Annotated in this window: 75 protein-coding genes (2 of these 75 cut by a window edge); 46 read left to right on the top strand and 29 right to left on the bottom strand. The window is 48.3% G+C overall.

Annotation, left to right across the window (positions count from 1 at the left end; all coding sequences use genetic code 11):
- The 5 genes from ONT19_RS11080 to ONT19_RS11060 form a co-directional block, all read right to left on the bottom strand.
- Positions 1–805, bottom strand: the 5' portion of a protein-coding gene (locus tag ONT19_RS11080) for a FecR family protein (protein ID WP_264951972.1). The gene continues 206 nt to the left of window position 1, outside the view; only the first 805 of its 1011 coding nucleotides appear in the window; its start codon is at positions 803–805; the stop codon falls past the left edge of the window.
- Positions 806–846: 41 nt separating this feature from the next.
- Positions 847–1374: an RNA polymerase sigma-70 factor gene (locus ONT19_RS11075; RefSeq protein ID WP_259337642.1), complete on the bottom strand. Its 528-nt coding sequence runs from the start codon at positions 1372–1374 to the stop codon at positions 847–849.
- A 142-nt stretch (positions 1375–1516) separates the two neighbouring features.
- Positions 1517–1990 (bottom strand): RNase H family protein, encoded by a 474-nt coding sequence (locus tag ONT19_RS11070; protein ID WP_117691849.1) that lies wholly within the window; start codon positions 1988–1990, stop codon positions 1517–1519.
- 153 nt (positions 1991–2143) lie between these two features.
- On the bottom strand, positions 2144–3964 hold the full coding sequence (argS, locus tag ONT19_RS11065; protein WP_117727336.1) for an arginine--tRNA ligase: 1821 nt from the start codon (positions 3962–3964) through the stop codon (positions 2144–2146).
- A gap of 323 nt (positions 3965–4287) precedes the next feature.
- The gene (locus ONT19_RS11060) at positions 4288–4479 is read right to left on the bottom strand and encodes a hypothetical protein (protein ID WP_118065154.1); all 192 of its coding nucleotides are present in this window, start codon (positions 4477–4479) and stop codon (positions 4288–4290) included.
- Positions 4480–4608: 129 nt separating this feature from the next.
- On the opposite strand from ONT19_RS11060, the gene ONT19_RS11055 reads away from it, so the two are divergent.
- The 3 genes from ONT19_RS11055 (at position 4609) to ONT19_RS11045 (ending at position 10314) form a co-directional block, all read left to right on the top strand.
- Positions 4609–4809, top strand: coding sequence for a hypothetical protein (locus tag ONT19_RS11055; protein WP_264951971.1), 201 nt, complete (start codon positions 4609–4611; stop codon positions 4807–4809).
- 155 nt (positions 4810–4964) lie between these two features.
- Positions 4965–8234: a glycoside hydrolase family 2 TIM barrel-domain containing protein gene (locus ONT19_RS11050; protein WP_264951970.1), complete on the top strand. Its 3270-nt coding sequence runs from the start codon at positions 4965–4967 to the stop codon at positions 8232–8234.
- 139 nt (positions 8235–8373) lie between these two features.
- A complete protein-coding gene (locus ONT19_RS11045) occupies positions 8374–10314 on the top strand; it encodes an alpha-L-arabinofuranosidase C-terminal domain-containing protein (RefSeq protein ID WP_264951969.1) in 1941 nt (646 codons plus the stop codon).
- Positions 10315–10533: 219 nt separating this feature from the next.
- Here the strand turns inward: ONT19_RS11045 and ONT19_RS11040 are convergent, their stop codons facing one another.
- Positions 10534–11907: an ATP-binding protein gene (locus ONT19_RS11040; protein WP_264951968.1), complete on the bottom strand. Its 1374-nt coding sequence runs from the start codon at positions 11905–11907 to the stop codon at positions 10534–10536.
- A gap of 268 nt (positions 11908–12175) precedes the next feature.
- Between ONT19_RS11040 and ONT19_RS11035 the strand changes: the two genes are divergently transcribed.
- The 11 genes from ONT19_RS11035 (at position 12176) to ONT19_RS10985 (ending at position 26388) form a co-directional block, all read left to right on the top strand.
- Positions 12176–14365, top strand: a complete 2190-nt coding sequence (locus ONT19_RS11035) for a glutamine synthetase III family protein (protein ID WP_264951967.1) — start codon at positions 12176–12178, stop codon at positions 14363–14365.
- A 325-nt stretch (positions 14366–14690) separates the two neighbouring features.
- Positions 14691–15152 carry a 50S ribosomal protein L13 gene (rplM, locus tag ONT19_RS11030; RefSeq protein ID WP_006848007.1) on the top strand — a complete coding sequence of 154 codons (462 nt, stop codon included), beginning with the start codon at positions 14691–14693 and terminating at the stop codon, positions 15150–15152.
- 10 nt (positions 15153–15162) lie between these two features.
- Positions 15163–15549 carry a 30S ribosomal protein S9 gene (gene rpsI, locus ONT19_RS11025; RefSeq protein WP_006848006.1) on the top strand — a complete coding sequence of 129 codons (387 nt, stop codon included), beginning with the start codon at positions 15163–15165 and terminating at the stop codon, positions 15547–15549.
- Positions 15550–15707: 158 nt separating this feature from the next.
- Positions 15708–16478 carry a 30S ribosomal protein S2 gene (gene rpsB, locus ONT19_RS11020; protein WP_022120437.1) on the top strand — a complete coding sequence of 257 codons (771 nt, stop codon included), beginning with the start codon at positions 15708–15710 and terminating at the stop codon, positions 16476–16478.
- Between the two features lie 108 nt (positions 16479–16586).
- Entirely contained in the window at positions 16587–17582 is a 996-nt protein-coding gene (gene tsf, locus ONT19_RS11015; RefSeq protein WP_264951966.1) for a translation elongation factor Ts, read from the top strand.
- A 121-nt stretch (positions 17583–17703) separates the two neighbouring features.
- On the top strand, positions 17704–18321 hold the full coding sequence (locus ONT19_RS11010; protein ID WP_022120436.1) for a fumarylacetoacetate hydrolase family protein: 618 nt from the start codon (positions 17704–17706) through the stop codon (positions 18319–18321).
- A gap of 25 nt (positions 18322–18346) precedes the next feature.
- Entirely contained in the window at positions 18347–21985 is a 3639-nt protein-coding gene (gene porU / locus ONT19_RS11005) for a type IX secretion system sortase PorU (RefSeq protein WP_264951965.1), read from the top strand.
- Positions 21986–22005: 20 nt separating this feature from the next.
- A complete protein-coding gene (gene porV / locus ONT19_RS11000) occupies positions 22006–23184 on the top strand; it encodes a type IX secretion system outer membrane channel protein PorV (protein ID WP_264953058.1) in 1179 nt (392 codons plus the stop codon).
- Between the two features lie 136 nt (positions 23185–23320).
- Positions 23321–23800, top strand: a complete 480-nt coding sequence (ispF, locus tag ONT19_RS10995) for a 2-C-methyl-D-erythritol 2,4-cyclodiphosphate synthase (protein ID WP_006848000.1) — start codon at positions 23321–23323, stop codon at positions 23798–23800.
- A 546-nt stretch (positions 23801–24346) separates the two neighbouring features.
- Positions 24347–25615: a glycosyltransferase family 4 protein gene (locus tag ONT19_RS10990; protein ID WP_006847998.1), complete on the top strand. Its 1269-nt coding sequence runs from the start codon at positions 24347–24349 to the stop codon at positions 25613–25615.
- Positions 25612–26388 (top strand): glycosyltransferase family 2 protein, encoded by a 777-nt coding sequence (locus ONT19_RS10985; protein ID WP_264951964.1) that lies wholly within the window; start codon positions 25612–25614, stop codon positions 26386–26388. Before ONT19_RS10990 ends, ONT19_RS10985 begins: the two co-directional genes overlap by 4 nt.
- Before the next feature lie 258 nt (positions 26389–26646).
- Here ONT19_RS10985 and ONT19_RS10980 read toward each other — a convergent pair whose 3' ends face one another.
- The 3 genes from ONT19_RS10980 to ONT19_RS10970 all read right to left on the bottom strand — a co-directional run bounded on the left by ONT19_RS10980 (position 26647) and on the right by ONT19_RS10970 (position 30963).
- Positions 26647–28977 (bottom strand): ATP-binding protein, encoded by a 2331-nt coding sequence (locus ONT19_RS10980; RefSeq protein WP_264951963.1) that lies wholly within the window; start codon positions 28975–28977, stop codon positions 26647–26649.
- Positions 28978–29139: 162 nt separating this feature from the next.
- Positions 29140–29349 carry a hypothetical protein gene (locus tag ONT19_RS10975; RefSeq protein ID WP_264951962.1) on the bottom strand — a complete coding sequence of 70 codons (210 nt, stop codon included), beginning with the start codon at positions 29347–29349 and terminating at the stop codon, positions 29140–29142.
- Positions 29350–29592: 243 nt separating this feature from the next.
- Positions 29593–30963, bottom strand: a complete 1371-nt coding sequence (locus tag ONT19_RS10970) for a sigma-54-dependent transcriptional regulator (RefSeq protein WP_264951961.1) — start codon at positions 30961–30963, stop codon at positions 29593–29595.
- A gap of 236 nt (positions 30964–31199) precedes the next feature.
- Between ONT19_RS10970 and ONT19_RS10965 the strand changes: the two genes are divergently transcribed.
- The 3 genes from ONT19_RS10965 to ONT19_RS10955 are packed head-to-tail and all read left to right on the top strand — an operon-like array spanning position 31200 to position 33569.
- Positions 31200–31748: a serine O-acetyltransferase gene (locus ONT19_RS10965; protein ID WP_264951960.1), complete on the top strand. Its 549-nt coding sequence runs from the start codon at positions 31200–31202 to the stop codon at positions 31746–31748.
- A gap of 20 nt (positions 31749–31768) precedes the next feature.
- On the top strand, positions 31769–32485 hold the full coding sequence (locus ONT19_RS10960; RefSeq protein WP_118080252.1) for an IspD/TarI family cytidylyltransferase: 717 nt from the start codon (positions 31769–31771) through the stop codon (positions 32483–32485).
- Positions 32486–32492: 7 nt separating this feature from the next.
- Positions 32493–33569, top strand: a complete 1077-nt coding sequence (locus ONT19_RS10955) for an NAD-dependent epimerase/dehydratase family protein (RefSeq protein WP_153087440.1) — start codon at positions 32493–32495, stop codon at positions 33567–33569.
- On the opposite strand, the gene ONT19_RS10950 is transcribed toward ONT19_RS10955, so the two are convergent.
- Positions 33566–34435, bottom strand: a complete 870-nt coding sequence (locus ONT19_RS10950) for a LicD family protein (protein ID WP_118192090.1) — start codon at positions 34433–34435, stop codon at positions 33566–33568. The genes ONT19_RS10955 and ONT19_RS10950 overlap by 4 nt on opposite strands.
- A gap of 122 nt (positions 34436–34557) precedes the next feature.
- On the opposite strand from ONT19_RS10950, the gene ONT19_RS10945 reads away from it, so the two are divergent.
- Complete coding sequence (locus ONT19_RS10945) at positions 34558–35994, top strand: lipopolysaccharide biosynthesis protein (RefSeq protein WP_144154922.1); 1437 nt, start codon at positions 34558–34560, stop codon at positions 35992–35994.
- On the opposite strand, the gene ONT19_RS10940 is transcribed toward ONT19_RS10945, so the two are convergent.
- Together ONT19_RS10940 and ONT19_RS10935 are read right to left on the bottom strand one after the other, a co-directional pair.
- Positions 35930–36904 (bottom strand): glycosyltransferase family 2 protein, encoded by a 975-nt coding sequence (locus ONT19_RS10940; RefSeq protein ID WP_264951959.1) that lies wholly within the window; start codon positions 36902–36904, stop codon positions 35930–35932. The two genes, ONT19_RS10945 and ONT19_RS10940, sit on opposite strands and share 65 nt — an antisense overlap.
- Positions 36905–36952: 48 nt before the next feature.
- The gene (locus tag ONT19_RS10935) at positions 36953–38290 is read right to left on the bottom strand and encodes a DUF6080 domain-containing protein (RefSeq protein WP_264951958.1); all 1338 of its coding nucleotides are present in this window, start codon (positions 38288–38290) and stop codon (positions 36953–36955) included.
- Between the two features lie 230 nt (positions 38291–38520).
- Between ONT19_RS10935 and ONT19_RS10930 the strand changes: the two genes are divergently transcribed.
- On the top strand, positions 38521–39390 hold the full coding sequence (locus ONT19_RS10930; RefSeq protein WP_264951957.1) for a beta-1,6-N-acetylglucosaminyltransferase: 870 nt from the start codon (positions 38521–38523) through the stop codon (positions 39388–39390).
- Positions 39391–39393: 3 nt separating this feature from the next.
- On the opposite strand, the gene ONT19_RS10925 is transcribed toward ONT19_RS10930, so the two are convergent.
- From ONT19_RS10925 to ONT19_RS10915, 3 genes are all read right to left on the bottom strand, one after another.
- Positions 39394–40833, bottom strand: coding sequence for a DUF6080 domain-containing protein (locus ONT19_RS10925; RefSeq protein WP_264951956.1), 1440 nt, complete (start codon positions 40831–40833; stop codon positions 39394–39396).
- Positions 40834–40864: 31 nt separating this feature from the next.
- The gene (locus tag ONT19_RS10920) at positions 40865–41302 is read right to left on the bottom strand and encodes a GtrA family protein (RefSeq protein WP_153080216.1); all 438 of its coding nucleotides are present in this window, start codon (positions 41300–41302) and stop codon (positions 40865–40867) included.
- 67 nt (positions 41303–41369) lie between these two features.
- Positions 41370–42350 carry an acyltransferase family protein gene (locus ONT19_RS10915; RefSeq protein WP_264951955.1) on the bottom strand — a complete coding sequence of 327 codons (981 nt, stop codon included), beginning with the start codon at positions 42348–42350 and terminating at the stop codon, positions 41370–41372.
- Between the two features lie 362 nt (positions 42351–42712).
- Here ONT19_RS10915 and ONT19_RS10910 point away from each other — a divergent pair, with 362 nt between their 5' ends.
- Positions 42713–44134: an ATP-binding protein gene (locus ONT19_RS10910; RefSeq protein WP_264951954.1), complete on the top strand. Its 1422-nt coding sequence runs from the start codon at positions 42713–42715 to the stop codon at positions 44132–44134.
- A gap of 894 nt (positions 44135–45028) precedes the next feature.
- Here ONT19_RS10910 and ONT19_RS10905 read toward each other — a convergent pair.
- The 8 genes from ONT19_RS10905 to ONT19_RS10870 form a co-directional block, all read right to left on the bottom strand.
- Positions 45029–45673 (bottom strand): haloacid dehalogenase-like hydrolase, encoded by a 645-nt coding sequence (locus tag ONT19_RS10905; RefSeq protein ID WP_264951953.1) that lies wholly within the window; start codon positions 45671–45673, stop codon positions 45029–45031.
- Between the two features lie 4 nt (positions 45674–45677).
- Positions 45678–46583 carry a decaprenyl-phosphate phosphoribosyltransferase gene (locus ONT19_RS10900; protein ID WP_264951952.1) on the bottom strand — a complete coding sequence of 302 codons (906 nt, stop codon included), beginning with the start codon at positions 46581–46583 and terminating at the stop codon, positions 45678–45680.
- Positions 46584–46618: 35 nt separating this feature from the next.
- Complete coding sequence (locus ONT19_RS10895) at positions 46619–47629, bottom strand: acyltransferase family protein (RefSeq protein ID WP_264951951.1); 1011 nt, start codon at positions 47627–47629, stop codon at positions 46619–46621.
- 86 nt (positions 47630–47715) lie between these two features.
- Positions 47716–48861 (bottom strand): acyltransferase family protein, encoded by a 1146-nt coding sequence (locus tag ONT19_RS10890; RefSeq protein WP_264951950.1) that lies wholly within the window; start codon positions 48859–48861, stop codon positions 47716–47718.
- Positions 48862–48863: 2 nt separating this feature from the next.
- Complete coding sequence (locus tag ONT19_RS10885; protein ID WP_153080211.1) at positions 48864–50771, bottom strand: phosphoethanolamine transferase; 1908 nt, start codon at positions 50769–50771, stop codon at positions 48864–48866.
- 55 nt (positions 50772–50826) lie between these two features.
- Positions 50827–51399: a nicotinate (nicotinamide) nucleotide adenylyltransferase gene (nadD, locus tag ONT19_RS10880; protein WP_264951949.1), complete on the bottom strand. Its 573-nt coding sequence runs from the start codon at positions 51397–51399 to the stop codon at positions 50827–50829.
- A 3-nt stretch (positions 51400–51402) separates the two neighbouring features.
- Entirely contained in the window at positions 51403–51978 is a 576-nt protein-coding gene (gene gmk, locus ONT19_RS10875) for a guanylate kinase (RefSeq protein ID WP_264951948.1), read from the bottom strand.
- Between the two features lie 151 nt (positions 51979–52129).
- Positions 52130–53008 carry a YicC/YloC family endoribonuclease gene (locus ONT19_RS10870; RefSeq protein WP_022120347.1) on the bottom strand — a complete coding sequence of 293 codons (879 nt, stop codon included), beginning with the start codon at positions 53006–53008 and terminating at the stop codon, positions 52130–52132.
- 91 nt (positions 53009–53099) lie between these two features.
- Between ONT19_RS10870 and tsaB the strand changes: the two genes are divergently transcribed.
- The 6 genes from tsaB (at position 53100) to rseP (ending at position 58964) form a co-directional block, all read left to right on the top strand.
- A complete protein-coding gene (gene tsaB / locus ONT19_RS10865; RefSeq protein WP_040553267.1) occupies positions 53100–53792 on the top strand; it encodes a tRNA (adenosine(37)-N6)-threonylcarbamoyltransferase complex dimerization subunit type 1 TsaB in 693 nt (230 codons plus the stop codon).
- A 28-nt stretch (positions 53793–53820) separates the two neighbouring features.
- Positions 53821–54420: a DUF4290 domain-containing protein gene (locus ONT19_RS10860; protein WP_006847970.1), complete on the top strand. Its 600-nt coding sequence runs from the start codon at positions 53821–53823 to the stop codon at positions 54418–54420.
- Positions 54421–54450: 30 nt separating this feature from the next.
- A complete protein-coding gene (gene murA, locus ONT19_RS10855) occupies positions 54451–55761 on the top strand; it encodes a UDP-N-acetylglucosamine 1-carboxyvinyltransferase (RefSeq protein WP_022121310.1) in 1311 nt (436 codons plus the stop codon).
- Between the two features lie 24 nt (positions 55762–55785).
- Positions 55786–56307, top strand: a complete 522-nt coding sequence (gene rimM, locus ONT19_RS10850) for a ribosome maturation factor RimM (RefSeq protein ID WP_117728768.1) — start codon at positions 55786–55788, stop codon at positions 56305–56307.
- Between the two features lie 11 nt (positions 56308–56318).
- A complete protein-coding gene (locus ONT19_RS10845; protein WP_006847967.1) occupies positions 56319–57479 on the top strand; it encodes a 1-deoxy-D-xylulose-5-phosphate reductoisomerase in 1161 nt (386 codons plus the stop codon).
- Positions 57480–57581: 102 nt separating this feature from the next.
- Positions 57582–58964, top strand: coding sequence for an RIP metalloprotease RseP (gene rseP / locus ONT19_RS10840; RefSeq protein ID WP_117691900.1), 1383 nt, complete (start codon positions 57582–57584; stop codon positions 58962–58964).
- 86 nt (positions 58965–59050) lie between these two features.
- Here the strand turns inward: rseP and ONT19_RS10835 are convergent, their stop codons facing one another.
- The 3 genes from ONT19_RS10835 to recG form a co-directional block, all read right to left on the bottom strand.
- Positions 59051–60001, bottom strand: a complete 951-nt coding sequence (locus ONT19_RS10835; protein ID WP_264951947.1) for a M23 family metallopeptidase — start codon at positions 59999–60001, stop codon at positions 59051–59053.
- Between the two features lie 235 nt (positions 60002–60236).
- Positions 60237–60557, bottom strand: coding sequence for a hypothetical protein (locus ONT19_RS10830; RefSeq protein WP_264951946.1), 321 nt, complete (start codon positions 60555–60557; stop codon positions 60237–60239).
- Between the two features lie 124 nt (positions 60558–60681).
- Positions 60682–62778 (bottom strand): ATP-dependent DNA helicase RecG, encoded by a 2097-nt coding sequence (gene recG, locus ONT19_RS10825; RefSeq protein WP_264951945.1) that lies wholly within the window; start codon positions 62776–62778, stop codon positions 60682–60684.
- A gap of 1052 nt (positions 62779–63830) precedes the next feature.
- Between recG and ONT19_RS10820 the strand changes: the two genes are divergently transcribed.
- From ONT19_RS10820 to ONT19_RS10775, 10 genes are all read left to right on the top strand, one after another.
- Positions 63831–67235, top strand: a complete 3405-nt coding sequence (locus tag ONT19_RS10820) for an MGH1-like glycoside hydrolase domain-containing protein (protein WP_264953057.1) — start codon at positions 63831–63833, stop codon at positions 67233–67235.
- Positions 67236–67253: 18 nt separating this feature from the next.
- Entirely contained in the window at positions 67254–69767 is a 2514-nt protein-coding gene (locus ONT19_RS10815; RefSeq protein ID WP_264951944.1) for a family 78 glycoside hydrolase catalytic domain, read from the top strand.
- On the top strand, positions 69700–71034 hold the full coding sequence (locus ONT19_RS10810) for an alpha/beta hydrolase family protein (protein ID WP_367399991.1): 1335 nt from the start codon (positions 69700–69702) through the stop codon (positions 71032–71034). Before ONT19_RS10815 ends, ONT19_RS10810 begins: the two co-directional genes overlap by 68 nt.
- Positions 71035–71168: 134 nt before the next feature.
- The gene (locus ONT19_RS10805; protein WP_264951942.1) at positions 71169–73649 is read left to right on the top strand and encodes a glycosyl hydrolase family 95 catalytic domain-containing protein; all 2481 of its coding nucleotides are present in this window, start codon (positions 71169–71171) and stop codon (positions 73647–73649) included.
- Between the two features lie 43 nt (positions 73650–73692).
- A complete protein-coding gene (locus tag ONT19_RS10800) occupies positions 73693–75165 on the top strand; it encodes a glycoside hydrolase family 140 protein (protein WP_118154174.1) in 1473 nt (490 codons plus the stop codon).
- A gap of 39 nt (positions 75166–75204) precedes the next feature.
- Entirely contained in the window at positions 75205–79191 is a 3987-nt protein-coding gene (locus ONT19_RS10795) for a family 78 glycoside hydrolase catalytic domain (protein WP_437183492.1), read from the top strand.
- A gap of 159 nt (positions 79192–79350) precedes the next feature.
- Positions 79351–82038, top strand: coding sequence for an alpha-d-galacturonidase (locus ONT19_RS10790; RefSeq protein WP_264953054.1), 2688 nt, complete (start codon positions 79351–79353; stop codon positions 82036–82038).
- Between the two features lie 507 nt (positions 82039–82545).
- The gene (locus tag ONT19_RS10785) at positions 82546–85566 is read left to right on the top strand and encodes a SusC/RagA family TonB-linked outer membrane protein (RefSeq protein ID WP_334649318.1); all 3021 of its coding nucleotides are present in this window, start codon (positions 82546–82548) and stop codon (positions 85564–85566) included.
- Between the two features lie 13 nt (positions 85567–85579).
- Positions 85580–87385: a RagB/SusD family nutrient uptake outer membrane protein gene (locus tag ONT19_RS10780; protein WP_218433113.1), complete on the top strand. Its 1806-nt coding sequence runs from the start codon at positions 85580–85582 to the stop codon at positions 87383–87385.
- Between the two features lie 185 nt (positions 87386–87570).
- The gene (locus ONT19_RS10775) at positions 87571–91560 is read left to right on the top strand and encodes a malectin domain-containing carbohydrate-binding protein (protein ID WP_264951941.1); all 3990 of its coding nucleotides are present in this window, start codon (positions 87571–87573) and stop codon (positions 91558–91560) included.
- 287 nt (positions 91561–91847) lie between these two features.
- Here the strand turns inward: ONT19_RS10775 and tnpC are convergent, their stop codons facing one another.
- The 3 genes from tnpC to ONT19_RS10760 all read right to left on the bottom strand — a co-directional run bounded on the left by tnpC (position 91848) and on the right by ONT19_RS10760 (position 94283).
- Entirely contained in the window at positions 91848–93437 is a 1590-nt protein-coding gene (tnpC, locus tag ONT19_RS10770) for an IS66 family transposase (RefSeq protein WP_264964884.1), read from the bottom strand.
- A gap of 100 nt (positions 93438–93537) precedes the next feature.
- Positions 93538–93885: an IS66 family insertion sequence element accessory protein TnpB gene (gene tnpB, locus ONT19_RS10765; RefSeq protein ID WP_117588063.1), complete on the bottom strand. Its 348-nt coding sequence runs from the start codon at positions 93883–93885 to the stop codon at positions 93538–93540.
- Entirely contained in the window at positions 93873–94283 is a 411-nt protein-coding gene (locus tag ONT19_RS10760; RefSeq protein WP_144021577.1) for a hypothetical protein, read from the bottom strand. Before ONT19_RS10760 ends, tnpB begins: the two co-directional genes overlap by 13 nt.
- 225 nt (positions 94284–94508) lie before the next feature.
- Here ONT19_RS10760 and ONT19_RS10755 point away from each other — a divergent pair, with 225 nt between their 5' ends.
- The 10 genes from ONT19_RS10755 to ONT19_RS10710 all read left to right on the top strand — a co-directional run.
- Positions 94509–97784 (top strand): glycoside hydrolase family 2 TIM barrel-domain containing protein, encoded by a 3276-nt coding sequence (locus ONT19_RS10755; protein WP_437183512.1) that lies wholly within the window; start codon positions 94509–94511, stop codon positions 97782–97784.
- Between the two features lie 245 nt (positions 97785–98029).
- Positions 98030–99145, top strand: coding sequence for an AAA family ATPase (locus ONT19_RS10750; protein ID WP_264951939.1), 1116 nt, complete (start codon positions 98030–98032; stop codon positions 99143–99145).
- Positions 99146–99294: 149 nt separating this feature from the next.
- Positions 99295–102138, top strand: a complete 2844-nt coding sequence (locus tag ONT19_RS10745; RefSeq protein WP_264951938.1) for a glycoside hydrolase family 2 protein — start codon at positions 99295–99297, stop codon at positions 102136–102138.
- Positions 102139–102182: 44 nt separating this feature from the next.
- Positions 102183–105413 (top strand): glycosyl hydrolase, encoded by a 3231-nt coding sequence (locus ONT19_RS10740; protein ID WP_264951937.1) that lies wholly within the window; start codon positions 102183–102185, stop codon positions 105411–105413.
- A gap of 79 nt (positions 105414–105492) precedes the next feature.
- On the top strand, positions 105493–106920 hold the full coding sequence (locus tag ONT19_RS10735) for a sialate O-acetylesterase (protein ID WP_117691918.1): 1428 nt from the start codon (positions 105493–105495) through the stop codon (positions 106918–106920).
- 31 nt (positions 106921–106951) lie between these two features.
- Complete coding sequence (locus tag ONT19_RS10730) at positions 106952–109528, top strand: glycoside hydrolase family 2 protein (protein ID WP_418859426.1); 2577 nt, start codon at positions 106952–106954, stop codon at positions 109526–109528.
- A 173-nt stretch (positions 109529–109701) separates the two neighbouring features.
- Complete coding sequence (locus ONT19_RS10725; protein ID WP_264951936.1) at positions 109702–112566, top strand: AraC family transcriptional regulator; 2865 nt, start codon at positions 109702–109704, stop codon at positions 112564–112566.
- 115 nt (positions 112567–112681) lie between these two features.
- Positions 112682–113575, top strand: a complete 894-nt coding sequence (locus ONT19_RS10720; protein WP_264951935.1) for a sugar phosphate isomerase/epimerase family protein — start codon at positions 112682–112684, stop codon at positions 113573–113575.
- A gap of 106 nt (positions 113576–113681) precedes the next feature.
- Positions 113682–115196 carry a DUF4992 family lipoprotein gene (locus ONT19_RS10715; protein WP_264951934.1) on the top strand — a complete coding sequence of 505 codons (1515 nt, stop codon included), beginning with the start codon at positions 113682–113684 and terminating at the stop codon, positions 115194–115196.
- A 26-nt stretch (positions 115197–115222) separates the two neighbouring features.
- Positions 115223–115343, top strand: the 5' end (the start) of a protein-coding gene (locus ONT19_RS10710) for a SusC/RagA family TonB-linked outer membrane protein (RefSeq protein WP_264951933.1). It continues 3191 nt past the right edge of the window; only the first 121 of its 3312 coding nucleotides appear in the window; the start codon lies at positions 115223–115225; its stop codon lies off the right edge, out of view.

The raw sequence follows: 115343 nt of genomic DNA, 5'->3' as shown, positions 1-115343 counted from the left end.
TCAGGTCAATCTCCTTGTTGCGCCAGCTTGTACCATCTTCTTCGGCCGAAACTTTGCGGAGGTTTACTGCCTTGGTCTTTACATTATATACTAACTGGTCGTTAGGCTTCATGCTGTAAACCTTGTCTTCCTGACCTATGATGCGGAGTTCTATCTTGCCGGTTTTGAGTGTGGCAGATACTTCATCTGTATTTGAATAAGATGAAACCGTAAAAGAGGTGCCCAAGTCGGTAATCTCGAAATGAGGAGTGCTGACGTGGAACGGCTGGGCATCATCATGCCTGATGTCAAAGAATGCCTCTCCCGACAGGAAAACCTTGCGTTCTTCTGCTCCCTTGAAAGAGGAAGGATAGAGGAGTACGGAACTCTGGCTGAGTCTTACTTTCGTTCCGTCTGCCAAGGCGATGACTTTGCTCTCTTCGTTGATGGTATGTTCCTGGAGCATGGTTACCAGTTTTATATCCTTGAGTTGGTTGTTCATCTGGACGTAGAGCTTGCCGAATACAATCAGTATCAGCAGCGGTACGAAGACGGCAGCCAGTTTGGCAAAGTTGAAGATTCGAAGCGATTTTTTCTTTTCTATTTCTCTTGTTTCTTCTGTTTCGAAGAGGCGGTTGTATGCAGCAGAAATTTCTTCTTCTTCCATATAGGCTGAATCAGCCTTGTCCCATAATTCTCTAAATGCTTCGTTCGCCTCTTTATCGTCTTGTGTATTGGAAATCCTATCTAATACCCTTTCTTTTATTTCATCCGGCACATTGTGCCCGCTATAATAATCTATGATATCCCTTATCTTTGTTGCCATAATAAAAACTTCATTTATTTTTAAGACATGTTTCAATGGTGTTACACCCAATGCCAAGGTAACAAAATCATCAAATATAAGGCTTTTTTAATTTCTTTAAGAGCTAGGTTAAGATGATTTTCTACCGTTTTCTTCTGAATACCCAGGCGCTGGGCTATCTCTTCGTTCTTGAGATGCTGTTCGCGGCTCATGCGATAAATCATCTGGCGTTGTTGCGGCATGCTTTCTACCACCATGTCGATGAGCAGCTGGGTATCCTTTGCCACCACATCGTCATGTGGCGAAGATTCGTTGGCGTATCTGTCTGGCAGACTGTCAATATCTATTGGGATGATGTGCTTGGAGGAAATATAGTTGATGACAGTATATTTTGCCAAAATAAAGAGGTAGGAATCGAAGTCCTGGATATCGGCAAACTTCTCGCGTTTGTTCCATACCTTTAAGAAGATGAGCTGGCTGACGTCATCAGCATCATCTTCGTTTTTCAAGAGCATGGCCACAAAACGGTGTACCTTAGGATAGAACCTGCGGAACATCGTTTCGTATGCTTTCTTGTCTCCTTTCGACATTAATAATATTGTTTCTTTTTCTATTTCCATTCTTGCGATTATGTATGTTTAATACGATAATAGCTGCAAAATTAAACAAAATATCTGAAATTGCAAGCTTTTGCGGGCATTATTTCGGGAAAGGCACATAAAAATGTCCTTTTTATCCCTTTCTTCCGAAATCGGCTGGAATCTCGCCCCATTTCTTCGTCTCCCATTTTATAATAGGTATGTTGATGGGGTGGGTGCGGAGCCAGTTTTCGGCTCGGGCGATGACCTGGTAGAGCTGTTCGGTCTGGGGAGTGCGCTCCAGTTTGGTCTTGCATTGTTTCTTGCTTACCCAGAGCTGGGCATTCACGCTGTCGCTATAAATTACCTTGTCGGTAATGCCCTTCTGCTGCATCAGGGCGAGGGCGTGGACGATGGCGAGAAACTCGCCGATGTTGTTGGTGCCGTGGATAGGACCATAATGGAAAACCTGGGCACCGGTCTGAAGGTCGATGCATTGGTATTCCATCGGACCGGGATTGCCGGAACAGGCGGCATCCACAGCCCAGGCGTTGGCTCTTACCTCGTTGGGCAGAGGCAAAACTGTATCGTTTCTCCATGAAGGAGGATTTACGGGCATTTTATTCATCTTTATTCTTTTTGGGGTTGGAAAACAAAAAGGATTGGCTAAAACTGAAATGAGCATGTGCCTTGGAGTCGAGCTCCAGGGCCATGCTCATTATGTCAAATAGTCAATATTTTTTTATTTTTAAATTGTAGGTTATTATATCTTATGTATATATTACATTCTTTCTGGAACCTCGATGCCGAGCAGAGACATACCGTTCTTCAGGATCTTAGCCACGTTGGCTGCAAGAACCAGACGGGTAATCTTCTCAGCCTCGCTCTCAGCATTCAGGATGCTGTAGTCGTGATAGAACTGGTTGAACTCCTTGGTCAACTCATAGCAGTAGTTAGCGATACCGCCAGGGTTGTAGTTGTTGCCGGCATCGGCTACGGCTGCTGCGAAGTCGTTCATCTTCTGGATGAGGTCGATCTCCTTCTCGTTGATAGGAGCATCTGCACCCAACTCTGCAGGAATCTCGATGCCCTCAGCTGCTGCCTTGCGCATGATGCTGCGGATACGAGCGTAGGTATACTGGATGAAAGGACCTGTATTACCGTTGAAGTCGATACTCTCTTCTGGGTTGAAGAGCATGTTCTTGCGGGCATCTACCTTGAGGATGAAGTACTTCAACGCTCCGAGACCCACGATGCGTGAAATCTCCTGGCGCTCTTCCTCGCTCATGTCCTTGAACTTGCCAAGCTCATCGCTTGTCTGGCGAGCATCCTTAATCATCTCTGCCATCAGGTCATCAGCATCTACTACGGTTCCCTCGCGGCTCTTCATCTTACCGTTAGGCAACTCTACCATTCCGTAAGAGAAGTGAACCAAGTCCTTACCCCACTTGAAACCGAGACGGTCGAGCAGGATAGAGAGCACCTGGAAGTGGTAGTTCTGCTCGTTACCTACTACGTAGATCATCTTGTCGATAGGGAAGTCCTTGAAACGGAGGTCGGCAGTACCGATGTCCTGAGTCATATAAACAGAGGTGCCGTCTGAACGGAGCAGGAGTTTCTGGTCGAGGCCCTCGTTGGTGAGATCAGCCCAGACAGAGTTATCATCCTTGCGGAAGAAGAGACCCTTCTCCAATCCTTCCTCTACCTTCTTCTTACCTTCGAGGTAAGTATTTGACTCATAATATATCTTGTCGAAACTTACACCCATCATCTTGTAAGTCTCATCGAAGCCAGCGTAAACCCAGCTGTTCATCTTCTGCCAGAGTGCACGAACTTCAGGGTCGTTGTTCTCCCACTTTACGAGCATCTCGTGAGCCTCCTTGATCAGCGGAGCCTCTACTTTAGCTTTCTCTGTGGCAGCTTCTTCGTCCATGCCCTCCTTCATATACTGAGCCTTGAGCTCTGCGATTTCCTCACGATAGTGCTTGTCGAAGGCTACATAGTAGTCGCCGATGAGGTGGTCGCCCTTCTTGCCGGAAGTTTCAGGAGTTTCGCCATTGCCCCACTTGAGCCAGGCGAGCATAGACTTACAGATGTGGATACCACGGTCGTTCACGATGTTTGTCTTGATTACCTTGTTGCCGTTAGCCTCCATAATCTGGGCCAATGACCAGCCGAGGAGGTTGTTGCGAACGTGACCGAGGTGGAGAGGCTTGTTGGTGTTAGGAGAAGAGTACTCAATCATGACGAGCGGGCTGTTCTCAGTAACTGGCTTCTCACCAAACTTAGGGTCAGCGTTGATGGTATTCAAGAGTCCTACCCAAGCGGCAGGAGCGATAGAAAGGTTGAGGAAACCCTTAACCACGTTGAAGTCTGCGATAACGTTAGCGCAGTTTTTCTTCAGGTATTCGCCGATTTCCTGTGCTGTATCCTCAGGCTTTTTCTTCGACATTTTGAGGAATGGGAATACGACGAGGGTAAGGTTACCTTCGAAATTACTCTTGGTCTTCTGCAGGGCTACCATCTTCTCAGGTACGTCCTGACCATAAAGCTCCTTCACCGCAGCGATGACCGAGCTGATGATTTCGTTTTCTATCTTCATTATTTAATATATCTTTTTTACCGGTAAAATTATCTTTTTAAACTGATTGAAGAGGGATTTGCAAGTTCCCTTTCCGTTTATGCGGCTGCAAATTTACAAATAATAATTGAATTGTGAAAGAAAAATTGCACATTCTTTTGTTTTTTGTCGCATTCTTTAGTTTTTTATTGCTTTTGCAACAGAAATGAAGTATTGCGGGGCTGTTGAAGACTGTCTTTAAAGGAAAGAACAGAAAGTATAAATGGGAATAGGAGCAAAGACCCCGCAAAAAGGGTCTTTGCTCCTATTCTTATCTGTTGGTAGCTGAATATAACTTCCGTGATTTATCCCTCAAGGATAATTGATGCCACGTCTTCGGGCGAATTCCATAGGAGTCCGTCTTGCAACTCGTCGTCGGTAAATCCGTTGAGTGCTTCCTGTGCTTCCCTTGGAGTAATGGCTGGAGTGCCGTCCTCGTTCTTAGTATCGAGCAAAGCCTGCAAGATGGCTGCTCTGTATTCTTCGATTGTCATCATAATTTTTATGTCGTTTCGTTGTTTATTTTATGATGGCAAAGGTAATGCATTTTTTTTGAAACACCAAACTTTTTTGTCATTTTCTTTTAGCGGATATTGAAAAAGTTTTATATTTCTATATGATATTCTATGATGGTATGGCTACCTTTAAAGGTGGAAACTGCAGCACAAAAGAAGATGTTTCATGGTGCTGACTATGTGTTCATGGCAGACATGTGGAACCCAAAGCACTTGAGTGACAGCAGACACTTGTGGGTACCTATTTCTTGGGAAAATGGTGCTCCGGTGTTGAAAAAACAAAAAAAAAACGGTCGTTCTGCTTGTTTCTAACTTAATTTTCATATATTTGCAGTTGCTTAGCTGAGGCTACCGGCAACATGGAGGCATATAAGATGCTCCAAGATATGCCTATATATAATAAGGTATAGAATAGCCTATATATAATAAGGTGTAATTTCAATCTAATGTATAAATAACTAACAAACATGAAACAGAGACTGTTCGTAACATTGAGTTTGGCAGGATTAGCAATGTCAACCTTTGGTGCAACCAAACCGAAGGCAGCCATTAAGTCGTTGAATAAGACGACCATCCAACAGCCAACTTACACAGAATGGCACGACCTTCAGGTGAATGCCATCAATCGTTTTCCGTTGCACACCAATTTCTTCACCTATCCGGCAGATGACTGGGTTTCTGAGAAAGACGGTAAGATCGTGAGCAAGGATATCCTGCACATGAACAAGACGGAGAGCAAGTATTTCCTTTCGCTCGACGGAACCTGGAAGTTCAACTGGGTGGCTAATGCCGACCAGCGTCCTACCGACTTCTACAAGGAAAATCTTGATGATTTCAAATGGAAGACCATGAATGTTCCAGGCAACTGGGAGATGAACGGATTCGGCGATCCGGAGTATGTAAATAATGGTTTTGCATGGCGTGAACATTTCAATGAGCAGCCACCAGCAGTTCCTACCAAGGATAACCATGTAGGTTCTTACCGTCGCATCATCGACATCCCAGCCAACTGGGATGGCAAGCAGGTTGTAGCTCATTTCGGTAGCGTTACTTCTAACATCTATCTCTATGTAAACGGCAAGTTTGTCGGTTATGCAGAGGATAGCAAGGTAGCTGCCGAGTTTGACATCACTCCTTATCTGAAGAAGGGCAAGAATCTGATTGCCTTCCAGACCTTCCGCTGGTGCGATGGTTCCTGGGATGAGGATCAGGACTTCTGGCGCTTGAGCGGTGTGGCTCGTGAGAGCTATCTCTTTGCCCGCGATGCCCAGTTGCATTTGGAGGATATCCGTGTTACTCCTGACCTTGTAAACAACTACAAGGATGGTGTGCTCAATATCTCTGCCAAGGTAAAGGGAACAGGCAAGCTGAACTTCATCCTCTTCGACAAAGAGGGCAAGCAGGTGGCTACAGCTACAGGATTGGCAAAGAATGGAACAGCCAACATTACGATGAACGTAGAGAATCCACACAAGTGGAATGCAGAGACACCTTATTTATATACCCTTCAGGTTTCCCTCTCAAGTGCGCTGAAGAATGGCAACATGAAATCAGCAAGCATGACTCCTGTCAAGGTAGGTTTCCGCAAGGTGGAAATCAAGAACAAGCAGTTCCTTGTCAACGGTCAGCCTGTGCTCATCAAGGGTGCCAACCGTCATGAGATTGACCCTGATGGAGGTTATGTATTGAGCATGGAACGCATGATTCAGGATATTAAGATTATGAAGCGCCTGAATATCAACGCTGTCCGTACCTGCCACTATCCTGATGATCCACGCTGGTACGAGCTCTGCGATGAGTATGGTATCTATGTGGTAGCTGAGGCTAACCAGGAGAGCCACGGTTTCCAGTATGGCGATGATGCAGCTGCCAAGAAGCCGATGTTTGCCAAGCAGATTCTGGAGCGCAACCAGCACAATGTTTCCATGTACTTCAATCATCCTAGTGTCGTAACCTGGAGTATGGGTAATGAGACTGTGATGGGCGATAACTTCCTGCAGGCTTACAAGTGGATCAAGAGCCAGGACCAGAGCCGTCCGGTTCAGTATGAGCAGGCTCGCAGAGGCGAGGGTACCGATATCTTCTGCCCTATGTACTATCCTGTAAGTGCTTGTGAAAAGTATGCTAAGGATCCTAACAGTCCGATGCCACTCATCCAGTGTGAGTACAACCATACCATGGGTAATTCAGGCGGTAACCTGAAGGAATACTGGGATCTGGTACGCAAGTATCCTATCTTCCAGGGTGGTTTCGACTGGGATTTCGTTGACCAGGGCTTGCACCGCAAGGTATTGAAGCCGATGACCATCAAGAATTCTGAGAAGATGAGCAATGAAGAACTCCGCAAGATAGAATATTGCTACGGTGGCGATTATAACAGTTACGACCCTAGCGACAACAACTTCAACTGCAATGGTATCATCGGCCCTGACCGTCAGCTCAATCCTCATGCCTACGAGGTAGCCTACCAGTATCAGAACATCTGGGCTAAGATGGTGAATGCAGAGAAGGGCGAAGTAAGTGTATACAATGAGAACTTCTTCCGCAATTTGAGCAACTATGCCTTGGCTTGGAGCCTCATTGAGGATGGCGTGGAGACTCAGAACGGTACCATCGCTGATATCGAAGTGGCTGCCCAGCAGACCAAGAACTTCACCATCCCTTACGACCTTTCTAAGGTAAAGGGCAAGGAGGTGTTCCTCAACATCGATTTCCGTCTGAAGAAGGCTGAACCTCTGATGGAGGCTGGTCAGATTGTGGCTTATGCCCAGCTGGCAGTGAAAGAGAAGAAGTGCTGCGGTCATTGTGCAGAAAACATGGCTAAGGCTCAGGACGGCAAGAAGGTGAAGGCTAAGCTCATCGACAAGAAGGGCGAGCAGGAGATCACCGTTACTACTCCTGATCTGACCGTGAAGGTGAACCGTACCACCGGTCTCATCTCTGAATATACCTATCGTGGCAAGTCGCTCCTCGGCGAGGGCGGTACCCTGAAGCCCAACTTCTGGCGTGCTCCTACCGATAATGATTTCGGTGCAGGCCTGCAGAAGAAGTTCCAGGTTTGGAAGAACCCTGTCATGAACCTGAAGGGTGTAGCTGTTGAAAAGGATAAGAAGGCAAACACCATCAGCATCTGTGCAACCTATGAGATGCCAGAGGTGAAGGGTGAACTGGAAATCGATTATCTCATCATGCCTAACACCGGTGCGATGAAGGTAAGCCAGGAGTTTGATGCTTCTGATGATGCCAAGGTCAGCGATCTGTTCCGTTTCGGTATGCTGATGCAGTTGCCATACGATATGGACAAGAGCCAGTATTACGGTCGTGGTCCTATCGAGAACTATTCTGACCGTGAGGACTGCATGCGCCTCGGAATCTACAGCGATGATGCCGACAACCAGTACTTCCCATACATCCGTCCACAGGAGAGTGGTACCAAGGGCGATATGCGCTGGTGGAACCAGACCGATGCTTCCGGCTTCGGATTCAAGGTGAAGAGCTGCAAGCCATTCTATGCTTCCGCCATCCACTTCGATACAGAAGAACTGGATGATGGTGATGACAAGGATCAGCGCCACAGTTTCAACCTGAAGAAGTCAAAATTCACCAATCTCTTCCTCGATGCAGAGCATTCTGGTGTGGCTGGTGAGAACTCTTGGGGTGCATGGCCTTTGGAGAAATATCGCCTCCATTATGGCGATAAGAACTTCACTTTCGTGCTCATTCCATTAGATAAATAGTAGAAAAGCAGGGATTTATACGAAAATCCAATATATTTAAACAGAAAATCCACCTTATTCGGGGTGGATTTTTTTATCTTTGCACCACCTATCACGGAAAAGTGTAGGTACAGCCTAAAAAATAAAAATAACGAACAATATGAGAAAAGCAAAAATTTTCGCAGCAGCATTGCTGGCGATGTCTTCACTCGGAGCTTTCGCACAGCATCAGTTTACTGTTCAGGCTAACAAGCCTGGAGCAGAAATCCAGCCTACCATGTATGGTATCTTCTTCGAGGATATCAACTTCGGTGCCGATGGTGGTCTTTATGCAGAGATGGTAGAGAACCGTTCCTTCGAATTTCCACAGCGCCTGATGGGATGGAATACATTCGGAAATGTAACCCTCAGCGACGTAAAACCTGCCTTCGACCGCAACCCTCATTATGTAACACTTGAGAGCGCAGGTGCACGTGAGAAGCAGACTGGTCTTGAGAACCGTGGCTTCTTCGGCATGGGCTTGAAGAAGGATATGAAGTACGATTTCACCGTATATGGCCGTCTTCATCTCATCGATGGCAAGCAGGGCAAGATTCGCGTAGAACTCGTCAATTCAAAGAATGATGTCATTGCCAAGCAGGTCATCAACATCACCAATAATAAATGGCAGAAGCTTACTGCTACCCTTACTTCTCCTCAGACCGATGCCAAGGGTTTGATGCGTGTTTATCTGGAGAAGGGTTCTGAGAGCGTAGATCTCGACCATATCTCTCTCTTCCCTGAGGACAACTGGAATGGTCTCCGTGCCGACCTCGTACAGGATTTGGCTGACTTGAAGCCAGGCATCTTCCGTTTCCCTGGCGGATGTATCGTAGAGGGAACCGACCTCGATACCCGTTATGAGTGGAAGAACTCTGTGGGCGCTCCTGAGAACCGTCCTCTGAACGAGAACCGCTGGAGAGATACCTTCCCACATCGCCTTTTCCCTAACTACTATCAGTCATTGGGCTTGGGCTTCTATGAGTATTTCCTCCTTTCAGAGAAGATTGGTGCTGAGCCATTGCCTATTCTCTCTGTAGGTCTGGCTTGCCAGTATCAGAACGATGATAAGGATCCTAATGCACATGTAGCAGTCAAGGATCTTCAGAGCTATATCGACGATGCACTCAACCTCATCGAGTTTGCCAATGGTCCTGTCACCTCTAAGTGGGGTAAGCTCCGTGCCGATATGGGTCATCCAGCACCATTCAATCTGAAGCAGATTGGTATCGGTAACGAGCAGTGGGGTCCTATGTATCCTGAGCGTCTGCAGAAGTTCATGGAGCAGATTCATGCCAAGTATCCAAAGATCAAGATCTGCGGTTCATCTGGTCCATCTGCTGATGGAAAGGATTTCGACTACGGTTGGAAGCAGATGCGTAAGTTGGGCGTAGACATGGTGGATGAGCACTACTACAAGAGTCCGGAATGGTTCCGCAGCAATGCCAGCCGTTACGACAAGTACGACCGCAAGGGTCCTAAGGTCTTTGCCGGCGAGTATGCTGCTCATGCCGAGAATGATCCAAACTCTTGGGAGGCAGCCCTTTCTGAGGCAGCTTTCATGACCGGTTTGGAGCGTAATGCTGATGTGGTTTATCAGGCTACCTATGCACCTCTCTTCGCTCATGTAGAGGGATGGCAGTGGCGTCCGGACCTCATCTGGTTCGATAACCTCAGCTCTGTCCGTTCTGCCAACTACTATGTTCAGCAGCTCTACGGCGAGAACAAGGGTACCAATGTGTTGAAACTTACCGAGAACGGCAAGGCTGTAGCAGGTGAGAATGGTCTCTATGCCACCGCTTGTTTCGACAAGGCTACCAAGAGCTACATCGTAAAGATTGCCAACACCTCTAACGAGGCAAAGGAAATCAACGTCACCTTTAATGGTATCAAGAAGTTGAACTCAGGTAAGGTAACTGTTCTCCATGCCGACGATATTCAGGCAGAAAACAAGATAGACAATAAAAATGTGGTTGTTCCTGTAGTATCAGATGCACAGGTTCAGGGCAATGTATTGAACGTGAAGATGAAGCCAAACAGCTTTGTTGTATACCGTTTCTAATTGCCGACCTCCAATCTTCAATAAATCATTAAGGTACAAATAGATAAGTGGATGATGTGAATCCCTTGCGACTCTAGTGGTTGCAAGGGATTTTTTCTCTTCTAATGCCCTTGAAATTACATGGCGACGCAGGAGTTTCTGTGTCAGGACGTAGGAAAAATTACGTCGCCATGTAGGAAAAAGGCACTTTTATTCCTAATCCTGCTTGTTAGCAGACTATTAACGGCTTCTCAATAGGGATAATGCATAGAGAGGCAGTATGGTGACATGCCTTATGGCATTATCGTCCTGCTTGTCAATGTAATCAAATGATCCAAAATTCTCTAAGGAACAACGGAATGCTTCGGTGAGCTTTTTCTCTCTCATGAATAGCCAGAGACTCTTCATGCCGCCCTGAGTGCCCGATTTGATTTCGATAGGGGTAATCTTCATGTTGTGGATTTCCAGATAGTCTATCTCGGCAACACTCTTCCCCTTCTGCTCCCAATAAAACATCTTCTGGCGCTGGATGCATGGTTTGTAACGCATCATCTCGAGTCCGGCAACCATTTCTGTTACGCCTCCCTTATTGACAAGTTCCTGAGGAGTGCCGGCTAAAATAAGTTCTATGAGCTGCTGAGACAGGTCGCCTTCCAGTTGAAGCACGGCTAACAGTAATCCTGGGTCCAGAAAGAGGACCTTCATGCTTTTCTCGTCAGCTTCCGCATCCAGCGGAATACCATTGCCCGAGGTAGCGACCACAGGAGTAACGATTCCTGCAAGTGTCAACAGGCGGAGGGCTTCTCTGATTTGTGAACTCTGATAATCTGCTGATATTTGCTTGTATGTCAACTTCTCTCCTGCCTGATGACAGATGCCACGCATCGTTGTGCGCAGTAAATCTGGGTTGACTCTCTTTTTATACTTGCTGAAATCATCTTCGTATGTCAGAATGATGTCTTCCTGGATGTTTCTGCATCGGTTGAAATCGTGTGTCTTGGTCCATGCCAGAACAGATTCCGGCATGCCTCCAACAAGCAGGTAGGTGCGGAAGTATTCCACGAGTTTATCATGGAAGGCTTGATCTAAAGACTGGTTTCCGTATGCTTCATTACGGAGAAGAATGAGTCCTTCTTCGTGATTGGCATACAGGAATTCATCGAAAGTCATCGGATACATGAAGAGCGAGTGAATCCTTCCTACTCCAAAAGTAGGGAGTTCCTGAAGCGTAAATTCCAGAAGTGATCCTGCGGCTATGACATGCAGTTCAGGATAATCTTCCTTGAAGAAGCGTAGTGCCATGATGGCTTCAGGGCATTCCTGGATTTCGTCGAGAAAGAGGAGCGTCTTACCTGCTTCTATAGGGACATTGATATAGCTACTGATTTTTTTAGCAATCAATCGTACGTCAATATCCCCCTGAAAGAAGGTTTTGATTGCCTTGTTACGTTCGAAGTTTACCTCGGCGAGATACTCGAATTGCTTTCCCAAGTTTTTAACTGCTGATGACTTCCCAACCTGTCGGGCACCACGAAGCAGCAAGGGTTTCCGCATGGAATCTTCCTTCCAGGCGAAGAGTTCTGAGTCTATGTTTCTATGTATATATTCTGCCATAATCGTAACTGTTTGAATAACAGGTGCAAATATAGCGAAAATACTCAAATCCGAGAAATAAATCGCGTTAAAATACTCAAATCCGAGAAATAATCGGCGATAAAATACTCAAATCCGAGAAATAATATGCGTGAATTGTCTTATCTTTTGCAGGCTAAGAATAAGAAAAGTTTGAATTTTGCATAAAAAATACGCTCAAACGCTAGCAATTTGCTCATTTTTTCGTAACTTTGCACCCGCAAACTTATAATTAATAATAAAAGAAAGAATGGCTAATTTGAGATTTGAGGTTGTAGCCGAGGCCTTTAAGAAAAGACCTGTAGAGGTAGAGGCTCCCAAGGTGCGCCCTTCGGAGTACTTCGCCAAGTATGTATTCAACCGCCAGAAGATGTACAAGTATCTGCCATCTGATGTGTATGAGAAACTCATCGATGTGATAGACAACGGTACTCGTCTGGACCGTTCCATCGCTGATGCCGTGGCTGCCGGCATGAAGCTCTGGGCTGAGGAAAACGGGGTAACACATTATACTCACTGGTTCCAGCCATTGACAGAAGGTACTGCCGAGAAGCATGATGCCTTCGTGGAGCATGACGGAAAGGGTGGTATGATTGAGGAATTCTCTGGCAAATTGCTTGTCCAGCAGGAACCTGATGCCAGCTCATTCCCTAACGGCGGTATCCGCAACACCTTCGAGGCTCGTGGCTATTCTGCATGGGATCCAACATCGCCTGTGTTCATCATCGACGATACCCTCTGTATCCCTACCATCTTTATATCTTATACCGGAGAGGCTTTGGACTACAAGGCTCCATTGCTCCGCTCGCTCCATACTCTGAGTGAGGCGGCTACCGAGGTGTGCCACTATTTTTACCCTCAGGTGAAGAAGGTGCAGACCAATCTCGGATGGGAGCAGGAGTACTTCCTGGTAGATGAGAGTCTCTATTCGGCTCGCCCTGACCTGATGCTTACAGGCCGTACCCTGATGGGACACGACTCTGCGAAGAACCAGCAGATGGACGACCACTATTTCGGAACAATCCCTGAGCGTGTGCAGGCTTTCATGAAGGATCTGGAAATCCAGGCACTTGAACTCGGCATCCCTTGCAAGACCCGTCATAACGAGGTGGCACCAAACCAGTTTGAGCTGGCGCCTATCTATGAGGAGTGCAATCTTGCCGTAGACCATAATATGCTCCTGATGAGTCTGATGAAGCGTGTGGCTCATAAGCACAGTTTCCGTGTACTCCTTCACGAGAAGCCATTCGCAGGCGTCAACGGTTCGGGCAAGCACAACAACTGGAGTCTCTGCACCGATACTGGCGTACTGCTCCATGCTGCAGGCAAGACACCAGAGGATAACCTTCGCTTCGTAGTCTTCATCGTAGAGACCCTGATGGGCGTTTACAAGCACAATGGACTGCTGAAGGCATCTATCATGAGTGCTACCAATGCCCATCGTCTGGGAGCCAACGAGGCACCACCAGCCATCATCTCTTCATTCCTCGGAAAGCAGCTCACCGATCTGCTCGACCATATCGAAAAGGCAGACAAGGAAGAACTCTTCGCCCTGGCTGGCAAGAAAGGTATGGAGCTGGATATCCCTGAGATTCCGGAGCTGATGATCGATAACACCGACCGCAACCGTACCTCTCCATTCGCCTTCACCGGAAACCGTTTCGAGTTCCGTGCCGTAGGTTCAGAGGCCAACTGTGCGTCATCCCTCATCGTACTGAATGCTGCCGTAGCTGAGGCTCTCGAAAATTTCAAGGCTCGTGTAGATGCCTTGATAGCAAAGGGCGAGGACCAGACATCGGCTATTATAGATATTGTACGCGAGGATATCAAAACCTGCAAGCCTATCCGCTTCGACGGCAACGGCTATTCAGATGAGTGGAAGGAAGAGGCTCAGAAGCGAGGCTTGGACTGCGAGGCATCCTGCCCGGTAGTCTTCGACCGTTATCTGGACAAGGAAAGCATCGAGATGTTTGCCAAGACCAACGTGATGAGCGAGAGCGAGTTGAAGGCGCGCAACGAGGTGAAGTGGGAGACCTATACCAAGAAGATTCAGATTGAGGCTCGTGTGATGGGCGACCTGACCATGAACCACATCATCCCAGTGGCAACCCACTATCAGAGCCGTCTGGCAAAGAATGTAGAGGGCATGATTCACATCTTCGGTGGCGAGGAAGGCAAGAAGCTGACTGCCCGCAACGTGAAGATTATCCGTGAGATAGCCGAGCGCACCGAGGCAATAGAGCGTGGTGTAGAGGCATTGGTAGATGCCCGCAAGGTAGCCAACAAGATAGAGAGTGAGCGCGAGAAGGCAGTAGCATATCACGACACGGTAGCTCCAAAGATGGAGGAAATCCGTTATCAGATAGACAAGCTCGAGCTTCTCGTAGCCGATGAACTTTGGACATTGCCAAAGTATCGTGAGCTGCTGTTCATCAGATAATATTTCCTGGATAAGGAATTGATATAATAAAAAAGAGTGCATTGCCGTTAACAATGCACTCTTTTTTTGCTTATCCTGAGCAGAAAAGCGCAAACTAAGTTAAATATTCATAAAAGTTTGGGGTTAAAACTCGTAACCTACACATAATCAAATAAAAATGTGTAATTTTGCAGTCCGATTATTTCGGGGATACGCTTAGAGTCCCCAAGATATGGTGTGTTAATAGCATGCCCTGTGGCCGGGGTATGTGGTTAGTGAATCACCTGTCTGAATAGTGAGTAAAAAAGATTAAAAACGTTTTTTAGTAGTAAATTTAAATTTTAAAATGGACACATTAAGTTACAAGACTATTTCCGTAAACAAGGAAACAGCTAAGAAAGAGTGGGTCGTAATCGACGCTACCGACCAGGTTGTAGGTCGCCTCTGCTCTAAGGTTGCTAAATTGCTCCGCGGAAAGTACAAGCCAACTTTCACTCCACACGTAGATTGTGGTGACAACGTAATCATTATCAATGCCGCTAAGGTAGTTTTCACAGGTAAGAAGGAAACAGATAAGGTTTACACTCGTTACACTGGTTATCCAGGTGGTCAGCGCTTCAACACTCCAGCAGAGTTGCGCAAGCGTCCTGATGGAATGGACAAGATCCTCCGTCACGCTATCAAGGGTATGTTGCCAAAGGGCCCTCTCGGTCGTTCTTTGATGGACAACCTCTTCATTTACGATGGCACAGAGCACAAGCACGAGGCACAGCAGCCAAAGGCTATTGATATTAACCAGTATAAATAATTAAGGTAGAATGGAAGTAATTAATGCAATTGGTCGCCGTAAGAGCGCTGTAGCTCGTGTATACCTCACAGAGGGTACCGGTAAGATCACAATCAACAAGAAAGATATTGAGACATATTTCCCATCAGCAATCCTTCGCTATGTAGTAAAGCAGCCATTGCAGTTGCTCGAAGCTGAGGGTAAGTATGATATTAAGGCAAACCTCGACGGTGGTGGTTTCACCGGTCAGAGCCAGGCTCTCCGCCTCGCTATCGCTCGCGCACTCGTTAAGATCGACGCTAACGATAAGAAGGCTTTGAAGGATGCAGGCTTCATGACACGTGACTCACGTGCTGTTGAGCGTAAGAAGCCAGGTCAGCCAAAGGCTCGTCGTCGCTTCCAGTTCAGCAAGCGTTAATCTTATACATATTTTATTATATATATACAGATTATATATAGCTGAGCTAAAAAGTTTAGTATCTAAATCGGTGAGATTCCATTAATCGGGGACTACTCATCGACTGATCTAACATTAGATTCAAAAAGAAAGTAAACACAATTAAAAAAGAAAAAACAATGTCAAGAACAAATTTTGACCAGTTACTTCAGGCAGGTTGCCACTTCGGACACCTCCGTCGCAAGTGGAATCCAGCAATGGCTCCTTACATCTTCATGGAGCGTAACGGTATTCATATTATCGACCTCAACAAGACTGTCGCTAAGATCGACGAGGCTGCTGAGGCTCTCAAGACAATTGCCAAGACAGGTAGAAAGATCCTGTTTGTCGCTACTAAAAAACAAGCTAAGGACGTAGTTGCTGAGAAGGCAGCTTCTATCAATATGCCATACGTAAACGAGCGTTGGGCTGGTGGTATGCTCACCAACTTCCCTACAATCCGTAAGGCAGTTAAGAAAATGACAAACATCGATCGTCTGTTGAACGATGGTACATTCTCTAACCTCTCTAAGCGCGAGTTGCTTCAGGTAAGCCGCCAGCGTGCTAAGTTGGAGAAGAACCTCGGTTCTATCGCAGATATGGCTCGTCTCCCAGTAGCCCTCTTCGTTGTTGACGTAATGAAGGAGCATATTGCTGTTAAGGAGGCTAACCGTCTTGGTATTCCAGTGTTCGGTATCGTAGATACCAACTCTGATCCTAAGAATGTTGATTACGTTATCCCAGCTAACGACGATGCTAAGGATTCTGTAGATGCTATCCTTACTGCAGTTTGCGGTGCTATCGCTGAGGCTCTTGAGGAGCGCAAGGCTGAGAAGGCTGACGACAAGGCTGCTGCTGAGCAGAAGGACCAGCCTAAGAAGAAGGCTGCCCGCAAGGACGAGGCTGAGTAATTAGGCAAAGAAATATATACTGAAGCCATTGATTCTGTTTATGATTCGATGGCTTTAGTAGCTTTTAAGCAAAGATTATTATTAACTTTTTAATATAAAAATATTATTATGGCTGTTTCAATTGAAGATATCAAGAAACTTCGCGCTATGACTGGTGCTGGTCTTGCTGACGTTAAGAAGGCACTCACAGAGGCTGAAGGTGATTTCGATAAGGCAAAGGAGTTGCTCCGTGAGCGTGGTCTCGCTATCGCTGCTAAGCGTTCTGACCGTGAGACTTCTAACGGTTGCGTTCTCGTTAAGAAGGTTAACGATTTCGCTGCTATCATCGCTCTCAAGTGCGAGACTGACTTCGTAGCTAACGGTGCTGACTTCATCAAGTTGACATCTGACATCCTCGACGCTGCTATCGCTGCCAAGGCTCACACTCTCGACGAGGTGAAGACTTTGAAGGTTGGCGATGCAGATGCTCAGGCTGCTGTTACACAGCGCTCTGGTATCACTGGCGAGAAGATGGAGCTCGACGGCTACTGTGTTCTCGAGGGTGACAACATCGAGGTTTACGACCACATGAACAAGCACACTTTGTGTACTATGGTTCAGCTCAACGAGAACAACGAGGAGGCTGGTCACAAGGTAGCTATGCAGGTTGCTGCTATGCGCCCTGTAGCTCTCGACGAGTCTTCTGTTTCTAATGAGACTAAGAAGACTGAGCTCGAGGTTGCTGTAGCCAAGACTAAGGAAGAGCTCGTAGAGAAGGCTGTTAACGCAGCATTGAAGAAGGCTGGCATCAACCCAGCTCACGTTGACTCTGAGGAGCACATCGAGAGCAACACCAAGAAGGGTTGGTTGACACCTGAGCAGGCTGAAGAGGCTCGCAACATCAAGAAGACTGTTGGTGAGGAGAAGGCTGCTACTTTGAACCCTACTATGATCCAGAACATTGCTAATGGTCGTCTGGCTAAGTTCTTCAAGGAGAACTGCCTCGTTGACCAGGAGTTCCAGTTCGGTGACGGTGACAAGCAGACTGTTGCTCAGTACCTCGCTTCTCAGAGCAAGGATCTCAAGATCGTTGCTTACCAGCGCTTTACTCTTGCTGCTGAGTAATCATTACTCAAAAGCAAGCGTTAATTTGACTTATAGTTAAATTAGAATACCCGGGAGTTATGAAGTTAAGCCTCGCTTTGCTTCTAACTCCCATTTCTTTTTTATATAAAAATTTGATGTTATGAAGATATTTGCCATCGGTATGAACTATACCGAACACAATAAATCGCTGCATGGTACGTTATCTAAACCAGAGCGTCCTGTCATCTTTACCAAGGCAGATTCTGCTTTGCTCAATAACGGCAAGCCTTTCTTCATCCCTGATCATCTGGGAAGAATAGAGTATGAAACCGAAGTAGTGGTCAGAATTTCCAAGTTGGGAAAGACCATTCCGCAGCGTTTCGCCCACCGCTATTACGATGCAGTAACCGTAGGTATCGACTTTACGGCACGCGAGATGCAGAAGAAGCTGCGCGAGGCTGGCCAGCCTTGGGAACTCGCCAAGGGATTCGACGGTTCTGCGGTTATCGGCGAATGGGTCGACATCCAGAAGTTCCGTGATATCCAGGCACTGCACTTCCGCCTCGACCTCAATGACAAGACCGTACAGGAAGGCTGCACGAGCGATATGCTCTACAAGGTAGATGAAATCATCTCCTACATCAGCCAGTACTTCACGCTCAAGACGGGCGACCTGCTCTATACCGGATGTCCTACAGGCTGCGGTCCTGTCAACATCGACGACCATCTCGTAGGCTATCTCGAAGACAGGAAGGTGCTCGATTTTCACTGTAAATAAATAATATTGCAAGTAATATATCGATATGAACACAACAAAGGTTTGGAAATACATGCTGCTGGCATGCCTGCTCATGCTGGTGGCTCCTGCTCAGGCACAGCGATTCTTCAATCTGACCTCTTCAGAAGTCAGAGTAGATTCCGTGTTGCCCCGTTTCGTGTATTCCATTCCTTTGACCGGTGCATATCGTGACTCCGTATATACCGTCAGCCTGAAATATGGCGAGTATATCGACATGACTGCCTCCGACATCGCCAATTACAACCGCCTGTCGGGTGCAGTTCCTCCTGAGCAGGTATTTCCACAGCAGCGGGTTACCGAATGCCGTAAGCAGGGCGTACTCCAGATAGATTTCAGTCCTGTCGTATTCCGCAATAACCGCCATCAGCTGCTGGTCAGCTTCATGCTTCAGGTAGATGCTCGTCCTCTGAAGCGCTCCGAGCGTTCCAGTCGAGGTTCTCTGTTGGCTAAGGGCAAAGTATCAGCCTTCACTTCTTCTGATGCTTTGCGCTCAGCTACCTCCCTCTATGCCTCCCATTCCGTTCTTGCCTCAGGCAGATGGGCGAAGATCAGAGTCAGCGAAACCGGTTTCCATCAGCTTACCGAACAGGTAGTGCGCCAGGCAGGCTTCTCCGATATCAGCAAGGTGAAGATTTACGGCTATGGCGGCAATCTGCAGAACGAAGCCCTTCTGGCGAGCGAACTGCAGGCTACCGACGATTTGCAGGAAGTTCCCCAGTGCATCGTTGGCGGCAAGCATTATTTCTATGCCCAGGGTCCGGTATCCTGGAAGTCAGAAACCGCCCTCCAGCGCATCCGTAATCCTTATTCCGATTACGGCTACTATTTTATTACCCAGACCGATGAAGCACCACTGGAGCAGGATTCAGCTACCTTTGTCTCTTCTCATTATCCGCAGCCTTACGATTATCATTCCCTCTATGAGTCAGATGGTTACAGCTACTATCATGGCGGCAGGAATCTCTTCGATGCAGAAGAACTGAAGGTGGGCGATGAGAAGAAAGTGGTGATTACGAATACCACCGGTTCTGCGATAGGCAAACTCTCCGTAGCCCTGACTACCGCCACAGACAGCAAGGCTCAGATACTGAAGAATGGCAAGGCTTTGGGCGAAATCACCCTTTCTCTCATGAATGACAATCCTACGGAGGAAACAGCTTACCTCAAGGCTACAGAGCGGGTTGTCACCTATCCCGATTCCGATTTCCAGGATAAGGATACCATCTCCATCAAGGTCATGTCGGGCGCTTCCATCCGCCTCGATTATATCTCCGTAACGTGGGCAGAGCCTGGAAGCTGTGCCTTTACCGCTGCCAACCTTGCCTCCGGTGGAAAGATTCCGGCTGCCCAGTATGTCTACGGAATCACCAACCAGGATCATCATGCCGATGGAGCAGCCGATATGGTCATCATCATCCCGACCTCACAGAAACTGCTGAAACAGGCTCAGCGGCTGAAAGAATTTCATGAACAGCACGACGGACTGCGCGTTACCATTGTGCCTGCCGATGAACTCTATAACGAATTTTCTAGCGGTACCCCCGATGCCAACGCCTACCGCCGCTACCTGCGCATGCTTTCCGATAAGGCGCAGAGCGAGGCTGACATGCCGAAATATCTCCTGCTCTTCGGCGACTGCGTATGGGATAACCGCATGCTTACCTCTGGTTGCAGAACCCTGAATCCTGACGATTACCTGCTGTGCTTTGAGAGTGAAAACTCCTTCAGCGCCGTATCCTGCTTCGTCAGCGACAGCTGGTTCGGTATGCTCGGCGAGGGAGCCGGACTGTATCCTAACCGCGAGCTGCAGGATGTAGCCGTAGGCCGTTTCCCGGTAACTTATGCAGAAGAAGCCCAGGTGCTGGTAGACAAGACCATCAGTTATGCTCAGAATGCCAATGTAGGCGCCTGGCAGAACACCCTGATGTTTATGGGCGATGACGGAAACGAAAACATCCACATGAAGGATGCCGATGAGGTGGCAAATGATGTGCTCACCACCTATCCCGCCTATCTTGTCAAGAAGGTGATGTGGGATGCTTATACCCGCGAAACCTCCTCTTCGGGCAATACCTATCCTGAGGCTGCTAAAATCATCAAACAGCAGCAGGCGGCGGGAGCCCTCATCATGGATTATGCCGGACATGGCGATCCTACCCAGATGTCGAGCGAATCGGTTCTGAAACTCACCGATTTTACCAATTTCCGCAATACCAACCTGTCGCTCTGGGTAACCGCCTCCTGCGATATCATGCCGTTCGACGGTCTCGAAGCCAATATCGGCGAATCAGCGCTGCTCAATGATAAAGGTGGCGCAGTAGCCTTCTATGGTACCACCCGTACCGTTTACGCCCAGTATAACAGACATATCAACCGCGCCTTCATCTACAGAGTGCTCAGTCTGGTTAACGGCAAGCCTATCACGATAGGCGAGGCACACCGGTTGGCGCAGAACGATCTCGTAACCGGAACCGGACCAACTTCCGGCTCCGATGTCACGGTGAACCATCTCAACTATTCCCTCTTGGGCGACCCGGCGCTTGCGCTCAATCTGCCTAAGCGTCAGATAGTAGTAGATTCCATCAACGGCATCCCTGTTGCCGGAGCCGCAACCCTGCCGATGCTGAAGGCAGGCTCTATCGCCCGCATGGCAGGTCATATCGAGGGAGCAGACGACTTCCGGGGCGTCATCACCGCTACCGTAAGAGATTCCAAGGAGACGGTTACCTGTCGACTGAACGATACCGGCAAGGATGGCGCTGAGAAGGCTTTCGAATACAAAGACAGAACCAAGACCCTGTATCAGGGCACCGATAGCGTAAGAGGTGGCAAGTTTGCCTTCTCCTTTGCCGTTCCGCTGGATATCAATTATTCCAACCAGAGCGGTCTGGTCAACCTCTATGCGGTGAATACCTCCAAGACCCTCTCTGCCCACGGCTCCTGCGAGCAGTTTACGGTAGGCGAGAGCGAGGAGCAGAAGAACGATTCCATCGGTCCTTCCATCTACTGCTATCTCAATTCGCCTTCCTTCGTAGATGGCGGCAATGTCAACACCACCCCGTTCTTTGTGGCAAAGATAACCGATAAGGACGGAATCAATGCTGCCGGAAGCGGTATCGGCCACGACCTGCAGCTGGTGATAGATGGCGACATGTCGAAGACCTACGTGCTGAACAGCAATTTCACCTACGATTTCGGAACCTATACCAGCGGTTCCACCTATTACAGCATACCGCAACTGGAACCGGGCAAGCACGAACTCACCTTCCGAGCCTGGGATATCCAGAACAACAGTTCTACGGTGCAGCTCCGTTTCAATGTGGTGAAGGCACTGAGTCCGGCGCTCTTCGATGTGGGCGTAACCGCCAATCCGGCTAAGACCTCCACCACCTTCATCATTAGTCACGACCGCACAGAGAGCGATATGGACGTGGTGGTAGAAGTGTTCGATTCGTCGGGCAGACAGCACTGGCGCCATTCCGAAAGCGGTGTACCTACCTCGGGCAGCTATACCGTCAGCTGGGATCTCACCTCCGATAGCGGCACCCCTCTGGGCACCGGCGTATATCTCTATCGTGTCAAGGTGGCGAGCGATGGCAGCAGCTACACCTCTAAAGTCAAGAAACTCATCATTATCAAATAAAAAATATATTTACAATGGCAATGAAAAGAATCTATAAGATATTCATCTTGGGATGTCTCGCTCTGATGGCATCAGAAGTGAAGGCGCAGGATAAGAAAGATCTCTTCAATCCTGTGAACTATGCAGTCATTTCGCAAACCATAGCTCCTGATGCCCGTGGTGGCGGTTTGGGAGATGTCGGTGCGGCTACCGACCCTGATGTCAACTCCCAGTACTGGAATCCGGCAAAATATCCTTTCACCATTTCGCGTGCCGGAGTGTCGCTCAGTTTCACTCCTTGGCTGCGCTCGCTGGTCAATGATATGAATCTTGCCTATCTCTCTGGCTATTACCGTATTGGCGATTACAGTGCCGTATCAGCATCGCTCCGCTATTTCAATATGGGCGAAGTGTTTACCAGTCAGGAAGGTGCCGAGAGTGGCAAGGGTATGACCATCAATCCTTACGAGATGTCGGTCGATGTGGCTTATTCTCTGATGCTCAGCGAGAAGTTCTCTCTTGCTGCCGCCATCCGCTGGATCTATTCCGATATGCGCTTCGATTATACCGAAGACAATTCGCCAGCTTCCGCTTTCGCAGCCGATATCGCTGCCTATTACCAGAACTATGTGGTCATCGGCCAGCGCGAATGCCAGTTGGGTTTGGGCTTGAATATTTCTAACATCGGTAGTAAGATTACCTTCAGCGGCAAGGAGTATGGCGAGTTCCTGCCAGCCAACATGCGTCTGGGTGCTTCGCTGATGATACCTATCGACGAATACAACCGCGTTACTCTGGCAGCCGATGCCAACAAGTATCTGGTGCCTACCGTTCCGAAGCAGGAAGAGGGTGAGGACAATTCAGAATATGAAGACCGTGTGCATCGTGAGTATGATGATATTTCGGGCATCAGCGGTATCTTCAAGAGTTTCAGCGATGCCCCTGGCGGTTTCAAGGAAGAGCTGGAGGAAATCAACTACGGTCTGGGTGCCGAGTATGTATACAATGATAAGTTTGCGCTCCGTGCCGGTTATCATCACGAGAGTCAGAGCAAGGGTAACCGCAAGTACTTCACTGTAGGTGCCGGTTTCAAGATGAATGTCTTCTCGCTCGATGCTGCTTATGTGGTGGCTACCGCCAAGAGCAACCCGCTCGACCAGACCCTCCGCTTCACCTTGTCGTTTGATATGGATGGACTGAAGGACCTGTTTAAAAGGTAATGTTGAGTGTTGAATGTTGAATGAATAGTGTTGAATGTTGAATGTTGAATGTTGAATTAGGCTAGCGCCCTTGAGTCCGTTAGGCAAAAATTCAACATTCAACATTCAACATTCAACATTCAATTAATTTAAAGTTATGAATATACGTGTAGGATTTGGATATGATGTCCACAAGCTGGTGGAGAACCGCGACTTGTGGCTGGGAGGAATCAAGATAGATTATGAACTGGGATTGCTGGGCCACAGCGATGCCGATGTGCTGATACATGCCATTTGCGATGCCCTGCTGGGCGCTGCCAACATGCGTGATATCGGATATCATTTCCCGGATACGGCAGCAGAGACACTGAATGTGGATTCTAAGATTCTGCTCCGCAAAACGATGGAACTGATAGCTACCAAGGGCTATACACTGGGCAATATCGATGCCACAGTCTGTGCCGAACGCCCTAAACTCAACCCGCATGTGCCAGCCATGAAAGCCTGTCTGGCAGAGGTAATGGGGGTAGACGAAGACCAGATATCCATCAAGGCAACAACCACCGAGAAACTCGGATTCACGGGCAGAATGGAGGGCATCTCCGCCTATGCCACCGTTCTTATCCAGAAAGGATAGAACGCAATCAACACGCCCTTAATCGGGCAGCACGCAATCAGCAAGGCGCCCTGTAAGGGCAAAAGCTTTATATTCTGCAAAATGTAGAAAAAGTGTCAGAAAGTTGTTAATTTCCGTTTCTTTTGTTCATTTTTGCTTGATATATATCAAAAAAATGCAAAAACGTCACACTTTCTTGGCTGAATATTTGGTGAATAGCCGAAATAGTAGTAATTTTGCAGTGTCAAAAGGTTAATAGATTGTTTAGGTTAGTAGTAATAGATTTAGGTTTTTAGTTATTAGGTTTTAAGGTAGATTGTTTAACCGATAATTGAGAAAGTCGTGAGACTATTTTGATTAGATTTTTTAAGTTAAACATATTGCATGCCACAGCTCGTTGAGAGTTGTGGTATGTTTTTTTATGCCCCTTTCTCCCCCTTCCGTTTCCTCTTTTCCGATTTCCTCGAAAAAAACATGCCTTTTTATTTTGTTTTGTCTCCGATTTGTGCTATCTTTGCAGTATCAATCAATATACGCAGCTTTTTGCGGTATCAAAAATATACGCAGATGAGAGTACTCATAGTAAATACAAGTGAAAAGACAGGCGGAGCGGCAGTAGCAGCCAACCGCCTGATGGATGCCCTTAACAACAATGGCGTTAAGGCAAAGATGTTGGTACGCGACAAGGAGACTGAAGACATCACCGTGGTCAGTCTGCCCCGTTCGCTCAGGTTGCAGTGGAACTTCCTGTGGGAGCGCTGGTGCGTGTTCTGGCATCTCCATTTCTCCCGTCAGCGCCTCTGGGAGGTAGACATGGCAACATCGGGTACCGATATCACCAGGCTCCGCGAGTTTCAGGAGGCAGATGTCATCCATCTCTCCTGGATCAACCAGGGCATGCTCTCACTCAAGAACATCCGCAAAATAATCCGCAGCGGCAAACCGGTGGTATGGACTATGCACGATCTCTGGCCAGCTACCGGCATCTGCCATTATGCGCGCGGCTGCAACCGCTATGCCTCCGCCTGCGGCAACTGTCCGCTTCTCCCCAATAAAGGCAGCAAGAACGACCTCTCAGCAAAGATATTCCGCCGCAAGAAGGAACTCTACCATCGCGGCGCCATCTCCTTCGTCACCTGTAGCCGTTGGCTCGAACGGCAGGCAAAGGGCAGCGGTCTCTTCGTAGGTCAGCGCATCACCAACATCCCGAATCCGATAGATACCCACGTGTTCTGTCCTCAGGATCAGGCAGAGGCGCGTCTGCGTGCCGGTCTGCCAGCCGACAAGCATATCATCCTCTTCGTATCCCAGCGCGTAACCGACGAGCGCAAGGGCATGCGTTATTTCATCGAAGCCATCGACCGGCTGGTAGCGCGCTATCCCGAGATGAAGGAGAATACCGCCATCGCCATCCTGGGCGGCCATTCCGAGGAAGTGAACCTCACTCTGCCGTCCTATTCGCTCGGCTATGTCAGCGATGAGAAGCAGATTGTGGCAATCTACAATTCTGCCGATGCCTTTGTGCTGCCATCGCTCGAAGATAACCTCCCTAACACCATCATGGAGTCGATGGCGTGCGGCGTGCCGAGCATCGGTTTCAGGGTAGGAGGAATACCGGAGATGATAGACCATCAGCAGAACGGCTACGTGGCCAACTACCGTGATACCGAAGACCTGGCGAGCGGTATCCACTGGGTACTCGAAGAGGCCGACAGGGCGGCGCTGAAGCAGGCATGTCTGCAGAAGGTAGCACAGAACTATTCGCAGCATGCCGTAGCATTGAAATATATTGAAGTTTATAACGAGGCGATGGCCTACAAAAACTATAAGTTATGATTAAGTTCACCGTCGTAACCTGTACGTACAATGCCGAGAAGGAGTTGCAGCGTACCCTCGACAGCGTGCAGCGCCAGACCTACTGCAACATCGAGCACATCATCATGGATGGCGGTTCTCGCGACCGCACCCTCCAGCTGGTGAAGGCATATCAGCATCGCAATGCAGTAGGCGAGAGCTCGCACGAAATCGTGGTGATATCAGAGCCCGACAAGGGACTTTATGATGCCATGAACAAGAGCATCGACCGTGCTACGGGCGATTACCTGGTGTTCATGAATGCCGGCGACACCTTTCCTACAGCCGATACGCTGGAATATGTAGAAGGCTGTGTAGGCGAAGGCGAATTACTGCCCGGCGTACTTTACGGGGATACCGATATCGTGGACGAGATGGGCCATTTCCTGCGTCATCGTCGTCTAGCCCCACCCATGAAGCTCACGTGGCGTTCGTTCATCTGGGGCATGCTGGTATGCCACCAGTCATTCTATGCCCGCACAGACATAGCCCGTGAGATTCATTACGATCTGCACTACCGATATTCGGCAGATGTAGACTGGTGCATCCGCATCATGCGGGAGTCATCTCGCCGCAAGTTGCCGTTGCGCAACGTCCATGCCGTCCTCACCCATTTTCTGGATGGTGGCATGACCACGCAGAACCACAAAGCCTCCCTGAAGGAGCGTTTTCAGGTGATGCGCACCCATTACGGTCTTCTTCCCACCCTTGCAGTTCATGCCTGGTTCGTGATAAGAGGGGCTGTAAAAAAGTAAAAAGGTAAAAAGAGCCTTAACCCCTTTCGTTTAGTTAATAATTTATAGTTAATAGTTGATAGGGCAGCCTCGCTCGACGGCGTTAGCCCTCTATAAACTATCAACTAAAAAAGCGGCCCCGTTCCCAGCGATTCCATCGCTGGTCCCCTTAAGTCTTGAAAAATAGCCCCTGGTGTGTTCTTGCATCAGGGGCTTTTAACTTTACGGGGACCAGCGATGGAATCGCTGGGGACGGGGACGAACGGGGGTAGGCCTTTTTTACCTTTTTACCTTTAAAAGCCCCTTCAGGTCGGCGATGATGGCCTGGGTGTAGGCTCTTATCTGAGACTCTGACAGATCGCTGATATGCTCGGGAGCGAGGGCGGCGATGTGCTGGCGGGTCTCCATCTCTATCATCGTGGCGATAGGGAGGAGCTTGTGGGCTGTCTTGCTGATGGCTTCTATTGATAACCCGCCTTCTGTTGCCTGCTGGAGGTTCTGGAGATGGGATGACAACTCCTGCTTGACGGTGCTGAGTATCTCGGCTTCTGCCTCCGGATCGCCTTCTGCAAAGGCCAGGAGGGCTGCAAAGCGGGAATTCTTATTGTTTTTCTCTGCTATATCCTCTGCTTCTGATGATGTTTTCTCTGCAATATCCTCTGTTTCTGATGCTGCATCCTCCAAACCGAGGATTTCTTTCAGCTTCTCTGTGCTGAACGGCTTGAAGAGGCAATCGTCGAAACCGGCTTCTTTCAACTCTCTGATGATGCTGGCATCGTGGGCGGTCATTGCTACTACCTTCATGTGGCTGTGGTTGATGTGCTGAATCATCCTGATGCCGTTCATCTCGGGCATTTCGATATCCATCATCATCAGCGCAGGATGCTCGTTGTGGAGCACGGTGAGCGCCTCGGCTACATGCAGACAGGCAAAGACTTGCCAACTGTCGCCTACCAGCTTCTTCAGCATCTCCTGAAGCAGACGGAGCTGCAACGGGTCGTCATCGAGCAGCAGTATCTTGTGATTTTCGAAATGGAGCTTGACTGGGGTGATCGGCTTCTGCTCTTCTGCCTCTTCTACTGCAGGAGCGGTACCTAAGGCAAGCGGAATGGTGACGGTGAAGGTGCTGCCCTTGTCCTTGACGGATTCCAGACGCAGGGTGCCCTGGAGCAGATTGACCAGTTCCTGGGTGATGTTCAGTCCGAGACCGGTGCCCTCGATGCCCTGGGCACTCTTCAGACGGGTGAACGCCTGGAACACCTTCTGGCGCTCTTCGGTGGTCATGCCCTTGCCGGTATCCCTTACCGAGAAGGTAAGAAGGTGCTGGGGACTGATGGCTGCCTGGATGGTGACGCTGCCCTTATCGGTATACTTGATGGCATTGCTCACCAGGTTGTTGAGTATCTGACGGATACGGAAGGCATCGGCACGGTAGTAGGTCTGCGGACTGCTGATGCCATCGAGCTCCAGATGCAGTTCCAGTCCCTTCTCCTGGCTCAGGATCTGCATCTCTCCGGCACACTGGCGGAACATGTCGGCAGGCGAGAAATCTACAGGGTTCAGCTTCATCAGTCCGTTTTCCAACTGGTGATAATCGAGCAGGGCGGCAACGAGCCGGGAGAGATGGGTGGCAGAACCCTTGATGCTGTTGAGACAGGAGATGCCTTGCGGGTTGTCGACATAATCCTTCATCAGGTTGATGAAGCCCGAGATGCTGGCAGCCGGAGCCTTGATGTCGTGGGTGATGGTGAGGAGCAGGCGTTCGCGCTGGTTCATGATGCGTCTGATTTCCTCGTTAGCCTCTTCGAGATTCTCGCGGTAGATGCGTTCCTTCTGCGTATCGCGGTAGATGTAATAGACGAGGATGACGGCGGCTGTGATGGCTACGATGGCAAGCAGACCTATCTGCCAGAGCAGATTCTGGCGCGCCTGCATCGCCTGGTTGATAGCCTGCTGCATCGCCTGACGTTCGCGCTGGTGAATATCGTTGAGCTGCTGGGAGGAGCGCAGGGCGAGGCGGGCATTGGTTATCTGCAGGTCTCTCACCTCGCGGTTGATGGCCTCGTGGTTATCGCGCGTAGACTGCTTCTCCTTGCGGTCAATCTGTTCCAGGATATCGGCTACGTTTCCGGCTAAGTTGACCGGGGTAGAGAGGGTATCGGTGACAGCCTGGTTGCTGTCGCGTCTGATGCTGAGCGTTTCGGCATGTTCCTTCTTGAAGGCATCGGCAAGGCGGCGGAAGAAGCCCTTGCAGGTTTTCATCACCTCTACGGTGGTGTTCTTTGCCACATGGGTCTTGGGTGCCTTGGAATGCACGACAACGGAATCTTCGCCACTGTTGAGGCTGTTCATCTTCTCGTGCAGATAGTTGTGGGATGACTTGCCCTGCATGGCGCGGGTAAGCTGCTGCAGATTGGTCTGTTCCTCCTTGAGCAGGCTGGACATGGTGCTGTCGGCTGCCTGGCGCTTTTCGATATAGTCGCGGGTTGCCTGGTTGATAGCGAGCACGGACGTGGTGTTGCGATATACCAGCCCTATCGCCAGAATCAGTACGATGGCGACGATGATGTAACCCAGGGCTACCTTGAAAGGAACGTTTGTTTGCTGCATCTTCTTATCTTTTAATGTTTTGAGTTTTTTTGCTATTTGCGTGCAAAGTTAATCAAAAATGCGATATAAACCAACGAAAACAGGAGATAAATGCCAAAATCTGGTCATCTATCTCCTGTTTCATTGAAAGCGACGCGTAATTACTATTTTCTGAAGGTGGATTTACTCTGCTACGGTTGAATCCACTGTTGCAGCTGTAGTGTCTGTAGGAGCTGCTGCTGGGGTCTCAACAGGTGTTGCTGTTGTGTCGGCTGGAGCTACTGTGTCTACTGGTTCTGAACCTGCAACGTTTACCATTCTGTTACCTGCAAATACATTGCTAACTGATACCATTGCTACTGCTGCGATAACTGCAAATACTAACTTTTTCATAATTCTTTTGTTTTTTAATTGTGAATATTATTGTTTATTAATTCTCTTGCTGAAACTCATTTGCGAGTTCGCTAAATAATATCACAATAGGCGTGCCAAAAATCGATGAATTTGTTAAGTGTCTGATAATCAGAGGAGATGGTGTTTTGTGCCAGAAACGGGATGTGGGGAAAGTGGGGAAAAGGTGTAGAAAAATTCCCCAATATAGTGTGGAATATATTGGGGAATCGGGGTGTGGCATGTTTACTCCATGCCGTATTTCTTCATTTTGTTGTAGAGAGTCTTGCGGTCGATGGCAAGCAGTTGGGCAGCCTTGCTCTTGTTGCCGTGGGTGGCTCTCAGGGCAGCGGCGATGCTTTCCTGTTCCGACTGTTCGCTGTGCAGCTGCATATTGATTGGTCGGGCTGTGGAGGTCTGTGCCATCGTCTTCTCCAGTTCCTGGGCACCGATATACTTGCCACGGGTGAGCAGGGTGGCGCGCTTCATCACATTGTTCAGTTCGCGCAGGTTGCCCGGCCAGTCGTATGAGGCAATGATTTCGGAGGCTTTGGCATCCAGTCCGAGCACATTCTTGCCCAGTTCCTGGTTGGCGTGCTTGATGAAGAGGTTGGCAAAGAGGAAGATGTCGGCACCTCTGTCCTTGAGGGCAGGCATGTAGATGGTAAACTCGTTGATGCGGTGATAGAGGTCCTCTCTGAACTTGCCTTCGGCTACCGCCTGCGCCAGATTCTCGTTGGTGGCACAGATGAGTCGGATATCCACATTAATCTCCTGCGTGCTGCCCAGCGGACGGATTTTTCTCTCCTGCAAGGCTCTGAGGAGCTGCACCTGTACTTCGTAGTTGAGGTTTCCCATCTCATCGAGGAAAACCGTTCCGCCGTTAGCTATCTCGAAGGCGCCCTTCTTATCCTGTTCGGCTCCGGTAAAGGCACCCTTCTTATATCCGAAGAATTCAGATGCCGCCACCTCCTTAGGAATGGCGCCGCAGTCGATGGCATAGAAAGGCTTGTCCTTGCGCAGACTCTGTTCGTGGATGCTGCGCGCCACATATTCCTTTCCGGTGCCGCTGGCTCCGAGAATGAGCACTGACATCGGGGTTGGGGCAACGAGCGAAACGAACTCGTAGAGTTGTTTGGAAGCCTCGCTTTCACCTTTTAGATATCTAGGCACCTCCGCGCCCTGCTGCTCTTCTTGGGGCGCATCCTGCATGGCGGCAGATTCCGCACGCTGAGGGGCAGAAACCGCTGAAGCAGCCGACTGGATAGCCTCACGGATTTTCTCTAAGAGGATTTCGGGATGGAAGGGTTTAGCCACGTAATCGGTAGCACCCGATTTCATGGCACATACGGCATTCTGAACCTCTGCATAGCTAGTCATTACGATAAAAGGCAGGTGGGCATCGGACTTTCTGATATGCTGGAGCAATACCAGTCCGTCATGGTCGGGCAGGCGCAGGTCGGAAAGAACCAGATGGAATGCATCGCCGGCTCCCATCGCTTTGATGGCAGCGCCTACAGATGTTACCCTTTCCACATCGAATCCTTTCTTTTTGAGCCAAGTCTGTATCATGGTTCCGAATGCCAAATCGTCTTCAACAATCAATATCCTCTTCATAATGTTCTGTTTTATCCTCTTCTAAAATATCGTTATATATAACTTTGTGCAAAGGTACGGAAAAGTTGTATGGAAAGCTATTTAATTCACATTATTTAGCAATAAAACCGACTAAAAATCTACAAACCCTGTTCTATTATCTTATTTTTAGTGAAAAGAACAATTGTTTTCGGATAAAAGCATGCTAGTTGCTTTATTTTTTGTATCTTTGCATAAGATAAATAAGATTTAGAGTCATGAATCCGATAGTACAAACCATCATATTGTCAGCTTCGGCGGTGCGCATGTTGCCGCATATCGCTCTGTATCTGCTCCATAAGAAGGAGATAGATGCCGACCTGCTGAAGGTGCAGGACAGGAAGCCTACGGTGCTCAACCTGATTAAGGCATGCACCCGCGAAAGGAGTTTCCGCAATCTGTTTTATTACCGCCTGGGCGAATACCGTTCGGTTTTCATCAGCTGGCTGTTGCCTCCTGAGCGCACGATGACCATTTGGTGCCCGTATATCGGGAAGGGTGCGCATCTGGAGCACAGCTATGCCACCTATCTCAACGCAGAAAGCATAGGTGATGACTTCTACTGTCTGCAGATGGTGACGCTGGGCAACGGCAAGGGCGGCAGACCTACCATCGGAAATGACGTGAAGATTTATACCGGCGCCACGGTCTTCGGCGGCATCCATATCGGCAACCACGTGACGATAGGCGCCGGTGCCGTCGTATTCCAGGATATTCCCGACGGGGCTACCGTGGTAGGGAATCCGGGGAGAATCATTCAGAAATAATCAATTTAAAGATAGAGAATATGAACTATGCATTGATCATAGCCGGAGGTTCTGGCAATAGAATGGGACAGGACATCCCAAAGCAGTTTATGCATGTAGACAACTGTCCTATCATCATCCATACGATGATGGCTTTTCAGAAGCATCCTGATATTCAGGGTATTGCTGTGGTATGTCTGGCAGGTTGGGAAACGGTACTGCAGTCGTATGCCAACCAGTTCTGCATTACCAAGCTGAAATGGATATTCCCTGGCGGAAGCAATGGTCAGGAGTCAATCCACAATGGTATCTATGGCTTGAAAGAGGCGGGATGCGGTGATGACGACCTGGTGCTGGTGCATGATGCCGTGCGCCCACTCTTGTCGCAAGACATCATCTCATCCAATATCGCCATCTGCCAGAAGTATGGCTATGCCATTACGGGTATCAAATGTAGAGAGGCTATCCTGGAGAGCGAAGATGGTTTCACGACCAACACCAGTATTCCGCGCGACAAACTGATCCGTACCCAGACACCCCAGACCTTCCGTTTGGGCAATCTGATAGCAGCCCACGAAGAGGCTAAGGAGAAGGGCATCACCAATTCGGTAGCATCCTGTACCCTGATGGCAGAACTGGGAGGCAGACAGATGCATATCGTGCCTGGTTCAGAGAAGAACATCAAGATAACCACCGTTGAGGATCTGGAGATACTGAAGGCACTGATGAAGGTTCAGCCTGAGGCTTGGTTAAAATAAACATGTTATGATAGGAAATTCACCATATAAGGAAGATATTGCGCGCCTTTTCCGGGAAGGTTTGGAATTGGAGCGTCTGCATGGCAAAACCATTCTTGTGGCTGGTGCTACAGGATTGGTAGGAGGCTGTGTGGTTGATGTGCTGATGCAGAATCCTGCCCGGTGCTACAAGGTGATAGCAGCCGGAAGAAACAAGGAACGTGCCCGACAGAAGTTTGCTGCCTATTGGGAGGATGAATCTTTCTTCTTTGCAGAGATAGACGTTACCCAGCCTGTCATCAAGAGCATGGACAGGATGATAGGGGAACCAGTCTATAATGAGTTGGCTGAGGGCGCTGATTACATCATCGATGCAGCCAGCAATGCGAGTCCTAACTTCTTTAAGCAGAACCCTGTAGAGGTGATGAAGGCAAACATCAACGGTGTATCCAACCTGCTGGAATATGGATTGAGTCACCGCATGCAGCGCATGGTTTATATCTCTTCGGGTGAAATCTATGGCGAGGGCGATGGCTCTGAATTTACCGAGAAGAGCAGCGGCTATGTGGATTGTGCATCGGTGCGTGCCTGCTATCCATCTTCCAAACGTGCTGCCGAAACGCTCTGCATGGCATACGGAGCAGAATATGATGCCGATGTGGTGATAGCCAGACTGAGTCATACCTACGGTCCGGGTTTTACGGAGAGTGACAATAGGGTGTATGCCCAGTTTATCCGCAATGTTCTGAAGGGTGAGGATATCGTCCTGAAGAGTAAGGGTGAGGCTTTCCGCTCCTGGCTTTATGTAGTAGATGCCGCCCATGCCATCTTGCGCCTCCTGCTGGATGGCGAGAGGGCAAATGCCTATAATGTGGCTCATTCAGAATCGAATATCTCCATCCGCCAACTGGCAGAGCTGATAGCCCGGAAAGCGGACAGAAAGGTGGTGTTTGATATTCCTGAGGCGGATGCGCAGCAGGGCAATACCACGCCTATCACCAAGGCAACCTTCAGTACGGATAAACTCAAGGCTTTAGGCTGGAAACCGCTCTTTGATGTAGAAGAAGGTTTCGGACATACCTTGCAGGAAGTGAGGGAAGGCTAAAGCTTTCTTTTAATCTCATCCCATGTTTCCCGCTTTTCCATGTTCAGATAGTAGCGAAGGTGTTTCTCTACTCTCTGTTCTACGGGTGGAAACTTCATATAGTCGCCAAAGAAGTGGCGCAGATAGGTATCAGCCTGCTCCGGCAGCAAGACGGTGGTATCCTCGAACGGGAATTCCTTGCCCTTGCCGAGCCATTCCTTCGGAAAAATCTCCTTATAGTGGTAGGAACCTGTATTCACCAGTACGTTCTTCGCCTTATCGAAGTCATACCGGTGACTCATCTCGTCCATCTGCTGGATGAGGCGGTGGCGCATCTTGCTGCGGCAGAAGAAGGCGATCGTCTTGATGGCAAAGCGGCCCCAGGTTTCCTTGTGCAGGAGCAGGGAGATGTACTCAAAGAAAGTATTGTGGGTGGTTACGGCGTTCAGACGGTTGATGGTCTTAGAGTATTTGCGATACAGCGCCTTTGCCGTTTCCAGGTCATCGTCGGTGGCATCAAGAGGGAAGATATCTACGTAAAGACCGATGATGCAGGGACGCTCCTTCTCCTCGATAAGGGTGGTTTCGCGGTTCACGAGTTTTGAGAAATACAGAGGGTATGACTCGTTGTTGTACGGAGTTACTACCTCGTATTTGCCAAAGTCTTCATGCTTGGCGATTTCGAGCAGACGGTCGTAGTCGGGGCGTGGCATCAGTACGTCGATGTCATCGTCCCAGGGAATCATTCCGTGGTGACGGGCGGCTCCGATAGCGGTGCCGGCACAACAGTAATATCTGAGGTGATACTTGTTGCAGATTTCGATGAAAGCCTTCAATATATCGAGTATTGTGGCGTTCCATTCCTTCTTGATGTTCTTAATATCCATACTTTTTTCTGTTTTACGGCTGCAAAAGTAAGCAAAAAGTTTTGAACTTCAAACTATTTATGCTACTTTTGCATTCTAAAAAGTAAAAACAAGTAATATTCCATATTTATCAGATAGAAACGATGGCAGAATCATTAAAGGAAAAAACCGCCAAGGGATTGTTCTGGGGAGCGATGAACAGTGGCTCTACCCAGGTACTCAATATCCTCTTTGGCATCTTCTTGGCGCGTTTGTTGTCGCCAGCCGATTATGGTATCATCGGCATCCTCACCATATTCACCCTGATAGCGGGCAATCTGCAGAGTAGTGGGTTTACCCAGGCACTGGTGAATATCAGGAAACCCACCGACAACGATTATAACTCGGTGTTCTGGTTTAATGTCCTGGTGAGTCTTACCATGTATGTGGTGCTCTTTTTCTGTGCGCCGCTGATAGCAGATTTCTTCCATCAGCCTTGTCTCACCTCCCTGTCGCGCTTCGTGTTCCTGAGTTTCTTCATCTCTTCGTTTGGCATCGCCCAGAACGGATATATGATGAAGAACATGATGAACAAGGAGATTACCATCGTTAATTTCATGGCTCTGATCAGTTCGAATGTCGTGGGACTGGTACTGGCATTCAACGGCATGGCTTACTGGAGTCTTGCCTGGCAGCAGGTTATCTTTATCCTCGTGCTGAATATAGGAAGATATTATTATACGGGATGGCGCCCGAACTTTCATATCGATTTCGGACCGGTGAGAAAGATGTTCGGATTCAGCGTGAAACTCCTGGTTACCAACATTATCAATACGGTGAGCAACAATGTATTGACCTTTGTCTTCGGCAGGTTCTATCCGATTAATGATGTGGGTAACTATAGTCAGGCATACAACTGGGACACCAAGGCTAATTCGTTTGTTGCCAATACGGTGGGACAGATAGCTCAGCCCGTCTTGGCTTCTATCCAGGACGATAAGAACCGCGAGTTGCTGGTGTTCAGAAAAATGCTCCGTTTTACGGCATTCCTTTCTTTTCCATTGATGTTTGGCTTGACCCTGGTATCACGCGAATTCATTCTGATTACGATTCATGAGAAATGGATAGCCAGTGTGCCGCTGTTGCAGATTCTTTGTGTGAGCGGTGCCTTTATGCCGATTTATACGCTCTATCAGAATCTGGCTATCAGCAAGGGTCGTTCTGATGTGTATATGTGGTGCAACATCGGTCAGGTAGTGGGTTTGCTCGCCTTGGTATTGTTCTGTCATCAATATGGCATCCAGACCATGGTGATAGCCTATACCTTATTTATAATAGCTTGGCTTCTGGTCTGGCAGTGGATGATGAAGCGTGTTGCCGGATTGCGGTTTCTGGATGTGGCAAAGGATATACTGCCATTCATGCTCTGTGCGGCAGCCACGATGGTAGTTACCTATTTTATGACCCGCAGCCTGCAGAACATCTATCTCCTGCTGCTGGTTCGTCTGCTGGTTTCAGCCACCATCTACTTCTGTATCATGAAACTGCTGAAGGTGCAGATATTAGAAGAGTGTATAGCCTTCTGTAAGCGAGGTAGATAAGATTCACCCTCTTGACAGGTACCCCCTTTTTGATGAGCTTGATGATGAGTCGGATGAGGCAGCTCTTAGGCTTGTAGTCGAGTGCCTGATCCACCTTTTCGAAGGCTACCTGTGCGTTTGCCGCCCAGCGGTAGGCATTGACGATGCCTATCTCTGTGGCCCTGAGGTACTGATGTTCCGTATCGTTCTGCTCGAAGAAATCGATGAGTCGGCGGGTTGACTTGAAGTATGACAGGAGGTTCTTTTCAGAGATGTTGTGATTGTAGGAATTCTCATTGTCGGTACGGTAATAATATACCGCATCATCGATATTCACCTTTTTGCCGTAGAACATGAACTGGGCATTCCAGAAGAGATCTTCCGCATAGTTGATGCCCTCTTCAAAGAATATCCTGTGCTCCATGATGAGCGAACGCTTATAGATTCTGCCCCACAGCCGGTTGGTGATGATGTTCTGGCAGACAAGCAGTTTGAGCAGCTTCTCATCAGAAACATCAAAAGGTTTCTGGAGTCTTCCTGCTTTTCCTTCGCACCATTCCCGGTAGCCGCCATCAACCAGGTCGGCATGGCTGCTATCTGCTTTTCCTGCCAGCTTCTCAACTGCATCTTCCGGCAGCATATCGTCGCTATCGGCAAATAAAAGATAATCGCCTGTAGCCGCCATCAGTGCCGTCTGTCTTGCAGCTCCCACGCCCCGGTTTCTGTCGTGGTGGATGATGCGTACCTGTTGTGCTCTTTCAGGATATTCTTTCAGGAGCGATTGTAGGATACCGATACTTTTATCGGGGGTACAGTCATCTACAAAGATGTATTCGATAGACGCATACGACTGCTCGAACAGTGAACGGGCGCACTGTTCGATATATTTTTCTACCCCATAGATAGGAGTTAAGATACTTATTTTCAGCATGATGGTTTTAATCTAAGATACTTTTTTATCTTGTCGGGTTCTCTTTTTTTATCTTGTGAGATACTCGAATATCAGCGTGCTGTTATAGAAGAACAGGAAGATGGTGATAACTGCGAGTGTTCCACGAAGATAAGGCAGATATTTCTCCTTACAGTTTCTGATGATATATCCGATACTGATCGGAATGATGAACGCCCAATGGGCAGCCATGATATAAACCTCGTTCAGTCCGAATCCCATGACCAGATGAATGAAGGCATCGCATGCCACCCATGAGGCTGTGAGCCAGAGAAAGGCCGATCTTCTTCCCATCCAAAAGCCCATACACAGCAGAATCACGATGATACCCTCTATGATATAAGGAACGGGTGTCTGGTATTTCACGAATATCGGGCGGTGGCTGTGGATATCTTCCAGCAGATGTTCTCTGTGCAGGATAAGCGATTCGCCAAAAACGTTTTCTACCAGTGATTCTGAACGGGAGATAGACATATCTGCCCATGAAAGCATGCCTCGTTTCTGGATATTCTTGCCAGCGATAGCCTTATCGTGTTTTTGCTTCTGTTCCATCTTTGCCCTAAAAGTACTGTCTTTCGCTGCCTTTTGGGCAACGAGCCGTTCTCCTTCCAGACGGTTCGGAATAATGAATGCCTTGTTCTGATAAATGCCTGCAGCACCTATCAGAAGGGTAGGCAAGATGATGCCCAATGCCAGATATTTCGGGCGGAAGAGTTTTTTGCCATTGGTAAAGAGGGCGGCAAGGAAGGTCTTGGCGCCATTGCTCAGCGTGATGCCTGCCGTGAAGAAAAAGAGCAGGGCTGTTTGCCACCAAGGCATGCTGCGGTGTTCCTGCTGCTGTTTGCCTGCCAGATAAAGTGTCATCGACAGGAAGAAAAGCGACATGCCGAAATGGTCATCCACAAAGGTGACGAGCAGCACGTAGGCAAAGGAAAAAAGCATCGCTGTGAGCACATTGCTGTCTATAGCCTTCAGCTGCATCACCTCTCTGAAGATTCTTCTGAAGAAGAGGGTGGAGTAGGTGGAGAAGAATGTCATCATCACCGCCACGATGGAAGTTGCCCAGTTGCGGGAGGTGAGTTCTATCAGCCAGCCGTTCAGTAGCGAGAAAGGATAGAGGAAGAAAGGGAGCATGGGATGGCGATACTCCGTGTAATACACCTTCCACTTCGAGAGGGTAAGGTAGGTGTAGGGGTCGAAACCTGAAATCTGAAAGTTCTTGGTGAAGAGCGTCCAGAATCCTGCTTTCGGTTTGCCGAAATCATCAAAATGATAGGTTATCATCAGCACATTGAAGGCGATGATAACGATGAGTGTAATCAAGGCAAAGAGCCTTTCTTCTTTTTTAATTCTAAATATATTGTTCATTCTCTGATTATTTTTTTTGCTGGGCTGATGCATGCCGCATCTCCTTCTTAGCGCTGCAAAAGTAATTGTTTTTTCTGAATATTCAAAAAGAAAGGCTCTATTTTGTGTCTTTTTTCTGATAAAAACGGAGTTTTATTTTGTATTCTCTTTTATTTGGTGTATCTTTGTCGCAATGATGATGAAAAAAGTCATCAGGACGGACAGTTGGATAATAAAGATAAATAATGACAATGAAACATGCTTTTTTGATAATGGCTCATGGCAGTTTACCGCTTCTGAGGGTATTGCTGTCGATGCTCGATGATGAGCGCAATGATATATTTCTGCATATCGACCGGAAATCGGATATGCTGGATGGTGCTGAACCGCTGGTTCTTTCCAAGGCACGCCTCTTTGTATTGAAGCAGAGGGTGGATGTGCGTTGGGGAAATCTGAGCCAGATTAAGGCGGAGTATGTGCTTTTCGAGGAGGCTTTGAAGCATGGACCTTATGCCTACTACCATCTGCTGAGTGGTCAGGATTTACCTATCAAATCGCAGGATTACATCCATCAGTTCTTTGAGGAGCATCAGGGTAAGGAATTTGTGGGCATCAATCATGGTGAGGAATTTGAATGGGATTGCCGCCGGAAGATGATGCGTTATTGGCTATTTACCAGTCTTACCCGCTCGAAGTATGGGGCTTTGAATGCTATCACCAGGCGACTGAATAAATATCTTTCGATGCTGCTCATGCCGTTCCTGCATCGCCAGAAGATGGATTTTGCCAAGGGTGCCAACTGGGTGAGCATCACGCAGGCATGCGTGGAGTATGTGGTGAGCCAGAAGCCGTTTGTATTGAAAAGATTCAATTATACCTTCTGCCCTGATGAGTTCTTCCTGCAGACCCTGGTATGGAATCAGCCCGATTTCCGGGCCGCCTTGTACTCAGAAAAAGATGAATATGAGGGCTGTATGCGACTCATTGACTGGAAACGGGGCAATCCGTACGTCTGGACTTTGGCAGACAAAGAGGAGCTGGAACAAAGCAACCGCCTCTTTGCCCGTAAGTTTGATATAGAGCATGAGGATATCATCCGCTGGATCAAGGCTTCTTGCTAATATTTATCCTAGCATGTAGCCTACCAGCAGATATCCGTTGCTTATCCACAGATAGAGGGTGATGGCGAGCATCAATCCTCTGAAGGCCCATTTCAGGTTCTTTCCTTTTGCCTTGAGCGCCAGGAAGGCGATGGCGATAGGAAGGGCATACATATAGTGGGCAGTCATGATATATACCTCGTTGATACCGAAGCCCAAACCGATATGGAGGGCAGCATCCATTAGGAAGAATGTCAGGGTGAGCCAGAGGAACTTTGATTTTCTTCCGGCAAGGATGCCAAGTAAGAAAAGCACAACGATGCATGCCTCTACCACATAATTGACCGCAGACTGGTATTTCACGATAACCGGACGGTTGCGCAATACATCGCCCAGAAGGTTCTGCTGGTGCAGCATGATGCTTTCACCGAAGAAATTCTCGACCAGAGTTTGCGAGCGGGAGGTCGTCTTGTCGGTCCAGTTCATGAATTCGCCCTTGGCGATAGGCTTGCCCGTGTTCTTGTTCCATATCTGTTTATGGTCGCGAACATATTTGGCATGCGCTTTATCCTTGATGATTTTCTTGACGGCAGCTTCTACCTTTGCCGAGTCTTTCACGCCAGTGCTGTCGCGGTATTGCTGGTAAATCTTGGCTGTGGCTTCCTTGTTTTTCTTCATCTTAGCCTCGTGTCTTGCCATCTCCTTAGGCCATACGAAGGTGCGGTATTCCCATCTGGCGAAAGCCCACATGAGTGCGGCAGGAAGGATGACTCCTATCAGGAAGTATTTGATACAGAAGAACTTTCTGCCATTGGTGAAAAGGGCGGCAAGATAGGTCTTCAGACCATTGTTGAGCGATACGCCCGCTGTAAATACAAAGAGCAGGATAGTCTGCCAGATGGTAAGTTGTCTGCCTTTCTTCATGCATACGCCTGTGATATACAGGGTACAGAGGAGTATGATCATCGACATAATGAAATGGTCGGGTACCATCGCTGAAACCATCACATAGGCGAAAGAGAAATAGAAGGCAGAGAGCAGGTTGGCATCAAAGCGCTCTGTACCAATCACTTCTCTGAATATACGGTAAAGAAAAATGAAGGAATAGAAGGCGCAGAACACCAGGATAGCTCCCACGACAAACTGAACGCAGTTGATGCCGGTAAGCATTATCAATCCTTGATTTATCTGATTCGGGATATACATGAAGAACGCCAGCAGTGGGTGGCGGTATACGTTATATTCTGTGTCCCAGTGAGATACGATGCTATAGGTAAGCGGGTCGAAACCTGCCACATGGAAGGTCTTGACAAAGAGTTTGTGATAATTATCTGTAATCTGCGAGAACTGGCTGTGGTATTTGATGACAGTCAGGGCATTGAGGGCACATGCTATGATGAGTGCGACGAGTGCTGAAACTCTTTCCTCTTTCTTGATTTTAAAAATATCGAATATCTTTTTCATATCTTTCTTTTATCGTGTTTTGGGAATCCCCTTATTTCTTCAGGAAGAACCTTACCAGGAGGAAGTTTACCGGGATGCAGATGCAGAGGGTGGGTATCATAGCCAGCTGTTTGGCTAGACCCAAGCCTACGAAGAGGTTGAGGCAGAGGGTCTGCATCGAGTAGTTGACGATGTGGGAGAGGGTGAATCCTGCTCCGCGTTTGGCATTCGCCTTTACCTTGAAGGTATAGCGGGTACTGGCGATGAAATTGAAGATGAAACTCACGATATAGGCGATGGTGTTGGCTGTAGTAGCCAGACTGTGGTCGCCCATGTTGGGGATGAAATGGGTCAGTGCCGGCATCATAGCCAGGTAGATGACATATTGCAGTACCGTAGCCAGTCCGCCTACGATTCCGAATCTGATGACTTCGCCCAGCTTCTCTCGCTTGGCATCATCCATATTATTTATCTTGTTCTTGATATTCATGTTGCAAAAGTACTTCAAAATCTCCAAATTACCAAATATATCGTGGTATTATTTATCTCAGCATCTTTTATCTCAGCATCTTTCCTTTTCCGAAGAGATAAGCCAGTCGGGTCTTCTCCATCATCTTGGCGATGCCGATGCTTCCGGCTATAGCGATGAAAATGGTAACGAGGGCAAAACAGATTTCGCTCCTGTCCCAACTAAAGAGGGGATGATAAAACTTGGCTGCCATCGTAAAGATAGGGTGGAAGAGATAGATGGGCAGCGTGTTGCGGCCTATATATAATAAGGTGTCTTCTGTCTTTCGAACGCTGGCATTATCCTGTAGGCGGTTGATGAGGCTGTGTATCCACATCAGGGATGAAATGCAGCACCAGCAGGAGAAGACGATGGCGAGCGTGCCCCAGTCGTACCATTCTTCCATGCCCAGAAGTAGCAGCCAGAGAAGTAGGGCTACCGGTGAAGGACGGAAAATTCTGTCAAAGCCGATATGGCATTGTCTGAGTACCGCTCCGATGAAATAATAGGTGGCGGCACTGGGCGAAAGAGCGGGTGTCTTGGACAGGAGCAGGAGTAGGGTGGCGAAGATGAAGAGGCTTGTGGTGGTGCTCATCGTCGTTTTTCCCTGTCTGAGGGTTCCCCAGGTTGCTCCCTTGAAACTGACGTAATAGAGAATGCCGCAGATAATCATGGTCTGGATGAACCAATAGGGACCGATGGAAGTAACGAATATCTTCTCACAAATCTGAGAGAGTGACAGTTCCGTGATGCCATCTCTCACCGGCATGAAATAGGAGAGTACAGAGAATCCTGTCACCATGATGACATAAGGCAAGGCAAGACACATCAGGTATCTTCCCATCTCCTTTGGGCTTTTCTCGATATTCACGAGATAGCCCGTGATGATGAGGAAGGTAGGCATCATGAAAGAGAGAATGCCTGCCTTGAGATGGGGGTATGCGTTGCCGAAGCTCACGATATGAATCAATATCATGAGAATAATGAGGATGGCTCTTATCCAGTCGATGTCTGTATTCCTTTGTTTCATAATGAATATATTCAAAATCTTTACTTGTTGATGTTACAATTGGGGGCAAATATACATAAAATATTCTTTTCCTCAAAATCTTTTTGCCTAAAATCCCCCAAATTCTCAAAATCTTGCCTGTGTAAGTCTTAAAGAACTGTACGGCACGGGCTGAAAGCTCAAAAGCTCTTAGCCCAAGGGGATAATAGCAATCTACAAGGCATTCTATAGCCAAATCGAAGGAAAATTACTCGATTTGGCTATAATATAACCTATTCTTTAGCCAAATCGAGTTAAAATTCATCGATTTGGCTATAGAATCCTTGTTTTTCTCGGATAATTATCTTATATTTGCACCATCATTAAAGTTAGATTTAAAAGGTATGGAGCAAATTATCGGACGAAAGAAAGAAATCGAGCTGTTGACAGAATATTATCATTCTGGCAAAGCTGAGTTTGTGGCTGTATATGGCAGGCGTCGTATCGGCAAGACTTATCTTGTGAGAAATCTCTTCCGTGATAAGTTTGCCTTTGATATGTCTGGGTCTATAGAGGCACCAGCTGAGGCGCAACTCTCTAATTTCGGGTTTGCGCTGAGGGAATATGGAGATTCCAAACAGCCTATTCCTGCGAATTGGACAGAGGCTTTTGAGGCATTAAAACAGTTGTTAAAGGCAAAAATGAAAGGAGAACGACTCGTTGTTTTTATCGATGAACTACCATGCTTGGATACGCCGAAATCTGGTTTCCAACAGGCTTTTGAGCACTTTTGGAACGGATGGGCAGCTTACCAAAGTGAAATCATGCTTATCGTTTGTGGCAGTGCCACGTCGTGGATGATAGCCAATCTGATAGATAGTCATGGTGGGCTTCATAATAGGATAACGCACGAGATGTATCTTGCTCCTTTTACTCTTCGTGAGACGGAACTGATGCTGCAAGCTTATGGATTCTCATGGACTCGCATTTCTATCCTTCAGATATATAGCATCCTTGGTGGGGTGCCTTATTATCTCAGTTTGTTGGATAAAAAGCAAGGTGTGGAAGGGAATGTCGACAGATTGTTTTTCTCATCCCACGCTGAACTGAAGCGAGAATATGGAAGACTATATTCGTCCTTGTTTAGAAATTCTGAGTCCTATATGCGTGTCATAGAGGTACTTGCCTCATGCAGACAAGGTATGACCCGAAAGGAAATCATGGAGAAATTGAAGCTGAAATCGGGTGGAACTTTGACAAAGGTTCTTAGTGAATTGATAAATTGCGATTTCGTAAGAGGGTATAATACCAGAGATAAGAAGATAAAGCAGAAAGATCAAATCTTTCAGCTCACCGACCTCTATACATTATTTTATATGACGTTTTGCCATCCTGGTACGACGGACACGGAATATTGGACTCACTTGATGGGAAAACCTCGTCAAAATACTTGGTATGGCTTGGCTTTTGAGCGAGTTTGCATGTTGCATATTCCTCAAATCAAGCATTTCTTGGGGATAGACCAAATCCATACCGAGTATTATTCTTGGCGAAGTAAGGTTTCAAAGCCAGCTGCGCAAATCGACTTACTGATAGAACGTGCCGATAATCTCGTGAATCTATGTGAAATCAAGTATTCGCAGATGCCTTACACGATCACTAAGGAGGAGGATATGCGCATTCGTAATCGTATGGCTGATTTCGTGGCAGAAACAGGAATAAAAAGTGGCATTATCCCAACGATGATTACTACTTTTGGCGTGCGCCTTACACAGTATGCAGCCTTGGCTCAAGTACAAATCACAATGGACGACCTGTTCGTATAAACAAATGGTGCAGTGTCGTAAGTCCGTAATACAGGTTCGCAAGTCCGCTAGGCGTTAGTGTGATATGCAAATCCGCAGGAACGCCTAACGGACTTACGAGCTGTTGATTTATGACACACCCTCTTGTGGACCTTCAGCCCGTACTTGAACCAAAAGTTACAGAAAAAGTTTCTATGGTTGCACGCAAGCACATGAAGAAGAATACTCAAGTGGTTCAGTCAGCTAGCTCAAGTGGTTCAGTCAGCTAGCTCAAGTGGTTCAGTCAAGCAACTCAAGTGGTTCAGTCAGCGAGTTCAGACGTCTCAGTTAGCTGATGCAGACGTCTCGATAAGCTTACAGATACGTCTCCGTTAGCCTACGCTGTCATATTCGTAACCCGATGCAGTCATATTCGTAACCCGATGCAGCCATATTCGTAACCCGACGCAGTCATATTCGTAACCCGATGCAGCCATATTCGTAACCCGACGCAGCCATATTTGTAACCCGATGCAGCCTTTATATGAACAAATTTTATGTAATTATCTATCATCCATCACGATTTGCATCTCTTACACATCTTGATATATTGACATACAGACACTTGAATGGCGTGATGGATAGCGTGATGGATATTGTAAACTTTTTGTCAATCTGTCACGCTAAGTAAAAGAGATAATATCCTCATTATCAAATAGTTAAAGTTTTTAAAAACAGAAAACGTGATGAATGTGAGGGATAAAACAGATTTTAAACTAAAAAAATGAGGGTATTCTATTAGATACGCGAGTCCGTTAGGCGTTCTATTAGAAACGCAAGCCCGCTAGGCGTATCTCCCTAACGCCTAGCGGGCTCGCGTATACTTGATACGGCGTTTCGCCGTACATGGGTAGTTGGCAAGATACAGGCTCGTTTCTAGATTCTAAAGGGCTTGTAATGTCCTTTATCGGCGAAGGCGAGCATCTCCTTGTCGCCTCGGCTGTCGCCAAATGCCTCAATATCATATTGCGTGCGGTCGAAAGATAATGAGGGGGTACTGTAGGCATTGGCGGTTGTGGTGGTCAGTGCCTCGCAGATGCGATGCACCTTTTCCTCGCCATAGCAGTTGTTGCTCTTGAACTTGCCGGTAAGTCTGCCGTCAATCACTTCTATCTGGGTGCCTAAAACCCTGACTCCATCCAGGCCGCGAACTTTAAAGAACGGGCGGACCCAATTGTCGATGCTGGCACTCACGATGAAAACCTGAGCACCTGCAACCAGGGCTTCGTGTACCAGCGTAACACCTTTGGGGCGTAACAGATGCTGGTATTCTTCGGCAAAATCGCGGCAGAGCGCATCAAACTTCTCGATACGCATGCCGGCAAAAAGATGGGCAAAGATGAGTTGCTTCGCCTTCCAGTTGGGAAAGAGATGCAGCTTCATCAGCACCAGGAGCGGACTGTACATCAGGAAAACCATCAGAAAACGACCGGTACCCTTGGCATATCTGATGAATTCCAGCAGGGTATCGCTTGTTGTCAGCGTTCCGTCGAAATCGAAACAATATAATTTTTTCTTCATTTTCTTATACGATATAAATAAGGATCAGGAAGGAGAGCAACCAGGCAAGCACGATAAACTGGGTGATGCGGTCGCGCAGGATAATCTTCGTAGGGTCACCACTCTTCTGGTCTACCACAGCAATCTGGATGTATCTCAGCAAACCAACCAGCACAAAGACACTCGTAAGATAGAGATTCTCGGTATGGAAATTCTCGATAACCTCCGGACTCACCGTATACATGATGTAACATACCAGGGTTACGGAAGCCGTAATCGTAATAGCCTGGTTGATGAAAGTGAGGTTGTAGCGGATGGTATTCTTGCGGGGAGCCTCGCCCGTCTTCTCCATGCGCAGCACATCATCGCGGCGCTTGGCAAAACTCATGAAGAGGGTGATGAGGAAGGTCATCAGCACAATCCACTTACTGAGTACGATGCCCGTAGCTACACCACCTGCCAGCAGACGGAGTACGAAACCGAATGCCACGATACACACATCGATGATGGCATATTGCTTGAATTTGGCGCAGTAGCCGAGATTCAGAAGCCAATAGAAGATGATGATTCCCATCGTCTCACATGATCCGAGCAGGCTGCATACACCCATAGAGAGGGCAAACATCAGGAACATCAGTCCGTATGCCTGCTTGATGCTGACCGCTCCCGATGCTATCGGACGATGACACTTGACCGGGTGGCGGCGGTCGGCCTCCACATCATAGATGTCGTTGAAACAATAGATGCTCGATGCGGCAAAACTGTAGGCGAAGAAAGTAATCAGACCCGCCAGCAGAGCATCTGTATGCAACAGGGCGCCGCCAAAGAACAGCGGTAAGAAGATAAAGCCATTCTTGATCCATTGCTTCGGGCGAACCAGTCGCAGCAGCGCAGCAAAACCTTTACTGTCTTCCAATTTATTCTCGTTCATAAAACTCCTATTTTTCTTAATAAATAAATTCCTTTTTACTTGATAAACTTAGCTAACTCTTTAGAAATCCATCCGGCTATCTTGCTCAGAATCCATGCTGCAGGCAGGGTGATGCCTATGCAGATGAAGAAGGTTGGCCAATAGCCCAAGTGATGCGGTTCTAGGTATTTCAGCACGAAGTGGATATGGAGCAGATAACACTCCAGACTCAGCGCTCCCACAAACATGAACCCCTTGTTAAACCAGCTCGGGGTGCGGCGGAAGATGCGGTTCAGCAGCAGGATGCTGGTGATGGTAAGCGGGATATAGAGCATGCGTTCGAGGAAGAGCGGAAACATGCCGTGCTTCTCCTGTTCCAGGAAGATGCTCGCCAGCAGCGTCATCAGGAACATGAGCCATATCATCCATATCGAAGCGCCGTCGAGCGTCTGTTTCTGTCTTACCATCTCACCCATGTTGATGCCGATGAAGAAGATAGGCACGCGGCTCCAGAAAATCTCCAGGTGTCCTACAGCCTGATGTATCGGGGTAACATATTGTACCAGGATGCACCACATGATCATCACCACCGGCAGCCAGCGGTAGATAGGATGGCGCCTGATGAGTTCCATATAGGCAGGGGCAAAGAGATAGAGCATCATCGTAGCCGGGATGTACCAGAAGTTGAGCTCATCATGCAGCCAGAAGCCCCAGTTGATGGTTATCTCGCCAAAGAGATAGATCCAGTTCCAGGTGCTTCCGCCCTGGAAAGCTGGGATATAGAAGAGGCAGGCTATGATGAGCCAGGTAGGGTAGATGCGCAGATAACGGCGGATGAAGAAATGCTTGGCAGAAGGATTCTTCATCCACGAGAACCAGAGACCTATTCCGCTGAGAAAGAGGAACATGTCTACACCGACATTGCCCATTCTGCGAAGCCCGAAAAAGGCATCTTCTCTAGGCAATGCCACATGAAAGAGGATGATGAACAGCATGGCTGCTCCCATCAACTCGCCGCGAAACCGGCTGATATTCGCCAGTTCTATATCTTTTATCTTCCAATTCATGCTGGTATTTCTTTTTTGTTTATTATGGGGGACAGGCGATGGAATCGCCTGGAACGGGGGCGCTTCCTTCTTCCTATTGAAGAGGGTTAGGGCTTCGGGTTTGGAATCTTCTTCATCAGTTGGGTGAAGAGCCAAGCCAGGCAGATGCTCGATATGATGTAGAGGAGCAGGCCGGCATAGATGTCGCCCTGACGGCTGATAGGGATGAATATCTTGCGGGTGATAGGGTGGCATACGAAGAGAGCGGCTGATATGCTGCCCATCCACTCTAATACCTTGTAAATACCTGATAACCAGCTGATGTTCTGGAGTAGGTCAGCTACCAATACGCTCAGCAGACAGAAGAAGAAAGGCACGAAGGTCCAGCCAACCATGCTGCCACTCAGACTATAGATAAGCGACAGACAGAAGATGCAGCCAAAGAAATTGGTGATAGGCGAATGGAAGGTCATCAGAATCTTCTCGCCATAGCGGGCATAGAGGATGCCCAAACCGAATGGCAGCATGCCGCCCATAAAGTTGTAGCGGTAGCGGTTCATCACTTCACTCTCCGGATTGTCAAAGCCCAGGAGGAGCTGGATGACGATGCAGATGGCCATCAATCCTACGGTCCATCCCCAATGGCGGCGATAGAGCAGCAGACGATAGACGATGTAGAGTTGCAGCATCAGACCGAAGAACCAGTACGGACCCGGCCAGATGATGTTATCCGGATTTGGCAATACATTATTGAACATGCCCAGCATCGCAACGATGTCGAGCGCTGCATAGTGGTGAGAGCCAGGCGTGATAAGGTCGAGCATCGTGAATGCCACGAAACCTACTATCATCATCTTGAAGAGCTTCAGATAGTGATAGCGGATAAAGTGGAGCGGTTCGCGCCAGTTGATGCTTCCTGTAAGTTTCTTGCCCGAGATGCTGTACATTCTGGTCTGCTGTTCGGTAGAGAGATGAGGTTTAGCCTCGTATTTCATCACCAGTCCGTAAGCACTCAGGAAGAGAAATACGGGCACACCATAATGGCCGAAGAACGAGAGCAGGTGTACAGGCAGGTTGAGGTCCATGCTGACCATTACCTGGTTCAGCCAGTCAACATTGTGCTGGAAGTATTGATACTCGTTCTCCTTGACAATAGGTCCCAGCCAATGGCAGTAGTTATGCAAGAAGATGCCGATGATGGCGAGTCCTCTCAGGGCATTGCATGCCGGGCGTGATAGAATAGCACTATTCATAATCAGTTTCTCCTTTCTTTCTTTTTTACCTTTTTACTTTCTTCCTTTTTTATCTTTTCCAGATGCGCATCACGAAGTTTGTCGTAATCGGCAGAGTTTTTGAGGATACGTGGTCGCATCTCGTCATATTTCGGACTCAGAATGTTATATTCCTCCTTATAGGTAGGTGTCTCAATGCCAGCCAGATACAGCAGAAGATGAGGCAGGGCATCGGTCATGAAGCGCTTGTCCTTAGCCTTGCGTATCTGACGGTAGATATCGCGGTGGTTCCTGATATATTTTGGCGAACAGTATATCCAGAACGGAATTTCAAACTCATAGTGAGCCAGCGGCCAGTCGATTTCTGCAGAGTGGTTACGACAGATGAAGCCACGGTTCTCTTCGTAGCATTCCTCGCCATGGTCGGGCACGTAGATGACGATGGCATCCTGCTTCTGGAAACGCTTCACAATCTGGGCTACGATAGAGTCGTTGTAGAGGGTGGCGTTATCGTAATGACTCAACATCTTGCGCTGGGCATTGGTCAGTTCAGGGCGCTTGTCTTCATAACTGCTTGCCCAGAACCGGGCTTGCTTCGTGCGGTAGCGCTGCTTATAGTTTACATGCTGGCCCATCAGGTGGAAGATGGTGAGGTTGTGCTCCTTCTGGAAGTTCTTCAGACTGTCATCGTAATCCTTCAGCAATCCGTCGTCCAGGTCGTGGAGCTGGGTGTTGCGATGGTCGAACTGAAGTTTGCTCAGTTCCGGGTTGTTTAGGAAGAAACCGCCGCTGAAGTCGTAAACCGCCTCCTTTGCCTGTGGCAGGAATTCGTTGGTGATGAAGGTTACGTTGTAGCCTGCCTTTCGGAACACTTCAGGGAAGAGCGGATAGTCGCACCATTCGCCTTTCTCGCCTACCACATGGGTAGAGAGCATGTTCTTGAAAACGAAACTGGTCAGGTTCCAGCAGGTTACCACATCGGTAAACTTGGTGAGTTTGCGCGATTTCTCCAAGGCTACCTGCTGTGGAGTGGTATCCATAAAATAGCCGTACTGCTGGGAATGATGGCGGCCGAAGCTTTCGCCGATAATCAGCACGATGTTTGGCGAGCGGTAGCTGCAGCTGTCAACCTTTACTTCGTGGGCAGCATGAATGAGTTGGGTAATCTGATGCGCAGCCAGCTGGTTGGCATAGATACTGAATTGGAGTCGGTAGACAGGCAGATAGAGTACAGCATGATCCTTTTCTGTCAGGATATGCTCTACTTCGCCTATCGTTCTACCGTTCATGAGTTTATGGTAAGCCATCTTGTTGTGCCAGGAGGTGCAGCATCCTATGATGAAGATGATGAGGCATAGGATTCCGAAGCTGGCAGGCATGGCTGCAGTCATGCGGGGGATAGCCATCAGCCGTTTCTTGACAGAAGCCAACTCCAGAACGGTAATGATGAAAACGTATAGCTTGATGAGTTGCTTGCGGAAGATGGCGATGAGAATCTGGATGAGAGCCAGAAGCAGAATCCAGCCCACACTACTGAAGAGAACCTCGGCAGAGATGAGGGCTGAGAGAAAACTGCTAGCCTCCGAACTGTTGGTCTCGCCCACCAGCATCAGCATAGAAGGGTTGAGCGTAGAGCCGAAATTCACATAGCAATAGGTGTCGGCGGCAGCTGTACTATATAATATAAGGTATAGTACGGCACGCAGACCCCAGCGCACCTTCTTGGGGAAGATGGCGACAACGGCACACACCACATAGAGGTCGACAAAGAGTTCCAGGAACAGGTTGTCGTATAAAGTCCCCTTGGCAGGTGTAGTCACGATAGAACTGATCATGCCCAGCAGGTACATGAACACAAAGAAGTTGGCATTTCTGCGAATCGGCGCAGAAGCCACGTTCAGACACTTCTTAATGATTTCTTTCCAACTCATTTTTTGCTGTTTGTTGTTTAAATATGATTTAAAGCGGTTTCGGAGAGAGGGATGCCTAGAGCTGCCTGTAGTTTCTGACAGCCAGTTGCTCGATGCATTCCGGCACCATTCCCCTGATGCTTTTCTCCTCTTTGATACGCTTTCTGATTTCCGTGCTGCTGATGTTGAGCAGTGGAGTTTCTACGATGGTAACGCCTTTTGGCACATTGCCTATGCTGGCTCCCTGGCGCGGATAAACCACGATGGGATAGTGGGCTAGAATGTCGTCGTGGTGGTACCACTTGTCGAAAGCAGCCCAGTTGTCGCCACCAATCAGCAGGGTGAACTCGTTTTCGGGGTAATCCTTGCTGATGGCTTGCAGCGTGTGCCAGGTATAAGATGGCTTAGGCAGGCGGAACTCGTAGTCGCATGCCTTCAGTTGTGGCTCGTGCTCCAGCGCTTTTTCTACCATTTCCAGGCGCAGCTGGTCGTCGAGCAAGTCGGTAGCGGTCTTCTTGAATGGGTTCATGGGCGAAACCATGAACCACACCTCATCCAGGCAGGCCTTCTCGCAAAGGCTTTTCGCCAATGCAATATGGCCCGTATGGATGGGGTTGAAGCTACCGCCAAAGATTCCTACCTTCTTCATTTCTTACTCTGCGTCTAGGAAGGCCTTGACGAGCTGATAAACCTCCTGCTGAGCCTTCTCCAGGTCATCGTTTATGACCACGTGGTCAAACTGAGGGGCGAAGGTCAACTCATAGCTTGCCTTGGCAAGGCGCTGCTCAATCACCTCAGGCGCATCAGTATTGCGGCCAACCAGACGGCGGCGCAATTCCTCTACCGAAGGTGGCTGGACAAAGATGCTCAAGGCACGCTCGCCATAAAACTTCTTGATGTTTACACCACCCTTCACGTCAACATCGAAAATCACCGACTCGTCCTTGGCAAGCTGGTTTTCTACCTGTGACTTCAGGGTGCCGTAGAATCTGTCCTTGTAAACCTCCTCATACTCCAGGAACTCGTCAGCCTCAATCTTAGCCTTGAATTCCTCTGGAGAGAGGAAGAAATACTCTACACCATTCTGTTCTGTACCGCGCGGAGCACGAGAGGTGCAGCTGATAGAGAAAGCCAGCTTCAATTCCGGGTGCTCTTTCATCAGCCAGTTTACTATTGTGCTCTTACCGCTGCCCGATGGGGCGCTGAAAATTAACAATCCGTTCTTCATTTTTTCTTCTTCTTTTCTTTATTTGCTGTTTGATAGGGGGCTTTTTGGATAGGCGATAATCGCCTGGAACGGGGGCGAGGCTTTCAAAAACGCCACTTGAGGGGGCTTTTGAGGCGGCTCTTGGGGGAGAGAGGAGGTGCCTGTCTCTTGTTTAGAGGGCATTCAGCACCTGCTCCTTGATCTGCTCCAGTTCGTCCTTCATCTTCACCACGATGTTCTGCATCTCAGCCTGGTTGCTCTTAGAGCCGGTGGTGTTGATTTCGCGTCCCATTTCCTGTGCGATGAAACCGAGTTTCTTTCCTACACCATGACCTTCCTCATTCATGGTCTCGCGGAAATACTTCAGGTGGTTGGCAAGGCGCTGCTTCTCCTCGCTGATGTCGAGCTTCTCGATGTAGTAGATGAGTTCCTGCTCCAGGCGGTTCTTGTCGTAATCCACATTCGGAATCTGCTGCAGGCCGTTAACGATGTTCTGTCTGATCTTCTCCACGCGAGCCTTCTCGTATGGTTCGATGCTAGCCAGGAGAGTCTGGATGTTATCCACCTTCTCTGTGAATTTCTTCTGAAGAGCGGCTCCTTCCTGCTTGCGGAAGGCTACGAGATGGTTCACAGCCTCGCAAATTGCATTTTTTGCCACTTCCCACTCCTCATCGCTCAATTCTTCCACATCCGTCTTCGTTGTTACATCCGGAAGACGCAACAGAGTGCTGTACCAGTCGGTTGGCTCAGGAATGCCTGTTTCAGCCGAAATCTTCTTGATTTGCTGGTAATAATTCTGTACAAGCGCCGCGTTGATAGGAGTGGCATCTGTAGTAGCATCCTTATCAATCCAGATGGCGAAGTCAACCTTGCCTCTTTCTAGATTTTTAGAGATATACTGACGGATTTCCATCTCCTTCTCTCTATAGAGCGGAGCAATACGAGTAGAGAGGTCAAGAGTCTTGCTATTTAATGACTTTATCTCTACATTAATCTTCTTTGTTTTAAAGGCCGCGGTAGCTTTTCCGAAGCCTGTCATTGACTGTATCATATAATCTTTCGCGTTAAATTTCTGCAAAAGTACAAAAAAAAGCGAGAAAATGAGTATATTTGCACCTTATTTAAGAATATATTTTTTAATTATGTCGTGTATTTTGAATATTGAGACGAGTACGGACGTGTGCTCAGTGGCAATTAGTGATAGTGGACAGGTGATTTTCAACCAGGAAGATCACACAGGTCCGAACCATGCTGTTAAGTTGGGTGTGTTTGTGGATGAGGCTCTTGATTTCCTCGATTCTCATGGTCTTCCGCTGGAGGCTGTGGCGGTAAGTTGTGGTCCGGGTTCCTATACCGGATTGCGTATCGGTGTGAGTATGGCGAAGGGCATCTGTTATGGTCGCGGTGTGAAACTCATCGCTGTTCCAACACTCGAACTGATGGCAGTGCCTGTATTGCTTGGCGAACATCCTGAGGAGGAAGACGCCCTCATCGTACCTATGCTCGACGCCCGCCGCATGGAGGTATATGCCGAAGTGCTCGACCGCGCCCTGAAGGTGGTTCGCCCTATTCAGGCTGATATTGTGGATGCTGATACCTACAAGGAATATCTGGACCAGCATCATGTGTACTTCTTCGGAAATGGCGCTGCCAAGTGTATGGAGACCATCAACCATCCGAATGCTCACCTCGTAGAGGGCATTGAGCCTTTGGCTAAGAATATGGCTCCGCTGGCAGAGAAGCGTTTTGTAGAGGGCAAGTTCGAAGATGTGGCATATTTCGTGCCTTTCTATCTCAAGGATTTCGTGGCTAAGATGCCAAAGAAACTGCTCTAGAATTATTGATTATATAAAATATTTAAGAATGAATATAGAAGGATTAGACTATAATACCCAGAGAGCTAAGCTCATTCTGCCTGAGTATGGCCGTGAGATTCAGCAGATGGTAGACCATTGTCTGACGCTTACCGACCGTGAAGAGCGCCAGCGCTGTGCAGAGACCATTATTGCTGTCATGGACCGTATGTTCCCTGAGAACAGAGGGGTAGAGGACCATGAGCAGAAACTCTGGGACCAGCTTGCCATCATGAGCAATTTCCAGCTCGACATCGATTTCCCTTATGATGTATCGGATGCTGTGAAGATAGCAACCAAGCCGGAGCCTTTGCCATATCCTATGCAGCACATCCCGGTGCGCCATTATGGAGCTATGCTCTTCGAGATTTTCGAAAAGCTGAAGACGATGGAACCAAGTGAGGAGCGCGATAAACTCGTGGAGCTTACTGCCAACCAGATGCATCGCGACCTGGTAACCTGGAGCCATGGCTCCAGTGATGTAGCCAAGGTAGCTTCCGATCTGGCACGTTTTACCGATGGCAATATCCAGCTCGATCTCGATACCTTCGTTTTCGAGAAGATTGAGGCGCAGCCTAAGAATGTAAATAATAATAAGAAGAAAAAGTAATCCACATTATTATATATAGTAGACAAGCTTATGGAGTCTTTCATCATAGAGGGCGGTCATCCGCTCAAAGGTACTATCACACCTCAGGGCGCCAAGAACGAGGCGCTGCAGGTTATCTGTACCACAATCCTTACCGACGAACCTGTGCGCATCACCAACGTGCCGGACATTCTGGATGTGAACAACCTGATTAAGTTGCTCCAGGAGATAGGTGTCAAGGTAACCAAGCACAGTCGTCACGACTATACATTCCAAAGTGATGAGTTGAAACTCGATTATCTCGACAGTCTGGAGTTTGTTAAGAAATGTTCTTCTCTTCGTGGTAGTGTGCTCATGATAGGTCCGCTGCTCGGTAGATGTGGCAAGGCTACCATAGCTCAGCCGGGAGGCGATAAGATAGGTCGTCGCCGTCTGGATACCCACTTCCTGGGCTTCAAGTATCTGGGCGCCAACTTCGTTCACGATGATGAGCGTAATGTTTACCAGATACAGGCAAAGAAGCTGAAGGGCTGCTATATGTTGCTCGATGAGGCTTCGGTTACCGGTACCGCCAATATCATCATGGCATCAGTATTGGCAAAGGGCACTACCACCATTTATAATGCAGCTTGCGAACCATATATCCAGCAGCTCTGCCATCTGCTCAATGCGATGGGTGCTCAGATCAGCGGCATCGCCAGCAACCTGCTCACCATCGTGGGTGTTGATAAACTGCATGGTGCCGAGCATCGCATCTTGCCTGATATGATTGAGGTAGGTTCGTTCATCGGCATGGCGGCAATGTGTGGCGAAGGTGTGCGCATCAAGAATGTGTCTGTCAAGGATTTGGGCATTATTCCTGATGCATTCCGCCGCCTGGGAGTGAAGATAAAGATAGAGGACGATGACCTTGTGATTCCAGAACAGAAACATTATGTCATCGATTCATTTATTGACGGCACCATCATGACGCTTGCCGATGCCCCTTGGCCAGGACTCACTCCTGACCTTCTTTCCGTGCTCCTCGTAGTGGCTACCCAGGCTCGCGGCAGCGTCCTCTTCCATCAGAAGATGTTCGAGAGCCGCCTCTTCTTCGTGGATAAACTGATTGATATGGGTGCGCAGATTATTCTCTGTGATCCTCACCGTGCTGTGGTGGTTGGTCATGACCATAAGATCAAACTGCGTGCTGGCAGAATGACCAGTCCTGATATCCGTGCCGGTATTGCCCTGCTGATTGCTGCCATGAGTGCCAACGGTACCAGCCGCATTGCCAATATCGCCCAGATAGACCGTGGTTATGAGGATATCGAGCATCGCCTTAATGCGCTGGGTGCCAAAATTACCCGTGTCAGTGATTAATCAATGTTAAATGTTGAATGTTGAATGATTAGACGTGACGAAGTATATAAGATAGGCAAGTTGGGAAAACCTCATGGCGTGAAGGGCGAGATTACTTTCGCCATTACAGATGATGTTTTCGACCGTGTAGATGCCGAGTACCTGGTACTCGACATCGATGGCATCCTCGTGCCTTTCTATTTAGAGGAATATCGTTTTAAGAACGATGAGAATGTGCTCGTGAAGTTTGAGGATATCGATACCCAAGAGCAGGCACGCAACTATACCGGTTGCGAGGTTTTCTTCCCACGTCATCTCTCTGACAGTGATGAAGAGAACATGAGCTGGGCAGAAATCATCGGTTTCCATCTGGTAGATGCCGTAAGCGGCAAGGTGGTAGGTACCATAGAACATGTAGACGATTCTACCCTCAACCTTCTTTTCGAGGTAACAACCGATGCAGGTGATGAAATCCTCATCCCTGCCAGCAACGACCTCATCGAAGAGGTGAGCGCTGAAAAGAAAGAAATCAGAATGGCGATTCCGGAAGGATTGCTCGACTTATAAAGTGAAGAAATATGAAGAAACAACAGATATGTATTCTCGGTTCTACGGGAAGTATCGGTACACAGGCGCTTGATGTCATCGAGCAGCACAGTGACCTTTACGAAGTATATTGCCTCACCGCCAACAACCGAGTGCAGGAACTTGCCGAGCAGGCTCGCAAGTTCCATCCGGCTGCTGTGGTCATAGCCAATGAGGCTCGCTACGAGGAGCTGAAGGATATGCTCAGTGATGAGCCTGATATCAAGGTTTATGCCGGTGCTCAGGCGCTTTGCGATATTGTACAGGCTGAGCCTATCGATATGGTGCTGGCTTCCATGGTAGGCTTCTCGGGTCTGGAACCAACCATCCATGCCATCAAGGCGCGTAAGAAGATATGTCTTGCCAACAAGGAAACGCTGGTGGTAGCGGGTGAACTGATCTGTAATCTTGCACAGGAATATCATGTGCCTATCCTCCCTGTTGACAGCGAGCATAGTGCCATCTTCCAGAGTCTGGTGGGTGAGGGCGACAACGAAGTAGAGAAGATTCTTCTGACCTGTTCGGGTGGTCCTTTCCGTAATTATACCCACGAGCAGTTGGAGAAGGTGACTGCTGCCGATGCCCTCAAGCATCCTACCTGGGATATGGGCGCCAAGATAACCATCGATTCGGCTTCGCTCATGAACAAGGGCTTCGAGGTGACAGAAGCTAAATGGCTCTTTGGGGTTCCGGCTGATAAGATTGAGGTGCTTATCCATCCGCAGAGCGTTGTGCATAGTGCCGTTCAGTTTGTTGATGGTGCAGTCAAGGCTCAGTTGGGTGTGCCAGATATGCGTCTGCCTATCCAGTATGCCTTCTCTTTCCCTCAGCGTCTGCATCTGAATGGCGATCGTCTCGACCTCTTCAAGACGCAGGATTTGCAGTTCTTCAAGCCTGACTATCAGAAGTTCAAGTGTCTGCAACTGGCTTTCGATGCCATCAGAAAGGGTGGTAATATGTCGTGTATCGTGAATGCTGCCAACGAGATAGTGAATGCCGGCTTCCGCAAAGGTGAGTGTGGCTTCCTTCAGATGGCTGATATCATCGAAGAGACGATGGCGAAGGCTACTTTCGACAGTAATCCCGACCTCGATGTCTATCTGCAGACCGATGCTGAGGCTCGCCGCATAGCTACAGAGCTGATGCACAAGTAATAGTTTATAGTTAATAGTTTATAGTTAATAGTTAAAATGAACGTAGGATATAGGGCTAATCATAAAGTTCAAAGTTCCAAGTTCAAAGTTCAAAGTAAATAAATGGAAGTATTTTTGATCAAAGCGTTGCAACTGATGCTGTCGCTTTCCATCTTAGTGTTGCTCCATGAGGGCGGACACTTCTTCTTCTCCAAACTCTTTGGTGTAAGAGTGGAGAAGTTCTATCTGTTCTTCGACCCTTGGTTCCATCTCTTCGAGTTCAAGCCAAAGAATTCGGATACTACCTATGGTTTGGGATGGTTGCCGCTCGGAGGATATTGTAAGATTTCGGGTATGATAGATGAAAGTTTCGATACCGAACAGATGAAACAGCCGGAACAGCCATACGAGTTTCGCAGCAAACCGGCATGGCAGCGCCTGCTCATCATGATAGGTGGCGTGCTGGTCAACTTCGTGCTGGCTCTCTTCATCTATTCCATGATTCTGTTCCATTGGGGCGACAATTATGTGGCTACCCGCGATATGAGTTATGGTATGAAGTTCAATACCGAGGCAAAGGCATTGGGCTTCCAGGACAAGGATATTCTGGTAAGCACCGATCTGGGTGAGTTCAAGACCTTTGATGGCGATCTGTATCGTAATCTCTCTGAGGCTAAGCAGGTCAATATCATCCGTCAGGGCAAACCGATGACGCTTAATCTGCCTGGTGATCTCAACATGCTCGATATGATTAAGAGCAGTCCTCGCTTCGTAGATGTGTATGTACCGCTGCAGATTGATAGTGTGATGAAGGATTCGCCTGCCAGCAAACTCGGTTTGACAAAGGGTGATAAGATTCTTGCTATTAATAATAAAAAGGTAGTCTCTTTCAACGAATTTCAGATAGAATTGGGCAGAGTAGAGGATGTGCTTGCTTCGGCAGAGACGCCGCAAGACAGTGCCAGAGCACTTACAGCTCAGGTTACTTATCTCAAGGCTTCTGGCGATACCGTCAAGTCAAGTGTTCTCCTGAAGTCTACCGAAGAGGGTGTGAAGTTTGGTTTCTACAATCATCCTGTCATGCTCGATTATAAGATTACTCATGTCAACTATGGCTTCTTCGAGAGTTTCCCTGCCGGCATCAAATATGGCTGGAATGTCTTGGCCGGTTATGTGGGCGATATGAAGTATGTCTTCTCTAAGGAAGGTGCCAAGAGTCTGGGTGGTTTCGGTGCGCTGGGCAGTCTCTTCCCATCTGTATGGGATTGGCATGCATTCTGGCTTATGACAGCGTTCCTGAGCATCATTCTTGCCTTCATGAACATTCTTCCTATCCCTGCTCTTGATGGTGGACATGTGTTCTTCCTTCTCTATGAGATTATCACAGGTCGCAAACCGGGCGATAAGTTCATGGAGCGTGCTGAGTATATTGGTTTCGGCATACTGATTCTTCTGCTTGTCGTTGCCAACCTGAACGATGTATTGCGACTCTTCGGCATCTTGTAATGCCGGAGAATCGCGAAAATAAAGGTCAAAAAAAAGAGGGTGTGTCATTAATTTATGACACACCCTCTTTTTTTGAGTTTATTCTTTTATACGTATCTGATAATCTGTCCTACACTAACCTTCTTGTCTTTGCGGTAGCCGTTGAGTCTGCAGATCTGCTCTACAGATACGCCACGCTTTTCAGCGATAGAACTAAGCGTTTCGCCTGGCTTCACCTTGTGGTAGAGCTTCTCGTGGCCAGCAGGCAGTTCGTAGTATCTTCCCACTTCGCCGCCGTTAACCTGCTCTCTGGTGTAACCACCGTTGCCAACCTTGCCGCGGGCAGCATTGGCATCAGCTGATTCGCTTTCGTAGGTATTACGGTTAAAGCTGTAGAAGTCGCCTGTAACGTCCTGGTTGCGGAAGTCGAAGAAGAGTGCCGGGTTCAGAGCCACACCACAGAGACGGGTCTCAAAGTGGAGATGCGAACCGGTACTTCTACCCGTATTACCACCCAAGCCAATCACATCGCCGGCTCTTACCTCTTCGCCCTCAGTAACGAGCTGCTTAGAGAGGTGACCATAGATGGTCTCCAAACCATTGTTGTGACGAATCACGATGTACTTACCGTAACCACCACCTTCATATCTTACGATGCGAACTCTGCCTGAAAAGGCTGAGCGGATTGAGTCGCCAATATAAACCTTGATGTCCATACCTTTATGTTGGCGGCCAAAGCTAGCACGGTAACCGAAGTTACTTGTGACAACGCGACTAGAAGTTGGCATGCAGAAATGACGGAGATCGATACGGAAGTGCTCAGGCAAGGTTGTAGCCCTGTGAGCGTACTTGTTAGAGAAATCCTCATACAGCTCGGCTGCAGGGTTCTCTCTGTCTTCAATCATTCGATAATGCGACACAGTGAGTGTGTCGAGCGATTTCATTCTGTGGTCTACAGGTGCCTGTCTTGCCAACAGGTCTTGTCCGCAAACGGGAGAAGCTGTTAGCGCCAACAATGCAACGACCGAAATTTTCTTTATACTCTTTTTAAAACTCATACTACTTTTTCTATTTTCTTTTTTAGGTTCGTGTCAACAGCGCAGAATCATACAAGAAATTCTGTAAAAACCACTAAGGCAAATGCCTTCATGTAGCGGTTTTGTTATATAGACGTTGCAAATATAACAAAAAAACTTCAAAAAACCAAAGTTGTTAAAGCCAAAAGGGCGATATTTAACGCCCTAGCCTTTTTTTTAACTTACATTAGGAAAATGAGATGCAAGGAGTTGACTTTTAGTACGTTTCATGCTTTTGTCGCATTCTCAACAGAGCCACGGCAGGAGAATGCCCCATGAAAATATACTTTTTTACCTCCGGACTGGTGAATCGGAGGCATTCCTGATAAGCGCGGTAGAGGTCGTTGAGATTGATGGTAAATTCCTTACCCGATGACTCTCTGATACCGATAATCATCTTTGCCGTGACATGCAGTTTGACATATCTGATGCCTGTTGCACTTTCTATTTCCGTAATGTTTTCGAGAATGGCTCTCATTTCTTCTAGGGTTATTTCTGGTCGCGGCTCCCTGATAGCCGGCTTTCTTCTTTTATCCATAATTATACTTTTTACTTTTGGGACAGGCGATGGAATCGCCTGGAACGGGGATGAGGCTGCTTGATAGCTGAAGCCACCTTTTAGCCTTGCTTTCTGATAGCAGGAACTGCTCTTGCTTGCTGCTTTAGCTGATGGCTGCCCAGTTGATATGGGTTTTCTTCAATTCCCTGAGGCGGTTCCAGAGCAGGGCGTTGTGAGGAGCATTGCATTCGGGATCGTTGTCGATGATTTCCTGTGCTTCTGTGCGTGCCAGTTGTACCAGCTGACCATCTCTGGCAATATTCGCTATCTTCAGGTCGAAAGCCATGCCGCTCTGCTGCGTTCCCTCCAGGTCGCCGGGACCACGGAGTTTCAAGTCGGCCTCGGCGATACGGAAACCGTCGTTCGTATCGCACATGATATCAATACGTTTGCGGGTTTCTTCTGAAAGTTTATAGTTGGTTACCAGAATGCAGTAGCTCTGGTCGCAGCCTCTTCCTACACGGCCTCGCAGCTGGTGCAACTGGGAGAGACCGAAGCGCTGTGCATCCAGGATAACCATGACAGAAGCATTGGGCACATTTACACCAACTTCTATCACGGTGGTGGCAACGAGAATCTGTGTTTTGCCCTTTACAAACTGCTCCATCTCTACCTCCTTCTCGGCAGATTTCATCTTTCCGTGTATCTTACTCAATTTGAATTCCGGGAATGCCTGTTTCAGCGTTTCGTAACCTTCTTCCAGGTTCTTCAGGTCGCTCTTCTCGCTTTCCTTGATCAGCGGAAAGACGATATATACCTGTCTGCCGAGATTAATCTGGCGGCGGATGCTCTGATAGAGACTGGTGAGTTGGGTATCAAACTTATGTAGCGTCTGTATCGGTTTTCTGCCCGGTGGCAGTTCATCAATCACGCTCACGTCCAGGTCACCATAAATGGTCATGGCGAGGGTGCGGGGGATAGGAGTGGCGGTCATCACGAGGATATGAGGCGGATTCTCGCTCTTGTTCCACAGCTTGGCTCTCTGCGCTACACCGAAGCGATGCTGCTCATCGATAACGGCTACGCCTAATCTTCTGAAAACTACCGGGTCTTCGAGGATGGCATGGGTGCCCACCAGAATCTGGATTTCGCCCGTAGCCAGGTCGGCAAGAATCTTTTCTCTCTTCTTTCCCTTTACGATGCCAGTGAGCAGTTCTACCCGGATATCCATTCCCTGCAGGAAGTCGCAGATGGTTTGCAGATGCTGCTCGGCAAGAATTTCGGTAGGTGCCATCATACATGCCTGATAACCGTTATCCAGCGCAATGAGCATGGTCATGAGAGCCACGAGCGTCTTGCCCGAACCTACATCACCCTGCAGAAGACGGTTCATCTGTCTGCCGCTGCACATATCGGCTCTGATTTCATGCATCACCCGTTTCTGTGCTCCTGTCAGTTCAAAAGGCAGATGATGGGCATAGAACCCGTTGAAGATGTCGGCGATGCGGTTGAAGACATAGCCCCTGAACTTGCGGCGCTGGTCGGTGGCATGCCTTATTATATTAAGCTGCACATAGAAGAGTTCCTCAAATTTAAGGCGTACCTGTGCTTTCTGCATCTCCTGATGGGAATGCGGATAATGAATCATGCGGATGGCTGCATCGCGCGAAACCAGATGCAGACGGTCTACGATATGGTTTGGCAGCGTTTCGGGAAGAGGAGGAAGGATGGTGACCAACTGCTTGGTTATCTTCTCTATGGAACGTGAGGTGTAGCCGCGTTTTCTCAGGTTCTCGGTAAGCGAGTAGTAGGGCTGCATGCCCATCTCTGAAATCTGGAGATTGGTGGCATCGTCCATATCGGGATGGGTAAACTGGAATCTGCCGTTGAAGACGGTTGGCTTTCCGAAAACGAGATATTCGGTTCCCACCTTATAGGTCTTCATGATGTATTGGGCACCGCGATACCAGATGAGGTCAGCCACACCGTAGCCGTCTGAGAAATGGGCTACCAGCAGCTTGTTGCGCTTGCCGGTATCAATCTCATCGTAGCTGAGTATCTTGCCTTTGAGTTGTACAAAGGGCATGTCGGCATTGAGTTCGCTGATGTGGAAAACCTTGGAGCGGTCTACATATTTATATGGATAGTATTCCAGCAGGTCACTATAAGAGTTGATGCCGAGCTCCTTGCTCAGTATCTCTTTCTTCTTGGGTCCTACCCCTGGCAGGAACATGATATCTTGGTCTAGAATACTATTCATATTATGCAAAAGTACAACATTCAGACAAAACAGCCAAAATGTTTAACTTATTTTTAAATAGTGACGTTACAAAACGGAGCGTCTTGCGTCTTTATTCTATATAATCATTAGAAACAAACTCTAGAACAATGATAAAGATAAAGAATAAACTGTTCATCATCTTATGGTTGCTGTCCTTGGGCTTTGCAGTCCAGGCACAGGATTTTTATGTATCAACCTCTTTCCACGAGCCTGCAACCGACGGCTTGCGGTTCATCTATAGTAGGGATGCCGTCCATTGGGACAGTATTCCGGGCACCTTCCTGGCTCCTAAGGTAGGCAAGCAGAAAGTAATGCGCGACCCTTCCATCATCCGTACCCCTGACGGTGTGTTCCATCTGGTATGGACCAGCAGCTGGCGGGGCGACCGTGGCTTCGGTTATGCAGAAAGTCGCGACCTGATGCATTGGAGCGAACCGAAATTCATCGAGGTGATGGACGATCCTACTACCGTGAATGTATGGGCACCGGAGTTCTTCTGGGATGAAGACCGCCAGCAGGCAATGGTGGTATGGGCATCGTGTGTGCCTAGCCAGCACTTCGCCCTGGGCATCGAAGACGAGAAGAACAATCACCGTCTCTACTATTCCGTAACCAAGGATTTCAAGACATGGACCAAGGGTAAGCTCCTGATAGATCCGGGATTCAGTTGCATAGATGCCACTCTGCTGAAGCGTGGTAAGAACGATTATGTGATGGTATTGAAGGATAATACCCGCAATGCCCGCAATATCAAGGTGGCTTTTGCCAAGAACCCGATGGGACCGTGGAGCAAGGCTTCAGAACCATTCACCGGCAATTTCATGGAAGGACCAACCACCGTCAAACTGCCTAAGAACAGTCCGCTGGGCAATGGTTATCTCATTTATTACGACCGTTACCGCCTCTTCGATTTCGGCGCTCATTTTACCAAGGATTTCGTTCATTTCACCGATGTGAGCCAGCAGGTGAGTGTGCCGAAGAACCACAAGCACGGCACCATCTTCCGTGCTCCGGAACGCATCGTGAAGGCCATGCTGGAACAGGACCGCATCCACTATACCGGAACCACGATGGCAGATCCGTCGCGTCATGATGGAGCTTTGTCGCCAGTGGTAGGAGTTCACAATATCCAGACGCTCCGTGCCAACCGCGAGCATCCTTCCCAGGCAAATGGTGGAGGCTGGACCTATAACCATCAGCCGATGATGGCGTATTGGAACGGCAAGTTCTACATGCATTTCCTGAGCGATCCTGCCGAGGAGCATGTACCCCCATCGAGAACCCTGATGCAGGTTTCTGAGGACGGATACAATTGGAGCCAGCCACAGATTCTCTTCCCTGAATATGATGTGCCAGCCGGTTTCAAGAAGGCGAAATACCAGCCGAAACCGGAACTGCAATATCCTGATGTCTACAAGCAGAAACCATTGAAGGCTATTATGCACCAGCGTGTGGGCTGGTATGTATCTAAGGGTGGCATCCTCCTGGCTACCGGAAACTATGGTGTGGCTTTGGACAGAAAGGACGACCCGAACGATGGCAACGGCATCGGCCGTGTGGTGAGAGAGGTGAAGAAAGACGGTTCGCTCGGACCTATCTATTTCATCTATTACAATCATGGATTCAATGAGAAGAATACTGCTTATCCTAATTATAAGAAAGCATCCAAGGCGGTAAGAGCGGCTTGCGAGGAAATCCTTGCCAACCCACGTTACCGCATGCAATGGGTGGAAGAGGCTGATAGGGGCGACAAACTGATACCGCTCAACAACGGCTATAAGGCTTATTGCGACTATACCCTGCCGGATGGCAGAATAGTCAGTCTGTGGAAGCACGCCCTCACCTCATTGAGTCTGGATGGCGGTAATACCTATACCACGACCAACCGTGCCCTGGGATTCGTCAACAGCAATGCCAAGATTTGGGGACAGCGGTTGACCGACGGCAGCTATGCCACCGTCTACAACCCTTCAGAATACCGCTGGCCGCTGGGCATCTCGCTGAGTGGTGACGGTCTGGAATACAAGACACTGAATCTGATTTGTGGCGAAGTACCACCGATGAGATACGGTGGCAACTATAAGAGTCGCGGTCCGCAGTATGTCCGTGGCATTCAGGAAGGCAATGGCATTCCTAAGGATTCCGATATGTGGGTGAGCTATTCCATGAACAAGGAAGATATCTGGGTGGCGCATGTACCCGTTCCGGTCAAGACCGTGGCTACTGCCCATGCCGATGATGATTTCGCCCAATATCAGAAACTCGGCGATCTCAAGACTTGGAATATCTATTCTCCGCTGATGGCACCGGTTTCGCTCCGCCAGGAGTGGCTCGAACTGAAAGATGAAGATCCGTTTGACTATGCTTGTGTAGAGCGCAAGATTCCTTCTTCTTCCTATCTGAAGGCATCCTTCGATGTGCAGGCAGCTCAGACCCGTAACGGTTCCCTGCAGATTGAATTCCTCGATGAGAAGGGCATCGCTTGCACCCGCATCGAACTGAACAAAGAAGGAATGATCCGTGTGAAGAACGGAGCGAGATATGGCAATGTGATGCCTTATCAGGCAGACCAGACCTATCGTTTTGAGGCAACATTGGATACCCAGCACCGCCAGCTCAACCTCACCGTGAGTATCCTCGATGCAGAGGGCAAGACTTTGCAGAGCAAGAGCACCAGGCGCATCTTCTTTGCACCGGTGCATCAGATAGAGCGCATCCGTTTCCGTACCGGCGACCTCCGTACCTTCCCGACCATCGACACTCCTGCCGACTGGTTTGGAACCTTGGAACATGCCGGTGACACCGATACCACCGCCCTCTACCGCATCGCCCATGTCAAGACCGAGAGTCTGGGTGCTGATGCCGGTTCTGCAGTACTTAAGACCGCAGATTACAAGCATTATGTAGACGATTTCAATGCGATGGAGCCGGAGGTTCTCCATACTTCAGCCATTCCGAATGCGCAGGCATGGGACTGGATGAAGCAGAATGTGCCCCTCTTCGACTGTTCGCAGCGTAACTTCGAGGAGATGTATTATTTCCGCTGGTGGACGCTCCGCAAGCATATCGAAAATACACCTGTAGGCTATGCGATGACCGAGTTTCTCGTGCCTCGCAGCTATGCCGACAAGTACAATCTCATCGCCTCTGGAGTGGGTCATCATATCCACGAGAGTCGTTGGATCCGCGATGGCAAGTATCTCGACGGCATCCTGAATACCTGGTATCATGGCAATGGTGGCAAGCCGATGGCTAAGATTAATTTCTATAGCAGTTGGATGCCTGCTTCAATCTGGGAGCGCTATCTCGTAGACGGCAACCAGAAGGAGTTTAAGTCGTTGGTGAACGATCTGGACAAGGAGTATCAGCTGTGGGATAATCACCGCTGGGGTAACGGACTCTACTGGCAGTATGATGTGCGTGATGCGATGGAAGAGACCATCAGTGGCGGCAGAAGAGAAAAGAATGCCCGTCCTAGCATTAACAGTTATATGTATGGAAATGCGATGGGCATCGCGCAGATGGCAAAAATCATCGGCTATCAGGATCTGGCAAGGAAGTATGAGGCTAAGGCTGATACCCTGAAGCATCTGGTAGAAACCCAGCTCTGGGATGCCGACCAGCAGTTCTTCGAGGTGTATAAGCCGAATGCCGGTGAGGCAAAGGAGGTAGTCAAGAAGAGAAGTTACCAGCCTAGTGGCGATGCTGCGGTATCGGCAAAGGTGCGTGAGGCAATCGGTTTCCTGCCTTGGTATTTCAATCTTCCTGCCGATGAAGCTAAGTTTGCTGAGGCATGGAAGCAGGCTGCCGACAGCAAGGGCTTTTCTGCTCCTTACGGACAGACCACCGCAGAGCGCCGCCATCCTCAGTTCCGCTCTCATGGCGTAGGAAAGTGTGAGTGGGATGGTGCCATCTGGCCTTTCGCTACCGCCCAGACCCTGACAGCGATGGCGAATTTCATCAACAATTATCAGGTGAAGCCGTCTGCCCTCGCAGCTTCTGCTAAGGGTAGTCTCGATATGGACAGCCTTTATTTCAATGAGATGGAGAAGTATGTACAGAGTCAGAGCATGCGTGGCAAACCTTACATCGGTGAGTATCTTGATGAAACCACTGGTTACTGGTTGAAGGGCGATCAGGAGCGCAGCAGATATTACAATCATTCTACCTTCTGCGATCTCATCATCACCGGCATCGTGGGTCTTCGTCCTCGTGCCGATCAGACCATCGAGGTGCGTCCTATCATCCCAGCCGGCAAATGGCAGTACTTCTGTCTTGACAAGGTGCGTTATCATGGTCACGACCTCACCATCCTCTACGACCAGGACGGCTCCCGCTATCATGTGGGCAAGGGTCTGCAGGTATGGGTAGATGGCAAGTTGGCGGGGCAGCGTGATACGCTCGGCAAACTCGTAGTGAAGGATGCATTCAAATAATGTAGAATAAAATACGATATGAAACAGAGAAAATATTTATTGATATTGATAGGACTTTTGGGCATGATACAGATTCATGCTCAAAAGTCTGTTGCTTTTAAGACGGACGATGAATCGCCTCTGCCACAATGGATTGGTGCGATAACCGATGAGGATGTGCACATTCCGAGTAACCGCGATTATGTAGGAACAGGAACGGTGAATGCCAAGGGAAAACCAGACTGGAAGGCTACGGCTCCATTGTCAAGACAAAGCATCTGGCTGAAGAAAGAAATGAAACTTCCGGCTGATGTCCGCAAGGCAACGATGAAGATTGTGGGACTGGGTTTCTATGAACTCAGCATCAACCGGCAGAAGGTGACGGATGCCGTTTTCGCCCCTCTGTGGAGCGATTACGACAAGACCGTCTTTTACAATACTTACGATGTGACTGCGTTGTTGAAGAAAGGCAAGAACCAACTTTCGGTATTGCTGGGGAACGGATTCTATAATGAGCAGGGTGGAAGATACACCAAGATGAAGGTTTCCTATGGTCCTCCTACGCTCTACTGTTCGCTCGAAATCGAACTGAAGAATGGCAGAACCGTCTGCATCGTCAGCGATAACTCGTGGAAATATTCGCCTAGCAGCATCACCTTCAACAGTATCTATGGTGGCGAAGACGAGGATGCCCGCATCACGTCTTCCTGGAAACCGGTAGTGATACAGAAAGGACCTCGTGGCGTTCTGCGCCAGCAGATAGCCCAGCCCGTGAAGATGATGGAATACTTCGGTGTGAAGAGCCGTCATCAGCTCACTCCTCAGCAAATTGCCAAGGCTTCCAATGCCAAACATCCTATTCCGGCAGGAACTTTTGTGCTGGATATGGGACAGAATCTTGCCGGTTTCCCACAAATCAAGGTTAGTGGAAAGGCAGGACAGCAGGTACGGCTCTATCCCTCCGAGACCCTGACCGCACAGGGAACCTGTAACCAGAAACAATCGGGCAGTCCTTACTATCTTACTTATACACTCAGCGGAAAGGGCGAGAAGTCGGCTGACGGCAAGCGCATCGAGACTTGGCATCCGCATTTCACCTATTATGGTTATCGCTATATCCAGGTAGAAGGTGCCGTGATGAAGGGTGATGAGAATCCTGATGGCAAGCCAGTGATAGAGGATATCCAGTCGTGCTTCGTCTATAATTCAGCTGCGAAGATTGGCAACTTCGAATGTTCTAATCCGATGTTTAACCGTGCTTATCAGATTATCGACCGTGCCATCCGAAGTAACTGGCAGGCTGTCTGGACCGACTGTCCTCATCGTGAGAAACTCGGTTGGTTGGAGCAGGATTGGCTCAATGGCGAGGGATTGGTATACAACTACGACTGTCGCTCGATGATAGAGCAGACGATGCAAAATATCGCCGATGCCCAGCATGCCAATGGTGCCGTTCCTACAACCGCTCCTGAGTATATCTACTTCAAGGGCAAGTGGCTCGACCCGTTTGCTGAATCTCCAGAGTGGGGCGGTGCCCTGGTAGCGCTTCCATTCCTTTATCAGCAGCATTACGGCGACGACCGGATGGTGAAGAAATATGCACCGCAGATGTTCCGCTATGTGGATTATCTCCAGAGTAAGGACAGTTGCCGTATACTGAAACAGGGTTTGGGTGACTGGTATGATTACGGAAAAGGCCGTTCGGGTTTCTCTCAGAATACCCCGATGCCGCTGGTAGCTACAGCCCATTATTATCAGTGGGTAAAACTGACACAGAAGGCTGCGGCAATGAGCGGAAAGACAGCTGAAGCCAACCGCTATGCCATCCTGGCTTCTGAAATCCTGCAGGCTTTCCAAAAGGAATTCCTGCATGTTGAGAAGGCTACATCTTCTGGGAAATCTTCTTCGGATGCTGTAGTAAAGGATGCTGTAGAAAAGGTATATTACGGTTCGGGAAGTCAGGCTTCCAATGCCATTCCTTTGGCGCTGGACATGGTTCCATCCCAGTATCGCAAGCAGGTTCTCCAGCATCTGGTAGATGATATTCATGCGCATCACGACCGGCTGACAACCGGTGATGTGGGCAACCGCTACCTCTTCCAGGCATTGCTCAGAAACGGATATGCCGATCTCTGGTACAAGATGCTGGCGCATGATGATGTGCCGGGCTACGGCTTCCAGATCAAGAAGGGAATGACCACGCTCACCGAACAATGGAATCCGGAGATGGGTGCTTCGATGAACCATTTCATGATGGCGCATATCAACAACCATTTCCTGCCGGATATTGTGGGTATCCGCATAGAGCAGGGCAGACTCATCATCGCTCCTCAGCCGATGGGCGACTTGACCTGGGCTAAGGGAAGTACCCGACTCAGCGATGGCAAACAGATTGCCGTGGCTTGGAAGAAATTGGCTGATGGTAAAATAGAGGTAACGGTAGATACTGATAATGATATAGAATACGAAATCAAGATAGATTATGATGAAACAGAACATAATGATGGCACTTATCGCGGCAAGCATGTCTTTGTCGGCAAGTGCGCAAAATAACGGAAACCAGCCAGAGGCTGTTGCTCAGAACTGTTATCAGGGGCATTTCACCCGTAGTCTTCACGATGTGATGCAGGACGTATCTCAGCGCTGGGGTGTCCGCTTTAAATATAATGTGGATACCGTTGGTAGGCAGTTGCCTTATGCCTACTTCCGCATCAAATCCTATTCGCTGGAGGAAACCCTGACGAATATCTGCAAGTATTTCGACTTCAATTGGTGGAAGCAGAATGGTAATGTCTATAAGATCAAACCTTATGAATATCCCCGTCGCCATACCGAAGAGGGTGAGCAGATGCTTGCTTATCTCAAGACACTCTACCAGAACCGGGAACAGTTTGAAGCACGCAAGGATTCTGTACGCAAAGAGGTGCGCCACATCCTGGGTATCGACCGTTATATGGATTCCCTGGTTCATAAGAAACCGATTTTGGGAAAGGTACGCAGGTATGATGGTTATACGGTTCAGAATATCTGCATCGAGACCTTGCCTGGCGAGCATGTCTTCGGTTCCATCTATACGCCCGCCAAGAAGGGCAAGCATCCTTTGATTATCTGTCCCGACGGTCATTTCGGTGGCGGCAGATATCGTGCCGATGAGCAGCAGCGCCTCGGAACCTTGGCAAGAATGGGTGCTATCTGTGTAGATTTCGATCTGTATGGCTGGGGACAGAGTGAGGCTGAATATGGCAAGAATTCGCATCAGACCGACCGTGCCCATGTGATTCAGGCTCTGAATGCCGAGGTCTTGCTCGATTATATGTGGAACCATCGCAAGGATGTGGATAAGACGCGCATCGGAGCGAATGGTGGCAGTGGTGGCGGTACGCATACAGTTCTGCTGACGGTACTCGACGACCGAATCACGGCAGCAGCCCCAACAGTGAATCTCGCCTCTCATTTTGATGGCGGTTGTCCTTGCGAGAGTGGCAAACCTATCCAGTTGGCGGGGCATGGTACGTGTAATGCCGAGCTGATGGCTTTCTTTGCCCCTAAACCGTTGTTGGTTGTGAGCGATGGTGGCGATTGGACAGCCTCTGTTCCAACCCTCGAATATCCGTATCTGCAGTATATATATAATATGTATAGTGCCAAGGAGCAGGTTACCAATGTGCATCTGCCGAAGGAGCGTCATGATTATGGCATCAACAAGCGCCAGGCAAACTACGATTTCTTTATCCGTGTCTTCGGGTTGGACCGCAGCAAGTTGGATGAAAGCAAAGTGAAGGTTGAAAAACCGGAAGTTTTGCAATCTGTCATCAGATAATAAGATAGAAGATAATAAATCAGACCTCACGCCGTTTTATAAATGACGTGAGGTCTTTTTCGTCTTTTCTGACGACAAAGGCGGCTCTTTTGCGTCTATATATATAAATGTTTAATCGATTAAAACAAAAACAAATGAAAATCTTAAAAACCATCACACTTTGCTGCCTGGCTTGTCTCTCTTTGCAGACTACTGCACAATCGTATAAGCTCTGGTACGACAAGCCAGCATTGGTCTGGACCGATGCCTTGCCTCTGGGCAATGGACGGTTGGGCGCCATGGTATATGGTATCCCAGCCACCGAACGCCTGCAGTTGAACGAGGAAACCATCTGGGCAGGACAGCCTAACAAGAATGCCAATCCTCATGCCAAGGCAGCTCTTCCAGTCGTGCAGAACCTCATCTGGCAGGGCGAATACCGTAAGGCACAGGATATGTGTACCGAGAAAATCATGTCGAATACCAACTTCGGAATGCCTTACCAACCCTTTGGTGATGTCTATATCTCGGCTCCCGGCATGGATGGCTATTCTCAGTATTATCGTGAACTGAGTCTGGATTCAGCCCGCTGTCTTACCCGTTGGACAGCCCATGGCGTTAACTATCAGCGCGAGGTCATTACCTCTTTTGCCGATAACGTAGTGATGGTAAGATTTACCGCCAACACGCCTCATAGTATTACTTTCAATGCCAACTTCACTTCTCCTCACGATGATGTCATCATCCGTACCGATGGCGAAGAAGCTACCCTCGAAGGAGTGGCTGCCAAGCACGAAGGTCTGAAGGGAAAGGTGAGATTCATGGGCAGAATGGCGGCTCAGATCAAGGGAAGCGAGGGTACGAAGACCTGTCGCGATGGTGTGGTCAGCGTGAAGAATGCCGATGAAGCCGTACTCTATATCTCCATCGCCACCAACTTCGTGAACTACAAGGATATCACCGGCAATGAGGTGGAGCGCAGCAAGCAGGCTCTCCATACAGCCATGGCAAAGGATGCCAGGGAACAGATGGCGCAGCATGTGGCTAAATTCCAGAGTATGATGCATCGTAACTCGCTCTGGTTGGGCGCTGATAAGTATCAGAATCTGCCTACCGATGAACGCCTTATCCGTTTTGCCCAGCAGGACGACAACTATCTCGTAGCCACCTATTATGCTTTCGGCAGATACCTTCTGATATGCAGTTCGCAGCCAGGCACACAGCCAGCCAACCTGCAGGGCATCTGGAACGATAAGATGTTCCCGTCATGGGACAGCAAGTATACCACCAACATCAACATGGAGATGAACTACTGGCCATCAGAGATGACCAATCTCTCCGATCTCAACGAACCGCTCTTCCGGTTGATTCGTGAAGTGAGCGAAACCGGAAAGGAATCGGCTCAGACCATGTATGGCAAGAACGGATGGATCTTGCATCACAATACCGATATTTGGCGAGTAACCGGTGGTATTGACAAGGCAGCATCAGGCATGTGGATGACCGGTGGTGCCTGGGTTTCCTCCCATCTCTGGCAACATTATCTCTATAGTGGCGACAAGGAATTTCTGCGCAAGGCTTATCCGATTATGAAAGGTGCAGCCACTTTCCTCGATGAGATGCTGATACCGGAGCCAGAGCATGGCTGGCTCGTGATTTCGCCAGCTGTGAGTCCAGAGAATGTGCATCCTTCGAAGGATGGAAAGATAGCCATGAGCTATGGCACCACGATGGATAATGAATTGCTCCACGAACTCTTCTCTTCTGTCATCAGAGCGAGCGAGATTCTGGGAGAAGATGCCGGATATGCAGCTCATCTGAAGGAAGTGTTAGGAAAAATGGCTCCGATGCAGATTGGCAAGTGGGGACAGCTGCAGGAATGGATCAAGGACTGGGATGATCCTCAGGATAATCATCGCCATGTGAGTCATCTCTACGCCCTCTATCCAGGTAATCAGATTACACCGGAGAAGACACCGGAACTCTTCGATGCTGCCCGTACTTCGCTGATACATCGTGGCGACCCGAGTACAGGTTGGTCGATGGGATGGAAGGTTTGTCTCTGGGCTCGCCTTCTGGATGGTAATCATGCCTACAAGCTGATTCACAACCAGTTGACCCTGACCGATGACCACTTCCTCGCCTATGGATTGAACAAGAAGAAAGGTGGAACCTATCGCAATCTCTTCGATGCACATCCACCGTTCCAGATAGATGGCAACTTCGGCTGTACTGCCGGTATCGCCGAGATGCTGATGCAGAGCCATGACGGATGTGTCAATATCCTGCCGGCTCTTCCTGATGCCTGGAAGGCTGAAGGAAAGATACAGGGGCTCCGCACGAGAGGTGGTTTCCTCATCGAGGAACTGGCATGGAAGAATGGCAGAATCATGTCGCTCAAGATCCGTTCTACTCTCGGTGGCAATCTCCGTCTCCGTCTGCCGGCAGGTAACCGGTTAAAGGGCATTAAGGGTATGAAATCTGCCAAGGGCAAGAATCCGAATCCGCTCTTTTCTGCCTTCGAACAGCCACAGATGCAGAATCATTCAGAAGTGAAACTCAACAAGGTGGTGTTGCCAAAGGCAAATACCTATGACATCACTACACGAAAGGGAGAGACCATCCGATTGTTTTAAAAACATGGGTCTTCACTCCTTAACATCTAAACTCCTTTAGAAAATGAAAAAAATAATGATAACATTGGCGCTGGCTTGCGGAATCTTTACCGCTGCCTCTGCCGCTAAAAACGAAAAGCCTTGGGCTAATGGTAAATTACAGGTTTCTGCCAACCAGCGATTCCTGCAGTTTGAAAACGGACAGCCGTTCTTCATGTTGGGTGATACCGGCTGGCTTCTGCCGGAACGTCTGGATAGAGCCGAGGCACAGTATTATCTTCAGAAATGCCGTGTAGCGGGATTCAATACCGTTCTCATCCAGGTGATGGACGGCACACCTTCCTTTAATATCTACGGTCAGCAGTCGCTCCCTGCCGGATGGGATTTGTCAAAGGCAGACCCTGCAGGTGTCTACAGCTATTGGGATCATCTCGACTACATCATCAAACTTGCCGAGATGAACGGCATCTACATCGGCATGGTAACCATCTGGGGTTCTCAGGTAAAGGCAGAGAATATCAATGCACAGCAGGCTAAGGCATACGGAAAGTTCCTTGCCAACCGCTATAAGAATTCGCCTAATATCATCTGGGTGATGGGTGGCGATATCCAGGGTGATATCCACCCAGAGGTGTGGGAGTCGCTCGCTACCAGCATCAAGAGCATCGATCACAATCATCTCATGACCTATCATCCTCGTGGCAGATATACTTCTGCCAAATGGTGGAGCAAGGCGAAATGGCTCGATTTCCATACCTTCCAGAGTGGTCATCGCAAGTATGGTCAGCGTATGGGCAATAAGGATTATCCTATCCCTGACAATACCGAGGAGGACAACTGGATGTATGTGGATTCTACCTGGGCATACAAGCCTATCAAACCTGTGCTCGATGCCGAACCGAGCTACGAGGATATTCCGAAGGGCTTGCACGATCCTAATGAGGAGCGCTGGCAGGATTATGACGTTCGCCGCTATGCCTACTGGAGTGTCTTTGCCGGTTCCTGCGGCCATACCTATGGTCATAATGCCATCATGCAGATGTTGAAGCCGGGCTATCCTACCAGTTATGGAAGTGATGGAGCCGAGAAGCCTTGGTATGTGGCGCTCAACGATCCTGGATTCAACCAGATGAAGCATCTCAAGAATCTGATGCTCTCTCTGCCATACTTTGAGCGTGTGCCTGACCAGAGCATTATTGCCGGTGAGAATGGCGAAAGATATAACCGTCTGCTGGCTACCCGAGGCAACGATTATCTGCTGGTTTACAATTACAACTGTGTTCCGATGAAACTCGACCTCCGCAAGGTTTCGGGCAGCAGAAAGAACGTATGGTGGATGGATGCTGCCAACGGACAGCTGGAATACATCGGAGAGTTTGACAACAAGGTCATCACCTTCGCTCCTCAGAAGGCTACCCGCGGTATCAGCGATGGTGTTTTCATCGCCATTGATGCCAGCAAGGACTATCTGAAGAAAGACCAGAAGATGATAGAAGATCAGAGTCTGGCTGGTAAGAAAAGAGATTTGAATGAGTAAATAAAGTGAAGAGTGAAGAACGAAGAGTGAAGAATTCAAATGAAGAATAATATATTGATGAGTGTGTTGCTGACGGCATCGCTGTCGGCAGCACTTCCGCTTTCCGCTGCCAGTCATGTTGACGTGGTGAAGATGCGGACGGAGAACCGGGTGAATCCTTTGGGAATCGGAACTTCAACCCCTCGCTTCTCCTGGCAGATTACTTCTGACAGGAAGGGTGTGGTGCAGACGAGTTATCAGATTCTTGTAGCTTCTTCCAGAGAAAAACTGGATAGAAACGAGGCGGATTTATGGGATAGCGGTGAACGCAACAGCGATGAACAGCTGTGGATTCCTTATCAGGGCAAGGCGCTGCTGAGTGGCGCTCAAGCTTACTGGAAGGTGCGTATCACTACCAATAAAGGAAAATCGGAATGGACCGAACCGCAGCTCTTCACCATCGGACTGCTCGGTGAAACCAAATGGAGCGGTACCTGGATTGGCTTGGAAGACCTGCAGCCTGGAGAACAGAAAGGCATGCATACCCGACTGGCAGCACGCTATATCCGCAAGGACTTTGCGGCAAAAGGTAAGGTGAAGCGGGCGGTGGCTTATGTTGCCGGACTCGGTGTCTATGAGTTCTACGTCAACGGACAGCGTATGGGCGGCAGCCAGGCATTGCAGCCTGCACCAACCGATTACCGCAAGACTATTTACTACAATACGTTCGATGTCACTTCGCTCCTGACTGAGAAGAATGCCATCGCCATCAAACTGGGCAACGGAAGAATGTTTCCGATGCGACAGGAGAAGGCATACAAGACGCCTTTTTTCGGTTATCCGAAATGCCGCATCAACGTGAAGGTGGAGTATGAGAACGGAAAGACTGAAACCTGGGCTACCAACAATACATGGAAGTTGAGCTTCGATGGTCCTATCCGCAGCAACAACGAGTATGATGGCGAGGAGTATGATGCCCGCAGGGAACAGGCGCTGAAAGGCTGGACCCAGGCTGGTTTCGACGATAGCCAGTGGCAGAAAGCCGAGCGCTGTGCCATTCCTGACGGTACGCTGATGGCGCAGCCGATGACGGGAATGGTTGAGAAGGAATTCGGTCATCCGGTAAGTCTGAAGCATCGCCACGATACACTCATCGTAGATTTCGGACAGAACATGGCGGGCTGGATCGGTTTCCAGGTCCGTGGCAGGCAGGGTGATACCATCCGTGTGAAATATGCCGAGAAACTGCAGGCTGACGGCAGTCTGTATCTCGACAACTTCCGCAATGCCCTCTCTGAGGATATCTATGTCTGCAATGGTAAGGAGAACGGCAAGCCTTGGCGCCCGGTCTTCTCCTATCATGGTTTCCGCTATGCTGCCATCACCGGTATGAAGAATGCCCGCAAGGAGAATTTCACCGCTTATACCGTGAGCGATGAGATGGCTACCATCGGGCATATCGAGACTTCTGATACGATATTAAATAAGGTATTGAAGAATGCATGGTGGGGCATCTACGGCAATTACAAGGGTATGCCGGTAGACTGTCCGCAGCGCAACGAGCGCCAGCCTTGGTTGGGCGACCGTACGGTGGGTTCGTTGGGTGAAAGTTTCGTTTTCGACAATGAGCGACTCTACAGCAAGTGGATGCACGATATCTGCGATGCCCAGCGTTCGGATGGCAATATTCCGGATGTGGCTCCTGCTTTCTGGAATTACTATACCGATGATGTTACCTGGCCGGCAGCTCTGCCTTTCACCTGTGATATGCTCTACCATCAGTTTGGCAACAGGCAGCCTATCATCGATTCTTATCCATCCATCAGAAAATGGATCAACCATATCCTGGCTGAATATACGGATGAGAACGGCATCATCACCAAGGATAAATACGGCGACTGGTGCGTGCCACCGGAGAAACTGGAACTGATTCACAGTCAGGATCCGAAGCGAAAGACCGATGGCAAGCTGATAGCCACCGCCTATACAATCCGCTGTTTGCAGCTGGCAGAGCAGTTTGCAAACCTGCAGGGCTTGAAGGAAGAAGCTAAGGTTTGGGCTGACCGCAGAAGCGGGATGATAGAAGCCTTCAACAGGCAGTTCCTCACCAACAAGGCAGGAACTTCCCGACGTCCGGGTCATGTGCTTTATCCAGACAGCATCTATTATGGCAACAATACCTCTACCGCCAATCTCCTGGCGCTCTCCTTCGACATCGCTCCTCTGGAGTTGCGCAGCGAACTCATCAAGCAGGTAGTGAAGGGCATCTGCATCGATGCCAAGGAACATGTCAACTGCGGTGTCATCGGCATCTCCTGGCTCCTTCGCGGTTTGAGCGACAACGGTTTCCCTGATGTGGCTTATCTCCTGGCTACCCAGCGCACCTATCCGTCTTGGGGTTATATGGCTGAGAACGGAGCTACTACCATCTGGGAACTCTGGAATGGCGACAAGGCTGATCCGAAGATGAATTCGGGCAATCATGTGATGCTTCTGGGTGACTTGCTTACCTGGTGCTATCAGTATCTGGGAGGTATCCAGCAGAAGGGTGTCAACGTGCAGCAGGTGGCTGAGGCTGATGCCAGCGTGGCTTACAAGCACATCGTGTTGAAGCCAGCCTTCAGTATTCAGAACTGCGAATCGGTAAAAGCAGATTACGAGACTCCATACGGAGTAGTGAAGAGCCAGTGGAAGAAGACTTTGCAGCATGTGGATTGGGATATCACCGTGCCTTGCAACACCACAGCCGATGTCTATCTGCCTGATGGCAAGGTTGAAACGGTGGGTAGTGGCGATTATCATTATTCGGTAGAAATCCCTACCCGCGATGCTGCCATCCTGAAGGATGAATTCCTCTATGATTACAGCGGATTCCCATCGGCTCATGCCTCTACCATCACCCAGTTGAAGAATGGTGACCTGGTGGCTGCTTACTTCGGCGGTACCTTCGAGCGCAATCCGGATGTCTGCATCTGGGTAAGTCGGAAACCGAAGGGTGCCAAGGCTTGGGAGAAGCCTATCCTGGCTGCCGATGGTGTTTATCGCCTGGGTACTCCTGAGGCTAAGAAGGCGGGTCTTTCGGGCATCGATGAGAAGACGACTCCGGCTGATAAGGGACCTATCAAGGACGGATTGCGCCGTTTCGGTGTGCCTGCCGGCTACAAATATGATTTCCGCTCTAAGTCAGCCAATATCAAGTTGCCTGCCAATCTGAAGCGCAAGTCTTGCTGGAACCCTGTGCTCTATACCATGCCGGATGGCGAAATATGGCTGTTCTATAAGGTGGGATCTACCGTTGGCGACTGGACGGGCTGTCTTGTGAAGTCGAAGGATGGCGGTAAGACTTGGAGTGATCCGGAGGCATTGCCAGACGGTTTCCTCGGTCCTATCAAGAACAAGCCGGAAATGGTGAACGGCAGACTCATCTGCGGTTCCAGTACCGAGAAGAATGGTTGGCGATTCCATGTGGAGATCCTCGATTTGAAGACCAATAAGTGGAAGTATGTGGGTCCGGTAGATGCCGAACTGAAGCCTCGTACCGATGATGTAGATTCGGCTACGGTAGATATGGAGCATCCTATCTACAAGGAGGGAGAAAAGGCGAGATTAATCTACAGCATCCAGCCATCTATCCTGAAGTTGAAGGATGGCAGATTGCAGGTTCTGATGCGTACTCATAATGCCAAACTTGCCACCAGTTTTAGTAGCGACGGTGGTGATACCTGGACTCCGGTTACCCTGCTCGATATCGAGAACAACCAGAGCGGTACGGATGCTGTTACCCTGAAGGATGGCAGACACGTGCTCATCTACAACAATTTCGAGACGTTGCCGGGAACCAAGAAGGGATCTCGCACGCCATTGAGTCTTGCCATCAGCGATGACGGCACCCATTGGCGCCATCTCCTCACCCTGGAGGACAGTCCTATCAACCAGTATTCCTATCCAGGCATCATCGAGGGAAAGGATGGCAAGTTGCATTGCATCTACACCTGGCGTCGCCAGAGAGTGGCGTATAAGGAAGTGGATTTGAAAAAGATAAAATAAGAAAATAGTAAATTAAAAGGATAGATATGATATCTATCCTTTTATTGTTTTAAATTCCCCAAGCGAAAGTTCCTTCATTGATTACAAAAAGAAGGAAACTGCGTCTTTATCTATAAAACAAAGACTAAGACAATGATAAAAGTACAAAAGATTTTTGTGATGGCAGCCCTCGTGCTGATTCCATCTGTATCCTTTGCCCAGAAAGTGAATATCCTGACCGAAAAGACGGCTTCTAATCGGGAACAGTATGCTGCTGAATACTTGCAGAAGAAGCTCAACCGTTTGGGCTTCCCTACTGTGGTGAACGGCAAGAAGGGCGAATATCGCATTTCGCTCTCGCAAGCCAAGGATACTGCCGGACTGAAGAAGGAAGGTTTCTCATGGACCCGCAAGGGAAAGAAAATCCAGTTGCAGGGAAATGATGGCTCGGGTGTCATCTACGGCTGTAACGAAATTGCTGAATACGTGGCTCAGCATGGTTCTCTCAATGTGCCGCTGATGCAGGAGGATGCGCCTGAAATGGTGCTCCGTGGTGCTTGTGTAGGTTTGCAGAAAACCGTTTATCTACCGGGCCATCAGGTTTACGAATACCCTTATACCCCTGAGAATTTCCCTTGGTTTTATGACAAGGAACAGTGGATTCTGTATCTCGATATGCTCGTAGACAACAAGATGAATTCGCTCTATCTCTGGAATGGTCACCCTTTTGCTTCGCTCGTCAAACTGAAGGATTATCCTTTCGCCCTTGAGGTGGATGAGGCTACCTTCAAGAAGAACGAAGAGATGTTCTCGTTCCTGACCAGGGAGGCTGACCGCCGTGGCATCTTCGTCATTCAGATGTTCTACAACATCATCCTCTCCAAGCCTTTTGCTGATCATTATGGTTTGAAGACACAGGACCGTCACCGTCCTATCACTCCGCTCATCAGCGATTATACCCGCAAGTCGGTAGCTGCCTTCATCGAGAAATATCCCAATGTAGGCTTGCTCGTCTGTCTCGGTGAGGCGATGAATACCTACGAGGATGATGTGGAATGGATGACCAAGACCATCATCCCGGGTGTCAAGGACGGACTGAAGGCTTTGGGAAGAACCGACGAACCGCCAGTCCTGCTCCGTGCCCACGATACCGACTGCAAGATGGTGATGGAGGCAGCGCTGCCGCTCTACAAGAACCTCTATACGATGCATAAGTATAATGGAGAGTCGCTTACCACCTATCAGCCTCGTGGTCCTTGGACCAAGATTCATACTGATTTGGCAGCCCTGGGTTCTACCCATATAAGCAACGTGCATATCCTTGCCAATCTCGAACCATTCCGCTGGTCATCTCCTTCGTTCGTTCAGAAGGCGGTAACGGCGATGCACGATGTTCATCATGCCAATGCCCTGCATCTCTATCCGCAGGCCAGTTACTGGGATTGGCCTTATACGGCAGATAAATTGCCTGGCGGAAAGCGCGAGAAGCAGTTAGACCGCGACTGGATGTGGTACAAGACATGGGGAAGATATGCCTGGAACTGCCGTCGCGATGTAGCTGCCGAGGGTAATTACTGGGATAAGGTGCTTGCCGATTACTATGCTACTGATGCCGCTGTTGCCGACAGCATTCGCAAGGCATACGATGAGAGCGGTGAGATTGCGCCTAAGCTCCTCCGCCGTTTCGGTATTACCGAGGGCAACCGCCAGACGCTGCTCCTGGGTATGTTCATGAGTCAGCTAGTGAATCCATATAAGTACACCATCTATCCTGGTTTCTATGAGAGTTGCGGTCCTGAGGGCGAGAAACTCATCGAATATGTAGATAAGGAGTGGAAGCATCAGCCTCATGTGGGTGAGTTGCCACTCGATATCGTAGCTCAGACCGAGGCTCACGGCGACAAGGCTGTGGCTGCCATCGATGCCGTAGCGAGTCGTGTAACCGGCAATCAGGATGAGTTCCGCCGTCTTCAGAACGATATGCATTGCTACCGTGCTTTTGCCTACACTTTCGGCTGGAAGGTGAAGGCAGCTCAGCACGTGCTCAACTATAAGTGGAGTAAGGATATCAAGGAATTGGATGCTGCCGTTCCGCTACTCGAAAAGAGTCTGGAATATTACCGTCAGCTGGTGGATCTCACCAAGGATACCTATCTCTATGCCAATTCGATGCAGACCGCCCAGCGCCGCATCCCTATCGGAGGTGATGGCGGCAACATGAAGCATTGGAGCGAACTCTTACCAAAATATGAGCAGGAGTTGGCGAATCTGAAGAAGAATATCGCCATGCTCAAGGCTCAGGCTGCGGGTACCTACAAGATGAAGGCAGAGGATATCAAGCCTTTGAAGGATGCAACCCAACAGACGGGTGCTTTCCAGATGGAGAATATCAATGGCGAGGCTAATTTCAAGACTGTGAAAATAGCCAAGGGTGCCAAGCTCTTCAACGATTTGGATAGTGTAGTAACCGATTTTGCTCCTGAGTTGGCAGGTATGAATGCTTACGTGATGAACAGCAGCAAGCAGCGTGGCGCATCTACCTCGCTCATCTTTACCACCAAGAAGCCTGTGCAGCTCTTGATAGGTTATTTCCGTGATGACCAGATGAAATATGCCAAGGCTCCGAAGTTGGAGACCGATGCCACAGCCAACGATTACGGTCAGGCAGAGCCACAGCTCACCAGCGCCATCCGCATCGACGGCATGCCACAGGTGAACATCCACAAGTACGAGTTTGCTGCCGGCAAGCACACCCTGCTCCTGCCAAAAGGCTTCCTGCTAGTGCTCGGTGCTACGGGCGATAAGATTACCGCTCGCGATGCCGGCCTCTCAGGTGCCGATAAGGCGATTGATTGGCTGTTCTACTAAATAGAATGATATAATTGGAAGGATAGAGTATAGCACAAATCATGTGTTATGCTCTATCCTTTTTTTTATTAGGTGAGTCCACTCGAAAAAGTGGGTTCTATTTAAATCAAACGATAACCTTGGGCAGTTATATTCTGCCCTTGGCGTTAATTAACTCTGGCGAATAGTTAGTGTTCATTAGTTGATCAAACAACTTTAGCACGCTATGCGATCATCTTGAAACACTGGGCAATAGAGCAAGAAACATGTGTATATAACGTATAGAAATCTCAATGAAGGTGATTACAATATTTGGATTCTTTTCGTCTTTATGATAATCTTATTTGTTTGTAGTATACTAACATCACGGCACAGATGATTGGGAACAGACTATTTATGAAGTTAGATTAAAATATAAAAACAAACCTAAAAGACTCAATTATGAAGAAATTGAAAAATCCTGACGCTATCTCAGGAATTACCTCTAAGGTAATGTTGGTTTCGACTATCCTGTTGACTCCAACAACTATGATGGCAAGTAAAATTCAAGGAGGAATTCAAACACCTCTTTCTGTAGTGCAGCAGTCAAACTCCATCAATGGTACTATTGTTGATGAGCTTGGCGAGCCGATGATTGGTGTAACCATCAAAAAGAAAGGTAGTGGTGTCGGTGCCATTACTGACCTGGATGGCAAGTTTTCTGTAAATGTACCTGTTGGTACAGTCTTGGAAATCAGTTACACAGGTTATAAAACTTTTACTATTTCTGCCAAGCAAAATATGGGAATCAAGATGGAGCCTGATGCTATAGGTCTTGAGGAGTTGGTTGTTGTAGGTTACGGTACACAGAAAAAACGTGACTTGACAGGTTCTGTAGTATCCGTAAAGAATGAAGATGTTGTAGCGGCTCCTACTTCCAACGTAATGGAGGCTTTGCAAGGTAAAATCGCAGGTCTTGATATTACAAAATCCAGTGGTCAGGTTGGTGGCGGAGTAAATATTTTGCTTCGCGGTTCTCGTTCTATCTATGGCGATAACAGTCCTTTGTTTATTATCGACGGACTGCCTGGAAGCTATGATGACATAAGCCCTAACGATATAGAGAGCATCGATGTATTGAAGGATGCTTCATCTACCGCTATCTATGGTTCAGCAGGTGCCAATGGTGTCATCATTATAACAACCAAGCGTGGAGCGAAGAGTTCTAAGACAAGGGTTAATTTTGACGCTTACTATGGTTGGAGTGGTTCTCCTGAGTACAAGAGTGGCATGACTGGTGATGAATGGGTTAATTATTATACAGAGGCGTATAAATATAAAAATGGCGTAGCTCCAGCGAGCGTTTCAGACCTCTTCGGTGGTAACCAGGATTATGTAGATGCTTATAATGCAGGAAAATGGATAGACTGGGTAGATCAGGCTATGGATAATAAAGCTACTACTCAAAAATATTCACTTTCCATCCAGGGTGGAACTGACAAGACAAATGTTTACGCTTCATTGGTGTATAACCGTGACCAGGGATTACTGTCTAATGAGAAACTCAACAAATATTCTGTACGTTTGAACATCGATCAAAAGGTATTTGACTGGTTTAAGGCTGGTGTGTCGACCAATCTCAACTATAGCATCCGTAACCGCGGCGACAACAAGACATTCACAGGAGCATTGAGGGCTTTTCCTCTTGGTGATGTCTTTGATGAATTTGGTGAGTATAACTCTGAGTATATCAATAACCAATACTCTCCTATGGGCGATTATATCAAGAATCAGTATGACAATAATAACCGTTATACTTATATCAATGCAATTGGTTATGCAGAGATTACTCCTTTCAAGGGTTTGTCTTACCGTACTCAACTTAACGGTTCGTTAGGTCATGGCCGCCAAGGTACTTATTGGGGCAATTTGTGTCATGCCAACAGACCTACATATGCAGGTTCGCCACACGCACAGATACAGAACTCAGACAGTTATAGTTATACATGGGAGAATATTCTTTCATACAACTTCAGCATTGCTAATGACCATAACATTGGTGTTACAGGCGTTACTTCTTGGCAGAAGAATTCTAATGAATATACCAATGCAGATGGTAGTGGCCAGGATTTGGACATATGGAAGTATTGGCGTTTGTTGGCAGCTAATAGCCAACGTGTAGAGTCAGGACTGACAACCACCCAAAAAATGTCATACGCCTTGCGATTTAATTATTCCTATAAAGGTAAGTACCTCTTCACTTTCTCAAATCGCTGGGACGGTGTGTCATTCTTCTCTCCAGGCAAGAAATGGGATTCATTCCCTGCAGGAGCATTAGCTTGGCGCGTGTCAGATGAAAGTTTCATGAAAAGCTCAGAAAAGTGGCTTGACAACTTGAAACTCAGAGTGGGTGCAGGTATTACAGGTAATTCAGGTGGCGTAGGTGCTTATTCAACACAAACAAATGCCTATAAATACACTTCTGCCGGCATCACTATAAATGGCAACATAGTGCCGTTCACTCAATATACCGGTACCTATGGTAGTCCTTCTTTGGGATGGGAAAAATCTTATAATTGGAACTTCGGTATAGATATGGCTGTACTCAAAGGACGTCTTGATGGCAGTTTGGATTTCTTCACCACTAAAACACGTGGTTTGCTCTTCAAGCGTACTATGCCTATAACAAGTGGCAGCACAGGTTGGGGCTCTCCTTTGGCTAGCTGGGAAAATATTGCCAAGACTAGCAACAAGGGTGTGGAGTTCACCATCAACAGCCGTAATATCGTTACCAAGGACTTTAAATGGAATACCACATTGACAGGAACTTGGAGCAAGGAAAAGATCGAGAGCTTACCTAATGGTGACTTGATTTCAGAGAATCTTTTCGTGGGTAAACCTATTCATGCTATATACGATTACAAGTATGCTGGTATCTGGGGTACTGATGCTTCACAGGAAGAACTTGATAAGTATGGCGTGAAACCTGGATGGGTAAAGGTTGAGACGATTGAGAAATTTGACGAAAATGGCAATGGTGACGGAGGTGTGCATAAGTACAGCCAGGATGACCGTCAGGTATTGGGACATGAGAATCCTAACTGGATTATTGGTCTTAACAATACTTTCGTCTATAAGGACTTCGACTTGACTATCTATGCAATGGGACGCTTCGGTCAGACTATCTATAGCAAAATGCTCGGTTCATATACAGCAAAGTCTGGAATTGATACAAATCAAATTTCAGGTATAGACTATTGGACAGAAGAAAACCAAGGTGCTTATTATCCACGCCCTGGTAGTGGTGATGACCAAACGATTGGCAATACAGCCATCAATGTATATGATGGTTCTTTCATCAAGATAAAGAACATCACATTGGGTTATACACTTCCAAAGAGCATCTCTAAGCATGCACTTATGGAGAAGTGCCGTTTCTATTTTACTGCCTATAATCCTTGGATTTTTGCTATGGACAGTAAGTTGAAAGGTACAGATCCTGAAATGGGTGGCTCGGATACTTTCCCAACTTACAAGCAGTTTGTTTTTGGTATAAATATCACATTCTAAACAATTAAGAAAAATGAAAAAGATGAATTTTAAGAATATATTGTTCTCTGCAGCCCTCGCTGCTGGTGCGATGTCTTTAGCTTCGTGCTCTTTGGAAGAAGAAAACCCTGGTGGTTTTACCATGGAGAACATGGCAGCGAACTCGGTTGAGTCATACCAGACTTTGCTTAATCAGTGCTATTTTGGTATGGAACGTTTCTTGTATGGTACGGATGGTTTCATGGAATTGACAGAAGGTGATACAGACCTCTGGACTTACCAAGGAAATCAGAATACTTCCTATACTCAGTATTTTTGGTTCTTCGCAGGTGCAGCACCTAACACCACCTATACAAATGGTATCTGGAACTCTCTCTATGATGGTATTGGCAGTTGCAATATGGCTATCAGTTTGGCAAATAAAGCCCCTTTTAAAACTGAGGCTGAAAGAAATGTCAAAGTTGCAGAAGCTAGATTCTTGCGTGCTATCTATTATTTCAATGCTGTAGAGCAGTTTGGTGGGGTTACCATGATTACAGAACCGGCTAGCTCTATGAATTTTGCTCCTACCCGTACAGAACCTCTAACGATTTATAAGGAAATTATCATTCCTGACTTGGAGTTTGCTGTGGAATGGCTGGATAAAGGCAATGACGCAACTACTACACAGCCTACCAAAAAAGCTGCACTTGGAATGTTGGCAAAAGTTTGTCTGCAGACCAAAGAGTATGCTACGGATGAGTATATACCTGAGGCGCTTGATGCAGCTAAAAAGCTGATAACTGACTGTGAGTCGGGTGGCTCTACATATGGTGCTTACATGTATCCTACGTATGAGGAGGTTTTTGCTGAGAAAAATAATAAAGAAAATAAGGAGGCTCTATGGAAGCATCGCTGGTATGCTGGCAGCGATGGACATGGTTCTAGTAATGGTAACTTCAAATTGAATCGTAACGATGAGAAGTTCCTCTGTAATATCAATAAGTTTGGTGCTCGTGAAGACAATCAGACTAGCCGTCTAACATGGGAAGGCAGTCAGGCAGGTATCTTCATGCCAACTCAGTATTTGCTCAATCTATATGTACAGCAGGATGGAACACTAGACCCACGTTTCCACAAGTCTTTCACTACTCAGTGGAACGCAAATAGGAATTATGAGTGGGACGAAAGTTCAAAGAACAACTTTGGTAAGGAAGATGCCATTGTTGGCAAGAAGCTCAATACAGGCGACTTGGCCATCAAAATCGTGATGCCTCAGGATGCAGATTATGCAACGGAAGTAAGTAAGAAAGTTACAGCCAACTACTTAATAGTAGATTATAAGGATGTATATGATGATGCAAATAAGAATGTGATAACCGAGCGTGGCGCAGGTGAAAACATGTTCCGCTACTTCTATCCATCTCTTAACAAGCATAATAGCAGCAACTATTATGTTGCTAATGCCAGCAAAAAACGTAATGGAAATTTGAATGCTACATTCATTATACGCATGGCTGAGATTTACCTCATTGCAGCAGAGGCTGATATCTATCTAAATGGCGGGGCTAACGCTATGGGCTATATTAATAAGGTTCGCCAACGTGCAGGGGCTACCCTTCTCACTGGTTCTGCTTCTGTTCGTACAGTATTGGATGAACGTGGTCGTGAGTTATGTGGTGAATACTGCCGCTTCTATGATTTGAAGCGCACAGGAATGTTCAAGGACAATTCATATCTACAGGCTACACATCCAGACTTGGCTAGGTATTTCAAACCAGAGTATGCTCTTCGTCCAATTTCAACAACCTTTACAAATGGTATTAATAATGGCGCTGAATACCAGAATCCTGGTTATTAATTTTTTTTAGATTTAACTAATATATACTCGAGTAGGAGGTGAATGCTAATAATAGGTGTTTATCTCCTACTTTTTATGGTTAATAATTCTAAATAGCATAAACTTTATGTAATTAGTTACAAAAACTATCTCCAAACGTCTTTGTATTTGTAAGATTTAAAATTAATATGTACTAAAATAAAAATATGAAGATCGAAAGAAAAAGACTGGTACTCTTATCTCTTCTTGTCTTTGGCTGCATCACCGCTTTTGCACAGAAAATCAGCCAGAACGTGATGCAGAAGATATACGACGAGGTAAAGACACCTTATAAATATGGTATGGTGGTTGCACCTGAGGACAACTACCACAAGATAGACTGTCCGATGGTGTATCGCGAAGGAAACAGGTGGTTTATGACCTATGTGGTATACAACGGCAAGGACGGAACGGATGGAAGAGGGTATGAAACATGGCTCGCTACCAGCGATGACCTGCTGCAATGGAAAACCCTGGGCCGCCTGCTCTGCTATGCCGACAAGGGATGGGATATGAACCAGCGTGCAGGATATCCGGCGCTGATAGACTGGACCTGGAACGGATCCTATGAGATGGCAAAATACAAAGGTCGCCACTGGATGAGCTATTTCGGTGGAGAAGGTACGGGCTATGAGTCCGTCCGCAAGCCTCTCAATATGGGTATGGCTTCTACCAAAGGCGATATCACCCAGGCTCATCCTTGGGAAACATCCCCAGCGCCTGTTCTCTCTATCAACGACAAGAGTGCACAGTGGTGGGAGAAACTCACCCATTATAAAAGTACCGTCTACTGGGATAGGAACAAGACGCTGGGCAAACCTTTCGTCATGTTCTATAATGCCGCTGGCATCAACCCTGCCAACCAGTTGAAGGCAGAACGCATCGGTATCGCCCTCTCCAGCAACATGACTTCCTGGCGCCGTCTGCCTCTCCGCACAGCCAAGCGGAAGACAGGCAATCCGGTCTTCTTTCATGAGGCTCCTGGCATCATTACGGGAGATGCACAGATCGTGAAGTTCCCGCATTATTATGTCATGTTCTATTTCTCTGCCTTTAATCCGAAGAGAAAATACAATGCCTACAATACCTTTGCCGTGAGCCGGGACCTGGTGAACTGGCAGGACTGGGAGGGAGCCGACCTGATTTATCCTTCCAAACCTTATGATGATATGTTCGCCCATAAGAGTTATGTGCTGAAGCATCAGGGTGTGGTTTACCATTTCTATTGTGCCGTGAACCATGCCGGACAGCGAGGCATTGCCGTGGCTACCAGCGTGCCGATGGGGCGTTCGCAGGTTTCTTTCCCGACACTAGAAAAGAAGGGAAAGCGACAGATTATGAGTCTGAATCAGGACTGGCAGGTAAGCTTCGGCAAGACTTCGGAAGATAGTATCACGAAGAAGATGGGAACCTTCCGGGGGAATGTGCCCAACAATCTGGACGATTATTACGGTTACCGCCAGCTGAAGCACGGCAACCTGCATGGTACCGCCACCTACGAGAAGCATTTCTCCGTTCATAAACAGACCGGAAAACGCTATTTCCTGCAGTTGGAAGGTGTGGGAACCTTTGCTACGGTCAAGGTGAACCGCAAGAGTTATCCGAAGGAATTGGTAGGCAGAACCAGCTTTATGCTCGATATCTCGGATGCGCTCCGTGAGGGCGATAATACATTGAATATCAAGGTAGAACATCCTGCCATGCAGACCAATAATCCTTGGCCTTGTGGTGGCTGTTCGTCAGAGTGGGGCTTCTCGGAGGGCAGTCAGCCTTTCGGCATCTTCCGTCCGGTATCGCTCATCGAAACCGATGAGGTGAGGGTAGAGCCTTTTGGAGTACACGTCTGGAACAACGAAGTATGCGACAGCGTCTTCGTAGATACTGAGGTGAAGAACTATTCCGACCATGAGCAGACCATCGAGGTAATCAGTAAACTGGCGCTGAGCAGCGGCAAGACCGCTTTCCGCCAGGCCGGAAAGATTACCCTGAAGGCAGGCGAGACCCAGGTGGTCCGTCATCAGGCAAAGGTCAGCGATGCCCATCTGTGGGGCATCACGGATCCTTATCTCTATACCCTTTCCAGCATCATCAAACGAGAGGGCAAGACCATCGATGATGTGGCTACCCCTTTCGGCATCCGCTCCATCTCCTGGCCGGTACTCCGACAGAAACAGGCTGCGCTCCGTGGCGATTCAGCCCAGATGGATAAGAAAGACGGCAGATTCTATCTCAACGGCAGTCCGGTTTTCATCAACGGAACCTGCGATTACGAGCATCTCTTCGGTCAGAGTCATGCCTTCTCTCACGAGCAGATAGCTTCCCGTGTCAAGATGATGCGCCAGGCAGGTTTCAATGCCTTCCGTGAGGCTCATCAGCCACATAATCTCTATTACCAGCAGTTGCTGGATGAGCAGGGCATGCTGTTCTGGAGTCAGTTCTCGGCACATGTCTGGTATGATACATCCGCCTTCCGCAAGAACTTCAAGCGTCTGCTGCGCCGCTGGATTAAGGAGCGCCGCAATTCGCCTAGCGTCATTCTCTGGGGCATTCAGAACGAGAGTGTGATGCCGAAGGATTTCACCGAGGAGTGTGCTGCCATTATCCGGGAGATGGACCCTACCGCCCAGACCATGCGCGCCATCACCACCTGTAATGGAGGAGAGGGAAGCGACTGGAATGTGATTCAGAACTGGAGCGGAACCTACGGCGGAACAGCCGATAAATATGATCAGGAATTGAAACAGCCTAACCAGTTGCTGAATGGTGAATATGGTGCCTGGCGCACGCTCGGTTTCCGCAGTTCCGATGCAGAGAAACTGCATGCCGGTGATGCGAAGGCCCTGTCAAAAGCCTATACCGAAGATGCCTTTGTATCTCTTCTCAGCAAGAAGGCGATGCTGGCAGAAAGCGCCAAGGACAGCGTCTGCGGCCATTTCCAGTGGCTCTTCGTATCGCATGAGAACCCAGGCAGAGTGCAGCCAGATGAGGCTTACCGACGCATCGACAAGGTGGGACCGTTCAATTACAAGGGACTTCTCACGCCTTGGGAACAGCCTACCGAAGGCTTCTACTGGTATCGCAATCATTATACGAAGGTGCAGCCTGATACGCTTACGCCTACAGCTGCCGACCGCAACAGAGATCTTCTGAAACCAGCCGAGGGTTATACCTATCTGTATAGAGTGAACTGCGGCGGTGATGCCGTTACAGACAGTTATGGCAGCGAGTGGGAGCAGGACGACAGCGTCTATTCTCATTCCTGGGCAGAGCGTTTCGGCATGAATCCGTTTACGGCGAGTCAGGGACATATCACTTCCCGCATTCATGGTTTGAAATCATCGTCTGCAGCCTCTCAGCATGCTGCGGCTCCTGATGCAAAGCTCTTCCAGTATTTCCGTTGGGGCCGTCATGCGCTGAATTATCAGTTTGCTGTTCCGGATGGAGAATATCGCGTAGAACTCTATTTTGCCGAGCCTTGGCTGGGCAAGCATGAGGGCACCGGTATCGATTGTGATGGCGAGCGCATCTTTGATGTAGCTATCAACGATTCCGTGGTAGTAGATGACCTCGACCTTTGGGCTGAGGCTGGCTTTGCGGGAGCCTGCAAGAAGGTGGTAGATGTCAAGGTAAAGGGCGGTCTGCTGACCATTTCTTTCCCGGAAGTTAAGGTGGGAGAGGCTATCATCTCTGCCATCGCCATTGCTGCCAAGGGAGAGATAGGAGATGCTGAGAAGTGGAATACCGCCTTCAAGGGCAGCAAGCCTGCGAGCGGAATGAGCAAGACTTACTGGGCTGACCTGGATAAGGATGTGGTAGAGAAATATCCGAAGGAACTGTTGCCTCAGGACAACGAAGTGTTCCCGGCTGTGCGCTATAAGAGCAAGACCTCAACCTGGACCATCAATCCCGGTGTGGCCCGCGAATACATGTTGCGTTTCCGCTATAAGAACACCACCGGTGAGCAGCAGGTAGGCAGGTTGAAGATAGTGGACAGCAAGGGCATCGTCCTGCTGGATAGAGACATGACCTTCCCTAAAACGCCGAACAAGTTCAAGACCATCGGTACCACTACCGATTCTCAGATCAATGCCGGTACCTATCAGATAATCCTCTCCGGTCTTCCGAACGTTTCGTTTGATTATCTGGAAGTGCAATAAAAGGAAATCTGCGCCATTTGCGAAATCTGCGTGACTTAAGAATCTCACGCAGATGACGCAGATGGCGCAGATTTTTTTTCGGCGCAATAAGTTTTTTTTGATAAAAAAGTCTCAAAGTCTCATTATTTGGTGGAAATATCTTTGTAAGACGTTGGTATATAACGATATGCGAAAATGAGACTTCCAGATATCTTTACAAAAAAGTATCATCGAAGTATCATAAAATGTAAGCGTCTCCGCGTTTATACCTTGCATAATTCAAAAAAAAGCAGTAACAGCTGATTAAACTAATGCTGTTGCTGCTTTTTCCATCGGTCAGGAAGTAAGTCTCTATATTTTTCCCATGGAGTATTTGGTTGCCATTCTGCAGTCTTTTCTATTACGTCGCATATGTATTCAAACAGATTGATGCCATTCAGTCTGCATGAGATGGCGATGGAATATAGGATAGCCGCACGTCCTGCTCCTTCGTGCGAGCCAAAGAACATTGAGTTTCTTCTTGATAGTGATATGTACCTCTGGATTCTCTCAATATAGTTGTTATAGAGAGCCGTATCACCTCTTTTGAAGATGTCACAAATGGCATTATATTCATTAAGGGCATAGCCGACCGCCTGCGCCAAGGTAGACTTGGGCAGCAAATCTTTCCTGGAAGATATTTCCTCCAGTTTCTCCAATAAATCCTGCAAAATGTCCGGTGCATATGACTGCCGATAGGCTAGATGGTCTTCAACGGTCCATCCATTTACCCCAACCTTATGTTTTTTGTCTTCTCGATAAAATCTGTTGAGGATATCTACGACCTCCTGAGCATCCTTGTCTTCCTTGCCGCAGTCGATGAAATCTCTCTTGACATGCTGCAGGCAGGCGATTCTCATAATGTCAGGATAAGCATCCGACTCCAGTTTCCGGTAAGGAGCATATGCATCACTCTGTATGGTACCTTTATAATCAGAGAATATGTTAAGTATGACCTGCTCAGAGCGTGATCCATCCTCATATACGAAGAAGACAAGTCCCAGTTTAGGCGCACTTACAGCCCAGAAGTAGCCTTTCTTCGAACCCTTGTCCGTAGGCTTTGTCTTGGCTAACAGCACTTTATGGTATGTCTCGTCTGCCGAGACATAATCCTGCTGCAACACTACTTGGCAGATAGCCTTATAGAAGTTTTCCAGTACATCGGCACTTCTGGCAATCAGTTTGTTTGCCGTGGCTTTCCTTAACGTAAACCCATTGTCGGCAAAGTATTTGATGATTCGCTCTACCGGCATGGAATAGATGTATCGCATCTGCAGGAGTCCTGCTGCAAAGGAAGGTGAATAGGAAGAATTCAACAACAGAGCCGGCGGAGTTTTCCCCGGATACATGATACTTCCATCAGTATAAGTGTTGATGTGATACACGGTCTTGATGAATTTGATGGGTTCCATGCTGTAACGTATACAGGTACGAGTTCCGAAGAGACGCAACGTCTTCAAAAACTCTGCATCCATGACAGGATCTATCGTAACATGCACCTCTTTCATCTCGTAATGCATGTCACGCTTGGCTCCGTTGTTTTTGCGTGCCTTTCTCTTTTCGGCCTGCTCTTCTTTCTTCTTGTCAAATTCCTCCTGGGTCATCGAGTCTTGTGGATTCTTTTCCTGACGTTCGGACTTCTTGCCTGAAACGAGCTTGCCGAGTGCCTTGTTCTGACGATTCGCTTTGTCAATGGCGATTCCTTTCTGGACGAGTAATTCTTCTAATGACTTTATACGTTCAATGAGTTCGTTGACCTGTGTAGTCAACGAACTCACCGTAGCATTAGCTTGCTGAAGCTGTTCGTTTGCAAGCTGAAGCTGTTCCTTTAAAAGTACTATAATTTCGTCCTTTTTCATAGTGCAAAGGTACGAAAAAATATCGAGATATGCAAGGATTTTTAGATATTTATTTTTCTATCTTGTTGATACACAGTTCATTAAATATAATCTTATGCGCCTATAGATTAAGCCGTTTCCTATATCTCATACTTTTCAGGCAAATTCCGCTCATGATGGCAGATAGCGTCTTGTACGGCATTTTGCATTGTTTGCTTTGGGGATCAAAGAATGGTAATTCAAAGGTTCCTCGCTCCAGTCGCTTCTGATACAGCAAGAAACCGTCGCCATCCCATTTTAGCATTTTTACCTGCTGGCGATTCTTTGAGAAGAAGATGAAGACGGCACCACCGAGTGGCGGCAGCTCCATCTCCGTCCTCACAATCTGGTACAGGCCATTTATGCCCATGTTCATTCGGACATATCGCTGGCAGACGTAATACTGGGTGTTTTCGTTTAATCCAAACATAGCAAGTCCTCCTTCTCGTAAAGTTTCATCAGATGCATGACTGATTTGGCACTACCTTTCTTGATGGTGACTATCGTTCCATTGGGAAAGGTTAAGGTTATGCCGAAAAGATAATTTTCCGGGCAGACGGAATCGGATGGCATTTCCATGGGAAGGAACATCATCCCAGTGTCCTTGGCTGTTGCTTCGGAACATTCCTTACGGGCTTCGGCCTGAAGCAGACGAATCTGTTGTTTGGCTAACCTAACAGAATAACCTTTCTCTGACATCCATCTATGCATCGAGCGATGGTTTACATGCCGTTCCTTTAAAAAAGGAATCAAACTGGCTTTTGGATTATGATTCAAATGAATCTGGAAGGCATTCCATGCCCTCTCATAACGTTCTGTTGCTCTCATAATTGCGTTGCTTTTAAAATTATGGTGCAAAGGTAAGAACTTTTACGATAAAGGGCAAGGTATAAACGCAGAGCCGCTTACTTTTTTCGTGAAAAAACATTGTTACGTGTGCGCGTGACGGTAAATCTAAAAAGTACTCTTTTTCAGTTACAAAAAATGGGGTGGGGCGTCTTTATTGTATGGACAAAAACGATAAACTGGTAAACTGTTTAAAAAATAAATAATATGATGAACAAACGGAAAATCATGATCATGATGGCTGGGATGGTTTTGCCAATCCTTGCACCTCAGGCTTCAGCTGCTGCAGAGCACCATGACTGGGAAGACCAGCATGTGCTTTCCATCAACCGGGAACCGGCACGGGCTGCATTCATGCCTTATCAGGCAAAGAAGGGAGATAGCCAGATGTTGCTCAACGGTGAATGGAAGTTCAGATGGACGAAGACGCCGGAGGAACGAATCGTGGATTTCTATCGTACTGACTATAGCTGCAAGGGCTGGAAATCGCTCGCGGTACCAGCCAACTGGGAGGTGAATGGATATGGTACACCTATCTATATATCAGCAGGTTATCCCTTTAAAATCAATCCTCCTTATGTGATGACTACACCCAAGAAGGACTGGACCACCTACGAGGAACGCAATCCTACCGGACAATATAAACGTACCTTCCAGCTGAAGGCAAACTCGCTGCTGTTCCGCCAGGACCGTCAAACCTTCCTGCGTTTCGAGGGCGTGATGAGCGCATTTTATGTATGGGTGAACGGCGAGAAGGTGGGTTATTCGCAGGGTTCGATGGAGCCGAGCGAATTTAATGTGACTCCTTATCTGAAGGCTGGCAAGAACGAGATAGCCGTGGAGGTTTACAAGTATAGCGACGGCAGTTATCTGGAAGATCAGGACTTCTGGCGCTTCGGTGGCATCCACCGTGATGTGTGGCTCTATTCCACACCGAATGTCCGCATCCGTGATTTCGCCGTTCGCACCCTGCCGCAGCTCTCTTCCGCTACATCCTCTCCTTGTGATTTCACTCTGCAGATCAATCCGCAACTGGCGGTGGCAGCAGGCGAGAAGGGAGAAGGTTACCGGCTGATGGCGTGGCTGGAGGATGCTGAAGATAAAGGCGTGATGCTGAAACTGCCGGGAACTGACAGACTGGAGGCTTCTCTGCAGGCTTCTGCCGACGAGATTCTCGACCTGAATCATAAGGCAGCCCTGATGAACGAATGGTATCCGCAGCGAGGTGGAAGAAAATTCGAACGTATGGAGGGAGTAGTGGAAAAACCGCATGCCTGGACTGCTGAGACACCTTATTTATATACCCTGAAACTGGCACTTCTCGACAAGCAGGGAAGTGTGGTGGAACAGGTGCAGCAGCGCATCGGATTCAGATGGGTTTCGGTAGAAAACGGACAGTTGATGGTGAACGGAAAACCTATCAAACTGCGTGGCGTGAACCGGCATGAGCATGATCCGAAGTTGGCACGAGTGATGACCGAGGAGATGATGCAGCGCGATATCCTACTGATGAAGCAGGCGAACGTGAATGCCGTCAGAACCAGTCATTATCCGAATGTTTCACGCTGGTATGAGCTGTGCGACAGCGCCGGCATCTATGTGATGGACGAGGCAGATTGCGAGACCCACGGACTCCGTGGTACGCTCACCTCTACTCCCGACTGGAATGCCGCCTTTCTGGACAGAGCCGTGAGAATGGCAGAGAGAGACAAGAACCACCCGAGCATCATCTTCTGGAGCCTGGGCAACGAGAGCGGTTTCGGTGCCAATCATGCAGCCATGGCAGGCTGGCTTCATACCTTCGACCCAACGAGACTGGTACATTATGAAGGTGCTCAGACGCCTTATCAGCCAGCGAAGGGCTTGAACGAGCAGGACTTTGATGAGACTGACCCGGACTGTGTGGATGTCTTGAGCCGTTTCTATCCCCGTGTAAAGGCTGAGTATCTGAATCCGGGCGTTCCCGAAGGTTCTGACAAGGAGAGAGCGGAGAATGCCCGATGGGAACATCTGCTGGATATTGCGATGAGAAAGAACGATAATCGTCCTGTGCTTACCAGTGAATATGCCCATTGTATGGGTAATGCGCTGGGTAATTTCAAGGAATATTGGGAGGAGATATACAGTCATCCCCGCATGGCTGGCGGCTTTATCTGGGACTGGGTTGACCAGGGTATCTATGCTCCGGGAACCAACCACGTGCTCTATGGCGGTGATTTCGGTGATAAGCCTAATCTTAAAGCCTTCTGTCTGAACGGCGTGGTCTTCTCCGACCGCTCGGTATCGGCTAAGTATCAGGAGGTAAAGCATGTTTATGCACCGGTGTGGATAACTCAGAAAGGGGATGAGGTCTGGGTGAAGAATCATCATTCTCATCTCTCGCTGGAGGGCTTCAGTTGCCAGTATCAGGTGACGAAAAATGGGGTTGTCGGTCAGGAGAGTGTGCTGAAAATGCCTTCAGTACAGCCGGGTGATAGTGCAAAGTTATGCAGCTTGCATGATTTCAAAGCGTATAAAAATACGGATTCCCGATTGAATATCTCAGTTATTTCCCAGCAGGGAGTAGAGGTAGGAAGGGAACAGATAGCCCTCAGCGATAACTTGTATGAAGCTGGCTGGAAACTGGCTGCGGATGCCATGAAGCGATACAAGTCTTCCTGCCGTTTGGCAACTCTGTCAACTGCCGAGTTGCTGGCACGCAATATTTCCGTGATTCCTCAGTTCTTCCGTGCGCCAACCGACAACGACAAGAGTTTCGGCAACTGGATAGCGAAGGATTGGAAGAAGACTCATCTCGACAGCACACTTTCCGCTATCCCGCTGAAGGATGGGGAGTATGTATATCATTATGGTGAGGATGGAGCATCAGATAAGGCTGGTTCTTCGGCATCGGCTAAGTCTGGCGGCAATATCCGTCTCCGCTTGGAGGTATCTCCTCAGCAGGACGGCTTCGTCGACGTGAAGGCTACCTATAGTTTTGAGGGCAATCTGCCTGAACTTCCTCGTCTGGGTCTGATGCTGAAGCTGCCAAGAGTGGCTTACGATCAGGTGAAATGGTATGGCAGGGGACCTTGGGAGAATTATCCTGACCGCAAGCAGTCTTGTCCGATAGGATGGTACGAGAGTAGCGTGGAGGATCAGTTTACCCACTATCCCCGTCCGCAGGACAACGGCAACCATGAGGACTGTTCATACATCGAACTGACCAACAAGAATGGTAAGAATGCCCTGCAGGTTATCGCAGTCGGCGATACGCCTTTGAGTTTCTCAGCCTTGCCATACAGCGTGGCAGACCTCTATGCCGCCCGGCACGATTTCGAACTGAAGCAGTCTGGTAATCCTAACCTGCGCTACACCTATTTCAGTCTCGATTGTGCCGTTCTGGGCTTGGGTAACAGCAGTTGCGGACCTGGTGTATTGAAGAAATATGCCATCGACAAAACTCGCAGTTATACCCTGCATTTCAAGATGAGAATACTATGAGGCATCAGGTATTTGGGGATGCCGTTTTGAGGTAAATTAATAACTTGTCGGAAAAGGTGCGTAAAAGTTCTTTTCCGACAAGTTTAGTTTTATCATCTGCGAAAGTTGATGTTTTTTGATATATTTTCGCAGCTTATCTCGAATTATTTGTTTTGCATTATGCAATTTGCATAATTTAATTTGCATAATTCGAGAAATCTTATTATCTTTGCCGCCATAACCAATGATTTAGTTAGGTAAAGAGTATGGAGAATCCTTTTATTATCACAGGCAAGATTAAGCCAGAGTACTTCTGCGACAGAGACGTAGAGGCAGAGAAAATCATCCGAAAGGTAACTTCGGGTGAAAATATTGTGTTGATGGCTGCACGGCGTGTGGGCAAAAGTAAGCTTATCGACTTTTGTCTCGACTCGCCGATGGTCAAGAATGATTTTATCGCCATTTCCATCGACATACTCCGTACTTCGAGCATCCAGGAGTTTGCCTTCGAACTAGGTAAGGCTGTTTTCGAACAGGCGGCTCATCGCAGTCAGAAGATGCTTAAGATGGTGGTCAGCACATTGAAATCTATCAATGGGTGTTTCGGCTATGACCCCATCTCGAACACGCCGACCTTTAACCTTTCGCTAGGTGATATCTCCAATCCGCTCTATACCCTGGATGAGATATTTGCCTGTTTGGAGCATGCCGACAAGAAATGTATCGTGGCGATAGACGAGTTCCAGCAGATTGGCTATTATCCAGAGAAGAACATGGAAGCAATCTTACGCACTTATGTGCAGAAGTGCAGCAATGCCAACTTCATATTCTCTGGTAGCGAGCGCCATCTCATTACGAAGATGTTCTCCGAAAAGGCGCATCCATTCTACAATAGTGCCGACATGATGAACTTGGAGGTGATACCATACGATAAGTATTTGGAATTTGCGAAAAGTTTGTTTGCCAGGTTTGGGAAGGACGTGGAGGAAGAGGCTGTGCGTGATGTCTATGATACGTTCGGAGGAAATACGTATTATATGCAGAAGGTGTTTCATGAAGCTTTCAACCAGACGGATGTAAAGGGCAAGGCTGACAAGGCGATGGCGGAAGCCATCATCCACATGATGATATTGGACAACGACCGTAAGTTTAGTGAAATCTTGTCGCGTCTCACGCTCCCTCAGAAGGAATTGCTCTATGCGATAGCCAAGGATGGCATTGCCAAGCAGATTACTTCCACTGTTTTTGTAAGACGGCATAATCTACGCTCTGCCAGCAGCGTTCAGTCTGCCATCAAGAAATTGCTGGAGTATCATCTGGTATCTACTTCGTTGGGTACGTACTATATTGATGACCAACTGATGAAGCTGTGGCTGAATTAGCTCTATAATCTGCGAAAGTTGATGATTTTTGATATATTTTCGCAGCTTATAGGCGTATTTCCGATTTGCTAAATAGTTACAAAATCTGTGTTTATGAGTCTTTATTGATGAATAACAAAATGAATATAAACAAATACGGAATAAACAATATGTATCTAAAACAAACGTTTTTAATAATAGCTTTGGGGGCGATGGCGATGACTGCTGCCGCACAGGCTAGTATTGATACACAGCGCCAGTACCTCTCGGGACATGGATGTGATGATATGGTGAACTGGGACTTCTACTGCACAGGTGGTAGAAATGCCGGCAAGTGGACCAAGATTGGTGTGCCTTCCTGCTGGGAACTGCAGGGATTCGGTACCTATCAGTATGGCATGCGATTCTACGGAAAGGCTACTCCGGAAGGTATTGCTGACGAAAAAGGAAAATATAAATATGAGTTTACGCTGCCACAGGAGTGGGAGGGCAAACAGATAGAACTCGTCTTCGAAGCCGTGATGACTGATGCCAAGGTGACCATCAACGGCAGAAAGGCGGGAAACGGCTTGCATCAGGGCGGTTTCTATCGCTTTACTTATGATGTGAGCGACCGCATCTTCTTCGGAAAACATAAGAACAGACTCGAAGTGGAGGTGAGCAAGGAAAGCAGCAACAGTCAGGTGAACATGGCGGAGCGCCGTGCTGACTACTGGAACTTCGGTGGCATCTTCCGTCCTGTATTTATCGTGGCAAAACCTGCTCAGAACATCAACCGTGTGGCGATTGATGCCAAGGGTGATGGTCATTTTATGGCAGATTGCTACCTGAACCGTGCTATCAAGGGTGCGAAGGTGAAGACTGAGATTCTGGATGAGAAAGGAAAGGTGGTGGCATCGAACGTGGCTGATGCCAGAAACAGCGATGAGGCGCATGTCGACTTCCAGGCAAAAGCACCTAAGCAGTGGACTGCCGAGACTCCGCATCTCTATACTGCCGTCTTCACACTCCAGGATGCAGCAGGCAAGACGCTCCACAGAGAACGTCAGAAGTTCGGCTTCCGCACCATCGAATACCGTGCCAGCGATGGCGTTTATATCAATGGTCAGAAAGTTATCTTCAAAGGCGTGAACCGTCACAGCTTCCGTCCGGAGACCGGTAGAACGCTGAGCAAGGCGAAGAATATAGAGGATGTGAAACTCATCAAGAGCATGAACATGAATGCCGTGAGATTGAGTCATTATCCTGCCGATCCGGAGTTCTTGGAGGCTTGCGATTCGCTCGGTCTCTATGTCGAATGTGAGTTGAGCGGATGGCACTGGGCACATCCTACCATCGTGGGCAAGCAGCTGGTGAAGGAGATGATTACCCGTGATGAGAATCATCCTAGCATCATCTTTTGGAGCAACGGTAACGAGGGTGGTTTCAACTACGAACTTGAGCCAGACTTCGCTCTCTGGGATAAGCAGAAACGCGTGGTACTCTATCCTTGGGCTAACCGCAACGGCTTTGAAACCAAGCATTACCGCTCTTATGGCGAGACCCAGGAGTATATGCGACAGAAGGAAATCTTTATGCCTACCGAGTTCCTGCATGGTCTGTATGACGGCGGACATGGAGCAGGACTGAAGGATTACTGGGACATGATGATAGCAAACCCTCGCTGTGCCGGCGGATTCCTCTGGGATTTGATGGACCAGGGTGTGGTGCGTACCGACAAGAACAATTATGTAGACTGTATGGGTAACTTCGGAGCCGATGGTATCGTGGGGCCTCATGCCGAGAAGGAAGGCTCTTACTATACGATTAAAGAGGTATGGTGCCCGGTACAGTTGACTTGGAATGATGTGGAGAAAGGTGAACTCACCTTATCTAATCAGTATAACTTCGTGAATCTGAAGGATTGCCGCTTCTCTTATCGTCTGTTGCAGATGCCAGCGATGGGCAGCACTCAGGTCAAGGTGTTGAAGCAGGGCAATCTCTCTTCTCCTGATGTAGCTCCGGGCAAGGAAACCCAGGTGAAGATACCGATGATGGCGAATGCTGATGCGGTAGAAATCAAGGCTGTGAACCATGAAGGTGAGGAAATCATGATATGGAGCAGGGGAGTGAAGAGTGAAGAACGAAGCGTGAAAAATTCAAGTGCTCCAAGTACTTCAAGTGCTTCATCTGCTGCTTATGCTGACCAGGCTGATGCTGTAGAAGTGAAGGCGGGTGGCAGAACTTATCGCTTTGCCAAGAAAGATGGCAGACTGATGGGTGTTGAGGTTGGCAGCAAGGCAATCTCGCTGAGCAACGGACCTCGGTTCATGGCTGCCAGAAGAAGCGACCGCAGTCTGGACCAGTTCTATAATCACGACGATAAAGAGGCTGAGAAGAAAAAGACACTCTATACCGAGTTTGTTGACCAGGGCGCTTTTGCCGGTTTCGAATGGAAGGAAGCGGAGGCAAAGCTGGTGGCTACATATCAGCATGGCTCACTCGATGAGGTAGACTGGCAGTTCCTTTCTGACGGTTCGGTGGCTGTAACCTGTCATTACAATTTCGGTGGCGTAGTAGATATGATGGGCATGGCTTTCGACTATCCGGAAAGCAAGGTTCGCAGCAAGGCTTGGGTGGGCAATGGTCCTTACCGGGTTTGGCAGAACCGCGAACAGGGTCCGCAATACGGCTATTGGCAGAACGACTATAATGACCCGATTCCAGCCGAAAGCTGGGATTATCCAGAGTTTAAAGGCTACTTTGCCAACGTGAAGTGGATGCAGTTCAAGACTGATGAAGGAAAGATCGGCTTCTCTGGTCTGACTGCCGATGAGCACATGGGCGTTTATACCCCTCGTGATGGTAGAGATGGTCTGCTCTATACCTTGCCACAAACCGGTCTGGCAGTCTTCAAGGTGATACCTTCAGTAAGAAACAAGGTAAATACCACCGACCTCAACGGACCTTCAGCCCTGCCAAAATGGCTGAACGGTAAGGGTAAGACTGTGTTTACTTTGAACTTTGAGCTTTGAACTGTTAACTTTAAACTGTTAACTTTTAACTGTTATGAACTGTTATGAATAAGAAAAAACGATATACGGTGATGGCATTGTCGGCGCTTCTGGTAGCGTCGACAATGGCTCATAATGACGAGGCTAAGCCCTGGACCTTCTGGTACTGGATGTATGGCGCCGTTTCCAAGGCTGGTATTCATGCCGATCTGGTCGGTATGAAGAATGTTGGTTTGGGCGGTACCTATCTGATGCCAATCCGTGGTGTCAGCGAACGTCCGGAGTATCAGGGCGAGGCGGCACAGTTGTCACCTAAGTTCTGGGAGATGGTGGATTACTCTTTCCAGCAAGCCGACTCCCTGGGCCTTGACATGGGCATTCATATCTGCGACGGTTTCGCCCTGGCAGGCAATCCGTCTATCCTTCCTGCCGAATCGATGCAGAAGGTGGTATGGACCGATACCATTGTGGGTGGCGGTAAGAAGATAGAAGGCATGCAGATGTGGCAACCCGAAAGTTATAAGGACGGGAAGTTGCAGCCTGCTGGAAGCGAGGGTGGATATTATCAGGACATCGCGGCTTTTGCCATCCGATGCAAGGAGAAACCCCAACTCTTCAAACCGGAGAAGATAGAATATACCGAGGCTGTTTCTACCGCCAAGGGCTATTATCTGGCAGCGAAACCTGCCTCTATCATCTATTCGTTTCATAAACCCGTCACGGTGCGCAGCATGCGTGTGGTGCCTAACGGCAACAACATCCAGTCGCAGCGCCTCCTGGTACAGGCTTCTGATGACGGCATCAACTTCATAGATATCAAGCAGTTGGTGCCTCCCCGTCAGGGTTGGCAGAACACGATGTGTGATTATACCTTTAGTTTGCCGACTACCACCGCCCGCTATTTCCGATTCTCATGGACGCCGGAAGGTACAGAGCCGGGAGCAGAAGACCTGGATGCAGCTAAATGGAAACCGCTGCTGAAACTGGAGAATATCATCTTGAGCAATCAGCCGATGATTAACCAGTATGAGGGAAAAACGGGTGCCGTATGGCGTATCGAAACCGATGCGGCAGCTAAGAGCGAGACCGTGGCGATGGCAGATGTACTGCCTTTGAAACTGGAAAATGGAATGGTGATGGGTGTCATGGTGAACGGCAACCTGATGAATAAGTTGCCTAAGGGCACCTGGCGCCTGTTGCGAATGGGACATACCTCAACAGGACAGACCAATGCAACAGCCGGAACCGGTAAGGGACTCGAAGTGGATAAGTTCTCACCGGCAGCCGTCAGGAAACTTTTCAATTCCTGGTATGCATTGTTCCTGAACCGTCCGCACAGCGATGTGGTGAAGTATCTGCACATCGACTCCTGGGAGTGTGGCAGTCAGAACTGGGGCTATCAGTTTGCCGAGGAGTTCAAGGCACGCCGCGGTTACGACCTCATCCCATACCTCCCGATTATGGCAGGTGTTCCGATGGAGTCGGCTTCCAGATACGAACAGGTACTGAAGGATATCCGTCTCACCATCAATGACCTGGTAAACGAGAAGTTCTTCAAGACCTTTACCGATCTGGCTCATGAACAGGATATAGAAGTATCTCACGAGAGTATTGCACCAACCTTCCCTGCCGATGGTCTGCAGCATTATCAGTATGCCGACAATCCAATGGGAGAATACTGGCTCAATTCGCCTACTCACGATAAACCCAACGACATGCTCGATGCCGTGAGCGGTGCACATATTTATAATAAGAACATCGTTCAGGCAGAGGGATTCACCGAGGTTCGTGGTGTATGGAATGAGACACCAGCCATGCTCAAGCCGATGCTTGACCGCAATCTGGCGCTTGGCATGAACAAACTCTTCTTCCATGTAACTGCCCATAATCCTTGGATGGACCGCAAGCCTGGTATGACGCTTGATGGCATCGGTCTCTTCTTCCAGCGCGACAATACCTGGTATCCTGAGGCACGCGGTTTTGTGGATTACATCACCCTGTGTCAGAATTATCTGCAGCAGGGCAGACCGGTGGTAGACATCGCCGTGTTTACAGGCGAAGAGATTCCGAGCCGTTCGCTTACTCCGGATAAACTCGTTCCGATGCTTCCGGGTGTGTTTGGCGCAGAACGGGTGGCTAGTGAACAGAAACGTATGGCTAATGTGGGCATTCCGATGGAAGAATCGCCTGTGGGAGTAACTCATTCGGCGAATATTCTCGATTTGAAAGACTGGTGCAATGCCCTGCATGGCTACAAATATGATTCGATGAATAAGGATGCCTTGCTGAAATGGAATTTCGAATACAGTCCGAAGGGCAAGTTGCCAGGAAACCAGGACTACCGCATCCTGGTGATTCCGCAGCCGGCAAATACCCTGTCTGCCGAGGTAAAGGCGAAGATAGAGGAGTTGCGCGAGGAAGGCATCATTATCATCGACAAGCCTTATCAGGCAAAGGACTTCTCGCAGTATGGCATCGAACCGGATGTCGTTCTGCCCGAAAATATGGATTATGCTCACCGCTGTGTGTTGGAGGCAACAGGCAGAAAGGACATCTATTTCCTGACTAACCAGGAGGATAAGGAACGCCAGATTACGGCAACCTTCCGTACCAGGACTTCCAAAATCCGCCAGGTTGTGAAATTGAGTCTGCCAGCTTATGGTTCCGCTTTCGTTATCCTTTCGAACAAGGAAGACATGCAGGTTATCAGTCAGACAGGTCATAAGCTGGTTGAAGAAGAAGGTGCAGGTTTTACAGAAAACTATCCTTCTGTGCTGGCTGTATCCGATAAGTGGAAGGTTCATTTCGATGATATCCGCAAAGATACCACCGTAACGCTTCCTTTCGACTGGTCGAAGTCGGCAGATGAGAAGATGAAGTACTACAGCGGTCACGTAACCTTTACCTCTTCTTTTGAATGGGGCGATTCTGTTCCGGTTTCAGCAGAAGAGAAAATGGAAGTTCCAGCCGAGAAAACGAAGACGGCTCCTTCTAATGACGGATTCATCAAAATCCAGTTGGGCAAGATTGGTGATGTGGCACGTGTGCTGGTCAACGGCAAGCAATATGGTTATGCCTGGACAGCTCCTTACGAGGTGTATGTTCCGAAGCGCGACCTGAAGAATGGCAGCAACGAAATACAGATTGTTGTAGCCAATACCTGGCACAATGCGCTGCAGGGTGCTGGCGAGGGAAAGGCTCCGTTTAAGGGAATCTGGACCAATGCCAAATATCGCACCAAGAGCAAGGCGCTTCTGCCTGCCGGATTACTCTCCACGATTAACATCGTGTATTAGTTTATAGTTGATAGTTAATAGTTGATAGTTCATAGCAAGACTGCTCATTTAACATTTAACATTGAATACATTGAATAAAATGAAGAAACTGTTATGTTCAGCTCTGCTGCTTGCCATGACTCTGGCAGCGCAGGCAGAAGTGAAACTGCCAAAAATCTTTGGCGACAACATGGTATTGCAACAGCAGACGGAATGCAACCTCTGGGGTACTGCTGATGCCAACAAGGTGGTAAAAGTGCGTGCTTCCTGGAACGGCAAGACCTATAAGACTCAAGCCGATGCCCAGGGAAAATGGGCGATGAAGATAGAAACGCCTCAGGCTGGCGGTCCTTATGAACTGAGTCTGAGCGACGGAAAGGAACTGAAACTTCACAATATCCTGATTGGTGAGGTCTGGATCTGTTCGGGTCAGAGTAACATGGAGATGCCGATGAAGGGATTCAAGGCACAGCCTGTTGCGGGCACTCCGGAAGAACTGATGCTGTGTAAAGACCAGCAGTTGCGCCTCTTTACGGTTCAGCGCAATGCCCAGTTGCATCCTGTTGATACGGTGGCTGGCGACTGGAAGGAAGCTGATGCAGCAAGCGTTCGTGAGTTTAGTGCTGCTGCTTATTATTATGGTAAGACGTTGCGCCAATCGCTGGGTGTACCAGTAGGTCTGATTGTTACTTCCTGGGGCGGTAGTGCCTGTGAGGCATGGATCAACGGCAATCTCATCAAGAGCGATTGGCTCAAGGCATTCCCTAAACTTCATACACCTTGGAATGAGGCTGATGTGAAGAAATATCAGCAGCGCTGTCCTTCAGCTCTCTATAATGGTATGCTCCATCCGCTCATCGGTTACACCATGAAGGGTGTTATCTGGTATCAGGGTGAGGATAACTGCAATCGCTATGCTACTTATGCCGACCAGATGCAGACCCTGGTAAACAGTTGGCGCAAGGAATGGAAGCAGGGGATTTTTCCGTTCTATTATTGTCAGATTGCACCCTACGATTATAGTCTGATAAAATGGAAAAACAACAGTGCCCTGCTTCGTGAAAAGCAGATGGAGGCAGAGAAGCGCATCAGCAACTGCCGTATGGCTGTATTGCTTGATGCCGGTCTGGAGTATGGCATCCATCCACGTAAGAAGAAGGAGGTGGGCGAGCGTCTGGCTCTGCTTTCTCTTGCCAATACTTATGGTCAGAAGGGATTGCCTGATTTCGCTGTCTACAAGAGTGTTGAGTTCAAGGGCGATACCGCTGTTGTCAGCTTCGACCGCAGCAAGGAGTGGGTTTACTTCAACAATGGTCCTAAGAGCGACAACTTCGAGATTGCCGGCGATGACCAGGTATTCCACAAGGCACAGGCTTGGATTTCACGCAACAAGGTGTATGTGAAGAGCGAGGAAGTGAAGAAACCTGTGGCTGTGCGCTATGCATTCAAAAACTGGGTTGTGGGCGATCTCTTCCACGATGGTCTGCCTGTCAGCTCTTTCCGTACCGACGATTGGGAAGTGAAGTAATAGTTTATAGTTTATAGTTAATAGTTTATAGATGAGATATTACATATTGATGGCTATGATGCTTTTGCTGGGTGTAGGCTCGGCAAAGGCATCGGCTTACGATGATACATCGGTGGCGGGGTTGTTCCCTGTCAGCAACCAGGGACGCGAGGTGTGGAATTTCAATCCCAACTGGCGGTTCCATCTGGGGGATGTGCAGGGCGCAGAACGTGCCGACTATGATGATACAAGCTGGGGGGTAGTTTCTACCCCTCATAGTGTGAAACTGGAACCTGCTGAGGCTTCGGGTTGCCGCAACTATCAGGGTATAGCCTGGTATCGCAAAACCTTTATCGTGCCGGGCAATCGCTCTGAAATCTATTTCGAGGCAATAATGGGCAAGCAGAAGATTTATGTGAACGGCAAACTGGCTAAGGAGCACTTCGGCGGTTACCTGCCTGTTATCGTCAACCTGAAAGAGCAGGGACTGAAGAAGGGCGATAAGTGTGTGGTGGCTGTGATGGCTGACAACTCTAATGACAAGAGTTATCCTCCTGGCAAACCGCAGTATACACTCGACTTTGCTTATCATGGTGGTATCTATCGCGATGTATGGCTTATCAATAAGAAGGAGATTTCTATCACCAACGTGATTGAAGCCGACCGCCGTGATGCCGGCATCTTCGTTCATTTCTCGGATATTTCAGAGAAGCAGGCGAAGGTGTTTGTTGATGTCGACTTGCAGAATGTGGGCGGAAAGGCACGCAAGGTGAAGGTGGAGCAGAGTCTGCTGGATGCTTCGGGCAAGGTGCTCAAGACCATTTCGCAGAATGTGCTCCTGGCAGCTGGCGATGCACATCAGACCGTCAGACAGATGTTCTCTGTCAGGAATCCGCATCTCTGGTCGCCGGAGACACCTTATTTATATAGTGTGGTTACCCGCATCAAGGATGGTAAGCAGGTATTGGACGGCGGAAAGACCAAGTTAGGTATCCGCAGCTTCGAGTTCCGTGGCAAGGAAGGTTTCTGGCTCAACGGCAAGAAATACCGTCAGTTTATCGGTGCCAACCGTCATCAGGATTTTGCTTATGTGGGCAATGCACTTCCCAACAGTCAGCAATGGAGAGATGTGCTCCGTCTGAAGAATGCCGGTTTCAACATCATCCGTACTGCCCACTATCCTCAGGACCCGTCGTTCATGGATGCCTGCGATGAACTCGGAATCTTCATCATCGTGGCTACACCGGGCTGGCAGTATTGGAACAAGGACCCTCAATTTGCTGAGCGTGTGTTCCAGAATACCCGTGAAATCATCCGTCGTGACCGCAACCATCCTTCGGTTCTGATGTGGGAGCCTATCCTGAATGAGACCCGCTATCCTAAGGATTTCGCCCTGAAGTCGCTGCAGTTGACCAAGGATGAGTATCCTTATCCATACCGTCCTGTGGCTGTTGCCGACTGGAATTCGGCAGGTGTCAAGGAAAATTATGATGTGGTTTACGGATGGCCGGATATGGATATGAGCGGCATCAGCCAGTGTGTCTTTACCCGAGAGTTTGGTGAGTATGTGGATGACTGGTATGCGCATAACAACCTGAACCGTGCCAGCCGCAGCTGGGGTGAGAAACCGATGCTGACCCAGGCTTATTCTCTGGCAAAGACAACAGAGGAGATGCACACACCGGGACAGTTTATCGGTGGTTGCCAATGGCATCCTTTCGATCATCAGCGCGGCTATCATCCAGATCCTTACTGGGGCGGTATCTATGATGCATTCCGACAGAAGAAGACTGCTTATTATATGTTTGAGTCACAGCGCAGCGACCAGCCATTTGTGCATATCGCTCACGAGATGACCCAGTTCAGCGATGCCGATGTGACGGTATTCTCTAATTGTGACAGCGTTCGTCTTACCACCTATCAGGGTGCTCATACCTATACTTTGCCAGTTCTTCATCCTACGGCAGCCGCCTTTAATGCCCCTGTGGTATTCAAGAATGCCTGGGATTTTTGGGAGGCTCGCGAATACAGTTATAAGAAGAAATCTTCTCAGATGGTAGTGATGGTAGCAGAGGGATACAAGGATGGCAAGGTGGTTTGTACCGACCAGCGCATGCCTTCCCGCCGCAGCACCAAACTCCGTCTTTATGTTGATGAGATGGGCAAACCGCTGGTGGCTGATGGCAGCGACTTTGTGGTTGTGGTAGCCGAAGTGACCGATGATAACGGTCATGTTCGCCGTCTGGCTAAAGAGAATATCCGCTTTACCCTGGAGGGTGAGGGCGAAATCATTGGTGATGCCAGCATCAATGCCAATCCGAGAGCTGTAGAATGGGGTAGTGCTCCTATCCTGGTGCGCAGCACGATGAAGCCGGGCAAGATTAAGATTCATGCCGAGGTTCAGTTCCCGGGTACTCATGCTCCTACTCCTGCCGACCTGGAGATAGAGAGCGTAGCTTATCAGGGAACCATGATGATGGGTACAAAGACTGCCAAGTCTGCCACTTCATCATCTGTTCAGAATGCTTCTTCTGCCACTTCTTCTTCTCATGAGTTTACACCCGAGCAGAAGGCAAAGATGCTGAAAGAGGTAGAAGACCAGCAGGCTGATTTCGGTATTAATAATTAATAATGCGTAACCGGAGAGTTCTTTGCAGAAGATTCCGTTTACGTAATCGTTATCGTCTTGAAATCTTCAAAAAACAGAAAGTTTATTGGAGATTTCAAGACTTTTTTTGTACTTTTGCATACGTGAAACGATATTTTACCATACTTTTCTGTTCGCTTTATGCCTTGTTGGGTATGGCACAGAACAATATGCAGGTAGCTCATTATTCTACGAAGGAAGGGTTACCTCACGACATCGTATACTGTTCTCTGAAGTCGAAAGACAGTTTCCTGTGGTTTGGAACCTGGTTCGGCTTATCCCGTTTCGACGGTTCCCGTTTTGCCAATTATTCTGATGCTTACATCTCTTCTTCCGACCAGCCACCCCGTAAGGTAGAATGGTTGGCAGAAGATGCTCTGGGCAATCTCTGGATCAAGACGCTCGACTGGAAACTCAGCGTCTTCTTCAAGCAGATCGAACGTTTCGAAGATGTCTATGAAGAACTGAAACCTTATGCCCGTAATCTGCAGGTCATCAAGATTCAGGCAGATGGTACCGGCAAGATTCTCCTGCTCACCAAAGATAAGAACCTGCTTCTTGCAGAAACATTAAAGGATGGAAGCATCCGTATCCAGACGCTGGTAGATGCCCGAAAGTATATCAATACGTTCAATTATCAGTTGTGCCAGGATGTGGTACAGCTGAAGGCTTCGCGTGCCAACTATGTAGGAAAGGATTATCAGATTTATTCCGTTCCTGTTACTGCGAAAAACAGGAAGTGGACGCTCGGCATGTGGCAGCAGTATTTCGCCCGTAAATCGAAGGAACATTTTGTTTATCATACCCCGAACGGATGTGTGTGGCAGTTGGATGAGTCGCATACCGCCCTGGTGTGCCGTAATCCGAAGACCGGATGGGAACGCCGTTATCCGGTTTCGGGCGTAGGTAAGGTGGTGGAACCTAAGTTCATCGCCACCTCTCATCATGGTTACTTCTATCTTTCCGGTGCTGGCGAAATTATCTATATTGATCCGCAGACGATGGAAGGCGTTAACCTGGCTTTCCTTCCTAAGTTCCAAGACCATAAGCCAGATAGCCACTTCTTGAACATGAACCTGGACAAGGACGGACTGTTGTGGCTCACTTCTGCTGATAATGGCATTTACCGTGTCAGTTTCACCCCCAACCAGTTCCGTGTCATCCCTTTGCCGGATGGTGATAAGAGTGGAGTGAAAGCCATCTGCCAGTTGAAGAATGGTGATGTGCTAGTGGGTGCCCGCAGCAAGAATGTTTATCTGTTGGATATGCAGGGCAGGGTGAAGCAGGTGTTCGATTATGCCCATCATCAAATCGGCAGCATTTATCATGCCATGTGTGATGACAGGCAGAATCTCTGGCTCTCTACCAAGGGAGACGGATTGGTAAAACTGACTCCCGATGCCTCCAGACCAATAGGGTATCGCATCGCTCATTACCGTCATGATGCCCGGGATCCTTATTCCATCAGCGGCAACAATGTCTATATGACCTGTCAGGATTCCTACCATCGCATCTGGGTGGCTACGCTGGATGGAGGTCTCAATCTGCTGCAGGAACAGGGCGGAAAGGTGCGCTTCTATAATAAATATCATGGTATGAAAAACTATCCCGGTTACGGACTCTACATGGATGCCCGCAACCTGGTAGAGGACAGTCATCAGAGAATGTGGGTAGGAACGATGGACGGACTGATGTCTTTCAAGACAGATTTCAAATCGGTAGGCGACCTGCGCTTCGAGACTTATCGCAATACCGATATCAATACCCGTGCCAATAGTGACATCTACGGACTTTACAAAGATAACAGCAGGCAGGTTTGGATGTGTACCTTTGGTGGAGGTCTGAGTCGTCTGGATGGTTTTGATGAAGTGACGCATCTGCCTATCCTTACTTCTTTGGGAGCAAAGGAAGGTTTGCATAATGATGTCATCATTTCGATTTTAGAGGATAAGATGGGACGCCTTTGGCTGGTAAATGCCGATGGCTTGTCGTGCTATGATTATCAATCAGACCGCATCCAGCATTTCGACAATTCCGACGGTTTCCCTGATGTCCAGCTTGAGGAATCTTCTGCGGCTTTGATCCAGAATGGGGAGATATGGCTGGGGTGCAAGGAAGGAATCCTTGCTTATCAGCCGGAACGTATCCATACCACCCGTCTGCAATATCCTATATATATAATAGGTGGAGAGGTGAACAACCGCGATATCCGCAGTTACAATCAGCCAGCCATCCTGGAGAAGTCAATGGTTTATACTGATCATCTCACCCTGCGTCATTCCCAGTCGATGTTCACTCTGGAGTTTGCTGCCCTGAATTTCTGCAATCCGGAGCGCATCAGCTACCGTTACCGGCTGAAGGGGTACGACCATGACTGGCATTATGCCGGCAAGAACCGTCTGGCTTCCTATACCAATGTGCCGTCGGGAACCTATCAGTTTATCGTAGAGGTAATGGATGCCACCAATCCTGATTCTCACAGCACGAGAGAGCTGACCATCACCATTCTTCCACCCTGGTGGGCTACGTGGTGGGCTTATCTCATCTACATCATTCTGATATCCGTAGCCAGCTACTATGCTTTCCGCTATGCGAAGTATCAGATTCGGCTGAAGAACAATATCTACATCCAGAACCAGCTGGCAGAGTATAAGCGCAAGTTTAATGCCGAACAGCAGGATAAGCAGTTTGCTGACAAGGTGCGCCGGTTTATGGAAGCCAACCTGACCAATGCCGATTTCGAGATAGATATGCTGGCACAGGAATTGGGCATGAGCCGTTCAGCCTTCTTCAAGAAGACGAAGGCTGTGATGGGCTGTTCGCCAAGCGATATGGTGAAGGATTTCAGACTGAGTCATGCCGTAGAATTGCTGAAGCATTCCGGTCAGAGTATCACAGATGTAGCCTACTGTTGCGGCTTCACCGATGTAGGCTATTTCGGCAAGTGCTTCCGTAAGAAATATGGCATGTCGCCAAGAGAGTATGTAGCGCAGCAGCAGGAGAGTGAAATAAAAAAATAAAGTTTTTTATAAAAAATCTCAAAAAAGGTGATTACAGCGTGAACCAATGTGCGTCTTTTAGGCAATTGAAACAAACAAATTAAATGTTGACTAATCATTTTTACCTAAAAGGCTAATGAAACAACTGTCTTATCATAGTAGGTTTATATTGGTTCTGTTATTTACGTTGTTGAACACTTTACCAATATGCTCACAGGCGGCAACTCCTAGGTACAGGATAGCTGCTTGCGACTGGATGATGCTGAAACGTCAGAAGCTGGGCGAGTTTAAACTGGCTCATGAATTAGGAGCAGATGGCGTTGAGGTTGACATGGGCGGATTGGGTAAACGCGTGTTATTTGATAATCAGCTTAGAGAACCACAACAGGCAGAAAAGTTTCAGGCTGCAGCCCGTCAGTATGGCGTAGCTGTTCCTTCTATGGCGATGAGTGGCTTCTTCGCTCAGAGTTTCCTGACTCGTGATAATTATCAAGACCTTTTGAAAGATTGTTTCCAGACGATGAAACTCTTTGGCAGCAAGGTGGCTTTCCTTCCACTCGGAGGTAGCGGAAAAGACTGGCAGCAGGAAGGCTGTGCAGCATACCAGCAGATGGTTTCTCGCCTTCGCACAGCCGGTGAGATGGCAAAGCAGGAGAGTATCACCATCGGTATCAGAACCGGAATGGGAGCTAAGTTTGATAAGAAACTGCTGAAGAAAGTAGGCAGCAGTCAGATTAAGGTCTACTACAATTTCCAGGATGCAGCCGATCATCATCGTGATATCTGCAAGGAACTCCGGAAGTTGGGCGCCCAGCGTATCGTCCAGATACATGTTTCCAATACAGATAGCGTAAATCTTCAGGAAGACCCGGAGATTAATCTTCCGAAAATCAGGAAGACGCTTGACAAGATGAAATGGAGCGGCTGGCTGGTGGTAGAGCGGAGCCGTGATGTAAAGAGGGTAAGAGACGTGAAATATAATTTCGGTAGAAACATCGCTTACTTAAAACAGGTATTTCAAGAGCGGTAACAGTTTCGGGGAATAACTGGCAAACTACTTTTTTATAATTAGGAAAGTGTAAATCGTGTTAGAAAAGAAATAAATAAAAATATAGTTAAACCTAAAAAAGACAATTATGAAGAAAAATCATTTCATTGCGCGGAAAGGACTCTTCTCTCTGGCACTTGCTGCCGTAGGAGCGATGTTCTTGGGTTCGTGTGCCGTTGATGGTTTTGATGACAAAGAGAAGTTTGACGACGGCGTGTCTGGAGTGAAACTTGAGTCACCTGAACTCTCGACAAAGACAGTTGCTGCTTCTGATGGTTCAGATAAGTTGCAAGTATCATGGAAGGTAGTCTATGGCGCTGGCGGTTACGAGTGTAAGGCTTATAATGTGGATGATCCAGACAATCCTGAGGAGGTGGCGAGTGATACCATTGATGGTACTTCTTTCCAATTCAAGATAGCTGAAGATACCAATTATAAGATTGAGGTACGTACCTTGGGAAACAAGGCAAAGAACAATACTGAGGCTGATAAGCCAACAGTTAAGTCTTACAGTACTTTGGTTCCAGCGACGACCATTCCTACAGGTTCTGACATCTCTGATTTTATTGCTGCCAACTTGCAGGAATCAGATAAGGAGCAGGCTTTCGAGTTGGAAGCAGGTGGTACTTATACCTGCAATAACTCAATTGATTTCAAGGGCAACAAGATGACCCTTCGTGGTAACAAACTGAGCCATGCTTTGGTTACTATGGGTGAAGGTGCTGCCATCTATACTTCAGCTCAGCTGAAGGTGAAGTTCATCAATTTCGACTGCTCTGCCACAACTCATAAGGGTGGTATCATCGAGATGTCTCCAGAGCCACCTGCATCTTGCTCTGCAGAGTCTCAGGGCGTTGGTGCTGGCAAGAATGGTGGTAAGCCTGCCGATGTATATATCCTGCAAGACCCAATTATCATTCAGGATTGTGCCTTCAAGAATGTCATCGACGGACTCTTCTCTGTAGGCCAGTGCTCTTGGGGTATTGCTGATGTACGTGTGATGAACAGCGTGGTTCAGATGCGTAATGACGGAAAGAAGAACTCTAATGGTGCTATCATCTGCGGCTTTTCTAATGGCTTCAAGGCTCCTAGTGGCGGTCAGTTCTGGTATGGTGGTATCAAGAGCATTACCATCAAGAACTCTACTATCTACAATATTGAAAGCAATAGTAAGAATCGTATGTTCCGTTTCAACAACAAGGATTTGGACCATGCCTTCCCTACAGCAGGTGGTTCTTGTACCATGATGGATAATACCTTTATCCGTGTATATGACAAGAAGGAGTTCGGTAACAATACTCCTAACAACAATAAGTACGTGATTACTTATGATAACAACATCTTCTATGACTGCTTCCGTTTGCAGAAGTTCATTCAGGGCAACTGTAAATTGGAATATCACCAGAATCTGAATACTGTCTGGGGTGTCGGCAGTTCAGTAGATGGAACCGATAAGGGTAAGCTGGCTACTGAAGAGGATGCTGGATTTGCTGAGGCAGAGACCAAGAAGGAACTCGACTTCACCCAGCCTAACTTCGGGCTTAATTTCAAGGCTACCGGTGCGATTTCAAGTACAATCGGTGATCCACGTTGGAGAAAATAATTTAAACTATCTAATCTCGAAACAAGATGAAACGTAAATATATAAAGACATTGGCCTTTGGTATGGCACTTACCTGTGCTGTGCCTGCAATGGCTCAAAATAAAGTAGTGCAGGGTACTGTACTCGATGACCTCGGTGAACCTGTTA

The organism is Segatella copri (genome assembly GCF_026015625.1).
GTDB classification, from domain to species: domain Bacteria; phylum Bacteroidota; class Bacteroidia; order Bacteroidales; family Bacteroidaceae; genus Prevotella; species Prevotella copri_H.
Note: the sequence above shows the minus strand (reverse complement) of the source record. Positions and strands in the feature narration are given on the sequence as shown.

What these genes read in the sequence shown, in the direction of transcription:
- ONT19_RS10725 (WP_264951936.1), top strand. Translation starts at nt 109,702, where the DNA reads ATGGCACAGAACAATATGCAGGTAGCTCATTATTCTACGAAGGAAGGG.
- ONT19_RS10900 (WP_264951952.1), bottom strand. Translation starts at nt 46,583, where the DNA reads ATGAACGAGAATAAATTGGAAGACAGTAAAGGTTTTGCTGCGCTGCTG.
- ONT19_RS10760 (WP_144021577.1), bottom strand. Translation starts at nt 94,283, where the DNA reads ATGAGAGCAACAGAACGTTATGAGAGGGCATGGAATGCCTTCCAGATT.
- rpsB (WP_022120437.1), top strand. Translation starts at nt 15,708, where the DNA reads ATGTCAAGAACAAATTTTGACCAGTTACTTCAGGCAGGTTGCCACTTC.
- ONT19_RS10960 (WP_118080252.1), top strand. Translation starts at nt 31,769, where the DNA reads ATGAACTATGCATTGATCATAGCCGGAGGTTCTGGCAATAGAATGGGA.
- ONT19_RS10745 (WP_264951938.1), top strand. Translation starts at nt 99,295, where the DNA reads ATGTATCTAAAACAAACGTTTTTAATAATAGCTTTGGGGGCGATGGCG.
- ONT19_RS10885 (WP_153080211.1), bottom strand. Translation starts at nt 50,771, where the DNA reads ATGAGTTGGAAAGAAATCATTAAGAAGTGTCTGAACGTGGCTTCTGCG.
- ONT19_RS10905 (WP_264951953.1), bottom strand. Translation starts at nt 45,673, where the DNA reads ATGAAGAAAAAATTATATTGTTTCGATTTCGACGGAACGCTGACAACA.
- ONT19_RS11055 (WP_264951971.1), top strand. Translation starts at nt 4,609, where the DNA reads ATGATGGTATGGCTACCTTTAAAGGTGGAAACTGCAGCACAAAAGAAG.
- ONT19_RS10715 (WP_264951934.1), top strand. Translation starts at nt 113,682, where the DNA reads ATGAAGAAAAATCATTTCATTGCGCGGAAAGGACTCTTCTCTCTGGCA.
- tsaB (WP_040553267.1), top strand. Translation starts at nt 53,100, where the DNA reads ATGTCGTGTATTTTGAATATTGAGACGAGTACGGACGTGTGCTCAGTG.
- gmk (WP_264951948.1), bottom strand. Translation starts at nt 51,978, where the DNA reads ATGAAGAACGGATTGTTAATTTTCAGCGCCCCATCGGGCAGCGGTAAG.
- tnpB (WP_117588063.1), bottom strand. Translation starts at nt 93,885, where the DNA reads ATGTTTGGATTAAACGAAAACACCCAGTATTACGTCTGCCAGCGATAT.
- ONT19_RS10985 (WP_264951964.1), top strand. Translation starts at nt 25,612, where the DNA reads ATGATTAAGTTCACCGTCGTAACCTGTACGTACAATGCCGAGAAGGAG.
- ONT19_RS10830 (WP_264951946.1), bottom strand. Translation starts at nt 60,557, where the DNA reads ATGGATAAAAGAAGAAAGCCGGCTATCAGGGAGCCGCGACCAGAAATA.
- ispF (WP_006848000.1), top strand. Translation starts at nt 23,321, where the DNA reads ATGAATATACGTGTAGGATTTGGATATGATGTCCACAAGCTGGTGGAG.
- ONT19_RS10800 (WP_118154174.1), top strand. Translation starts at nt 73,693, where the DNA reads ATGAAAAAAATAATGATAACATTGGCGCTGGCTTGCGGAATCTTTACC.
- ONT19_RS10860 (WP_006847970.1), top strand. Translation starts at nt 53,821, where the DNA reads ATGAATATAGAAGGATTAGACTATAATACCCAGAGAGCTAAGCTCATT.
- rplM (WP_006848007.1), top strand. Translation starts at nt 14,691, where the DNA reads ATGGACACATTAAGTTACAAGACTATTTCCGTAAACAAGGAAACAGCT.
- porV (WP_264953058.1), top strand. Translation starts at nt 22,006, where the DNA reads ATGAAAAGAATCTATAAGATATTCATCTTGGGATGTCTCGCTCTGATG.
- ONT19_RS11045 (WP_264951969.1), top strand. Translation starts at nt 8,374, where the DNA reads ATGAGAAAAGCAAAAATTTTCGCAGCAGCATTGCTGGCGATGTCTTCA.
- ONT19_RS10955 (WP_153087440.1), top strand. Translation starts at nt 32,493, where the DNA reads ATGATAGGAAATTCACCATATAAGGAAGATATTGCGCGCCTTTTCCGG.
- ONT19_RS10790 (WP_264953054.1), top strand. Translation starts at nt 79,351, where the DNA reads ATGGCAGCCCTCGTGCTGATTCCATCTGTATCCTTTGCCCAGAAAGTG.
- ONT19_RS10980 (WP_264951963.1), bottom strand. Translation starts at nt 28,977, where the DNA reads ATGCAGCAAACAAACGTTCCTTTCAAGGTAGCCCTGGGTTACATCATC.
- ONT19_RS11010 (WP_022120436.1), top strand. Translation starts at nt 17,704, where the DNA reads ATGAAGATATTTGCCATCGGTATGAACTATACCGAACACAATAAATCG.
- ONT19_RS11060 (WP_118065154.1), bottom strand. Translation starts at nt 4,479, where the DNA reads ATGATGACAATCGAAGAATACAGAGCAGCCATCTTGCAGGCTTTGCTC.
- ONT19_RS10815 (WP_264951944.1), top strand. Translation starts at nt 67,254, where the DNA reads ATGAAACAGAGAAAATATTTATTGATATTGATAGGACTTTTGGGCATG.
- ONT19_RS10935 (WP_264951958.1), bottom strand. Translation starts at nt 38,290, where the DNA reads ATGAACAATATATTTAGAATTAAAAAAGAAGAAAGGCTCTTTGCCTTG.
- ONT19_RS10925 (WP_264951956.1), bottom strand. Translation starts at nt 40,833, where the DNA reads ATGAAAAAGATATTCGATATTTTTAAAATCAAGAAAGAGGAAAGAGTT.
- ONT19_RS10775 (WP_264951941.1), top strand. Translation starts at nt 87,571, where the DNA reads ATGAAGATCGAAAGAAAAAGACTGGTACTCTTATCTCTTCTTGTCTTT.
- ONT19_RS10940 (WP_264951959.1), bottom strand. Translation starts at nt 36,904, where the DNA reads ATGCTGAAAATAAGTATCTTAACTCCTATCTATGGGGTAGAAAAATAT.
- ONT19_RS10870 (WP_022120347.1), bottom strand. Translation starts at nt 53,008, where the DNA reads ATGATACAGTCAATGACAGGCTTCGGAAAAGCTACCGCGGCCTTTAAA.
- ONT19_RS10740 (WP_264951937.1), top strand. Translation starts at nt 102,183, where the DNA reads ATGAATAAGAAAAAACGATATACGGTGATGGCATTGTCGGCGCTTCTG.
- ONT19_RS10945 (WP_144154922.1), top strand. Translation starts at nt 34,558, where the DNA reads ATGGCAGAATCATTAAAGGAAAAAACCGCCAAGGGATTGTTCTGGGGA.
- ONT19_RS10805 (WP_264951942.1), top strand. Translation starts at nt 71,169, where the DNA reads ATGAAAATCTTAAAAACCATCACACTTTGCTGCCTGGCTTGTCTCTCT.
- ONT19_RS11040 (WP_264951968.1), bottom strand. Translation starts at nt 11,907, where the DNA reads ATGGCAGAATATATACATAGAAACATAGACTCAGAACTCTTCGCCTGG.
- ONT19_RS10970 (WP_264951961.1), bottom strand. Translation starts at nt 30,963, where the DNA reads ATGAAGAGGATATTGATTGTTGAAGACGATTTGGCATTCGGAACCATG.
- ONT19_RS10750 (WP_264951939.1), top strand. Translation starts at nt 98,030, where the DNA reads ATGGAGAATCCTTTTATTATCACAGGCAAGATTAAGCCAGAGTACTTC.
- ONT19_RS10810 (WP_367399991.1), top strand. Translation starts at nt 69,700, where the DNA reads ATGAAACAGAACATAATGATGGCACTTATCGCGGCAAGCATGTCTTTG.
- tnpC (WP_264964884.1), bottom strand. Translation starts at nt 93,437, where the DNA reads ATGAAAAAGGACGAAATTATAGTACTTTTAAAGGAACAGCTTCAGCTT.
- argS (WP_117727336.1), bottom strand. Translation starts at nt 3,964, where the DNA reads ATGAAGATAGAAAACGAAATCATCAGCTCGGTCATCGCTGCGGTGAAG.
- ONT19_RS11050 (WP_264951970.1), top strand. Translation starts at nt 4,965, where the DNA reads ATGAAACAGAGACTGTTCGTAACATTGAGTTTGGCAGGATTAGCAATG.
- ONT19_RS10990 (WP_006847998.1), top strand. Translation starts at nt 24,347, where the DNA reads ATGAGAGTACTCATAGTAAATACAAGTGAAAAGACAGGCGGAGCGGCA.
- ONT19_RS10720 (WP_264951935.1), top strand. Translation starts at nt 112,682, where the DNA reads ATGAAACAACTGTCTTATCATAGTAGGTTTATATTGGTTCTGTTATTT.
- ONT19_RS10735 (WP_117691918.1), top strand. Translation starts at nt 105,493, where the DNA reads ATGAAGAAACTGTTATGTTCAGCTCTGCTGCTTGCCATGACTCTGGCA.
- recG (WP_264951945.1), bottom strand. Translation starts at nt 62,778, where the DNA reads ATGAATAGTATTCTAGACCAAGATATCATGTTCCTGCCAGGGGTAGGA.
- ONT19_RS10965 (WP_264951960.1), top strand. Translation starts at nt 31,200, where the DNA reads ATGAATCCGATAGTACAAACCATCATATTGTCAGCTTCGGCGGTGCGC.
- ONT19_RS11075 (WP_259337642.1), bottom strand. Translation starts at nt 1,374, where the DNA reads ATGTCGAAAGGAGACAAGAAAGCATACGAAACGATGTTCCGCAGGTTC.
- ONT19_RS10915 (WP_264951955.1), bottom strand. Translation starts at nt 42,350, where the DNA reads ATGAAACAAAGGAATACAGACATCGACTGGATAAGAGCCATCCTCATT.
- ONT19_RS10895 (WP_264951951.1), bottom strand. Translation starts at nt 47,629, where the DNA reads ATGAATTGGAAGATAAAAGATATAGAACTGGCGAATATCAGCCGGTTT.
- ONT19_RS10730 (WP_418859426.1), top strand. Translation starts at nt 106,952, where the DNA reads ATGAGATATTACATATTGATGGCTATGATGCTTTTGCTGGGTGTAGGC.
- ONT19_RS10795 (WP_437183492.1), top strand. Translation starts at nt 75,205, where the DNA reads ATGAAGAATAATATATTGATGAGTGTGTTGCTGACGGCATCGCTGTCG.
- ONT19_RS10910 (WP_264951954.1), top strand. Translation starts at nt 42,713, where the DNA reads ATGGAGCAAATTATCGGACGAAAGAAAGAAATCGAGCTGTTGACAGAA.
- ONT19_RS10835 (WP_264951947.1), bottom strand. Translation starts at nt 60,001, where the DNA reads ATGAGTTTTAAAAAGAGTATAAAGAAAATTTCGGTCGTTGCATTGTTG.
- porU (WP_264951965.1), top strand. Translation starts at nt 18,347, where the DNA reads ATGAACACAACAAAGGTTTGGAAATACATGCTGCTGGCATGCCTGCTC.
- ONT19_RS10755 (WP_437183512.1), top strand. Translation starts at nt 94,509, where the DNA reads ATGATGAACAAACGGAAAATCATGATCATGATGGCTGGGATGGTTTTG.
- tsf (WP_264951966.1), top strand. Translation starts at nt 16,587, where the DNA reads ATGGCTGTTTCAATTGAAGATATCAAGAAACTTCGCGCTATGACTGGT.
- ONT19_RS11035 (WP_264951967.1), top strand. Translation starts at nt 12,176, where the DNA reads ATGGCTAATTTGAGATTTGAGGTTGTAGCCGAGGCCTTTAAGAAAAGA.
- ONT19_RS10820 (WP_264953057.1), top strand. Translation starts at nt 63,831, where the DNA reads ATGCTGGAACAGGACCGCATCCACTATACCGGAACCACGATGGCAGAT.
- ONT19_RS11070 (WP_117691849.1), bottom strand. Translation starts at nt 1,990, where the DNA reads ATGAATAAAATGCCCGTAAATCCTCCTTCATGGAGAAACGATACAGTT.
- ONT19_RS10845 (WP_006847967.1), top strand. Translation starts at nt 56,319, where the DNA reads ATGAAGAAACAACAGATATGTATTCTCGGTTCTACGGGAAGTATCGGT.
- ONT19_RS10920 (WP_153080216.1), bottom strand. Translation starts at nt 41,302, where the DNA reads ATGAATATCAAGAACAAGATAAATAATATGGATGATGCCAAGCGAGAG.
- rseP (WP_117691900.1), top strand. Translation starts at nt 57,582, where the DNA reads ATGGAAGTATTTTTGATCAAAGCGTTGCAACTGATGCTGTCGCTTTCC.
- ONT19_RS10890 (WP_264951950.1), bottom strand. Translation starts at nt 48,861, where the DNA reads ATGAATAGTGCTATTCTATCACGCCCGGCATGCAATGCCCTGAGAGGA.
- ONT19_RS10950 (WP_118192090.1), bottom strand. Translation starts at nt 34,435, where the DNA reads ATGGATATTAAGAACATCAAGAAGGAATGGAACGCCACAATACTCGAT.
- ONT19_RS10930 (WP_264951957.1), top strand. Translation starts at nt 38,521, where the DNA reads ATGAAACATGCTTTTTTGATAATGGCTCATGGCAGTTTACCGCTTCTG.
- ONT19_RS10975 (WP_264951962.1), bottom strand. Translation starts at nt 29,349, where the DNA reads ATGAAAAAGTTAGTATTTGCAGTTATCGCAGCAGTAGCAATGGTATCA.
- ONT19_RS10785 (WP_334649318.1), top strand. Translation starts at nt 82,546, where the DNA reads ATGATGGCAAGTAAAATTCAAGGAGGAATTCAAACACCTCTTTCTGTA.
- rpsI (WP_006848006.1), top strand. Translation starts at nt 15,163, where the DNA reads ATGGAAGTAATTAATGCAATTGGTCGCCGTAAGAGCGCTGTAGCTCGT.
- rimM (WP_117728768.1), top strand. Translation starts at nt 55,786, where the DNA reads ATGATTAGACGTGACGAAGTATATAAGATAGGCAAGTTGGGAAAACCT.
- ONT19_RS10780 (WP_218433113.1), top strand. Translation starts at nt 85,580, where the DNA reads ATGAAAAAGATGAATTTTAAGAATATATTGTTCTCTGCAGCCCTCGCT.
- murA (WP_022121310.1), top strand. Translation starts at nt 54,451, where the DNA reads ATGGAGTCTTTCATCATAGAGGGCGGTCATCCGCTCAAAGGTACTATC.
- nadD (WP_264951949.1), bottom strand. Translation starts at nt 51,399, where the DNA reads ATGAAGAAGGTAGGAATCTTTGGCGGTAGCTTCAACCCCATCCATACG.